This window comes from Kribbella sp. NPDC051137, from assembly GCF_040682535.1.
GTDB classification, from domain to species: domain Bacteria; phylum Actinomycetota; class Actinomycetes; order Propionibacteriales; family Kribbellaceae; genus Kribbella; species Kribbella karoonensis.
Genome location: NZ_JBFBBI010000008.1, coordinates 259,670 through 373,758, shown reverse-complemented (window position 1 = coordinate 373,758; position 114,089 = coordinate 259,670). Strand labels below are relative to the sequence as shown.

105 protein-coding genes and 1 pseudogene (2 of these 106 running past the window's edge) are annotated in these 114,089 nt (G+C 69.5%); 47 read left to right on the top strand and 59 right to left on the bottom strand.

Annotation, left to right across the window (positions count from 1 at the left end):
• Positions 1–5,358, bottom strand: partial view of an RHS repeat-associated core domain-containing protein gene (locus AB0M51_RS39840; protein ID WP_363753847.1) — the 5' portion only. It extends 978 nt beyond the left edge of the window; the window shows 5,358 of its 6,336 coding nt (coding positions 1–5,358); it begins with the start codon at positions 5,356–5,358; its stop codon lies off the left edge, out of view.
• 157 nt (positions 5,359–5,515) lie between these two features.
• Here AB0M51_RS39840 and AB0M51_RS39835 point away from each other — a divergent pair, with 157 nt between their 5' ends.
• Positions 5,516–9,523, top strand: a complete 4,008-nt coding sequence (locus tag AB0M51_RS39835) for an RICIN domain-containing protein (RefSeq protein ID WP_363753844.1) — start codon at positions 5,516–5,518, stop codon at positions 9,521–9,523.
• 1 nt (position 9,524) lies between these two features.
• Here the strand turns inward: AB0M51_RS39835 and AB0M51_RS39830 are convergent, their stop codons facing one another.
• From AB0M51_RS39830 to AB0M51_RS39820, 3 genes are all read right to left on the bottom strand, one after another.
• A complete protein-coding gene (locus tag AB0M51_RS39830; RefSeq protein ID WP_363753841.1) occupies positions 9,525–10,463 on the bottom strand; it encodes a family 43 glycosylhydrolase in 939 nt (312 codons plus the stop codon).
• Positions 10,464–10,544: 81 nt separating this feature from the next.
• Entirely contained in the window at positions 10,545–11,963 is a 1,419-nt protein-coding gene (locus AB0M51_RS39825; protein ID WP_344200692.1) for a glycoside hydrolase family 32 protein, read from the bottom strand.
• Positions 11,963–13,012 carry a LacI family DNA-binding transcriptional regulator gene (locus AB0M51_RS39820; RefSeq protein ID WP_344198766.1) on the bottom strand — a complete coding sequence of 350 codons (1,050 nt, stop codon included), beginning with the start codon at positions 13,010–13,012 and terminating at the stop codon, positions 11,963–11,965. Before AB0M51_RS39820 ends, AB0M51_RS39825 begins: the two co-directional genes overlap by 1 nt.
• Positions 13,013–13,150: 138 nt before the next feature.
• Here AB0M51_RS39820 and AB0M51_RS39815 point away from each other — a divergent pair, with 138 nt between their 5' ends.
• From AB0M51_RS39815 to AB0M51_RS39800, 4 genes are read left to right on the top strand one after another with little or no spacing between them, the layout of a single operon-like run.
• Positions 13,151–14,554: a sugar ABC transporter substrate-binding protein gene (locus AB0M51_RS39815; RefSeq protein WP_344198768.1), complete on the top strand. Its 1,404-nt coding sequence runs from the start codon at positions 13,151–13,153 to the stop codon at positions 14,552–14,554.
• On the top strand, positions 14,554–15,489 hold the full coding sequence (locus tag AB0M51_RS39810) for a sugar ABC transporter permease (protein WP_344198770.1): 936 nt from the start codon (positions 14,554–14,556) through the stop codon (positions 15,487–15,489). The genes AB0M51_RS39815 and AB0M51_RS39810 overlap by 1 nt, the downstream gene beginning before the upstream one ends.
• Entirely contained in the window at positions 15,486–16,310 is an 825-nt protein-coding gene (locus tag AB0M51_RS39805) for a carbohydrate ABC transporter permease (RefSeq protein ID WP_344198772.1), read from the top strand. The genes AB0M51_RS39810 and AB0M51_RS39805 overlap by 4 nt, the downstream gene beginning before the upstream one ends.
• Entirely contained in the window at positions 16,307–17,629 is a 1,323-nt protein-coding gene (locus AB0M51_RS39800; RefSeq protein ID WP_363753835.1) for a glycoside hydrolase family 32 protein, read from the top strand. Before AB0M51_RS39805 ends, AB0M51_RS39800 begins: the two co-directional genes overlap by 4 nt.
• A 52-nt stretch (positions 17,630–17,681) precedes the next feature.
• Here AB0M51_RS39800 and AB0M51_RS39795 read toward each other — a convergent pair whose 3' ends face one another.
• The 5 genes from AB0M51_RS39795 to AB0M51_RS39775 form a co-directional block, all read right to left on the bottom strand.
• A complete protein-coding gene (locus AB0M51_RS39795) occupies positions 17,682–18,635 on the bottom strand; it encodes a hypothetical protein (RefSeq protein ID WP_363753832.1) in 954 nt (317 codons plus the stop codon).
• A 139-nt stretch (positions 18,636–18,774) separates the two neighbouring features.
• Positions 18,775–19,401 carry a 3-oxoacid CoA-transferase subunit B gene (locus tag AB0M51_RS39790; RefSeq protein WP_363753829.1) on the bottom strand — a complete coding sequence of 209 codons (627 nt, stop codon included), beginning with the start codon at positions 19,399–19,401 and terminating at the stop codon, positions 18,775–18,777.
• A gap of 1 nt (position 19,402) precedes the next feature.
• A complete protein-coding gene (locus AB0M51_RS39785) occupies positions 19,403–20,161 on the bottom strand; it encodes a CoA transferase subunit A (protein ID WP_344200695.1) in 759 nt (252 codons plus the stop codon).
• 2 nt (positions 20,162–20,163) lie between these two features.
• Positions 20,164–20,931 carry a 3-oxoadipate enol-lactonase gene (gene pcaD / locus AB0M51_RS39780; protein ID WP_344198780.1) on the bottom strand — a complete coding sequence of 256 codons (768 nt, stop codon included), beginning with the start codon at positions 20,929–20,931 and terminating at the stop codon, positions 20,164–20,166.
• Positions 20,928–22,133, bottom strand: a complete 1,206-nt coding sequence (locus AB0M51_RS39775) for an acetyl-CoA C-acetyltransferase (protein WP_344198782.1) — start codon at positions 22,131–22,133, stop codon at positions 20,928–20,930. Before AB0M51_RS39775 ends, pcaD begins: the two co-directional genes overlap by 4 nt.
• Positions 22,134–22,212: 79 nt before the next feature.
• On the opposite strand from AB0M51_RS39775, the gene AB0M51_RS39770 reads away from it, so the two are divergent.
• On the top strand, positions 22,213–23,094 hold the full coding sequence (locus AB0M51_RS39770; RefSeq protein ID WP_344198784.1) for a LysR family transcriptional regulator: 882 nt from the start codon (positions 22,213–22,215) through the stop codon (positions 23,092–23,094).
• Here AB0M51_RS39770 and AB0M51_RS39765 read toward each other — a convergent pair.
• Positions 23,088–23,891: an IclR family transcriptional regulator C-terminal domain-containing protein gene (locus tag AB0M51_RS39765; protein ID WP_344198786.1), complete on the bottom strand. Its 804-nt coding sequence runs from the start codon at positions 23,889–23,891 to the stop codon at positions 23,088–23,090. The two genes, AB0M51_RS39770 and AB0M51_RS39765, sit on opposite strands and share 7 nt — an antisense overlap.
• Positions 23,892–24,025: 134 nt before the next feature.
• Between AB0M51_RS39765 and AB0M51_RS39760 the strand changes: the two genes are divergently transcribed.
• The 4 genes from AB0M51_RS39760 to catC are packed head-to-tail and all read left to right on the top strand — an operon-like array spanning position 24,026 to position 27,265.
• Positions 24,026–24,580, top strand: coding sequence for a flavin reductase family protein (locus tag AB0M51_RS39760; RefSeq protein ID WP_344198788.1), 555 nt, complete (start codon positions 24,026–24,028; stop codon positions 24,578–24,580).
• On the top strand, positions 24,577–26,130 hold the full coding sequence (locus tag AB0M51_RS39755; protein WP_344198790.1) for a 4-hydroxyphenylacetate 3-hydroxylase N-terminal domain-containing protein: 1,554 nt from the start codon (positions 24,577–24,579) through the stop codon (positions 26,128–26,130). The genes AB0M51_RS39760 and AB0M51_RS39755 overlap by 4 nt, the downstream gene beginning before the upstream one ends.
• Before the next feature lie 14 nt (positions 26,131–26,144).
• On the top strand, positions 26,145–26,990 hold the full coding sequence (gene catA, locus AB0M51_RS39750) for a catechol 1,2-dioxygenase (protein WP_344198792.1): 846 nt from the start codon (positions 26,145–26,147) through the stop codon (positions 26,988–26,990).
• On the top strand, positions 26,990–27,265 hold the full coding sequence (gene catC / locus AB0M51_RS39745; protein ID WP_344198794.1) for a muconolactone Delta-isomerase: 276 nt from the start codon (positions 26,990–26,992) through the stop codon (positions 27,263–27,265). The genes catA and catC overlap by 1 nt, the downstream gene beginning before the upstream one ends.
• Here the strand turns inward: catC and AB0M51_RS39740 are convergent.
• The 4 genes from AB0M51_RS39740 to AB0M51_RS39725 are packed head-to-tail and all read right to left on the bottom strand — an operon-like array spanning position 27,262 to position 30,801.
• Complete coding sequence (locus AB0M51_RS39740; RefSeq protein WP_344198796.1) at positions 27,262–28,539, bottom strand: HAMP domain-containing sensor histidine kinase; 1,278 nt, start codon at positions 28,537–28,539, stop codon at positions 27,262–27,264. The genes catC and AB0M51_RS39740 overlap by 4 nt on opposite strands.
• Positions 28,540–28,574: 35 nt before the next feature.
• A complete protein-coding gene (locus tag AB0M51_RS39735; RefSeq protein ID WP_344198798.1) occupies positions 28,575–29,258 on the bottom strand; it encodes a response regulator transcription factor in 684 nt (227 codons plus the stop codon).
• Between the two features lie 47 nt (positions 29,259–29,305).
• Positions 29,306–29,962: a hypothetical protein gene (locus tag AB0M51_RS39730; RefSeq protein ID WP_344198800.1), complete on the bottom strand. Its 657-nt coding sequence runs from the start codon at positions 29,960–29,962 to the stop codon at positions 29,306–29,308.
• Between the two features lie 17 nt (positions 29,963–29,979).
• On the bottom strand, positions 29,980–30,801 hold the full coding sequence (locus AB0M51_RS39725; RefSeq protein ID WP_344198802.1) for a tryptophan 2,3-dioxygenase family protein: 822 nt from the start codon (positions 30,799–30,801) through the stop codon (positions 29,980–29,982).
• An 80-nt stretch (positions 30,802–30,881) separates the two neighbouring features.
• Here AB0M51_RS39725 and AB0M51_RS39720 point away from each other — a divergent pair, with 80 nt between their 5' ends.
• From AB0M51_RS39720 to AB0M51_RS39700, 5 genes are all read left to right on the top strand, one after another.
• Positions 30,882–31,397 carry a hypothetical protein gene (locus AB0M51_RS39720; protein ID WP_344198804.1) on the top strand — a complete coding sequence of 172 codons (516 nt, stop codon included), beginning with the start codon at positions 30,882–30,884 and terminating at the stop codon, positions 31,395–31,397.
• 75 nt (positions 31,398–31,472) lie between these two features.
• Positions 31,473–32,933 carry a glycoside hydrolase family 76 protein gene (locus tag AB0M51_RS39715; protein ID WP_363753817.1) on the top strand — a complete coding sequence of 487 codons (1,461 nt, stop codon included), beginning with the start codon at positions 31,473–31,475 and terminating at the stop codon, positions 32,931–32,933.
• An 18-nt stretch (positions 32,934–32,951) separates the two neighbouring features.
• Complete coding sequence (locus AB0M51_RS39710; protein ID WP_363753814.1) at positions 32,952–34,373, top strand: hypothetical protein; 1,422 nt, start codon at positions 32,952–32,954, stop codon at positions 34,371–34,373.
• 35 nt (positions 34,374–34,408) lie between these two features.
• A complete protein-coding gene (locus AB0M51_RS39705; protein WP_344198810.1) occupies positions 34,409–34,900 on the top strand; it encodes a DUF2505 domain-containing protein in 492 nt (163 codons plus the stop codon).
• 77 nt (positions 34,901–34,977) lie between these two features.
• Positions 34,978–35,181, top strand: coding sequence for a hypothetical protein (locus tag AB0M51_RS39700; RefSeq protein ID WP_344198812.1), 204 nt, complete (start codon positions 34,978–34,980; stop codon positions 35,179–35,181).
• On the opposite strand, the gene AB0M51_RS39695 is transcribed toward AB0M51_RS39700, so the two are convergent.
• From AB0M51_RS39695 to AB0M51_RS39670, 6 genes are all read right to left on the bottom strand, one after another.
• Entirely contained in the window at positions 35,178–35,879 is a 702-nt protein-coding gene (locus tag AB0M51_RS39695; protein WP_344198814.1) for a hypothetical protein, read from the bottom strand. The genes AB0M51_RS39700 and AB0M51_RS39695 overlap by 4 nt on opposite strands.
• A gap of 45 nt (positions 35,880–35,924) precedes the next feature.
• A complete protein-coding gene (gene pruA / locus AB0M51_RS39690) occupies positions 35,925–37,553 on the bottom strand; it encodes an L-glutamate gamma-semialdehyde dehydrogenase (RefSeq protein ID WP_344198816.1) in 1,629 nt (542 codons plus the stop codon).
• Positions 37,554–37,668: 115 nt separating this feature from the next.
• Positions 37,669–38,121 carry a VOC family protein gene (locus tag AB0M51_RS39685; RefSeq protein WP_344198818.1) on the bottom strand — a complete coding sequence of 151 codons (453 nt, stop codon included), beginning with the start codon at positions 38,119–38,121 and terminating at the stop codon, positions 37,669–37,671.
• Positions 38,122–38,155: 34 nt separating this feature from the next.
• Positions 38,156–39,079, bottom strand: coding sequence for a Ku protein (locus AB0M51_RS39680; RefSeq protein ID WP_344198820.1), 924 nt, complete (start codon positions 39,077–39,079; stop codon positions 38,156–38,158).
• A 33-nt stretch (positions 39,080–39,112) separates the two neighbouring features.
• On the bottom strand, positions 39,113–39,637 hold the full coding sequence (locus AB0M51_RS39675; protein ID WP_344198822.1) for a hypothetical protein: 525 nt from the start codon (positions 39,635–39,637) through the stop codon (positions 39,113–39,115).
• Positions 39,634–41,097 carry a wax ester/triacylglycerol synthase family O-acyltransferase gene (locus tag AB0M51_RS39670; RefSeq protein WP_344198824.1) on the bottom strand — a complete coding sequence of 488 codons (1,464 nt, stop codon included), beginning with the start codon at positions 41,095–41,097 and terminating at the stop codon, positions 39,634–39,636. The genes AB0M51_RS39675 and AB0M51_RS39670 overlap by 4 nt, the downstream gene beginning before the upstream one ends.
• Before the next feature lie 167 nt (positions 41,098–41,264).
• On the opposite strand from AB0M51_RS39670, the gene AB0M51_RS39665 reads away from it, so the two are divergent.
• Genes AB0M51_RS39665 through AB0M51_RS39655 form a run of 3 tightly spaced genes read left to right on the top strand, consistent with a single transcriptional unit; the run spans position 41,265 to position 43,800 of the window.
• The gene (locus AB0M51_RS39665) at positions 41,265–41,750 is read left to right on the top strand and encodes a cupredoxin domain-containing protein (protein ID WP_344198826.1); all 486 of its coding nucleotides are present in this window, start codon (positions 41,265–41,267) and stop codon (positions 41,748–41,750) included.
• The gene (locus AB0M51_RS39660; RefSeq protein WP_344198828.1) at positions 41,747–43,066 is read left to right on the top strand and encodes a hypothetical protein; all 1,320 of its coding nucleotides are present in this window, start codon (positions 41,747–41,749) and stop codon (positions 43,064–43,066) included. The genes AB0M51_RS39665 and AB0M51_RS39660 overlap by 4 nt, the downstream gene beginning before the upstream one ends.
• Entirely contained in the window at positions 43,063–43,800 is a 738-nt protein-coding gene (locus tag AB0M51_RS39655) for a nucleotidyltransferase domain-containing protein (protein ID WP_344198830.1), read from the top strand. The genes AB0M51_RS39660 and AB0M51_RS39655 overlap by 4 nt, the downstream gene beginning before the upstream one ends.
• On the opposite strand, the gene AB0M51_RS39650 is transcribed toward AB0M51_RS39655, so the two are convergent.
• The 5 genes from AB0M51_RS39650 to AB0M51_RS39630 all read right to left on the bottom strand — a co-directional run bounded on the left by AB0M51_RS39650 (position 43,763) and on the right by AB0M51_RS39630 (position 48,534).
• Positions 43,763–44,998: a glycosyltransferase 87 family protein gene (locus AB0M51_RS39650; RefSeq protein WP_344198832.1), complete on the bottom strand. Its 1,236-nt coding sequence runs from the start codon at positions 44,996–44,998 to the stop codon at positions 43,763–43,765. The two genes, AB0M51_RS39655 and AB0M51_RS39650, sit on opposite strands and share 38 nt — an antisense overlap.
• Complete coding sequence (locus AB0M51_RS39645) at positions 44,995–45,639, bottom strand: HAD family phosphatase (RefSeq protein ID WP_344198834.1); 645 nt, start codon at positions 45,637–45,639, stop codon at positions 44,995–44,997. The genes AB0M51_RS39650 and AB0M51_RS39645 overlap by 4 nt, the downstream gene beginning before the upstream one ends.
• Positions 45,640–45,704: 65 nt before the next feature.
• Positions 45,705–46,460, bottom strand: a complete 756-nt coding sequence (locus AB0M51_RS39640; protein ID WP_344198836.1) for a DUF4097 family beta strand repeat-containing protein — start codon at positions 46,458–46,460, stop codon at positions 45,705–45,707.
• Positions 46,461–46,558: 98 nt separating this feature from the next.
• Positions 46,559–47,836, bottom strand: coding sequence for a hypothetical protein (locus AB0M51_RS39635; protein WP_344198838.1), 1,278 nt, complete (start codon positions 47,834–47,836; stop codon positions 46,559–46,561).
• Positions 47,836–48,534 (bottom strand): SAF domain-containing protein, encoded by a 699-nt coding sequence (locus AB0M51_RS39630; protein ID WP_344198840.1) that lies wholly within the window; start codon positions 48,532–48,534, stop codon positions 47,836–47,838. Before AB0M51_RS39630 ends, AB0M51_RS39635 begins: the two co-directional genes overlap by 1 nt.
• A 129-nt stretch (positions 48,535–48,663) precedes the next feature.
• On the opposite strand from AB0M51_RS39630, the gene AB0M51_RS39625 reads away from it, so the two are divergent.
• A complete protein-coding gene (locus AB0M51_RS39625) occupies positions 48,664–48,912 on the top strand; it encodes a helix-turn-helix domain-containing protein (protein ID WP_344198842.1) in 249 nt (82 codons plus the stop codon).
• Between the two features lie 127 nt (positions 48,913–49,039).
• On the opposite strand, the gene AB0M51_RS39620 is transcribed toward AB0M51_RS39625, so the two are convergent.
• Entirely contained in the window at positions 49,040–49,588 is a 549-nt protein-coding gene (locus AB0M51_RS39620) for a hypothetical protein (protein ID WP_344198844.1), read from the bottom strand.
• Positions 49,589–49,745: 157 nt separating this feature from the next.
• Here AB0M51_RS39620 and AB0M51_RS39615 point away from each other — a divergent pair, with 157 nt between their 5' ends.
• The 4 genes and pseudogenes from AB0M51_RS39615 to AB0M51_RS39600 all read left to right on the top strand — a co-directional run bounded on the left by AB0M51_RS39615 (position 49,746) and on the right by AB0M51_RS39600 (position 54,488).
• Positions 49,746–51,200: a hypothetical protein gene (locus AB0M51_RS39615; protein ID WP_344198846.1), complete on the top strand. Its 1,455-nt coding sequence runs from the start codon at positions 49,746–49,748 to the stop codon at positions 51,198–51,200.
• A gap of 496 nt (positions 51,201–51,696) precedes the next feature.
• A complete protein-coding gene (locus tag AB0M51_RS39610; protein WP_344198848.1) occupies positions 51,697–52,566 on the top strand; it encodes an Rv3235 family protein in 870 nt (289 codons plus the stop codon).
• Between the two features lie 169 nt (positions 52,567–52,735).
• Positions 52,736–53,665, top strand: a complete 930-nt coding sequence (locus AB0M51_RS39605) for a VanW family protein (RefSeq protein ID WP_344198850.1) — start codon at positions 52,736–52,738, stop codon at positions 53,663–53,665.
• A gap of 126 nt (positions 53,666–53,791) precedes the next feature.
• Positions 53,792–54,488: pseudogene (locus AB0M51_RS39600) on the top strand (leucine zipper domain-containing protein).
• Here AB0M51_RS39600 and AB0M51_RS39595 read toward each other — a convergent pair.
• On the bottom strand, positions 54,485–54,889 hold the full coding sequence (locus tag AB0M51_RS39595; RefSeq protein WP_344198852.1) for a cupin domain-containing protein: 405 nt from the start codon (positions 54,887–54,889) through the stop codon (positions 54,485–54,487). The pseudogene AB0M51_RS39600 and the gene AB0M51_RS39595 overlap by 4 nt on opposite strands.
• Positions 54,890–54,942: 53 nt before the next feature.
• Between AB0M51_RS39595 and AB0M51_RS39590 the strand changes: the two genes are divergently transcribed.
• The 8 genes from AB0M51_RS39590 to AB0M51_RS39555 all read left to right on the top strand — a co-directional run bounded on the left by AB0M51_RS39590 (position 54,943) and on the right by AB0M51_RS39555 (position 63,030).
• On the top strand, positions 54,943–55,671 hold the full coding sequence (locus tag AB0M51_RS39590) for a helix-turn-helix domain-containing protein (RefSeq protein ID WP_344198854.1): 729 nt from the start codon (positions 54,943–54,945) through the stop codon (positions 55,669–55,671).
• 13 nt (positions 55,672–55,684) lie between these two features.
• On the top strand, positions 55,685–56,710 hold the full coding sequence (locus AB0M51_RS39585) for an aminoglycoside phosphotransferase (protein ID WP_344198856.1): 1,026 nt from the start codon (positions 55,685–55,687) through the stop codon (positions 56,708–56,710).
• A 227-nt stretch (positions 56,711–56,937) separates the two neighbouring features.
• On the top strand, positions 56,938–57,741 hold the full coding sequence (locus tag AB0M51_RS39580; protein WP_344198858.1) for an endo alpha-1,4 polygalactosaminidase: 804 nt from the start codon (positions 56,938–56,940) through the stop codon (positions 57,739–57,741).
• Positions 57,742–57,775: 34 nt separating this feature from the next.
• Positions 57,776–59,074, top strand: a complete 1,299-nt coding sequence (locus AB0M51_RS39575; RefSeq protein ID WP_344198860.1) for an ABC transporter substrate-binding protein — start codon at positions 57,776–57,778, stop codon at positions 59,072–59,074.
• The gene (locus tag AB0M51_RS39570; protein ID WP_344198862.1) at positions 59,074–59,997 is read left to right on the top strand and encodes a sugar ABC transporter permease; all 924 of its coding nucleotides are present in this window, start codon (positions 59,074–59,076) and stop codon (positions 59,995–59,997) included. Before AB0M51_RS39575 ends, AB0M51_RS39570 begins: the two co-directional genes overlap by 1 nt.
• On the top strand, positions 59,994–60,806 hold the full coding sequence (locus AB0M51_RS39565; protein ID WP_344198864.1) for a carbohydrate ABC transporter permease: 813 nt from the start codon (positions 59,994–59,996) through the stop codon (positions 60,804–60,806). The genes AB0M51_RS39570 and AB0M51_RS39565 overlap by 4 nt, the downstream gene beginning before the upstream one ends.
• Before the next feature lie 5 nt (positions 60,807–60,811).
• Positions 60,812–61,738, top strand: a complete 927-nt coding sequence (locus tag AB0M51_RS39560) for a carbohydrate kinase family protein (RefSeq protein WP_344198866.1) — start codon at positions 60,812–60,814, stop codon at positions 61,736–61,738.
• The gene (locus tag AB0M51_RS39555; RefSeq protein WP_344198868.1) at positions 61,735–63,030 is read left to right on the top strand and encodes an alpha-glucosidase/alpha-galactosidase; all 1,296 of its coding nucleotides are present in this window, start codon (positions 61,735–61,737) and stop codon (positions 63,028–63,030) included. The genes AB0M51_RS39560 and AB0M51_RS39555 overlap by 4 nt, the downstream gene beginning before the upstream one ends.
• Here the strand turns inward: AB0M51_RS39555 and AB0M51_RS39550 are convergent.
• The 3 genes from AB0M51_RS39550 to AB0M51_RS39540 form a co-directional block, all read right to left on the bottom strand.
• The gene (locus AB0M51_RS39550; protein WP_344198870.1) at positions 62,994–63,950 is read right to left on the bottom strand and encodes a nitronate monooxygenase; all 957 of its coding nucleotides are present in this window, start codon (positions 63,948–63,950) and stop codon (positions 62,994–62,996) included. The genes AB0M51_RS39555 and AB0M51_RS39550 overlap by 37 nt on opposite strands.
• Positions 63,951–64,060: 110 nt before the next feature.
• A complete protein-coding gene (gene secA, locus AB0M51_RS39545) occupies positions 64,061–67,051 on the bottom strand; it encodes a preprotein translocase subunit SecA (protein ID WP_344198872.1) in 2,991 nt (996 codons plus the stop codon).
• Between the two features lie 187 nt (positions 67,052–67,238).
• Positions 67,239–68,450 carry a crosslink repair DNA glycosylase YcaQ family protein gene (locus AB0M51_RS39540; protein ID WP_344198874.1) on the bottom strand — a complete coding sequence of 404 codons (1,212 nt, stop codon included), beginning with the start codon at positions 68,448–68,450 and terminating at the stop codon, positions 67,239–67,241.
• A gap of 134 nt (positions 68,451–68,584) precedes the next feature.
• On the opposite strand from AB0M51_RS39540, the gene AB0M51_RS39535 reads away from it, so the two are divergent.
• Positions 68,585–69,400, top strand: a complete 816-nt coding sequence (locus AB0M51_RS39535; protein ID WP_344198876.1) for a serine protease — start codon at positions 68,585–68,587, stop codon at positions 69,398–69,400.
• 67 nt (positions 69,401–69,467) lie between these two features.
• Here the strand turns inward: AB0M51_RS39535 and raiA are convergent, their stop codons facing one another.
• The 5 genes from raiA to mtrA all read right to left on the bottom strand — a co-directional run bounded on the left by raiA (position 69,468) and on the right by mtrA (position 75,318).
• Positions 69,468–70,088 (bottom strand): ribosome-associated translation inhibitor RaiA, encoded by a 621-nt coding sequence (raiA, locus tag AB0M51_RS39530; protein ID WP_344198878.1) that lies wholly within the window; start codon positions 70,086–70,088, stop codon positions 69,468–69,470.
• Between the two features lie 216 nt (positions 70,089–70,304).
• Complete coding sequence (locus AB0M51_RS39525; RefSeq protein ID WP_344198880.1) at positions 70,305–70,886, bottom strand: phosphoribosyltransferase family protein; 582 nt, start codon at positions 70,884–70,886, stop codon at positions 70,305–70,307.
• A 198-nt stretch (positions 70,887–71,084) separates the two neighbouring features.
• A complete protein-coding gene (locus tag AB0M51_RS39520; protein WP_344198882.1) occupies positions 71,085–72,845 on the bottom strand; it encodes an LpqB family beta-propeller domain-containing protein in 1,761 nt (586 codons plus the stop codon).
• On the bottom strand, positions 72,842–74,581 hold the full coding sequence (gene mtrB, locus AB0M51_RS39515) for an MtrAB system histidine kinase MtrB (protein ID WP_344198884.1): 1,740 nt from the start codon (positions 74,579–74,581) through the stop codon (positions 72,842–72,844). Before mtrB ends, AB0M51_RS39520 begins: the two co-directional genes overlap by 4 nt.
• Before the next feature lie 59 nt (positions 74,582–74,640).
• A complete protein-coding gene (mtrA, locus tag AB0M51_RS39510; protein WP_209700103.1) occupies positions 74,641–75,318 on the bottom strand; it encodes an MtrAB system response regulator MtrA in 678 nt (225 codons plus the stop codon).
• A gap of 229 nt (positions 75,319–75,547) precedes the next feature.
• Here mtrA and AB0M51_RS39505 point away from each other — a divergent pair, with 229 nt between their 5' ends.
• The 5 genes from AB0M51_RS39505 to AB0M51_RS39485 all read left to right on the top strand — a co-directional run bounded on the left by AB0M51_RS39505 (position 75,548) and on the right by AB0M51_RS39485 (position 80,589).
• On the top strand, positions 75,548–76,567 hold the full coding sequence (locus AB0M51_RS39505) for a hypothetical protein (RefSeq protein WP_344198886.1): 1,020 nt from the start codon (positions 75,548–75,550) through the stop codon (positions 76,565–76,567).
• Positions 76,564–77,193 carry a DUF4129 domain-containing protein gene (locus AB0M51_RS39500; RefSeq protein ID WP_344198888.1) on the top strand — a complete coding sequence of 210 codons (630 nt, stop codon included), beginning with the start codon at positions 76,564–76,566 and terminating at the stop codon, positions 77,191–77,193. Before AB0M51_RS39505 ends, AB0M51_RS39500 begins: the two co-directional genes overlap by 4 nt.
• Positions 77,190–78,329, top strand: coding sequence for a DUF4350 domain-containing protein (locus AB0M51_RS39495; RefSeq protein WP_344198890.1), 1,140 nt, complete (start codon positions 77,190–77,192; stop codon positions 78,327–78,329). Before AB0M51_RS39500 ends, AB0M51_RS39495 begins: the two co-directional genes overlap by 4 nt.
• Positions 78,326–79,297, top strand: a complete 972-nt coding sequence (locus tag AB0M51_RS39490; protein WP_344198892.1) for a MoxR family ATPase — start codon at positions 78,326–78,328, stop codon at positions 79,295–79,297. The genes AB0M51_RS39495 and AB0M51_RS39490 overlap by 4 nt, the downstream gene beginning before the upstream one ends.
• 62 nt (positions 79,298–79,359) lie before the next feature.
• Complete coding sequence (locus tag AB0M51_RS39485; RefSeq protein WP_344200699.1) at positions 79,360–80,589, top strand: DUF58 domain-containing protein; 1,230 nt, start codon at positions 79,360–79,362, stop codon at positions 80,587–80,589.
• On the opposite strand, the gene AB0M51_RS39480 is transcribed toward AB0M51_RS39485, so the two are convergent.
• Genes AB0M51_RS39480 through AB0M51_RS39445 form a run of 8 tightly spaced genes read right to left on the bottom strand, consistent with a single transcriptional unit; the run spans position 80,567 to position 87,998 of the window.
• Complete coding sequence (locus tag AB0M51_RS39480) at positions 80,567–81,256, bottom strand: aminoglycoside phosphotransferase family protein (RefSeq protein ID WP_344198894.1); 690 nt, start codon at positions 81,254–81,256, stop codon at positions 80,567–80,569. The genes AB0M51_RS39485 and AB0M51_RS39480 overlap by 23 nt on opposite strands.
• Positions 81,253–82,059 carry a VOC family protein gene (locus AB0M51_RS39475; protein WP_344198896.1) on the bottom strand — a complete coding sequence of 269 codons (807 nt, stop codon included), beginning with the start codon at positions 82,057–82,059 and terminating at the stop codon, positions 81,253–81,255. The genes AB0M51_RS39480 and AB0M51_RS39475 overlap by 4 nt, the downstream gene beginning before the upstream one ends.
• Positions 82,052–82,393, bottom strand: coding sequence for a metalloregulator ArsR/SmtB family transcription factor (locus AB0M51_RS39470; RefSeq protein WP_344198898.1), 342 nt, complete (start codon positions 82,391–82,393; stop codon positions 82,052–82,054). The genes AB0M51_RS39475 and AB0M51_RS39470 overlap by 8 nt, the downstream gene beginning before the upstream one ends.
• Before the next feature lie 22 nt (positions 82,394–82,415).
• Entirely contained in the window at positions 82,416–83,363 is a 948-nt protein-coding gene (locus tag AB0M51_RS39465) for an ABC transporter ATP-binding protein (RefSeq protein WP_344198900.1), read from the bottom strand.
• Between the two features lie 3 nt (positions 83,364–83,366).
• Positions 83,367–84,308, bottom strand: coding sequence for an ABC transporter ATP-binding protein (locus AB0M51_RS39460; RefSeq protein WP_344198902.1), 942 nt, complete (start codon positions 84,306–84,308; stop codon positions 83,367–83,369).
• Entirely contained in the window at positions 84,308–85,192 is an 885-nt protein-coding gene (locus AB0M51_RS39455) for an ABC transporter permease (RefSeq protein ID WP_344198904.1), read from the bottom strand. Before AB0M51_RS39455 ends, AB0M51_RS39460 begins: the two co-directional genes overlap by 1 nt.
• A complete protein-coding gene (locus AB0M51_RS39450) occupies positions 85,189–86,211 on the bottom strand; it encodes an ABC transporter permease (protein ID WP_344198906.1) in 1,023 nt (340 codons plus the stop codon). Before AB0M51_RS39450 ends, AB0M51_RS39455 begins: the two co-directional genes overlap by 4 nt.
• Positions 86,208–87,998, bottom strand: a complete 1,791-nt coding sequence (locus tag AB0M51_RS39445; protein ID WP_344198907.1) for an ABC transporter substrate-binding protein — start codon at positions 87,996–87,998, stop codon at positions 86,208–86,210. The genes AB0M51_RS39450 and AB0M51_RS39445 overlap by 4 nt, the downstream gene beginning before the upstream one ends.
• A gap of 194 nt (positions 87,999–88,192) precedes the next feature.
• Between AB0M51_RS39445 and AB0M51_RS39440 the strand changes: the two genes are divergently transcribed.
• The 4 genes from AB0M51_RS39440 to AB0M51_RS39425 are packed head-to-tail and all read left to right on the top strand — an operon-like array spanning position 88,193 to position 92,081.
• Positions 88,193–88,795, top strand: coding sequence for a helix-turn-helix domain-containing protein (locus AB0M51_RS39440; RefSeq protein WP_344198909.1), 603 nt, complete (start codon positions 88,193–88,195; stop codon positions 88,793–88,795).
• 2 nt (positions 88,796–88,797) lie between these two features.
• The gene (locus AB0M51_RS39435) at positions 88,798–89,694 is read left to right on the top strand and encodes an ABC transporter ATP-binding protein (protein ID WP_344198911.1); all 897 of its coding nucleotides are present in this window, start codon (positions 88,798–88,800) and stop codon (positions 89,692–89,694) included.
• Positions 89,691–91,277: an ABC transporter permease gene (locus AB0M51_RS39430; RefSeq protein WP_363753770.1), complete on the top strand. Its 1,587-nt coding sequence runs from the start codon at positions 89,691–89,693 to the stop codon at positions 91,275–91,277. The genes AB0M51_RS39435 and AB0M51_RS39430 overlap by 4 nt, the downstream gene beginning before the upstream one ends.
• 39 nt (positions 91,278–91,316) lie before the next feature.
• Positions 91,317–92,081, top strand: a complete 765-nt coding sequence (locus AB0M51_RS39425) for a DUF899 family protein (protein WP_363753767.1) — start codon at positions 91,317–91,319, stop codon at positions 92,079–92,081.
• Here the strand turns inward: AB0M51_RS39425 and AB0M51_RS39420 are convergent.
• Both AB0M51_RS39420 and AB0M51_RS39415 read right to left on the bottom strand, forming a co-directional pair.
• Positions 92,053–92,820, bottom strand: coding sequence for a DUF1206 domain-containing protein (locus tag AB0M51_RS39420; RefSeq protein WP_363753764.1), 768 nt, complete (start codon positions 92,818–92,820; stop codon positions 92,053–92,055). The genes AB0M51_RS39425 and AB0M51_RS39420 overlap by 29 nt on opposite strands.
• Before the next feature lie 29 nt (positions 92,821–92,849).
• Positions 92,850–93,845, bottom strand: coding sequence for a stage II sporulation protein M (locus tag AB0M51_RS39415; protein ID WP_363753761.1), 996 nt, complete (start codon positions 93,843–93,845; stop codon positions 92,850–92,852).
• Positions 93,846–93,916: 71 nt separating this feature from the next.
• Here AB0M51_RS39415 and AB0M51_RS39410 point away from each other — a divergent pair, with 71 nt between their 5' ends.
• Entirely contained in the window at positions 93,917–94,864 is a 948-nt protein-coding gene (locus tag AB0M51_RS39410) for an RDD family protein (RefSeq protein ID WP_344198921.1), read from the top strand.
• Positions 94,865–94,912: 48 nt separating this feature from the next.
• On the opposite strand, the gene ahcY is transcribed toward AB0M51_RS39410, so the two are convergent.
• The gene (gene ahcY, locus AB0M51_RS39405) at positions 94,913–96,346 is read right to left on the bottom strand and encodes an adenosylhomocysteinase (RefSeq protein ID WP_363753757.1); all 1,434 of its coding nucleotides are present in this window, start codon (positions 96,344–96,346) and stop codon (positions 94,913–94,915) included.
• 110 nt (positions 96,347–96,456) lie between these two features.
• On the opposite strand from ahcY, the gene AB0M51_RS39400 reads away from it, so the two are divergent.
• Entirely contained in the window at positions 96,457–96,816 is a 360-nt protein-coding gene (locus tag AB0M51_RS39400; protein WP_363753754.1) for a MerR family transcriptional regulator, read from the top strand.
• Here the strand turns inward: AB0M51_RS39400 and AB0M51_RS39395 are convergent.
• The 8 genes from AB0M51_RS39395 to AB0M51_RS39360 all read right to left on the bottom strand — a co-directional run bounded on the left by AB0M51_RS39395 (position 96,813) and on the right by AB0M51_RS39360 (position 104,073).
• Positions 96,813–97,772, bottom strand: a complete 960-nt coding sequence (locus tag AB0M51_RS39395) for a cation diffusion facilitator family transporter (protein WP_363753751.1) — start codon at positions 97,770–97,772, stop codon at positions 96,813–96,815. The two genes, AB0M51_RS39400 and AB0M51_RS39395, sit on opposite strands and share 4 nt — an antisense overlap.
• A 26-nt stretch (positions 97,773–97,798) precedes the next feature.
• Positions 97,799–98,950, bottom strand: coding sequence for a mannose-6-phosphate isomerase, class I (gene manA, locus AB0M51_RS39390; RefSeq protein WP_363753748.1), 1,152 nt, complete (start codon positions 98,948–98,950; stop codon positions 97,799–97,801).
• Positions 98,944–100,020 carry an SIS domain-containing protein gene (locus tag AB0M51_RS39385; RefSeq protein ID WP_363753745.1) on the bottom strand — a complete coding sequence of 359 codons (1,077 nt, stop codon included), beginning with the start codon at positions 100,018–100,020 and terminating at the stop codon, positions 98,944–98,946. The genes manA and AB0M51_RS39385 overlap by 7 nt, the downstream gene beginning before the upstream one ends.
• Positions 100,020–100,223 (bottom strand): Trm112 family protein, encoded by a 204-nt coding sequence (locus AB0M51_RS39380; protein ID WP_344198931.1) that lies wholly within the window; start codon positions 100,221–100,223, stop codon positions 100,020–100,022. The genes AB0M51_RS39385 and AB0M51_RS39380 overlap by 1 nt, the downstream gene beginning before the upstream one ends.
• Positions 100,224–101,609 (bottom strand): phosphomannomutase/phosphoglucomutase, encoded by a 1,386-nt coding sequence (locus AB0M51_RS39375; protein WP_363753741.1) that lies wholly within the window; start codon positions 101,607–101,609, stop codon positions 100,224–100,226. It lies immediately after the preceding gene.
• Positions 101,610–101,699: 90 nt separating this feature from the next.
• Positions 101,700–102,437, bottom strand: a complete 738-nt coding sequence (locus tag AB0M51_RS39370; RefSeq protein ID WP_363753738.1) for a ThuA domain-containing protein — start codon at positions 102,435–102,437, stop codon at positions 101,700–101,702.
• Entirely contained in the window at positions 102,430–103,518 is a 1,089-nt protein-coding gene (locus AB0M51_RS39365) for a Gfo/Idh/MocA family oxidoreductase (RefSeq protein ID WP_344198937.1), read from the bottom strand. Before AB0M51_RS39365 ends, AB0M51_RS39370 begins: the two co-directional genes overlap by 8 nt.
• Positions 103,519–103,626: 108 nt before the next feature.
• Positions 103,627–104,073: a metallopeptidase family protein gene (locus tag AB0M51_RS39360; RefSeq protein WP_325038826.1), complete on the bottom strand. Its 447-nt coding sequence runs from the start codon at positions 104,071–104,073 to the stop codon at positions 103,627–103,629.
• 31 nt (positions 104,074–104,104) lie between these two features.
• Between AB0M51_RS39360 and AB0M51_RS39355 the strand changes: the two genes are divergently transcribed.
• The gene (locus tag AB0M51_RS39355; RefSeq protein ID WP_209698055.1) at positions 104,105–104,491 is read left to right on the top strand and encodes a DUF3499 domain-containing protein; all 387 of its coding nucleotides are present in this window, start codon (positions 104,105–104,107) and stop codon (positions 104,489–104,491) included.
• An 8-nt stretch (positions 104,492–104,499) separates the two neighbouring features.
• Here AB0M51_RS39355 and AB0M51_RS39350 read toward each other — a convergent pair whose 3' ends face one another.
• The 4 genes from AB0M51_RS39350 to AB0M51_RS39335 all read right to left on the bottom strand — a co-directional run bounded on the left by AB0M51_RS39350 (position 104,500) and on the right by AB0M51_RS39335 (position 110,944).
• The gene (locus AB0M51_RS39350) at positions 104,500–105,984 is read right to left on the bottom strand and encodes a DUF5719 family protein (RefSeq protein ID WP_363753733.1); all 1,485 of its coding nucleotides are present in this window, start codon (positions 105,982–105,984) and stop codon (positions 104,500–104,502) included.
• On the bottom strand, positions 105,981–108,896 hold the full coding sequence (locus tag AB0M51_RS39345; protein ID WP_344198944.1) for a glycosyltransferase family 2 protein: 2,916 nt from the start codon (positions 108,894–108,896) through the stop codon (positions 105,981–105,983). Before AB0M51_RS39345 ends, AB0M51_RS39350 begins: the two co-directional genes overlap by 4 nt.
• A 192-nt stretch (positions 108,897–109,088) precedes the next feature.
• Positions 109,089–109,355 carry a WhiB family transcriptional regulator gene (locus tag AB0M51_RS39340; protein ID WP_132150138.1) on the bottom strand — a complete coding sequence of 89 codons (267 nt, stop codon included), beginning with the start codon at positions 109,353–109,355 and terminating at the stop codon, positions 109,089–109,091.
• Positions 109,356–109,672: 317 nt separating this feature from the next.
• Entirely contained in the window at positions 109,673–110,944 is a 1,272-nt protein-coding gene (locus tag AB0M51_RS39335) for a hypothetical protein (protein ID WP_363753728.1), read from the bottom strand.
• Between the two features lie 114 nt (positions 110,945–111,058).
• Between AB0M51_RS39335 and cofD the strand changes: the two genes are divergently transcribed.
• From cofD to AB0M51_RS39320, 3 genes are all read left to right on the top strand, one after another.
• Positions 111,059–112,060 carry a 2-phospho-L-lactate transferase gene (gene cofD / locus AB0M51_RS39330; RefSeq protein ID WP_344198949.1) on the top strand — a complete coding sequence of 334 codons (1,002 nt, stop codon included), beginning with the start codon at positions 111,059–111,061 and terminating at the stop codon, positions 112,058–112,060.
• Positions 112,057–113,025, top strand: a complete 969-nt coding sequence (locus AB0M51_RS39325) for a coenzyme F420-0:L-glutamate ligase (RefSeq protein ID WP_363753724.1) — start codon at positions 112,057–112,059, stop codon at positions 113,023–113,025. The genes cofD and AB0M51_RS39325 overlap by 4 nt, the downstream gene beginning before the upstream one ends.
• Positions 113,026–113,164: 139 nt before the next feature.
• Positions 113,165–113,830, top strand: a complete 666-nt coding sequence (locus AB0M51_RS39320; RefSeq protein ID WP_363753721.1) for a DUF3105 domain-containing protein — start codon at positions 113,165–113,167, stop codon at positions 113,828–113,830.
• A gap of 25 nt (positions 113,831–113,855) precedes the next feature.
• Here AB0M51_RS39320 and AB0M51_RS39315 read toward each other — a convergent pair whose 3' ends face one another.
• Positions 113,856–114,089, bottom strand: partial view of a sugar phosphate nucleotidyltransferase gene (locus AB0M51_RS39315; protein WP_344198955.1) — the end only. Its footprint extends 861 nt past the window's final position; only the last 234 of its 1,095 coding nucleotides appear in the window; its start codon lies beyond the right edge, outside the window — the gene reads right to left on this strand; it ends in the stop codon at positions 113,856–113,858.

Below are 114,089 nucleotides of genomic sequence, written 5' to 3'. Positions count from 1 at the left end.
TCGACCGCGCGCCGGGTCGTACTCGCGCGCCCCGAGATGCACCAGCCCGGTGACGTCGTCGGTGGTGCCGTTGACGAAGCCACGCTGGCCCGGCCAGTCGCTCGGCGCCGTCCCGCGCGTCTCTCCGAACGGCGTCGTGCGCCGCTTCTGCACCGCGTGGGTGACCGCGTCGACCGAGACCGTGCCGGTGTTGTGGTTGTCCGAGCTCACCCAGCTGAGCTGCGTCGCGCCGGTCCGGACTGCGATCGTCTGACCGCCGTAGCTGTAGTAGCGCGTACCGAGCAGCGAGCCGTCCGGTCGCAGCAACAGCTCGGTGTCGCCGAGGAACAGCGTCGTACCGGACGGATCCTTGCGGAGCAGGCGGTTGCCGTCGGCGTCGTAGACGTAAGCCGACGACTTGGTACCAGTCGTCGCCGCCAGCCGTCCGTCCTGGTTCCAGCTGAAGGTTTCCGGGGCCGCACCGCCCAGCGAACGTGTCTTCAGGTTGCCGGCCGCGTCGTACGTGTAGGTGTCTGTACTGTTGCCGCCGATGCCGGTGGTGGCAACCGACGTCACCGCGTGCGGCTGCGTGCTGCCGTACGTGTATGCGCTGGTCGTCGAGCCGGCAGTGGTGGTCCGAGTCTCGGTCTTGCGATTGCCGGTCTTGTCGAAGGTCCAGCTCTGCCAGTACGGCGCCGGACCGCCCAGCTTGTCCGCGGCAGGGTCGGCGGCACAGTTGCCGTCGGCGGGCGTCCACGCCTGAGTCATTCGCCGGTAGCCGTCGTACCCGAAACACTGCGTGTCGGTCTGTTCTCCGGGGTTGCCGACATCCTGGATCTTGGTCAGGTTGCCACCGTCGTCATAGGTGTAGTTCAGATCGTTGAACTTGGTGTCCTCCGACTTGAAGATGCTTCGGCTCAACCGCCGCGTGCTCTCGTCGTAGTCGTAGGTCTGCTGAACGATCTTGCCGTCCTTGGCCATCGTGATCTCGGAGGTCTCGCCGTACACCGTGTACGTAGTACCCGTCACGTAGGTGTCGGCGCCGGTCATCGTCACCGGCTGGTTCTGCGCGTTGTAGTCAACGTCGACCGTTTCGGCGGGCAGACCGCCGACAGCCGGCAAAGTCGTCTTGTCGGGCTGGCCGTCCGGCGTGTAGGTCGTACCGACGGTGTAGGTACCGGCCAGCGCGCCTTCGTTCGCCGGGACGACTATTTGGCTACCTGTCGGCTTGCCGTCGTCGCCATACCCGAGCACGCGGTTGACGTACGCGTTCCCGTTGACATAGCGCGTCGTGCTGGTCAGCGATCCCGGCTTCAGCGTGTCGTATTTCCACTGGGCCGTCAGGTTCGCGGACGTCTGGTCGGGTCCGTTGTACGCCGCGACCTTCCGGCCGACGTCGTCGTACGCGAAGGACTGCACCACACCGCGTGCGTCCTTGGTCGACACCAACTGGTCGAGGTCGTTGTAGGTGTAGGTGATCACTCCGTTGTCGGGATCCTCGGTCCGGATCTTCCGGCCACGCAGGTCGTACTCGAACTTCCAGACGTTGCCGGCGGCATCGGTCACCGAAGCGAGCTGACCGGCCGGGTGATAGGTGTACTTCGTGCTGTCGTAGGCACCGGTCGCCGAGTCGCCGGTGTACTGGCGCAGCTCTACGATCCGCCCCTGGACGTCCTTGATCTTGGTGGTTGCCTGCTCGCCCTGCGGCGGGTCGATCGTCTCTCGGTCGCCGTTCTGGACGTGGACGGTGGTCCACTGCGGTTCCTGCGCGGACACGAACGTCTCGGTGAGCGGGCGTTCCTGGTCGTCGTAGGCGGTGCGCTTCTGGGCCGGCAGCTCCTCCTCGGCCGGTTCGAAGTAGTCGGTGCCGGGCGGTGCGTCGTTGTAGAACGGCCCGTTCTGCTTGACCTGCAGGCCACGCGAGTCGTACTGGTAATCGGTGATTATCCGGCCGGTGCCGTCGTTCGACGCCTCCTGCGTCTGGATCTTGCGCTGCAGTCCGTCGGTCAGCTCGTAGCTGGTCTGAACGCCACCGTCCGCCATGAGTGTCTTGGTGGTCACCACACCGGCGCCGTCGGGTCGGATGCGGTACCCGTACTCGGTCGTCGGGGTACCGGTCGTGCTGTGCCCCGGTGTCCAGATCTTGAGCACGCGGCCGAGTGGGTCGCGCTGCGTCACGGTCGCGCGACCGGCAGGATCGGTCACCTTGGTGGGCTCACCCCAGGCCGGGTCGACCTCGGTGGAGCTGACCTGGTTGTTCGGCTGGGTCACGGTCGTCTTGGTGACCGGTCCGGACGCGGGCGAGTAGTCCATCCGGGTGACATGACCGCCCGCGTCGGCCGTCGTACGAACGCGACCGTACGCGTCGAACGTCGATGTGGACACGGTCTGGTAGGTCGGTTTTCCAGCCGCGTCGAACCCGCTCAGCCGCTGCTCCGTGGTTCGATCGCCCTTGGTCGGGGCAGCGACTGGGTCGTCGTACCCGGTCTTGTCGTCGGCGAGCACCTGCGCGTTGGTCCACGGCTTGTCGCAGCTGACCGAGACCGTCTGCTTGCGGGTCGGCAGCTCGGCGAGTCCGGCGGCTACATTGCCGGTGTACTCGTAGCGAGTGCAGGTGTCGTCCGCCGGGTCGGCGACGTTGTTGAGGTTGCTGGTCTCCTTCAGCGTCCCCACCGGCAGCCCGGACGGATCTGCCCTGTCGGCGTACAGGTTCGTACTCGAGCTGGTACGCCGGCCGCCGTCGACCGCCATGTCCTGGCGGACTGCCTGCTCCTGGATCTGCAGCGACGTGGTCGTCGTCCCCCAACTGTTCTGGCGCGTGCCGGTCGCCTGCGACATCCACGGATCGGTGATGGCGCGGTCCGTGATCGTGCTGCCGTCGTAGGTGAGCTGTTCACGAACCTGACCGGCGAGGGCATTGGAGTCGTCAACCTTCGCGCCGGTGGAGTCCGTGATCTGACGGTCCTTGGCGGTGCCGTCGGCGAGCTGGTCGCCGTCCATCCCACGGAAGTAGGTGTTCACCGTGACCGTCTGCGTCGCCGGGCTCAGCCCCTTCACCACCTTGACCTTCTCGTAGCCACGCCACTGTGACCAGGTCTTGCGGTCCACCTCCACCAGACCGTCCTCGTCGTCGTGATGCCAAGCCGGCGTACCGAGGTACTCGATGCTGGTGACGACGGGTTCGTTGCCGCTGACCAGGTCTGCCTCCGTGACGCGGCTGACGACGTACTTGTTGAACCAGTCCTCGCGCTCGGCCTGCCCGGCCGGGGTCCACTTCACCGGGAGACACCGCATGCCGTTGGTGTCCGGCGCAGGAACATTGCCGGGCAGGCTGCAGTCGGAGTCGAGGTATTCGACACGCAACTGTCCGCCGGTGCCATAGGTGACGGTGCTGATCCGCGGCCACTCGAGCGTCGAGTTGCCGTCGGCACCTTTGATCCGGTTCGGTTTCATCACCGCCGCGAACGTCGTGGCCGGTGTGGCCAGTGAGCCGCCCGCCTCGCCGGTGTTCGTGATGCCGTCCAACCACAACATCGAGCGTTCGTTGTCGCCCTGAAGATAGTTCTGCTGCAGTGACCAGGAGCTCACCGGTGCGAACGAGCTGCCCCGCCAGACCGAAGTGGTGACCTTCGTCAGCCGCTTCTTCGTCCAGAACGTCGGGCTGAACCTGTTGTCGCAGCTCGTGGTGCTGGTGCATTCCTGGTCGAGCGGGGTGTCCGGGTAATCGGCCGCCGCGGCACAGGCCCCCAGACAGCGATCCGCCGTGGTGAAGTCGACCTTCGCGACCGCCGGTGTACTGAAGACCTCGCCGTCTCGCTGGCCGTACTCGATCCGCTTCAGGTTACCGGCCCGGGTGTACGTCGACACCGCGGTCGCCGTCACGTTGCGCGCGTAGTTGTTGGTCTCGGTGTCGTAGAACAGGCTCATCGTGTTGCCGTGCGAGTCGACGACGTAGTCCAGGTTCCAGCGGTACGCCTGGTCGCACCACGAGTCCGCGAAGGCTGCCCGGTTGCACGGTTCCTGGGCGTTGTTGCCGAACACCGGAGCGGTCCAGACCGAGTTCGTGTACTGCGATTCCGAGGTCGCACCGGGGAGCTTGTTCAGCCCGAAGTAGAACTTGGTGCCGCTCTTGTCGGTGATCACCCAGTACTCGCCCTTGGCGCCGGCCGCGGTGCCGTCGGGCCCCTGGTCCGGGTTCACCGCCCCGAACAGGTGCTCGACCTTCGTGCCGTCGTCGGCCTTCGGGTGCCAGGTGCCGGTCGAGTCGTCGCGGACCAGTTCACCGCCGCTGCCGTTCAGCGAGAACGTGGCGTTGTCGGTCGCCCAGCACAGATCGCCGGTCGACTTGGTTCCGTTGTTGCCCTTCTGCTCCGTCTTCGACGCACATGACGCGTAGCGGCGCTCGATCGAGCCACCGGGCGTGAACTCGAACCCAGCGCCCACCCACGACGCCTGGCTGTTGCTGCCGCTGGTCCTGCCGTCGACCCCACCCGACGAATAGCCGAGTGCCAGGTCCGGCCGCGGGCCACCGAGGCTCGGCGGCGCCTTCATCGGGTAGTTCCAGTTGAAGTCGCCGGAAGCGCCGCCGGCCTCCCAGGTCGCGGTCGGGCTCAGCGTCGAGGCCGCCGTGTCACCACTCTGTCCGGACGTTGCGGCCTGCACCGCGAGCAAAGAGTTCGCCGGCACGTCGGCCGAGAGCGCGCCCGAACCATCGTTGCTCGTGGCAACAGGCGTGCCGGAACAGCCGGTCGCACCGGGCGTCGTGAGCGCGCACTCGGGGATCCGGAGTAGCCGGAGGCGACTGCTCCAGTCACCGCCGTAGGCGTGCCGGAAGCTCGAGTAGTCGACGCGAACCAAGACCTGCCCCGCTTGCTTGGCGCCGTCGGTCCTGCTCAGCCGCAACAACAGCGCGGCGTCCCGGTGACCGAGCAGCTCTACCCGCACGGCGCGGGGGCTGCTCGCCACGGCCGCCTTCGCACCGGCGGAATCCTTGCCTGCAAGGGCTACGGCGCGATTGGCTGCCGAGCTCGGACCGACCTGGACAGGCAGACCGGATGCCTTGGCCAGCGACGTCCGGGCACCCGGCTGGGGTAAGGCCACGGCTGCGGTTGCCGACGCCGGCCACTTGACGGCGGGGGTTGCGGTCAGCGTGCGCTGGGCATCGAGGTCCGGCGTACCCGGGTCGACGGTGCGGTTGTGGCCAGGCACCGACTTCGGTCTGGCGGCAGGGGTCGGCGCCACGGCCGGTTTGCGCGGCGGGGCCGCGTTCGCGGCCGGTCCGTGCAGCGAGGTGAGCAGGCTCAATGCGGCGACGCCTGCGACGGCGGCTCGTAGTCGAGGGTGGGCACGAAGGCGTCGAGTACGCCGGCTTCCAGGCATGGGGCGGTCCTTTGGTGGGCGGTCTGTACCAAAAGCTATTGACGCCGGGCGACAGCACACCGGGCAACACATTCGACGGCCGTCGAATGTGTTCTGCAGGTCGGACCGGCATGCGAACCTGAGCCTCGAATTCCGGACACGACCAGTGAGGATCACGATGACCGCTCTGTCCGGCCGGCCCTGGGCCGCCGCCGCTGTCCTGTCCGTCCTGCTGTCCGGCGCCGCCTCGCCGCTTCCGGCGGCGGCCTCGGCCGACGAGGTGAACATCGAACGTGTTGTGGCCCCCCAAGACGAGACCGCGCTGCAGACTGCACAGCGGACCGGGCGGGACGTCGAGCTCGCCGACCGCCGGTCCGAGACCACGCAGGTCTTCGTCCAGCCGAACGGCGACCATAGGCTGGAGCAGTACGCCTACCCGGTTCGGGCGCGCAGCGGTTCTGGCTGGGTGCCGATCGACAGCACATTGTTCACCGCGCCGGACGGATCGGTCCAGCCGCGGGCGGGCGTGCTCGATCTGCGGCTGTCCGGTGGCGGCGATACTGCGTTGGTCACGCTGGGCCGCGGGACGACGCAGGTGCGGATGGGATGGCAATCGACCTTGCCGAAGCCGGTGCTGGCCGGTGCCACCGCGACGTACCCCGAGGTGTTCCAGGGCGTTGATCTGCAGGTGCGGGCCACCTCGACGGGGTTCCGCGAGGTGCTCGTGGTGAAGAATCGTGCTGCGGCGGCGAACCCTGCCCTCGCCGAGTTCAGGTTCCCCTTCGGTGGCGCGGCCGGAACGCGCGTCACGACCGCGGCCGACGGCACCACGACCGTGTCCGACCGCTCCGGGAAGGCCGTGTTCAGCGCCGGTGCGCCGATGATGTGGGACGCGGCACGGTCCAGGGCCACAATGACGGCGTCGAGATCCGGCCAAGTGCTGGTTGTTCGTCCGAACCGAGCACTGCTGACGGCCCCGGCGACCCGGTTCCCGCTCTACCTCGACCCGTCGATGACCAGCACCGAGTACCGCTGGACCCATGTGGACCGGCAGTACCCGGATCAGTCGTACTGGGAACTGGACCGCGACGAGGGCGCCAAGGTCGGTGCCGCGTGGGGGACGGACCCGGATGTCTACCGTTCGCTCTTCCAGATGCGGACGGACCAGATCAACGGCGCTCGTGTGGTCCGCTCGGAGTTCGACATCGTCCTCGACCACAGTCCGACGTCGACTCCGACACCGACACGTCTGTGGCAGACCAAGGCGATCGATCCGGCGGTCCCGCTCAGCTGGTCCCTGGCCGAGCGGTCCGGGTACTGGATCCGCTACCTGAACGCGGAGGCGTCCGGCCATGCACGGACCAATGCCGGTGAGCCGGACATGGCGATGGGCTTCAGCTCCGGTGACCTCACCACGTTGGTGCAGTCGATCGCCGACAACAGGACCGGCTACATCAGCCTCGGTCTGGAGGCACCGGACGAGTCCGACGAGACGCAGTGGAAGAGGTTCCATCCGGACAGCGCCAAGCTCGTCGTCGTGTACAACAACATTCCGTTGGCGCCGGCCAAGGTGAACTTCGCCCGTCCACGACCCTGCGGGACCGCGAGCACCCCGACGCTCTACAGCAGCACACAGCCGTCGTTCGCCGCGGTGGCATCGGACCCGGACGGCGACCTGCTCACCAATCGGCTGTTGATCCGGCGCGCGTCGGACAACCTCGTTGTGCACCAGGTCGACTCCGGCGCCACCACGAACGGTTCGGCGTTCACCTGGCCGGAGGTGCCTGCCGGCGTGCTGGCGAACGGCGAGACCTACCGGGTATCGGCGTACAGCGACGACGGTGTGGCCGGTGACGGGGTCGACCACGGACCGGAGAGTTCGCCATGCTACTTCCGGATCGACTCGGTCAAGCCGGGCAAACCGCAACTGTCGTCGACGGACTTTCCCGACGGTCTCGCCGGCCGGCCGGTCGGTACGCCCGGGGTGGTGACACTTCGTCCCGCCGCCGGGGACGGCGACGTCGCGGAGTACCTGTGGGGCTTCGCGGCCGAGAAGACCACCTCGAGGATCAAGGCCGCCGCGGACGGAACAGCGCAACTCCCGCTGACGCTGTGGCCGGACCCGGTGACAGGCGCAAGGACGAAGCGGCTCTACGTGAAAGCGGTCGATCAGGCCGGCAACACCAGCGCAGCGGCCCCGGCATGGAACCTCAGCGCCAAGGCGGCCACACCGGACTTCCACGTCCGCGGCGATCTGAACGGGGACGGCCTGGCCGACGTTACTGCCGTCGTCGACCAAGGCAACGGCCGCACCACGGTGTGGAACGTGCCGGCGAAAGCGACCGGCCTGTTCACCGGGACGATCGGCTTCGACTCCGGGGACAACGGTGGGTTCCCCTTGTTCCGGACTCGCGCCGTACAAGGTGACTTCGACGGTGACGGCCGCGCCGACATGGCATTGTTCCGGGAGGAGGCAGGGCACCGCATCGGCCTGTACCGGCTCAAATCCGACGGCAGTCGCTACGATGCCGCTTCGACGCCGGCCTGGAGCAGCGACGGCGCGGCGTGGCCGTTGAGCAGTGCGCGGATGACGTCCGGTGACGTCAACGGCGACCGCGCGGCAGACATCCTGCTGCAGCTGAACAACGGTGACGGCACCTGGAAGACCCTGGTGTTCTTAGGCGGGGCTCAGATCGCCGCTCCGGTCGAGTGGCTGGCCACAACAACCGCCGCCGGCGACTTCGCCGCGAGCGCACCGTTGCTCGCCGACGTCGACGGCGACGGGAAGGCCGATCTGATCAACCAGCGGAACCTCGGCGGCTGCCGTACGGTCACCGAGCTCTACCGCTCGACCGGCACGTCGTTCAGCACCGCGGCCTCGGTACTGCAGGACAGTGGCGTCGGCGGGTACTGCTGGGAACACAGCCGGCCGGTCGTCGGCGATGTGGACGGTGACGGCAAGGACGACATCGTTGCGCTCTACGACGACGGCGGCACAACGCTTGAAGTCTTCCGGTCGACCGGTACCGCGATGACGGCGATGCAGTGGTGGCATGATGCGACCGTCGACCCGCTGACAACGACGCTGTCCGTGGGCGACTTCACCGGTGACCACCTCGACGACGCGGCGCTGACATCGGCGCTTCCGGGGGGCGGGCGCGCCGTGTCCGTGGCTCCCTCCAGCGGTACGGCGTTCGGCCCCGCGACGACCGGCTGGCGGGAGGAGGCCGTCGCCGCGGTCACGGGGCCGAAGTTCGCGATCGAGCACCGGACGTACGAGTTGGTGTCACGTGGCAGCGGCAAGTGCCTGGAGATCGCGGGCGCGGCGCAGGACCTCACAGCGCCGGCGCAACAGTGGGACTGCTTCGGTGGTCTGCACCAACGGTTCCGGCTCGAGCAGATCGCAGGCACCGAGCAGTACGAACTGCACACCGTGCACGCCGACGGCGCGACGCGGGACGGCGTACCGCGATGTCTGGACGTCAAGGACCGGAACGTCGCGGACAACACGCCGGTCTTCCAGTACTCGTGCACCGGGAACTCGAACCAGCAGGTGCTGTTGGACTATGTCGAAGGCAGCAGCTACGACACTGTCGTCCAGTTGCGGTTCGCACACAGTGGCAAATGTGCCGGAGTCGACGGCGGCTCGACAGGCAACGGGGCCAAGCTACTGCAGGTACCGTGCGCGGCCGCGGCCAGTCAGCAGTGGTACCTCCGGCCGGCCGTGAACACGCCACAACTGACCGGCCGCTACCGGATCCAGACCACGATGCCGCAGCCGCCGCCGTCGGTCGAGAAGTACGTCCTCGATGTGATGAACTGCGACCCGGCCCAGGGGCTGCGGACCTGGGACTGGATTCCGGCAAGCGCCTGCCAGAAGTGGGACGTCCGTCCGCTCGGCGACGATGTGTACCGGATCACCAACGACGCGGACGGTCTCGCCCTCGGCATCGACGGCTGCTCCTCGGTGCGGGGAACGCGCGTCACCGAGGTAGCAGTCAACGACGAGGACGACTGTCAGCGCTGGCGGATCGAGCCGGCGTTCGACGGCAGCTACAGCATCCAGCAGGTCCGTACCGGGTATTCACTCGACATCCCGGCCTGCACGGATCAGAAGGCCGACCACTTGATCGCCTGGCCGTACTGGAACGGCCCGTGCCAGCGATGGAAGCTCGACAAGTTCTGAATCAGGCGAGGTAGGGGCGGCCGGAGCTGTCCCATTTGAGGACGCCGGTGTAGGCCTGGCGGGTGCTGGAGTCCTTGACGCCGTTGTGGTTGGCGTCGACGTACGCGTGGAAGGCGATCCGGGTGGTGCTGCCGACGTTGATGACGGTTGCGCCGCCGGGGCCGCAGAGCCTGGTGGAGGCGGTGGTCATCAGCGTCTTCACGCGGGTGAAGCGGCCGCCCCAGAACGTGCTCGCGGACCAGACGTCGGTGTTGTAGGAGCAGTTGATGTAGTCGCCGCGGGAGGTGAACAGCCAGACCCTGCCGCCGTGCGCGATCACCGACGGGCCCTCGATCTTCGTGGAGCTGACGATCTTCGCGATGCTGCTGCCGACGACACGGGTGCCGGTCTGGGTGTCCATCTGGACGGCGCGGATCTGGAAGCCGGAGGCGTTCTTGTAGTCGCTCTTGTAGATCAGGTACCGCTTGCCGTCCTTGGCGCGGTACGCCGCGGGGTCGATCGCCTCGTACCCGCGGGAGACCCACGGGGAGCAGACGACCGGCTTCGAACCCGGGGTGTAGGTGCCGGCGGGGTTGCGGGAGGTGGCGACGCCGATGCAGTGCACGTGGCGGGAGGCGGACTCGCCGGTGAAGTACATGACGTAGAGAGCGCCGTGGCTGTCCGAGCTCTGGAAGACCTCGGGCGCCCAGAGGAGCGGCTTGGCGTGGTCGACCCAGGCCGGGATCGCGGTCATCGACTTGTGGATCGCCGACCAACCGGTCGACGTTGTCCAGCGGGTGCCGTAGCCGGCGCCGGTGCGGAAGAGGTAGTACTTCGAGCCGAAGTGGGCGAAGCCTGGATCCGCGAAGTCTTCGGTACCTACGCGGTGCACGCTGCTGGTGGCGGTGACGGCCGCCTCCGCACGTGGGTGCATGGCTACCAGGCCGACGGCGGCTGCCACACTCGCGATGGCTACCGACAGAGCAAGAGTTGTACGACGCACAGCGAACCTCCGAGAGATTGGGCGACGAGGCGCTGCAATCTAACTCCCGGTGCGGGCCACCTGAAGATCCACAACCTCCACAGCACCATCCGTGACGAACAGCCCCACCCGTCCGGAGGGCTCGGTTCGGAAGCTGAGGGCTATGCGGTGGTCGACCACTGCCTGTGCGGTCGGCCCGTCCAGTAGGACCTGGAGGGTGTGGCGGCCGGGTGGGAGAGGGCAGGGGCGTTCGAGGTCTACGGCGTGCGGGACGTCACCGTGGATCTGCCATTGGGCGGGGCCGGTACGGCCGCGAGGCCACTGATCGAGGACCAGGCGGTTGCGGTGAGGTTCGAGGCGGAGGACTGCGGCTTGCTCGCCGTCCTCGGTGGCGTGCAGCAGAAGGCCGAACGAATGGGTGCCCGGCGCGACGTCGACGGTCAGCGTGATCAGGCAATGCGGCGGGACGACGTCGCCGATCCAGGAGGCGTAGCGGTCGGTGGCTCCTTGACCGGGGTCCGGGGAGGCACCGTCCAGCGGTGACAGCTTGACGTCTTCCGGTTCGTCGTACGCCGCGACGACCTCCGACGGGAGTCCGAACGCGAGCGTGCCGTCGGACTCCTGGTGGGCTTCGAGTACGGCGAGGTCGCCGGCCCACTGCCACGTATCCCCTTGTCTCGTGGGGATCCAGCCGACGAAGAACCGGCGTCCTTCGAACTCGACCGTCTTCGCGGCGTAGAAGGCTCGTCCGTCGACCGAGTCACGGGCCGGCGCGAGCCACGGTCCGTCCGGAGTGCGGGAGACGCGGTAGCGGGTCTGGAACGCGTCGCTGAACTCGGAGTAGACGAGGTACCACCAGTCGCCCCACTGGAAGAGGTCCGGACATTCCTGGGTGATGTACCGGTGCGGCTCCCACAAGGGTGCCGCCAGTTCCCACCGCTCCAGATCGGGAGACGTCAGCCGTGCGACCACACCGGCCCGTCGATCGGGTACGTCGGCGTACCGGGCGGCGAGGATCATCTGCCAGGGTTGGCCGGGCGCGGTGCGGTAGACGAAGGGGTCCCGCCAGTCCTGCGGGACGAAACCGTTGGGTGCACCAAAGGTGTCTGCGGGCAGCTTGGTCCATTGGGTCGGGTCGCCGTCGCTGACCGCATGACACACCACCTGGTACGAGCCGTCCGCCGAGCCGCGGCGCGGGTTGTGGCCGGTGTAGAACAGGTGCAGCCGGGAGCCGTCCGCGACCACGCTGCCGGTGTAACAGTCGAAGTCGACGGCGTCGCGGTCACCGGCCGGCAGTACGACGCCGTGGTCCACGTAGTGCACGAAATCCGTTGTCGACACCAGCGCCCAAGGCATCCCGCTCGGGCCCGCTGTCGGATCGTCGGGTCGTTCGTCCAGCAAGTAGAACAACCACACCCGCCCGTCGTGAGAGAACGGAATCACATCCCCCACAAAACCCACCCTGGGCCGCCAATGCATCACTTGGAGCCCTTCGAGGGGCGTGGATCTCCGACGGAGTCGCGTTCGATCAGGGCGCAAGGGACGATCTCGCGGGCGGGCGCGTCTTCGGGAGCGGCCAGGACGAGCTCTCCTGCGCGGCGGCCGAGCATGAGGTGCGGGAGGGCGGCGGTGGTGAGGCCGGGGCGGACCTGGTCGGCCACGTCGGGCTGGTCGTCGAAGCCGACGATGCTGACGTCCTCGGGACAGTTCAGGCCCAGCGCGTGCAGGGCGAGCAGGGCGCCGATGGCCATCCGGTCGTTGCCGCAGACCAGCGCGGTCGAGCCGTGCTCGCTGATCACCTCGGTCGCCAGGTCGTAGCCGTTCCCGATCTGGTAGTTGCCGTACCGGTGCACCAGGTCCGCGGGCCGCAGTCCGGCGGCGCGGGCGGCGTCGTCGAAGCCGCGCCGGCGCTCCTTGCACGCGTAGTCGTCGCGCATCCCGCCGAGGAACGCGACCTCCCGGTGCCCGCGTTCGAACACGGACGCCGCCGCCGCGCGGCCGCCGGCGTACTCGTCGGCCAGCAGCACCGTGTCGGCGTTCCCCTCCTCCGGCCAGCAGTTCACGAAGATCGTCCGGATCCCGTCGAGCCGCGGGCTGCGGTGCAGCGGCTTCGGCGAGAGCGAGGCGTACACGATCGCGGCGACGCCCTGCGCGACCAGGCTGGCCACCGCGTCGTCGCCCTGCCCGGGGTCGCCGGTGGTGTCGACGACCATGCATACGTATCCAGCCGGCTGGACGACCTGTTGCAGGCCCAGCACGATCAGACCGGCGTACGGCTGGGAGACGATGCCGCTGGTCACGACGCCGATGGTGAAGGACCGGTTGGAGCGGAGCAGCTGCGCCGCCCGGTTCGGGACGAAGTCGAGCTCGGCCGCGGCCTCCAGCACCCGGCGCCGGGTCTCCTCGGCGACCGCGACGTCACGCCGGTCGTTCAGCACGAACGAGACCGTCGGCTGCGACACCCCCGCGCGCCGCGCGACATCGGTCATCGTCACGCGCTTCGGCCCGCCGGCTGCCTTCTTCGCCATCGGTTCCCCTTTTACCAGTCGCGGCCTCGTCGCCGCCGACAACTAACTATCACAGTTCGGCCCAATACGTATTGACCCCACTCTAAGCCGCTGCTACGGTCCCGAGTCAATACGTATTGGGTGCAAGGAGGACAACCCATGTCAGGTATTCACCCGCCCGGCGGCACGCTCGCCCGCCGGACTCTGCTGAAGGCCGGTGCCGGCTCGCTCAGCCTGGCGGCGCTGGCCGATCTGGCCGCTTGCGGCAAGGACGGCGGCAGCTCGTCGAAGTCGCTGAAGATGCTGTATTTCGGCGAGCAGGCGGCCGCCACCCAGCTGCAGAACCGCCTGCAGCCGCAGATCGCCAAGCTCGACGCGAGCATCAAGTTCGAGATCTCCGCGATCAACGGCACCGACTGGAACGACTTCCTGGCCAAGGTGCTGACCCAGATCGCGGCCGGGACCCCGCCGGACATCATCAGCGTCGCGACCGAGGGCCTGCAGCTGATGGCGTCCAAGGAACTCGCGATCCCGCTCGACGACTACGTCACCAAGGACCTGTCGGCGCTCAAGGAGTACTTCGCCGACATCCACCCGGCGCTGGTCGAGTCGATGATGTACCAGGGCCACCTGTGGGAGCTCCCGGACAGCTTCAACGCCGGGAACATGTTCTACAGCACCGAGCTCTTCCAGCGAGCCGGCGTCGCACCGCCGAGCGAGACCTGGACGCTGGACGACTTCGAGTCGGCGGCCACCAAGATCGCCCGGTTCAAGGGCATCAACGCCTTCGGCTGGGTGGTCCGGCTGTGGGGCAGCTGGACGTCGTTCATGTACGCGAACAACGCCAACCTGCTCGAGGAGGGCAAGTACGACGGCGGCGACTGGCTGTGGAACAAGGCGTACGCCGGTGACGCTGCCGCCGCCGGACGGAAGGGCGGCTGGAAGTGGGGCGCGCCGACGGCGAACTCCGACGCCACCGTCGAGGCGCTGGACTACATGATCCAGCTGACCAAGAAGGGCCTCTCGCCGTCGCCCGACGTCGGCGGTGGCGGCACCCTGCAGGGCCTGTTCGCGTCGAACCGGATCGGGATGTCGATCGGCGGCGGGTTCTGGGCCGGCGGGCTGGCGAACGCCGGGATGAAGAACGGCAGCTTCGACGTCACGATGTTCCCGAAGTGGAAGAGCCAGCGGCACCTGTTCGGCGCCGGCGGGTACGCGATCTTCAAGTCGTCGAAGAAGAAGGACCTGGCCTGGGAGGTCCTGAAACTGCTGGTGAAGCCGGACACGTTCGAGCTGGTGTTCCCCGGCAACGTGACGACCCCCGGCCGGAAGTCCCTGGTGACGGCCGCGCGGTACTCCAAGACCGGGCCGAAGCACTGGCCGGTGTTCTACGACACGCTGACCAAGCACCCGGACACCGCGCCGATCCCGGCGCCGCCGTACTACAACGCGCTCGCGACCGCGCTGAACCAGCGGACCACGCAGGCGATCTCGTCGGGGAACGCCAAGGCCGCCCTGGACGGGCTGCAGGCGGATCTCGAGAAGGCCGCGGGGGCGAGCTGATGTCCGCGGTCACCGCCGACGTACCGAAGACGGTCGTGAAGCGGCGGAGCAGCCATCCGGCCTCGCACGGGGAGGCGCGGTTCGGGTTCGCGATGATCGCGCTGTCGGTGCTGTTCGTCGCGGTCTTCACCGCGATCCCGATCGTCGCGTCGCTCGGTCTGTCGTTCTTCTCCTGGGACGTGATCTCGACCCCGGAGTACGTCGGCCTGAAGAACTACCAGCAGCTGTTCCACGACGGGCCGGTGCTCAAGTCCTTCGGCGTGACGCTCGGGATGGCGCTGGCCATCGTCGTACTGCAACTGACCATCGGTCTGGCGCTCGCGGTCCTGGTCAACCAGCGCAAGCTCGTCTGGGTGCGGACGTTGTTCCGGACGGTGTTCTATCTGCCGCTGCTGGCATCGACCGCGGCCGTGTCGATCTTCATGGGCTACCTGTTCGACTACAAGTTCGGGGTCGTGAACTACTACCTCGGGCTGCTCGGCGTCCCCAACGTGCCGTGGCTGACCAGCGGGTTCGCCGCCGCGAGCACGATCGTGCTGATCGCGGTCTGGCAGCAGGTCGGGTTCACTTTCGTACTGTTCGTCGCCTCGTTGATGTCGGTGCCGACCGACGTCCTGGAGGCGGCCCAGATCGACGGTGCCGGGCCGCTGCGGACCTTGTTCCGGATCAAGATCCCGTTGATCAGTCCAACGATCCTGTTCGCCGCGGTGGTTGCCCTGATCAACGCGATGCAGCTGTTCGACCAGCCGTACATCATGACCAAGGGCGGTCCGGGGTCGGCGACCACGACGGTGACGATCTCGATGTACCAGAAGGGCTTCCAGAACCTGCAGTTCGGCTACGGATCGGCGATCGCGATCGTGCTGCTGGCGGCGATCCTGGTGATCACCGGACTGCAGTTCCTCGCGGCACGGAAGTTGGTGTTCTACCAATGAGTCTCGCCCGGATCGGCCGGATCACCGGCATCGTGGTGCTGGTCCTCGCGGCGATGGTTGCCCTCGGCCCGTTGCTGTGGACGGTCACCACCTCGCTCCGGACGCCCGCCGAGGCGTTCAGCAACCCACCGCAATGGTTGCCCCTGCACCCCGATTTCTCCAACTACAGCGCGGTCTTCGACCGGATCCCGATCGGCCGGTTCTTCGTGAACAGCGTGCTGGTCACCGGGCTGATCGTGGCCGGGCAGACCGTCACCTGCACGCTGTCCGGGTACGCGTTCGCGATGGTCAGTTTCCCGGGGCGCTCGGTGATCTTCGGGATCTTCCTGGCCACGATGATGGTGCCGCTGCAGACGATCATCATCCCGGTGTTCGTGATCATCCGGTACCTCGGGCTCTCGGACAGCCCGTTGTCGCTGGTCGTTTCCGCGCTGGGTAGCGCTTTCGGAACGTTCCTGATGCGCCAGTACTTCATGCAGATGCCTCGCGAGCTGGGTGAGGCCGCGAGGATCGACGGCGCCGGGCACTTCCAGACCTTCCTGATGATCTACGCCAAGATGGCCGGCCCGGCGATCGCGACCCTCGCGATTCTGAACTTCTCCGGTTTCTGGGCGGAGTTCTACCGGCCGCTGATCTTCCTGCAGTCGCAGGACAACTTCACCCTGCCGCTCGGCCTGGTCGGCCTGCAGGGGAACCTCGGCACCGGGTCGATCTCGGTGGTGCTCGCCGGCGTCGTACTGGCGATCCTGCCGAGCGTAGTGCTGTTCGTCTTCGCCCAGAGGTACTTCATCGCAGGCATCACGGCAGGAGCATCCCGTTGACCCAGGTCCAGGCCGCCACTCTCACGGCCGGCTACCTCCGCCCCGCGTTCCACGTCCGGCCGCCACGCGGATACCTGAACGACCCGAACGGCCCGATCGAGGTGGGAGGCGACGTACACCTGTACTTCCAGTCGCGGTCCACGGTGGACATGCACGTGCCGGTCGAGTGGGGGCACGCGACGTCGACCGACTACGTGCGCTGGACGGTGCACCGCCCGGCGATGGCGCCGCAGCCCGGTGGGCCGGACACCGACGGCTGCTGGTCCGGCAACACGGTCCTCGACGACGGGCGGATCCGGGCGTTCTACTCGGGCCGGGTCGACGAACGCCCCTACCAGTCTGTGCTGACCGCGGTGTCGGACGACGGCGGCGCGTCGTTCGGACCGGCGCGGCAGGTGGTCCCCGATCCGGTGGACGGCGCGCTCATGTTCCGCGACCCCTTCGTCTGGAAGGAGAACGGGAGCTGGTGGCTCGCGGTCGGTGCCGGGTACGCCGACCGGGGCGCGAGCATCACGCTCTACCGGTCGAACGACCTGCGCGACTGGACGTACGTCGGCCCGCTCGCCGAACTGCCCCGCGGTGTCGCGGGCGGCGAGGACACCGGCGCAGCCTGGGAGTGCCCGCAACTGCTGACGCTCGACGGCCGCCGGATCGCGGTCGTCGCGTCCTGGTCACCGGAGGCGGGCCCCGCGGAGGTGCTGTCGTTCGACGTCGACGCACCGGTCGTGCCGCAGCGGGTCGATCACGGGACGAACTTCTACGCCGCGTCGGCGATGCGCGACAGCCGGTTCGGCCCGCTGCTCTTCGGTTGGTTGACCGAGGGGCGTGACCGCGACGGCTGGGACGACTGGGCGGGAGTCATCTCGCTGCCCCGGGTGGTCCGGCTCGGCGCCGACTCGTCGGTCCGGAGTGCGCCGGTCCCCACGGTCGACTCGCTCCGCACCGGCCCCGGCGTACCGGCCGACGGCTGTACGACGGGCCCGCAGTGCGAGATCGCCGTACCGGAAGGATCGGGGCAGGTGGTGATCCGCTTCGGCGAGCACGAGCGGCTGGTGATCGAACTGGACGCGGACACGTTGACGATCGACCGCACCGAGGCCAGCCTGTCGCCGTACGCCCATCGGGACCGGATGCGCGTCTCCGACGCGTTCGACCCGTCCTCCGGGCGTCCCGCCGCCCGGATCTTCCTCGACGGCTCGGTACTCGAGGTCTTCACCAGCGCCGGCCGCGTCCTCAGCACCCGCGTCTACCCGACCACACCACCCACCTGGCAGCTCGAAGCCCCGCCCGACGCCCACTTCTGGACCCTGGACCGCTGAACAAAACCGCCACCCTCGGCATGGTTGCCGAGGGTGGCGGTTCGGTTACCGACTACTCGCCGACCAGCTGGTCGTAGTGCGTGGTGACCGAGACGTCGCTGACGCCGGTGAACACGGCGGGAATCTTGCCGTACGACGTGATCGCGGTCGCGGTGCCGTTCGCCTTGCTCATCGCGAACTGATAACCGGACTGGGTGTCGTGGTCGACGCCGACGACCAGCGAGCCGCCGCGTGTGCCGCAGCCCTGGACGACCAGCGACTCGTACGCGCCCCAACCGGACGAACGGATCAGCTTCATGACCGGCTTGGCCCCGGCCGCGACCGGGATGTGCGCGGTCCACAGCGCGCCCGCGTTCGTCGTCATGAGCAGGGTGTCGTACGTCGCGGTCTCGCTGATCACCGTCAGCGTCTTGAAACCGCGGAAGCCGGCCAGCGGGCCGAGCGCGCGGAAGCCGGTGCCGACGATCTGGTAGCGGTAGAGGCTGCCGTTCGTGTTCAGACCGTACAGGTACGCGTGGCGCGGTGCGGCGACGCTGTAGTTCGACGTAGCGATCGCCTTGAAGCTGGTCCAGCCCGTGCCGACCTTCTTGAACGTCGGCGCCCAGCTGACCGAGTCGCCGCTGTCGCGCGCGTAGGTCACGTGCCGGTAGAGGCTGCCGCCCTGCAGGAGCAGACCGTAGTAGTAGATCTGCGTGCCCGCGTTGTTCACCGCGCCGTACCAGGTCGTGTCGGCGCGGGTACCAACGAACTTGAACGGCGTGTCCTGGAAGGCCTCGATGTGCCGCCCCGGCATGGCCAGGGTCTCCTGCGACATGCCCGCGCCGGTCGGCGACATGACGTCGCTGATGCACGGGTCGCCGGCGGCCTTGATCGTATTCGGCGTCACGTTCTTGGCGAACGGATGCTTCGGGTCGGTCTGGCCGCTGGCGGCGGCCGGGACGGACGCCACGGTGGCGGCCAGCAGGCCGGCACCGGCAAAGGCAAGCGCGAAGCGCTTGAGTTTCATGGGGTTCCCCCTCCAACTGTGTTTCTAACCCCGAGATCGCGCCGACTATAGCGGAGCGTTCCGGCCGCGACCACAAAGTTGCAGGAAGCTGCAAGCTCCGCGGATCGCTCGAGCCGCCGTGAGTGGGCGACTCAACTGGTCAGGACACGGCGGCGGAGGTTGCCCGTTCTACGGCGGACCGGGTGACACCGGGGGCCAGTTCGACGAGGTTGAAGGCGCCGTGGGCGACGTCCAGGACGGCCAGGTCGGTGATCACGCGGTGGACGACGCGGCGGCCGGTGAGCGGCAGGGTGCAGGTTTCGACGAGCTTCGGGGCACCGGTGCGGGTGCGGTGGTCCATCAGGACGACCACCCGGCGGGCTCCGTTGACCAGGTCCATCGCGCCGCCCATGCCCTTGACCATCGCGCCGGGGACGAGCCAGTTCGCGAGGTCGCCGTTCGCGGAGACCTGCATTCCGCCGAGTACGGCGACGTCGATGTGGCCGCCGCGGATCATCGCGAAGCTGGTCGCCGAGTCGAAGTACGACGCACCCGGCACCACGGTGACCGTCTGTTTGCCGGCGTCGATCAGGTCCGGGTCGACCTGGTCCTCGGACGGGAACGGGCCGACGCCGAGGATGCCGTTCTCGGCCTGCAGGGTGACGGACGAGCCGGCCGGCAGGTGGTTCGGGATCAGCGTCGGCAGGCCGATGCCGAGGTTCACGTACTCCCCGTCGTTCAGCTCCGCGGCCGCCCGGGCTGCCATCTCGTCACGGGTCCACGGCATCTCAGGCCTCCCGGGTGGTGCGCTTCTCGATGCGCTTCGACGCCGCCTGCTCAGGAGTGAGCGGTACGACGCGTTGGACGAAGACGCCCGGAAGGTGAACCGCGTCCGGGGCGAGCTCGCCGACCTCGACGACCTGTTCGGCCTCGACGATCGTCAGCCGGCCGGCCATCGCGGCGACCGGGTTGAAGTTGCGGGCGGCCGCATGGAACACGCAGTTCCCTGCGCGGTCCGCGACGGCCGCGCGGACCAGGGCCAGGTCGGTGACGATCGACTCCTCCAGCACCATCTCGCGCCCCTGGATCGTCCGCACCTCCTTCGCCGGCGACGCGATCGCGACCGTGCCGTCGGGCGCGTACCGCCAGGGCAGCCCGCCGTCCGAGACGAGCGTGCCGACGCCGGTCGGGGTGAAGAACGCCCCGATCCCGGCCCCGCCGGCGCGCAGCCGTTCGGCGAGCGTGCCCTGGGGTGTCAGTTCGACCGTCAGTTCCCCCGCGAGGTACTGGCGTGCGAACTCCTTGTTCTCCCCGACGTACGACGCGATCACCCGGCTGATCCGGCCGCGTTCGAGGAGCAGTCCGAGACCGGCGCCGTCGACGCCGCAGTTGTTCGAGACCACGGTGAGGTCGTGCGCGCCCTGTTCGAGCAGTGCCTCGATCAGGAACCACGGGATGCCCGCCAGCCCGAACCCGCCGACCGCCAGACTCGCCCCGTCCGGGACGTCCGCGACCGCGGCCCCGGCGGTGGCGACGACCTTGTCGATACTCACGATCCGTCCTCCAGCAGGTGCGCGACCACGGCAGGCGTCACGACAGCGGGCCGCTCCGCGTTCGCGAGGTGGGCGGCGTCCGGCACGACAAGAAGCTTGCCGTCGGCAACCTCGTCGGCGATCCGTTCCAGTTGCCACGGCGGCGTGGCCGGATCGTCGGCACCGGCGATCGCCAGCGTCGGCGCGGTGATCGACGGCAGGTCGGCGAGCAGGTCCATCGTGGCGATCACCTCACAGCAGGCGGCATACCCGTCCGGGGGTGTCGAGGCAACCATCTCCTCGGACTCCTTCCGTGTCCGCGGGTGTTCCGCGAGCCAGTCCGCCGTGTACCAGCGCCGTACGACGGCCTCCGCCACCGCCGGCGTACCCTCCGAACGGACCAAGGCGGCCCGCTCGGACCAGGCGGACCGCGGATCGAGCCGGGCCCCGGTGCACAGGACCACCAACCGGTCGACCCGGCCGGCCTCCCGCGCCGCCAGGCGCAGGCCAGTCATTCCACCGAGGGACAGACCAACGAAATGCGCGCGCTCGAGTTCCAGCGTGTCGAGCAGCTCGACCACGTCGTCGGTGAGGTCGTCGATCGTGTACGGACCTGGTGGTACCGGCGACCGTCCGTGACCGCGGGTGTCGAACCGGATCACGCGGAAGTGCTGCTCGAGCTCCGCGAGGTTGGCGTCCCACATCTCCCAGGTCGAGCCGAGCGAGTTCGACAGGACGACGGCGGGCGCGCCGGGCCGGCCGGTGACGCGATGGGCGACCGTCATCGGACGGCCTCGAACACGGCCGCGATGCCCTGGCCGCCGCCGATACACAGGGTCTCCAGGGCATAGCGACCTTCGCGGCGGCGGAGTTCGTGGGAGAGGGTCGCGAGGATCCGCGCGCCGGTCGCGCCGACCGGGTGGCCGAGCGAGATGCCGGAACCGTTCGGGTTCAGGCGGTCGTCCAGGGGGTCGACCTTCCACTCTCGCAGACAGGCCAGCACCTGCGACGCGAACGCCTCGTTCAGCTCGATCAGGTCGAGGTCGTCGAGGGTGAGATCGGCGCGGGACAACGCGGCCGCGACCGCCGCGACCGGGCCGATGCCCATCACCTCGGGTCCGACGCCGGCGACCGCCCAGGACTTCAACGAGACCAAGGCCCGCAGACCGCGGCGGTCGGCCTCCTCCCGGGTGGTCACCACGCAGACCGCGGCGCCGTCGTTCTGACCGCTGGCATTGCCCGCGGTGACGGTCGCCTCGGCGTCGGCTGTGAGCATCACCGGGCGGAGCGCGGCGAGACCTTCGAGCGAGCTGTCCGCGCGGGGGTGCTCGTCCGCGCTGACGAGCGTGCTGGTGCCGCGGCGGCCCGGCACCTCCACCTCGAACAGCTCGTCGGCGAAACGGCCTTCGGTCTGCGCGGCGACGGCACGCCGGTGCGACTCCAGCGCGAAGGCGTCCTGCTCCGCGCGGGTGATGCCGTAGGTCCGGCGGACGTTCTCCGCCGTTTCCAGCATGCCGCCCGGAACCGGATGAAACTTTCCGCCGGCGGTTTCCCGGGCCCGCGTCAGCCGGTCGTTCAGCTCCACAGTGCCGCGGACGCCGGCTCGCAGGAGCGCGTAGTGCTCCACCTGCGACATCGATTCGGTGCCGCCGGCAACGACCAGCCGGGCCGCGCCGGTCGCGACCATGCCGGCCGCGTACAGCACCGCCTGCAGCCCCGACCCGCATCGGCGGTCCACCTGCACACCAGGTACGCCGACCCCGAGGCCCGCGTCCAGCGCGGCGATCCGGCCGATCGCCGGCGCCTCGCCGCTCGGGTAGCACTGTCCGAGGACGACGTCGTCGACATCACCTTCGCCCAGTCCGGTTCGCCGTACCAGCTCGGTGAGCGCGGCGGTGGCGAGCTCGGTCGCGGACAGCGCCGCCAGGGCACCGCCGAAGCGGCCCACTGGGGTACGGATCGGTTCGCAGATCACGACGTCGCTCATGGCTTCGACAGTAGGCGGCGCGGACCGATATGGAGAAATACCCATATACGCTCTATCAAGACTCTGCGAATATGAATCCGTGGAGCTCCGTCACCTGCGATATTTCGTCGCCGTCGCCGAGGAACGGCACTTCGGCCGCGCCGCGGCCCGGCTGCACATGGCTCAACCACCGCTGTCCCAGCAGATCCGGCAGCTCGAGGGCGAGCTCGGTCTGCAACTCCTCAGCCGGACGACGCGACGGGTCGAGCTCACACCCGCCGGCGAGGCGTACCTGATCCGCGCCCGCCAGATCATCGCCGCGGTCTCGTCCGCGGCCGGCGAGGCGCAACGGGTAGCGGCCGGGCTGCAGGGCCGCTTGGTGATCGGCTGCGTCGGCTCCGCGACGTACAGCCTGCTGCCGCACCTGGTCCGGACGCTGCGCGAGGAGCTGCCGGACGTCGAGGTCGCCGTCCAGGGCGAGATGCTCGCGCCCGATCAGGCGCAGGCGCTGGCGAACGGGCGGATCGACCTCGGGCTGCTCCGGCCGCCGGTGGACGACGAGTCGCTACGGGTCGACGTACTGCGGGCCGACCGGCTGATCGTCGCCGTACCGGACGCGCATCGGTTCGCGTCGCGGCGCCGACTCAAGCTGGAGGAGCTGGCCGACGAGGACTTCGTGATGCACGCGGGCGGCGGGCGGTCGGTGATGCACGACACCGTGCTGGCGCGCTGCCGGGCAGCCGGTTTCGAGCCGCGGGTCCGGCACGAGGTCGCGGAGACCTCGACACTCGTTACGTTCGTGGCGGCCGGGCTCGGTCTCGCCGTCGTCCCCGAGCCGGTAGCCGAGCTCCGGGTCCCTGGTGTCGCCTACCGCGCGCTGAGCGGACCGGCGACCGTCGAGCTGGCCGCTGCGACCCGCGCGGACGACGAAGCGCCGCACCTGGAGCGCACGCTGGCCGTCCTGAAGGCGCTCGTTCAGTAGAACCCGTCGCGGGCCTGGGTATCGAGGCGCCGCGTCCCGCTGAGCAGCCGGAGATCGACGGAGATCGCCGCGGCCGTCTGCTGCATCAGCGGAATCACCTTCTCCACGATCTGCTCCTCGGTACGCCGACCGACCGTCGTCGAGTACGCGAGCGCCGCGAGCACGGCGCCGTCGGGAGTCCGCACCGGTACGGCGGCCGAGAGCAGACCGTCTTCCAGCTCGGACTCGACCACGGCGTACCCGTCCTGGCGGACCTTGTGCAGGGCGTCGCGGAACGCGGTCGGATCGGTGATCGTCCGCTGCGCCAGCCGGGGCAGCCCGGCCGCGAGCACCGCCTCCACCACGGACGCGTCCGCCCACGCCGTCAGCACCCGGCCCATCGAGGTCGCGTGCGCCGGCACCCGGCTGCCGACGTCGATCGAGATCGCCATCACCCGGCGCACCTGGACGCGGGCGACGTACACGACGTCGGTCCCGTCGAGCTGCGCGAGCGACGCCGACTCCTGGGTCTCCTCGGCGAGGCGGAGCAGATGCGGCTGCGCCGTCTCCAGGAAGCTGTGGGTCGCGGCGTAGTGCTGACCGATCGTGAGCACGCGCGGCGTCAGGGTCCAGCGGGTGCCCTGCGCGGCGACGTACCCGAGTTTCTGCAGGGTGAGCAGGATCCGCCGTACGGCGGGGCGCGACAGGCCGGTCGCCGACGCGACCTCGGCCAGCGTCGGGGTCGGCCGGTCGGCGTCGAAGGCGAGCAGGACGGCAAAGCCGCGCTCGATGCTCTGCACGTAGTCGCGCTCGCTCATGACCACATCCTTCCACTTCTGAAGCACGGAAAGTTAGTTGAGCTCTTGACAGTCGATCGCGAGCCCAGCATGGTCTTGTCGTACGCCAAGCGTACGTGCTGTACGCAGAGCGTACAATCGAGGAGGTAGCGCTGATGGATTCGCGAGAACTCCGGAACGCGTTCGGCCAGTTCGCCACCGGCGTGACCGTGGTGACCTGTACCAGCGACGAGGGCGGCCCGCACGGTGCCACCGTGAACGCCTTCACCGCGGTGAGCCTCGAGCCGGCGCTCGCCCAGGTCACGCTGACCCGCACGTCCAAGGCGTGCCAGTACCTCGACGGCAAGCCGTTCGCGATCAACGTGCTCGCCGACGACCAGCTCGACGTCGCCTGGCACTTCGCCGGGCGGCCCGCGGATCGGACGCCCGCTTGGGTCGACGGTCCGACCGCTCCGCTGCTCGAAGGCGCGGCCACGACGATCTCGTGCCGGCCGTGGCGGACGTACGACGGCGGCGACCACCTGATCGTGATCGGTGAGGTGGCCGCGGTCGGGATCACCGCCCGGAACCCGCTGCTGTTCCACGGCGGCCGGTTCCGCTACCTGGGTCCGGTCGAGACCCACTGGTCCGGCTCCATCGACTGCCCGGACTTCGGCTGGTTCGACACCACCGCCGTCTTCACGCCATTGCTCGAAAGGAACCTTCGATGACCACGACCGCTGAGCAGGAGACCATCACCAAGCGCCCGATGACGGGTGCCGAGTACCTCGACTCGATCCGCGACGACCGGGAGATCTGGATCTACGGCGAACGGGTCAAGGACGTCACCGAACACCCGGCGTTCCGGAACCCGGCGCGGATGACCGCCCGGCTGTACGACGCCCTGCACGACCCGGCGACGCACGACGAGATCACCGTCCCGACCGACACCGGCAACGGCGGCTACACGCATCCGTTCTTCCGGACCCCGCACAGCTCCGCCGACCTGCAGAAGGACCGGGTCGCGATCGAGCACTGGGCCCGCCAGACCTGGGGCTGGATGGGCCGCAGCCCCGACTACAAGGCCAGCTTCCTCGGCACGCTGGGCGGGAACACCGAGTTCTACCAGCCGTACGAGGAGAACGCGAAGCGCTGGTACAAGGAGTCGCAGGAGAAGGTCCTGTACTGGAACCACGCGATCATCAACCCGCCGGTCGACCGCAACCTGCCGCCCGACGAGGCCGGCGACATCTTCATGCGGGTCGAGAAGGAGACCGACGCGGGCGTGATCGTGTCCGGCGCGAAGGTCGTCGCGACCGGGTCCGCGATCACCAACTACAACTTCATCGCGCACTACGGCCTGCCGATCAAGAAGAAGGAGTACGCGCTGATCTGCACGGTCCCGATGAGCTCGCCCGGTGTGAAGCTCATCTGCCGGCCGTCGTACACCATGCAGGCCGACGTGATGGGCAGCCCGTTCGACTACCCGCTGTCCAGCCGGATGGACGAGAACGACACGATCTTCGTCTTCGACAAGGTGCTGGTGCCGTGGGAGAACATCTTCCTGTACGGCGACGTCGACAAGATCAACGGATTCTTCCCGCAGTCCGGGTTCATCCCGCGGTTCACCTTCCACGGCTGCATCCGGCTGTCGGTGAAGCTCGACTTCATCGCCGGACTGTTGCTCAAGGCCCTCGAATGCACCGGGAGCAAGGACTTCCGCGGCGTGCAGACCCGCGTGGGTGAGGTCATCGGCTGGCGGAACCTGTTCCGCTGTATGGCCGACGCGATGGCGCTGAACCCGGACCCGGGGCCGAACGGGACGGTGCTGCCGAAGCTGGACTACGGCCTGATCTACCGGCAGTTCATGATCACCGGATACCCGCGGGTGAAGGAGATTATCCAGCAGGACGTCGCCTCGGGCCTCATCTACCTGAACTCGAACGCGATCGACTTCAAGACGCCCGAAGTACGCCCGTACCTGGACCGCTTCGTCCGCGGCTCCAACGGGTACGACGCGGTCGAGCGGACCAAGCTGATGAAGGCGTTGTGGGACTCGGTCGGCACGGAGTTCGGCGGACGGCACGAGCTGTACGAACGGAACTACTCCGGCAACCACGAGAACGTCAAGGCCGAGATCCTGTTCGCCGCCAAGGCGCAGGGCGAGACCGCGGCGATGAAGGGCTTCGCCGAGACGATGCTCAACGAGTACGACCTGGACGGCTGGACCGTACCGGACCTCGTCAACCCCACCGACATCAGCCGGATCCTGAACCGCTGAAGGAGGAACCACTCATGACCACAGTGCACGATTCACCGACCGCGGCCGGCTCCGGCGCCAACGCCAGCTCGAACTTCAAGGCCAAGACCCGGTCCGCGGCGGAGGTCTCGCCGGAGCGCGTCAGCACCGTCGTGACCGCCGTACTGCAGGGTGTGCACCAGGCGATCCGGGACAACCAGGTCAGCTACCCGGAGTTCCAGGCCGCGAAGGCGTGGCTGATGGAGGTCGGCGAGGTCGGCGAATGGCCTTTGTTCATGGACGTCTTCGTCGAGCACGTCGTCGAGGAGGTCGCGGCGTCGTCGCAGCGCGGGACACTCGGCACGATCGAGGGGCCGTACTACCTGCCCGACCAGGTACGGCTCTCGTCCTCGTGCGAATTGCCGCACCGCGCGGACGAGAAGGGCACGCCGCTGGTGCTGTCCGGCCAGGTGCGTGACGTCGACGGTACGCCGTTGGCGGGCGCGGAGGTCGACATCTGGCACGCCGACGCCGACGGGTACTACTCGGGCTTCGCACCCGGGGTGCCCGACGGAAATCTGCGCGGCGTCGTGACGACCGATGCCGAGGGCAACTTCGAGATCCGGACCGTGGAGCCGGCGCCGTACCAGATCCCGACCGACGGTCCGACCGGCAAGCTGATCGAGGCAGCCGGCTGGCACCCGTGGCGGCCGGCACACCTGCACCTGATGGTCCGCGCCGACGGGCATCGTACGATCACCACCCAGCTGTACTTCGCCGGCGGCGACTGGCTCGACTCCGACGTGGCCGAGGCCACGAAGCCGGAACTGATCCTCGACCCGGTCGACGACGGCACCGGAGTACGGCGGGTCACCTACGACTTCGAACTCGAGGGGAACTAGTGCTCTTCCACGTCCGCATGGATGTCCACCTGCCGCCCGACCTGGACCCGGACGCGCGCGCCACCCTCCTCGCGCGCGAACGGGACCGGGCCGTGGAACTCCAGCAGTCCGGGGTCTGGCCGGAGCTGTGGCGGATCGTCGGCGAGTACGCCAACATCAGCATCTTCGACGTCTCGTCGAACGACGACCTGCACGACATCCTGTCCAGCCTGCCGCTGTTCCCGTACATGAAGATCCAGGTGACACCGCTGGCCCAACACCCGTCGAAGGTCTAGGACTCGGTCACAGCCTTCAGGGTCAGTTCCACTTCGTTTCGGTGCAGGGTGAGGTTGCCGCCGGCGGCCTCGGCACAGCGGCGGGCTATGTCGAGGCCGAGGCCGGTGGAGCCCCGGTCGGAGCGGCCGCGTTCGCCGGCCCCCAGCGGGATGCCCGGGCCCTTGTCGGCGACCGTGATGTGGACGAGGTTGCCGGCGCGGGTGAGGGTGATGCGGGCGGGGGTTCCGTCGGGTGTGTGGGCGACGACGTTCTCGACGAGGGCGTCGAGGGCGGCGCCGAGGTCTTCGGCGGACGAGCGTACGGTGGCCGGCTTGTCGGGGAGGTCGAGTGCGAGTTCCCGGCCCTGGTCCTCGAAGAGCGGCTCCCAGAACGCCGCGCGCTGCCGGGTGACCTCGACGGCGTCGGAGTGCGGCACCCGCCCTTCGCGTTGCGGGCGGCGGGCCGCGCTGATGACCGCGGTGAGGGTCCGTTCGAGGCTGGTGACCTGGGTGTTGAGCTCCTCGGCGCTGTCCCGGTCCGGCATCGCCTCGACCTGCAGACGGAGCGCGGTGAGCGGTGTCCGGAGCCGGTGCGAGAGGTCGGCGACGGCCTCGCGCTCGACCGCGATGACCTCGTCGATCCGGTCGGCGAGCCCGTTCAGCGCGGAGCCGACCTTGGCGACCTCGGCGGGGCCGGTGGTCGGCGCGCGGGCGTCCATGTCGCCGCGGGCCAGGCGTTCCGCCGTACCCGCGGTCTCCTCGAGCGGACGGGCGAGCCGGCGGGAGACGAGTTCGGCGCCGACGATGCTGAGCAGGAGTACGGCGAGGCTCCCGCCGACGAGGATCAGCAGCCGCGGGGTCAGTTCGGCGTACAGCTCGTCGTCGGTCAGGTAGAGGCAGACGGAGGCGGTGCCGTTCGGCGTACCGACACCGACGTCGACCGCGAGGCCGCCGGCTACGTCGCGGTAGTCGGCGTTGCCGACCTTGGGCGGGCCCTTCCGGCCGTCGCCGTCGTCGTCGCCGGCGGCCGGCACCTCGTTCGGTGCCGGGATCCCGCCGGGCGGCGGGTCGCCGAGGGTCGTGCCGTCGGCCATCCGGACGGCGATCTTCCCGGCCCCGCCCGGGAGCCCGTTGATGTACGCCGTGATGTCGTCGGCGGTGTGGTCCTTGTCGCCGACGTAGTACGCGACGGTCTCGGCCCGGTTGCGGGCCTTGTCCTTGGCTTCGCTGGCGGTCGTACTGCGGAGCAGCAGGATGAGCGGTACGGCGAACGCGAGCACGACGAGTGTGGTCATGCCGACGGAGAGGAAGAGGATCCGGCGGCGCATTCTCAGCCGTCCGTCGCGAGCTTGACGCCGACACCGCGGACGCTGTGCAGGAACCGCGGCTCGGCCGCGGTCTCGCCGAGTTTCCGCCGCAGCCAGGACAGGTGTACGTCGACGGTCCGGTCACCGCCGCCCCACGGCAGGCCCCAGACCTCCGCGAGCAACTCCCGCTTGCTGACCACCGCGCCCGGCCGCCGCGACAACGCGAGCAGCAGGTCGAACTCCTTGCGGGTCAGGTCCACCGGCGCGCCGTCGACGGTCACCTCACGGCTGCGCGGGTCGATCCGCAGCCCGCCGATCTCGACGGTCGAATCGCCCTGCTGGTCGGTCCCGAGCCGCCGCAGTACGGCCCGGATCCGCGCGTCCATCTGCGCCGCGCTGAACGGCTTGATCACGTAGTCGTCCGCGCCGGCGTCGAGCAGCCGTACGACGCTGGCGTCGTCGTCGCGCGCCGTCGCCACGATCACCGGTACGTCGCTGACCGCGCGGACCATCGCCAGTACGTCCCGCCCGTCCAGGTCGGGGAGGCCGAGGTCGAGCAGCAGCACCTCGGGCTTCTCCCGGGCGACCGCCGCAACCCCGTCGGCGCCGGCCGCGACCGCGGACACGACGTGTCCGGCCGCCGTCAGGGACTTCCCCAACGACGCCCGGATCGCATCGTCGTCCTCGATCAGCAGCACCCGCGCCATGTCTCAGAGCGTAGCCGCCGTCCCCTTATCGGACCCTCAAGCGCCCGTTAAGCGCCGTTCTCCGGAACTTTTCCTGCACCGGGCGACGGTTTGTTTCCGGAGAGCGGCGGCTTCAGCCCGGTGGCGCGGAGCTCGAGGGCGGCGAGCCGGGCGATCACGCCGGCGTCGCCGTCGCGCCAGGCGGCGACCGGGTCGTCGGAGATCTTCGCGAGTTTGTGCATCGGCTGGTTCGCCATCGCGCGGAGGGCGAACAGGTCGAGGTCCGCGGCGCTGTCGATGAACTTCTGCGCCGCGGTCGCCCGGCGGGAGAACCTGATCCGCCGCGGCACCCAGATCAGGACCGCGAACAGCACCGGCAGGCCGATCGTCACGCCCGCGAGTAAGTACGCCAGCTGGTCGACGGCGTGCACCTGGTCCCGTCCGGCCTGGGCGAGCTTGCCCGCGGCGCCGGCCGCACTGTCGATCGGCGCCCGCAGTTCGTCACCCACCGCCGGGACCTTCCCGATCGGCGTCGACAGCTTCCGCAGGTCACCGGCCAGCCCGTCGCCGGCCTCGGCGGCCTTGCGTCCCGGCGTACCGAGCGCTTCGACCATCCGGTGCACGAGCAGGCCGAGCTCCACGCAGAGCCAGACCCAGGCCGCGAGCACCAGGTCCCCCACGATCTGACCGGCCCGCTGTGCTCCTACCTCGGCGTAGAGCTTCACGCGTGCCGGCCCTTCTGTCAGAGGTTGCTGCGGAGGTCCCAGAGGAGAGGGTAGTAGCGCAGGTCGAGGCGGCTGCGCAGGTAGTTCGCGCCGGACGAGCCTCCGGTGCCCGGTTTGGTGCCGATCATCCGCTCGACCATCACGACGTGCCGGGCACGCCACGCGGCGGCGAGCTCGTCGTGCTGGAGGAGCGCCTCGGCGAGCTCCCAGATCGCGGCGTAGTGCGAGCGGTCGCCGGCGACCGTGCGGAGCGCGCCCCGGATCGAGTCCTCGGAGTCGGTGTCGAACCCGCCCTTGCGCAGTACGTCGAGGAACGCCTCCCAGAGTGTCGGTTCCTCGAGGCGGCGGCGCAGCCGGTCCTTCTCGACGTCGGTGAGGCCGCGGAACCGCCGTACGAACGACGGGTCCTTGGCGCCGGAAAGGAACTCGATCTCGCGGAACTGCACGGACTGGAACCCGGACGCCGGCGACAACCGGTGCCGGAACTCGCCGAAGTCCTGCGGGGTCATCGTCTCCAGGATGTCGACCTGCTGGGTGAGCACCCGTTCGATCGTGTGCACCCGGCGGAGCAGGTGCTCGGCCAGCCACAGCTCACCGGCGAGCATCGCGTCCCGGGAGGCGGTGAGCTCGTGCAGGTTCTGCTTGAACCACAGCTCGTAGACCTGGTGGATCGTGATGAACAGCAGCTCGTCGTGGGCGGGAGGCTCCGACTCCAGCCGCTGCTGGTCGAGCAGCTCGGCCAGCCGCAGGTAGCTGCCGTACGTGAGCCGGCCGCCCTCCTCGCCGAAGTGCACGTCGACCCCGCCCCACTGTCCCGTCACCCCGTCACCAGCGCTCATGTGACGGAGACTAGCCCACAGTCCGTGACGGGTCAGCGATTCGTTCGTTGGAACTCTCGTACGCCGAGTCGAGGAGTTGCATGTCCGCCACGGTCGAGACGCCGATCGTCCCAGGTCCGCTGCAAGGGCCTACGCGGGAAGAGCCGCTGGTCGAGGCGTTGCTGCTCGACGACTACCGGTCGCTCGTCCACCTCGCCTACCTGATCCTCCCGCCTTCGATCAGCCGGGCGAGGCGGGTGGCCGCCGCGCACGCTGTCGTTCAGCGCGCGCTCCCGCCGGGACTGCCGCTGCCGACCGACCTCGCGCTCCCGTCGAGCCTGGTCGTGCCCGCGGATGTCAGGGTTCCGGCGACGCGGCACCGGGAGTTCATGCGCCGCCGGGTCGTCGACGAGGCCACCCGGCAGGCCGAGCAGCGGCCGGTCCTGGCCCGTCTCGGCAGCGTGCTCGCGCCGGCGGACGCGCTCGGCTTCGATCCGTGCAGCACCCGTCCCGATCGCACCGCGCTCACCCGCCGCCGCGCCCGGGGCCGCCGCCTCGCGATCGCCACCACCCTGGTCGTGGCCGCCACGGTCCTCGCCGCGCTGCTCAGCTTCTGACACCTTGACGCGCTGAGGTCCGCCGCCTACCTTCGGTGACACCGCTCTCTTCCTACCGCCCCAGGGAGATCTGTGATGTCCGTTGGAATCGTTTCCAGTCTTGCCCTCCTGATCGCTCCCCTCGGCGCACCGCTGCCCGCGCCGGCCGAGACCCCACCGGTGAACATGTCCACCCAGGCAACGATCTGCAACAAGTACTGCGACGCCCGCGACCCCGCTCTCGCACCGAAGGACCGGACACCGGTCTCCGCCACGCTCTTCGGCCGCACGATCACCCTGCACCTCGACGACGACGACGCGATGGGCTGGGCCTCGATCGACAACGGCAACCCCGGCGACGAGGTCTGGCTGGACCGCTCGATGGACGGCGGCCGCACGTGGTCCGACGGCAGCCGGCTCGGCAACACCGCGATCCCCTCCGGCCGCAGCGGCTGGCGGACGCTGATGTACAACGTCGACGACTGGAACAACCTCGGCGTCGGCGCCCTCCGCGCCTGCGGCAAGGCCGGCGACCGCGCGGACATCACCTGTACGCCGTGGGCGCGGGTGACGTGGAACGCCTGGGACCGGCGTACGGCGGCCGCGACCGCGCTGATGCAGGACTACAACCTGTCCAGCGGGCTGTTCGACACGACCGGCTGGTGGAACTCGGCGAACGCGCTGAACGCGTTGATCGACAACATCCGGGTCAGCGGGATGACCAGCTACGAGTACGCGATCGGCAAGACCTACGACCTCAACCTGAACCAGTTCGAGGGCCAGTTCCGCAACGACTACATCGACGACACCGGGTGGTGGGGGCTGGCGTGGGTCGCGGCGTACGACCTGACCGGTGACGCGCGGTACCTGCAGACGGCGCGGGCCGACGCGGACCACATGGCGGCGTACTGGGACAACACCTGCGGCGGCGGGGTGTGGTGGAGCGAGGCGAAGACGTACAAGAACGCGATCTCGAACTCGTTGTACATCCAGCTCAACGCGCAGCTGCACACGCGGGTCGCGGGCGACTCGACGTACCTGCAACGCGCGCAGGCCGGGTGGACGTGGTTCCAGCAGACCGGGATGGTCAACGGCTCGCACCTGGTGAACGACGGGATCGACCTGTCGACGTGCAAGAACAACGGCCAGACCGCGTGGACGTACAACCAGGGCGTGCTGATCGGCGCGCTCACGGAGTTGTCCAAGGCAACGAACAACTCGGCGTACCTGACCAGCGCCCGGCAGCTCGCGGACGCCTCGACGACCGCGACGTCGCTGCACACCACCGACGGCATCCTCCGCGAGCCGTGCGAGGACGGCGACTGCGGCGGCGACGGTCCGTCGTTCAAGGGCGCGCACGTCCGCGGCCTCGGCAAGCTGAACGCGGCGCTGTCCGACCACCCGTACACGGCGTACCTGCAGAAGCAGGCCGATCGCGCGTACGCCGCCGACCGGACGCCGATGGACCAGTACGGGCTGCGCTGGTACGGCCCCGTCGACAAGCTCGACGCGGCCCGCCAGCAGTCGGTGGTGGACCTGCTCAACGCCGCCCCCTGACCCCGGTACGGTCGCCGTGTGACGACGATCTTCGAGCGCGACGACTGCCTGGTGACGCTGGAGATCGGTGACCGGATCGAGTACACGGTCCGGACCACCGATCACCAGCAGGTCATCAGCACGCCGCTCGACGGTCTCGAGACGCTGGCCGCTCACCTCGGCGGAGAGCAGTTGGCCGACGCCAGCCGCTCCTCGGCAGAGCGGGACGGATTCGAGCGTCTCATGGTCGCGAGCATCGGCTCCGCGCTGCGTCGCTGGTGTCACCAGGCCGGTCTTTCGTCCGTGTGGACCGTCGACGGACGACGCGCCCGCCGCGAACACGTCGTTGCCGTCGTCCCGCAGCCCGTCACCGGCCGGACGATCACCCTCAGCCTGGCCTGCTCGCCGCACGAGGGCGGCCAGGTCATGTTCACCGAGGAGTACCGCGGGCCGGCCGAGGTCCTCGGCTACAGCTACACCACCGGTCTGCGGTCCGCCGATGTGCCGCGGCTCGTCGACCACCTCGAGACGACGGCGGATCGCCGTACGGCCGGCGAACCGGAGGACCGGCTGATCGCCGCCCTCGGCGAACTGGTTGCCCAAGGCACCATAAATCCGGCCGCCGGGCAAGGCGAACCGCGGGCGCTGTTCGAGACCTGGTGCCGCGAGGCCGGCGTCCCGACCGACTTCCACCGGCTCGGCGTCGACCGCCGTGAGAAGCTGGTGCAGGTGCCGACGCGGCCCGACCAGGTTGCGGCGGTCAGTTTCTCGATCGACTCGTTCGGCAAGGAGCTCGGCTTCCAGGAAGGCTACGGACCCGAAGGCGAGACCTGGCGGGACGCGCTGTACCAGCTGCGGTTCGGCTACGACCAGCTCGGGAAACTGCTGTCCTGGTTGACGAATCAGGTCGGTCCGCTGGACGAGCGACTCGGTCCGGACGATGCCGTCGTCGCGGCCTGGCAGCTGCTGGCCGAGCGGGGTGAGCTGACGCCGCGTCGCCCGATGGAGGTTCACGACCGGGTCGCGCGCTGGCTGACCGAGGCCGGTGTGGAGTTCCGCAGCTACGGTTCGGCCTGGCGCGAGACGCTGCTGCGCGTCCACCGGCAACCGGGCGACTGCATCTTCACGTTGTCGCTGACGATCGACCCCGACCGGGCCGCCGAGGGCATCACGTTCACCGAGTTCTACGACTACGGACCCAGCGGCGACGATCCCGGCCGGGAGTACGGGTACGGCGTACACGCGCCGTACGACGCCCTGGAAGCGCTCGCGGACGCCTACAACCCCGGCGACGGACCCGCGCAGGACCGGCTGATCAGCGCGTTCAGGGACCTCGTCGCCGCGGGCGTCCTCGGCGACGGAAAGGCGTTGCAGGTGAACCAGGACGTCGTACTGCGGGGTTTCGAAGCGGCCGGCGTCCCGGTGACCACCGACACCTGGGTGTGGCTGAACTCGGACTGACCCCGGTGACCGACCGGTGATGCCATGATGACGACATGGAGCTGAAGATGTCGGCGTCGTACGACGCCACCCCCGAGGAAGTGTTCGCGATCGTGACGGACACGGCCTTCCGCGAGCAGGCCTGCGAGAAGACCAAGGCACTGTCGTACGACGTCAAGGTCAGCACGTCCGGCGGCGACACCGTGGTCCGGGTCAGCCGGAAGATGGAGGCCAAGGACATCCCGGACATGGCCCGCAAGTTCGTCGGCGAGACGCTGACCGTGGTGCAGACCGAGACCTGGCACGCGGCCGCCGCGGACGGTTCGCGGCGTGCGGACGTGTCCGGCGAGATCAGCAACACCCCGGTGACCCTGAAGGGTACGGCGCGGATCGCGGCGAACGGCGGACAGACCGTCCAGGCGATCGACCTCGACATCAAGGTCGCCGTACCGTTGATCGGCAAGAAGATGGAGCCGTTCGTGGTGGACGCGATCCGCAACGGCCTGCAGAAGGAGCACGACCTCGGGCACGAGTGGAGCGGCAAGTAGCCCGTGTCGTTGCGCTGAGCGGGGCGCCTCCGGTGGCAATCTGGGAGGAAGCGTTGCACCGGAGGTGACCCGTAGTGATGCGAAGTTCCCTGCGCAAGAAGCGCGACCGAACGCCGCCCGACGCCACGCAGTACTGCGCCTTCTGCGCCACCGTGATGCCGTTCGAGCGCATCGAGCCGTCGGACTACCTGATCGACGAGCCCGACGAGTGGATCTGCACCAAGTGCGGCTCGGCCCTGCTGGTCGACCCGCCCACGCAGGAGCTGCACCACACCGCCTAGCACCGGGCGTCGGCGGCGGCCAGCCCGTTTCGCATCGCGGCGAGGGTCTCGGGTGACCAGGCGCCGGTGTTGGTCATCGGGAGCTCGGTCATGAACCGCCGCTCGTGCTCCGGGATCGTGGCGGCGACGAGGTCGGGGTCGTCCAGCACGGTTGCGTACAGCCGGGGGCCGTCGGCGCTGAACAGGTCGGCCGCGACCAGCCGACCGTCCGCGGTGCGCATGATGTTGTCCGGGTTCTCGTCGACCTTCGGCGCGAACCACGGCTGCTCCCGGAGCCCGCGCTCGTGGACCCGGCGTACGACGTCCGCCAGTGCCGCCACCTGAGGCTCGCGGGCCGTGAGCGCCCGATGGAAGTCGGCCGCCTCGTCCGCGGCGACCGGCTCCAACCATTCGAGCAGCTGTAGGTCCCCGCCGCCCGCCAGCCGACGGTGCTCGTACAGCCGCGGCACCTGCCCTGTGTGGGCCGCCTCCCGGTACAGGGCCGCCGTGTACGGCCCCGCCGGGTCGAACGGGCTGATCCGCGCCGCCGTAAGCCCATCGGGCGAACGCAACGCGACAGCCCAGTCCCCCGCACCACAATGCGTCCACCCCGCCGCGACCAGCGCCCGCTCCAGCCGGCGATGATCCGCCTCCGCCCCGAGTGGTACCGCGAGGTGGCGGCGTGGGGCCGGCGCCGGCCGTCCGTCGTCGAGCGTCACGCTGCCGAGCCTAGGACGTGCACGCCCGGCAGCGCTCTCGAATTGTCAGCCCTGGTGCGGGTAGCGGTAGTCGGTCGGCGGGGTGAAGGTCTCCTTCATCGACCGCGGGGAGGCCCAACGGATCAGGTTCCACATCGAGCCGGCCTTGTCGTTGGTACCGGACGCCCGCGCACCGCCGAACGGCTGCTGTCCGACGACCGCACCGGTCGGCTTGTCGTTCACGTAGAAGTTCCCGGCCGCGAACCGCAGGTACTCCGCGGCCTCCGCGATCGCGTGCCGGTCCTGCGCGATCACCGCACCGGTCAGGCCGTACGGTGCGGAGTGCTCCATACCCTTCAGCACCGCGGCGTAGTCGGCGTCGTCGTACACGTGCACGCCGAGGATCGGCCCGAAGTACTCGGTGGTGAAGATCTCGTCGGCCGGGTCGCCGGAGACCAGCAGCGTCGGGCGGACGAAGTACCCTTCGCTGTCGTCGTAGGTGCCGCCGGCAACGACGTCGATCGAGTCTGTCGCCGCGGCCCGGTCCAGCGCCGCTTTGTGCTTGGCGAACGCGCGGTCGTCGATCACCGCGCCGATGAAGTTCGACAGGTCGGTGACGTCGCCCATGGTCAGCGACTCGGTCTCGGCGACGATGTCGTCCTTGATCAGGTTCCACACCGAGCGCGGCACGTACGACCGCGACGCGGCGGAGCACTTCTGCCCCTGGTACTCGAACGCGCCGCGCACCATCGCGGTCTTCAGCACCGCCGGGTCCGCCGACGGGTGCGCGAGGATGAAGTCCTTGCCGCCGGTCTCGCCGACCAGCCGCGGATACGTCTTGTACGACGCGATGTTGGTGCCGACGGTCCCCCACAGCGACTGGAAGGTCTTCGTGGAGCCGGTGAAGTGGATACCGGCCAGGTCCGGGTGGGTGAGCGCGGCCTTGCTGACCTCGATGCCGTCGCCGGTGACCAGGTTGATCACGCCGGCCGGCAGGCCCGCGGCCTCGAACAGCCGCATCGTCCAGTGCGCCGCGAACTGCTGCGTCGGCGACGGCTTCCAGACCACGGTGTTGCCCATCAGCGCGGGCGCGGTCGGCAGGTTGCCGGCGATCGCGGTGAAGTTGAACGGGGTGATCGCGTACACGAAGCCCTCGAGCGGCCGGTAGTCCACCCGGTTCCAGACGCCCGGCGACGAGATCGGCTGGTCGCTGACGATCTGCCGCGCGAACGCCACGTTGAAGCGCAGGAAGTCGATCAGCTCGCACGCGGCGTCGATCTCGGCCTGCTGGACCGTCTTGGACTGGCCGAGCATGGTCGCCGCGTTCAATGTGTCGCGCCACGGGCCGGACAGCAGGTCGGCCGCCTTCAGGAAGATCGCCGCCCGGTCGTCGAAGGACAGCGAGCGCCACGCCGGAGCGGCCGCCAGCGCCGCGTCCACGGCCGCCCGGCCGTCCGCCTCGGTCGCGTTGCCGAGCGTGCCGAGCACGTGCGCGTGCTTGTGCGGCTGCACCACGTCGATCGGCGTGCCGCCGCCGAGCTTCTGCTCGCCGCCGATCGTGCAGGTCAGCTCGATCGACCCGCCCGCCGTGAAGTCCTTGAGCTTCGCCTCCAGGCTCGCGCGCTCGGCCGATCCGGGCGCGTAGCCCTTCACGGGCTCGTTGGCGGGTGTCGGTACGGCGGTCACGGCATCCATGCTGCGGCACTCCTCGATCAGGTGGTGGATCGTACTGGGCACGCCGGATACAGGTGGTCCGGCGTGACACCAGCATGGTGCCACGCCAGGACCGTCAACCACGAACGCAACTGAATTACTTCCGCCACGGCATGTGCTGGAGCGCCCAGGTGTTCCCGTCGGGGTCCGCGAACCAGGCGTAGAAGACGCCGCCGAGGTCCTCGGTCTCGCTGACCTCGACGCCGCGGCCGATCAGCTCCTGCCGGGCCGCCTCGATGTCCTGCACGACCAGGTGCAGCCCGCGCTGCGAACCGGCCGCCATCTGCAGCTGCGGCAGCCCGGTCGTGAGCGAGATCGAGCAGTACGAACCGGGAGGCGTGAGCTGCACGATCCGGACGCCGTCGGCAGGTGTCACGTCCACGTCGCAGACGAACCCGGCCTGGTCGGTGTAGAACGCCTTCGCCCGGTCGACGTCCGCGACCGGCATCGGGATCAGCTCGAGCAGGTACGCCCCCGGCCGCACCACCGGGTGCGCCGGGTCCACCGGGACGTCCGCGATGTCGGTCGGTATCTCGGTGCGCTCGCTCATGCCCCCACCCCAGCCTTCTCTCTTGCTCGCCCGCTCATGCCGACTTCTTCTTGGCGGCCTTCTTGGCCGGAGCCTTCTTCGCCGCGGCAGCCTTCTTCGCCGGGGCCTTCTTCGCCGCGGCAGCCTTCTTGGCCGGAGCCTTCTTCGCGGGAGCGGCCTCGGAACCGCCGCCGGCCCGCCGCGCCTTGGCGGCCTCGACCGAGGCACGCAGCGCGGCCACCAGGTCGACGACCTCGGCGCCCTCGCCCGCCTCCTCGTCCTCGGACTCCGGCAGCGGCACGCCCTCGGCCTTCGCCTCGACGACCTTCTCCAGCGCCTGGCGATACTCGTCGTGGTACTGGTCCGGGTCGAACTCGCCGCGCAGGGTGTCGATGTACGACGAGGCCATCGCCTTCTCCTGGGACCGGATCTCCACGTCCTCCGGCGGCGCCGCGAACCCCTTGTCGCGGATCTCGTCCGGCCACAGCATCACCTGCAGCACCAGGACGTCGTCGACGGTCCGGAGCAGCCCCAGGCTCTCCCGGGACCGGAGCGCGACCTTGACCAGCGCGTACAGCTCGGAGCCCTCGAGGGCGTCCCGGAGCAGCACGTACGGCTTCGCGCCCGGCCCGCCGTCCGCGGCCAGGTAGTACGACTTGCCGAGGTACAGCGGGTCGACCTGGTCGGCCGGCACGAACTCCAGTACGTCGATGACCTTCTTGCTGGACAGCGGCAGGTCGGCGAAGTCGTCCGAGTCCAGCACCACCATCCGGCCGTCGGGCATCTCGTACCCCTTGCCGATGTCCGAGTACGGCACCTCTTCGCCGTCGATCGAGCAGATCCGCTTGTACCGGATCCGGCCCCCGTCGGCGACGTGCACCTGGCGGAACGAGATGTCCTTCTCCTCGGTCGCGGAGAACACCTTGATCGGGATCGTCACCATCCCGAACGAGATGGCCCCCTTCCAGATCGCCTGCATCGCCATCAGCTCCCTCTGTGACCTCGTCCGCCCTCAGGCGTGCTGTCCGCCGCGCGGCCCCTCCGCCGCGAGCAGATCCGGGATCTCCTGTGTCGCGTACCACATCAGGTCTTCACCCTCGCACGAATCCAGGGCGAACACCGCGTCGTCGTCTCCGGCCTGCGCCGCCTCCCACAGGTCCGCTGCCTTGCCGATCACCGTGGTCGCCTGGGCCGCGTCCAGGTGCACGGACGCCACCGAGCGCCACGGGATCACCACGTGCAGCTCCAGCCGGGCGTCGCCGAGCTCCACGGACCCGTCGGCCGGCGGCACCGCGCTCACCTCGGCGGAGATCACCACCCGTCTCCGGCTGGTACCCGGATCCGCGGCCAGTAGTCCCACCGAGGCGCGGGCGGCCTGCGCCATCGCCGCGTACTCCAGCTCCTCGTCGTCGCCCTCGGCGTACCACTCCCGCAGCGCGGGCGTCACGGCGTACACCGTGAGCGGCGCCGGGCCGATCTCGCCGGCGTTGCACACCGCGCTCAGCTGCCGGAGCGTTGACGGTACGTAGACCCTCATGAACCCGCCTTCTTGGTGGTACGGGGCTTCTTCCGGCCCCGGGGGGCCCGGTTCCGGCTGCCCCTGGTCGTCTCCAGCAGCTCGTCCAGCGCATCGGTCACACATTGGGCGAAAACAGCGAGGTCCGGCATGGCGGTGCGGTCCGCGTTCAGACCGTAGTACACCTTCCCGTCGTACGACGTGACGCCGACGGACAGGCCCTGTCCGGGCATCAGCGGGACGACCGGGTACGACGCGAGCATCGGGGCACCCTGCGCGTACAGCGGGAACTGCGGACCCGGGACGTTGGTGATCACCACGTCGTCGATCGGCCGCACCGTGGTGGTCGCGACCCTGGCCGCGAGCGCGTGCAGCGTGGTCGGCGCGAACCCGGCGATACCGACCAGCGAGCGGGCGCTCACCGCACGGCCGGTGTCCTTGTGCACCTTGGTCTGGTACGAGATCTGGTGCAGCCGCATGACCGGCGAGTTCTCCCCGACCGGCAGGTTCACCGCGGAGGCGATCACCCGGGAACCGAGCGAGGTCGGCTCCTCGTCCTCGTCGTCGCGGATGCTCACCGGGACCACCGCCCGGACGCTCCGGGTCGGGCCGACACCCTCGCCGCGGGTCATCATCCAGGACCGGAACGCGCCCGCGACCACCGCCAGGATCACGTCGTTCACCGTGCCGCCGTGCGCGGCACGGATCGTCCGGTAGTCCTCCAGGTCGGTCTGCACGGTGGTGAAGCGGCGCTGGCCGGACGTCTTCACGTGCAGCGAGCTTTCCTGGGCGTGGCGCTGCGCGACCAGCGAGCCGACCACGTCCCCGAGCACCTCACGCACCGAGGTGGAGCCGGTCAGGCTGGCCATCTCGGCGCGCGCCAGCTCCAGCACCGCTGTCGGGGTCCGGGTGGCGTCCGCGAACACGCCGGCGAGCAGCTCCAGCGCGGACGGCGGGTGCTCCGGCTGCCAGGTGTCGGTCGGTGTGTCCTTCGGCTGCGCGGTGGCGTCCAGCACCACCTGGCCGATGTCGACCGTGCTGTTGCCGTCGACAAGCGCTTGATGGGACTTCGCGATGATCGCGAACCGGTCCCCCTGCAGGCCCTCGACCAGATACATCTCCCACAGCGGGCGGGCCCGGTCGAGGCGCCGGGACATGATCCGGGCGACCAGCTCCAGCAACTGCGCGTGGGTCCCCGGCCGGGGCAGCGCCGAGCGGCGTACGTGAAACGTGATGTCGAACTCTTCGTCGTCCACCCAGACCGGCCCGGCGAACCGCCCGGGGATCTGCTGGACCCGCTGCCGGTACCGCGGCACGTACGCGATCCGGTCCCGGATCAGCGCCACCAGGCTCTCGTAGTCGAACCCCTCGTCGCCGTGCACCGGCGGCTCGAAGATGTCCACCGTCCCGACGTGCATCGGGGTGGCCGGTGACTCGGCCTTGAGAAAGGTGAGATCGAGCGACGTCAGCCGGTCCGGCATCTCAGTCACCTTCCTCTCGTCGACAGGTTTCTCACCCTAGTGGGTGGGTCCGACAGTGTGCTGCAACACTTCCTGTCTGGGAACACTGAGCTATCCGTGTTCGTCAGGCAAGGGGGTGTGTTTCAGCCCTTGCCCTGCCACAAGACCTTCGAAAGGCTCCTGGATCGATGCGTTCGACGCTCACTCGCGGTGCTGCTACCGCGCTCCTGCCCACCCTCGGCATCTTGGTCCTGGCGGGCTGCGGCGGAGGCGACAGCACCAGCGGCGGCAACACGCCGTCGCCGAGCGCCTCCGGTACGCCGACGTCCACGCTGCCGACCAACACCCCGACCCCGGGGGCGCCGAACACCGGCTCCCCGTCGAACACCGCGGACCCGTCGGGTGAGACCGCCGACGTGACCGTCAACGTCACCGTTGCCAACGGCAAGGTGAACCCGAGCGGCGCGACGATCAAGGTGCGGGCCGGCCAGACCGTCCTGGTCACCGCGACCAGCGACGCCGAGGACGAGTTGCACATCCACGGGTACGACAAGGAGCTCGAGCTCGCCCCGGGCAAGCCCGCCTCGGTGAAGTTCACCGCGAACATGAAGGGCACCTTCGAGGTCGAGACCCACAAGAGCGGCAAGCTGGTCGCCAAGCTCGTCGTTTCATGATGATCCCGCTCCACGGGATCGGCGGACGGCAGGATCTGCCGGTCCCGTTCGGGCTGGCCGTGGCCGGCGCCGCGGTGGCGGTCGCGGTGTCGTTCGTCGTGCTCGGCCTGGCCTGGCGGAGTCCGAAGTACCGCGGGAACGCGTCCGGAAAGCCGTTGCCCGCCGCAATCACCCGGACCGTCGACGCCGGCTGGTTCCGCTGGGCCGTCCGGCTGGTCGGGCTGGCGATCTTCCTGTACGCGATGGTGTCGCTGATGTTCGGCGTGGACCGGCTGACGAACCCGATCTTCGGCTTCATCTACATCCTGGTCTGGGTCGGGCTGGTGCCGATCTCGATCGTGCTGGGCCCGGTCTGGCGGACGCTGAACCCGCTCCGCACCGTGCACCTGCTGCTCTCGAAACTGCTCCGCCAGCCGCCGTCGAAGGGCCTGCTGGAGCTGCCGCCCTGGACGGGCCTGTGGCCGGCAGCGCTCGGCATCTTCGCGTTCACCTGGCTCGAGCTGGTCGCCCCGGACCGCGCGACAATCCCGGTCCTGCAGGCCTGGATCGCGCTGTACGTCGTGATCACGATGTTCGGCGCGATCCTGTTCGGGGACCGGTGGTTCGCGCAGGGCGACCCGTTCGAGGTCTACGCGTCGCTGATGGCCCGGCTGTCGCCGTGGGGCCGCCGTACGGACGGTGCCCTGGTGGTCCGTCGCCCGCTGGAGAACCTCGACGGCCTGAAAGCCCAGCCCGGGCTCGTCGGGATGGTCGCCGCGCTGCTCGGGTCCACGGCGTACGACGGGTTCTCGAACTCGTCCGCCTGGATCGGCTGGGCGCAGAACCAGGACATCTCGATGACCTGGCTCGGCACCGGCGCGCTGATCGTCTTCGTCCTGTTCGTGCTGGTCACGTACTCCGGCGCGACCGTGCTCGCGGGCCGGCTGTCGGAAAGCTCGCGTACGGCGCTGCCGGGCCTGTTCGCGCACTCCGTCGTACCGATCGCCTTCGGGTACGTCGTGGCGCACTACCTGACGCTGTTCATCCTCGAGGGCCAGCGGACGCTGATCTATCTGAGCGACCCGCTGAGCAACGGCGCGAACGTCTTCGGCACCGGCCTGCTCGCGGTGAACACCGGCATCACCAACCACAGCACGATGATCGCCGTCATCCAGGTGCTCGCGGTCGTCTGCGGCCACCTCCTGGGCGTCGTCTCGGCGCACGACCGCGCCGTCGCCCTCTTCCCGCGCTCGAGAGCCCTCGCCGGACAACTTCCGCTGCTGGTCGTCATGGTCGGCTACACGTGCGCCGGGCTGTTCCTACTGTTCTCTTCATGACCTTCACCCCGGCGGACCGCTCGGCCCTCCGCGACACCCTGATCGCGGCGTCCCGGGCGGACACGCGTATCACCGGCGCGGCCCTCACCGGCTCCGCCGCCGTCGGCGCCGAGGACGAATGGTCCGACATCGACCTGGCCCTCGGCCTGGCGCCGGACGCCTCCCATCCCGAGGTCCTCGCGGACTGGACCGCCCGGATGTACGCCGACCACGCCGCCGTCCACCACACCGACGTCTGGTCCCGCAGCACCGTCTACCGGGTCTTCCTCCTCGAATCGACCCTGCAGGTGGACATCGCCTTCGCCCCGAGCGGCGCCTTCGGACCCCTCGGGCCGACCTTCCAGCTGCTCTTCGGCGAGGCCACGCAACAAGAACCCTGGAGTACGCCGGACCCGGCAGACATCATCGGCCTCGCCTGGCTGTACGCCCTGCACGCACGCTCCAGCATCGAGCGCGGCCGGTCGTGGCAGGCGGAGTACATGATCAGCGGCGTCCGCGACCACGTGCTGACGCTGATGTGCCTGCGCCACGGCCTACCGCACTCCCAAGGGCGCGGCCTGCACCTGCTGCCGGCCACCGGTGACGTCGAGCAGACGCTGGTGCGGTCGCTCGACGACGCCGAGCTCCGGCGGGCGTTCCGCGCGAGTGTCGACGTACTGCTGGCCGAGGCCTCGTACGTCGACGCGGAACTCGCGGTCAGGCTTTCTGGGCCGCTTCGGGCGCTGACGGCCTAGGCAGGTTGCGGCTCGTCACGATCAGCAGCACGAAGGCGATCATCCCGACGATCAGGTGCGAGTTGCCGGGGATCGACTGCCAGAACGTCCAGCTCAGCTCGCGGTCGTCGCGGTACGGCACCCACCAGATCGAGCGCAGGACGAACAGGCCGTAGAAGAGCACCCCGGTGACGACCGCCGGATTCAGACCCCAGACCCGGTTCACGCCGCGGATCAGGCTGACACCGAGCGGGATGATCCACACCCAGTGGTGGCTCCACGAGATCGGCGACGCGTACAGGACCGCGAGCGCCATCACGGAGATCGCGGTCACCCGCTCGTCCGCCAGCCAGTACTTGCGGGCCAGCCACAGCACGACCAGCCCGAACACCGCCGACAGCACGAACCAGGTCGGCTGCACCCAGCTCGCCTGGTTGCCGATCCGGTGCAGGAAGCCGTTGAACGACTGGTTGCCGGTGTACGCGATCCCGCCGACCCGGTTGGCGTCCAGGATCACCTTGGTCCAGTAGTGCCAGGACTGGTGCGGCACGATCGCGAACCCGACCGCCATCGTCGCCAGCAGCCCGAACACCGAGTTCCGCAACGCCCGCCACTGCTTCGTGACCACGAGCAGCGCGAGGAACGGCAGCGGGGTGAGCTTGACGCCGATCGTGACGCCGAGCCAGAACCCGCGCAGCCGGGCGTCCTTCGGGCGCACCAGGTCCAGCAGGATCATTGCGGTCAGCAACAGGTTGATCTGGCCGAACTGGATCGTCTGCCAGACCGGCTCGAGCAGCAGCGACAGAACCGTCAGCGCGACCAGCACCGCGGTCCGCTTCCGCTGCGTCACGAACGACCAGAAGGTCTTGGTCAGGCTGGTCCGCCACAGTGCGGTGATGCACAGCACCGAGAGCGTCGTCCAGGCGATCAGCGCGATCGCCCACGGTACGGCGGCCAGCGGGACCATCGCGATCGCCGCGAACGGCGGGTACGTGAACGGCAGGTTCGATCCGCCGGGCAGCTTCGCGTCGTACAGCGAATCGCCGTGCAGCAGGACCGACCCGCCCATCCGGTAGACGCGCAGGTCGATCATCCCGCCGTACAGATGCATGATCCAGGCGCCGACGGCGACGAGCGCCGCGCAGACGAGCACGGCGACGACGACGCCACGGCGGCCGGCCGGACGGGTCGGGGAGGAGGCGGGGGTGGTCACGGTCACGTCAGGTCGGCTCCGAACAGGTCTTCCAGCGCTCGCCGGGTCTCGTCGTACTCGGTGTGCAGAATCGCGGTCATCCCGACCGCACGGGCGCCGTCGACGTTCAGTTGCAGGTCGTCGACGAAGACACATTCGGCCGGTTCCAGCCCGAGCCGGCCGGCCGCCAGCCGGAAGATCTCCGGTTCGGGCTTGCGCAGCCCGACCTCGCCGGAGATCACGATGTCGTCGAACATCCCGTCCCAGGTGTCCCGCGGGTACGTGTTGCCCCAGGAGTTCGACAGCAGCGCGGTCCGGATGCCGCGCTCGTTGATCCGGCGGACCAGCGCCGCCATCGCGGGCTGGTGCTCGAAGTGCGCGAACATCCGCTCGATCAGCCCCTCGGCGGGCACCGGCGTACCGTCGCGGCGGACCAGCAGCGAGGCGAGCTTGCGCTCGAAGTCGGGAACCGCGATCTGGCCGCGCTCCAGCGCGTGCACCGGGTTCAGCTCGGCGGTCACGGTCTCGGACGGCAGCCATTTCATGACCGCCTCGAGGTACGAGTCGAAGTCGAAGTCGTCCAGTTCGGCCCAGCGGCGCAGCGCCGGCTCCAGCCCGGAGGTGAGGACACCGCCCCAGTCCACCAAGAGACCACGCACCTCGAACATGGCGGCCAGCCTACTCAGGCCGTGGGTGCCCTCACCCTCCCGACCCTGGATCTCACCGAGCGTGGTCAGCGCGCGTATTCGATGCTGACGTCACCCGACGAGGTCCGCGCGGTGATCGTCCGGGTCGCGTTCGGGTCGCTCTTCACGTTCGCCGACCGGTCGCCGGAGGACGTGTCGGTGTCGAGCTTGTACGTCGTGTCGCCGGGCGGGAGCCCGATCGACACGTCACCGGAGCTCGCCTTCGCCTCGACCGACTGCGGTACGGCGGTGAAGTCCAGCCTCTGGTCGCCGGAACTGCTGTGCGCCGACACCGCCGTCGAGGTCAGTCCGTCGGCCTCCAGGTTGCCGGAGCTCGAACGCAGGTCGAGCGGCCCGCTGACGTCGTGCACGGCGATGTTGCCCGAGTTGGTCTTCAGGTCCGCGCCGGCCTCCAGCCCGGACACCGTGACGTGGCCGCTGCTGCCCTCCAGGATCAGCTTCACGTCGCGCGGGACCGTCAGCACGTAGCTGGTGGCGCAGTTGAACGCCAGGAAGCCGCAGCCGCCGCTGTCCAGCTCGAGCCGGCCGTCCTTGTAGCTGTCCTTCGGGTCCGAGCCGAAGACGCTCCGCTCGAACTGGCGGTCCACCTTCACCTCGGTGCCGTCACCGGGCCGCACCTCGATGTTCGCGGACGCGCTCTTCACCGTCAGCTCGCCGCCCTGCACGGGATAGCTGCTCTGCCCGGTCTTCGTGCCGTCGGTGAGGCCGGTCAGTGCCCAGTACACGCCGCCGAGGATCAGGGCGACCGAGATCGCGATCCCGTACCGCCGCTGGGTACTCATTGTGCCCCGTGGGCGACTCTGGACGTCGGACATGCCTCCACCCTGCCAGGTCGGGGCGCTGCTGTCGGTCGGGATCTCCCCCGGATCGACCCTGAAGTTCAGGCGGGGACGGTATGAAAGGCGTCGGCGACCTCTGCCGCCAGTTGCTGGAAGGCCTTGCGGAGCTTGCTCGACTTCGCCGCCTCGGCCAGGCTGCGTCCGTGCGCCATCGCGGTGTCGGTGGCGCCCAGGTCGTACGGCAGCAGGACCACCCGGTCGATCCCGGCGTACTGCCGCAGCGCGTCCGTCGCCGCGTCGCCCGGCGAGCCGCCGAGGGCGCCGGAGCGGAGCCGGTTCACGACCACCCGGACGCCGACCGACGGTACGACGGCGCGCACCTCGTGGACCGCCCGGATCAGGCGGGTCAGGCCGACCGGGTCCGCCGTACCGACGACGATCACCTCGTCGGCCTCCTCCAGCGTCGACACCGTCGCGCCGTTGCGGCGCGGGGCCAGCGAGTCGAACGAGATCTCCTCGTCGGTCTCGATACAGAAGCCGGCGTCGACGACGGTCAGCGGCGCCAGGGTCCGCGCCGTCGCCCAGATGGACTCGATCGCCGCGGGCCGCAGCTCGGTCCAGCGGTCGGCGCGGCTGAGGCCGGACAGCACCAGGAGGTGCGGGTTCACCTCCCGGGAGTGCCGGGCGAGCATCACGGTGTCGAGCGAGCCGTTCGACGCGGAGCGTGCGGCGGCGGCCAGGCCGGAGGTTTCGTCGAGGAGGCCGAGCATCTGCGCGACGGTCCCGCCGTACACGTCCGCGTCGGCGAGCAGCGTCGGGACGTTGCGCAGCGACAGCTCGGTCGCCAGGTTGACGGCGACCGTCGTACGGCCGGGGGCGCCGGTCGGGCCCCAGACCGCGATCAGCCGGCCGGTGCCCTGCGGGAACGCCGGCGGCCGCGGATTCGCCGCCTCCTCCGGGGTCAGCGGCACGAACCCGCCCGCGAAGTGCGAGCTCGCGACCGGCGGACCGGAGTCGACCGCGTCGGCGACCGCGCGGCCCAGGTCCGCCGGGCTGACGTCGGCGGGCAGGATCCGCTCGATCCCCATCCGGGCCAGCCGGTCCTCGGCACCGAACGGTGCTCCCGTCTCCAGCGGGTCCACGAGCGCGAGCACGACGATGCCGCGCGAGTGCAGGGCGGCGACCGCGTCCGAGGACAGCCGGGCCATCGCGTCGGCGACCAGCACCGCCCGAGCCTGCCCGCTGGCAGCCGCGGCCATTACGTCGGCGAAGTCCACGCAGCGCCGGACGACCCGGATCCCCGGGGCGTGCTCGGTCCGCCGTACGACATCGGCCTCCCACGGGGCACCCGTGACGGCCAGCAGCACCGGGATCGACATCAGCCGGCCTTCCGGACCAGGGTCGGCTCGCCGGCGTTGATCGCGGCCAGCGAGGACCCCATCCGGCTCTGGTCGGCCGACGAGAGGTCGATCGTCACCTGCCGGCGTGCGGAACCGCCGGCGACACCCTTCACCGAGTCGACCTGCAGCACGCGGACGCCGGTCCACAGCTGGGACGCGGGGTGGCCTTCCTCCTTGGGCACGACCCAGACGTCGACGACGTCGCCGACCGCGATGTCCGGCGGCAGGTGGCCGGTGGCGACCGACAGCGGCATCTCGGTGCGGTCCCGGTCGGCCTTCGGGACCGCGGCGTCCTTCGGGACGAACTCGCCCTGACCGACCGCGCGGCCGACGACCAGACCCTTCAGATCCGCGTCGGCGGACAGGTATCTTCCCGAGTCGTTGCTGCTGGTGAAACGGACCCTGACCGTGGTCAGGTCGTCGTCGGTCAGCGGACTGCCGACCCGGAGCTCGTGCTTCGCCGCCCAGACCGTGGTCGTGTCGTCCGCCGACGAGAGCAGCTTGGCGCCGGCCAACGCGGTCACCGCGACGAGCAGGACGCCGAGCACCAGCCGGCCGTCCTTCCACCGCGCCTTGCGGTTGCGTTGCGCCGGGGCAACCGCAGCCCCGAACCCGCTTCGCACCTGTGTGTCGACCACGTCGTCTCCCCAGTCGATCGATCGCCTGTCGGCGGACATTCTGCCTGCTTCACGAGCTGGCCGTGAACGGTCATCCACAGGCTGTCATGAGCTGGGGACAAACTCGGTCATCCACTCGCCAACCGTGGCAAACTGAAGGAACCAGCCACTATGTGAAGGAGTTCGACGATGCCGGGTCCCCGTTTCCTCCAACTCGCGGACGTCGCCGAGGTCCTGAACATCTCCGCCAACCAGGTCTACGCCCTGGTCCGCCGCGGCGACATCCCCGCCGTCAAGATCGGCGGCCGCGGTCAGTGGCGGGTGGAGTCCGCCGAGCTGGAGAAGTACATCGAACGGCTCTACACCGAGACCAAGCAGTTCATCGACAACCACCCCTTCGGCGAAGAAGCCGAAACCTCGGAAGACGCCCACCTGTAGCCCCCACCCGCCGACCACGCACCGGCCCGGCACCGGGGCTGTGGACAGGAAATGGGGCCCGGGCACAGGGAATAACTTGTCTCCGGCCCCCGGCGCGGGTCCGGCCCCGACGGCTGGAGCGGGCAGATCAGCGGCGGCGGAGGGCCCGGAGGGCCTGGGTGGGGACCAGGCGCACGTTGTAGACCTCGGTCCGGCGGCGCGGTGCGTCCAGCGGATGCTCCGCGATCTCCAGGAAGTCGGCGCCGACCCGGTCGATCGTGCCCGTCACCGGCCCGCCACCGCTACAGAACAGCGTCACCGGCGACCGGTCCCGCGCGATCCCGCGCAGCAGATGCGCGAGCCCCAGCTTCCCCTCCACCGCACCGACAGCCGGCTCCGCCCACGGGCCGAGCCGATGAACGGCGACCAGCGCCTCGACCGGGATCAGCCACTCCTCGTACCGCTCGGTCTCGATCAGCAGGCAGTCCTTCCCGACCCGGCTGAGCAGCCCACGCACCGGGTCCGCGTCGCTCACCTCCACGCGGACGACTGTGTTCACCGCCCCGCGGAGCCGGTCGAGCACGGTGATCTTCCCGACCTCTGCCCGGATCCGGTCGGCCACCTCGCCGTACAGATCTCCCTCCTGGAGCGCCTCGAACTGCGACTCCAGGTCCGCGAACAACGCATCCCACCGCATGACCGTGAACCTACCGGTCCCGGGTTCCGCTGCTCACCCTCCGGAGCGGAAACCGACGCAGCGTGCGTTAAGGACTTGCAAAGGCGGCCTAGTACCGGTCTATAGTGATCAAGCCAAAGCAAACTAACGCAAACTCAAAGGTCGGGAGCGAAGCGGGATGAATGCGATGATCCGGGCGCTCAAAGGCACTCTCGCGGTGCTCGCACTCGCCGGCCTGGGCTGGCTGCTCCGCTGGATGACCGCCGGCTCGATCAGCGGCCTCCGGACGTACGACCTGGATTCGCTGACCGTGCTCGCGGTCGGCACGATCGCCTGGATCGCGTACATCTGGCTGGCGCTGGCCGTCGTGCTGACGGTCCTCGAGCAGGTCCCCGGTGTCGTCGGCGCACTCGCGGGCGCGGTCGCGGGCCGGATCACCACGAAGACCGCCCGAGCCCTCCTCCGCTCCGGCCTCGGCGTCGCCGCCGTCACCCCGCTCACCGTCGGCGTCGCCCACGCCGCCCCGACGGACTCGGCCCACGTCCGCCACGTCACCTCTGCCGAGGCCGCCTCCACCCTCGGCATCGGTGGCACCCAGCAGGGCAACTACCGCGCCACGGAAGCCGCCTCCAGCCTCGAGATCGGCAACACCACCGAACAGGCCAACTACCGCTCCACCGAGCAGGCCTCACATCTGGAGATCGGCAGCACCGACCAGAGCGACTACCGCGCCACCGAGGCCGCCTCCACGCTGGAAATCGGCAACACCACCGACCGCTCCACCGAGCAGCCGCCCTCAAGCCTCGAGATCACCGACGACCCCCACTCAGCGGTCGGACCGAGCGGCACCACCAACACCTTCCGCTCCATCGAACCTCCCTCGCACCTCCAGATCGGCCCCACCGACCCGACCACCCCCGGACAGCCCACAGGCAACCCCACTGCCAACCACCAGACCGGCACAGGGCGTACAACAACCCCCGGCACCTCACCCACCGGCCAGCACCCGGGAGCCACCACCCAGGGGCAGCACTCCCGCACCGGCAAGCCGGCCACGCCTGGCAAGCCCAGCACGCAGGAACAACACACCGGCTCCGACAGCACCACGGTCAACCCGCCCGCGGCCGGCCACGGCAACGGCTCGTCACAGGGAACTACCGGTGCGACCGGGAACCAGGCGGGCTCGGGTGACTCCGACCGTACGTCGACCGGGCGGACGGGTGACACCCGGAGCAGCTCGATCGCCGGGGCAGGTGACTCGAGGCGGACCTCGACCGGTCGGCCGAGCGGCGGCGAGGGGCCGGCCGGTACCGGCCAGCAGCCGGGGGGACGTGGACAGGTGGGTGTGCCGGACCGGCCGACCGACGGAGCCCCGACCCGGTACACCGATCTGCGGCCGGCCGTCCCGGTGAGTGTCGTCGTACGTGCAGGCGACTCCCTCTGGAGCATCGCGGCCCGCGAACTCGGTCCGTCCGCCACCAACGAAGCAATCGCAGCCCGCTGGCACGACTGGTACTCCGCGAACCGTCACGTGATCGGGAACGACCCCGACCTCATCCTCCCCGGGCAGGTCCTCCGTACCCCGCCCGCACCCCACGGCGACCGCCTCCCGCCTCATCAACAGGAGCAGTGACATGAGCCAGCACAGCCTCCAGCCGGACGACCTCCAGCCCACAGCTCCCCTCACCGCCGTACCCACCGGCACCGAGGACCCCGCTGGTACGACGCACACCCCCGCCGCTCCCGCCCCTCACCCCGCTCCCACCCCCGCACCAGCCCCGGAGGCCCCCATGCCCACCCACCCCCTCCCCAAGCCCCCCGAAGAATCCCCGGCCCCCGACCTCACGCTGGTCCCCACACCGTCCACCAGCACGCCGTCGACGGGTACTCCCTCCAGTTCCACGGCTGGTCCGGCACAGGAGCCGGCAGCAGGTACCACGGACGCCTCGACGGCTCGTACCGACGACGCCGCCGCAGTCAGCAGCTCAGATCGCAAGAACTCGCCCACCGCCCGCGTGGGTGGCTTCGGTGCTGGTGACCCGGGTGCTACCGGCCCGACTGCTGCCGGCTCGGGTGTTGGTGGGTCGGGTGGTGTGGGTGGTGGGTCGGAGGCGGAGATGTTCGAGGCGGTGACTCGGCCTCGGTTGCGGTCGGTGGGGCGGGACGGGGCGCACTCCGTGCCGGCAACCACGCGGTACGCCGGGCAGCTGACAGAAGGTGCACTCGCACTCCGGCTGCAGGCGATCACCCGACTCGGCGTCTCCGCCCTCCCACCCGCACCGGCAAGCGCGGCGCCTGGACACCCTGACGAAGCCCAGGCACCGCTCAAGTCCGCCCCCACCCCCGACACCACCACCGGCACCAGCACCAGCACCAGCACCAGCACCAGCACCAGCACCAGCACCAGCACGGTCCGCGCCGGCACCACCGATGCGGCGGCCGAGGCAATCGCCACCACAGCAGCCACCCCAGCAGCCACCCCGGTGGTCATCACCCCCGAGGCGGTCGTCGAAGCATCCGTCGGCGCACCAGCCGCGGACGCAGCTGACACCGCCAGCGCGACCGGGACGGTCGGTGGGGAAGGTGCGGAGCCGGCTGCAACTGCCGCACGGAGCGGGGTGGGGGTCGGGCGGCGGGGCCTGGTGCGGGAGGATGCGCCGGCGCTGCCGGATGCTCGGTTGTGGGGTGGACGGTTGGCTCAGGCGGTTACCGAGGTACTGGTGGGTGATCGGCCCATTTCGCAGTTGGTGCGGTTCACCAATGATCGCGTGTTTCTGGAGTTGAACCGGCGGGTCCGGCTGCTGGGGCTGAACACGACCGCGGGTGTTCGGAGCGCGAAGGAGAAGAGCACGGTGCGGTCGGTGCGGGTGTTCGCGCCGGAGCCGGGGATTGCTGAGATCGCAGCGCATGTGCGGCACGGTGAGCGGTCGCGGGCCGTCGCGCTCCGGCTGGAGGTACGCCGGAACCGCTGGGTCTGCACCGCGCTCGAGCTCGGCTGACGTGAGCCGCCGGTCTCTCACCACATCTGCCGGAAACGGCCGCGAACTCTTCTCCGGTGTGGAGCGTCTCAGATTGCGCAATTTGATTGTGCTGCTGTTGTCACGCGGTCGGGGGCGCGGCGGCGTACGGTGACCGGATCGGACTGTCGGGGAACGGGTGGGTATGTCTGTGAGCACAACTGTCACACCGCTGGATGAAGGTGCGCCGCAGTCGTGGCGGATCGAGTTGCAGGACCTGAGCGCTGCCGAGCGGGCGCGGGTGATGCCGGCGGTACGGCGGAAGCGGTGGAGTGAGCGGATCCGTCTGCTGTACCCGCTGGCCGTGCGCTACCACCGGGCCGTGAAGCGGGTCGAGTGGATGCGGTCGAGCACGCCGTACGCCGGCACCCACGACCGGACAGCCCTTCCCGTGCGCATCAAGCGCCACAAGTCCTTGCTGCTCAGGCAACTCGGCGAGACCGAGATGTGGATGCAGCACAACAAGGTCACGAACCTGAAGCTTGCGTGTGCGCAGGTCGACGGGCTGCTGATCCGGCCGGGCGAGACGTTCTCGTTCAACAAGGTGGTCGGCAACGCCACCCGCCGCAAGGGGTACCAGAAGGGCATGCGGCTCTCGAACGGGCAGGCGAAACCGGGGATCGGCGGCGGCATCTGCCAGCTCGCGAACCTCCTGCACTGGATGGTGCTGCACTCACCGTTGACCGTGACTCAGCGGTCCACGCACAGCTTCGACCCGTTCCCCGACAACGGCCGTGTGCTGCCGTGGGGTGTCGGCTGCAGCATCGTCTACAACTACGTCGACCTGCAGTTCCGCAACGACACCGATCAAACGTTCCAGCTGCGCGTCGGCGTCGGCGACCGGTATCTGGAGGGCGAGATCCTCGCCGACGTACCGGCCGAGTCGTCGTACCGGGTGTTCTCCAAGGACGAGCGCTTCCTGCGCGCCGGCGGCGACTACTTCCGGCGGAACGAGATCTGGCGCACCGTGATCGACCGCCGCACCGGCACCGCACTCCGCGACGAGCTGATCCGCGAGAACGTTGCCCTGGTCAAGTACCTCCCCGTCGACGTCCCGGTCGTGGACGTAGTCCTGCCCTAGATGTACTGACCGGGCACGTTGGTTGAGAAAGTGTGACGACACGCGGTGAGTGTGGTTGATGGGTGAAGACCTCCCGGCGTGGAGTGGAGCTGTCTAGGAACCGGCTCCATCGACCAGGAGGTCTTCGTGTCCCACGCTGACGCTGCTCTGACCCCACGCGCTCGTTTGCGGCTGGCGCGTCTGGTGGTCGAAGACGGCTGGCCGGTCGCTCGAGCGGCTGAGCTGTTCCAGGTCGCGTGGCCGACCGCGAAACGCTGGTCCGACCGGTACCGCGAGCTTGTCCGGCCGGGATGGGCCGACCGGTCGTCACGCCCGCACCAGCAGCCGCACAAGACCTCGCCGGGCGTCGTACGCCGGATCGTCAGCCTGCGCCGCCGGCACCGCCTCGGCCCGGTGCAGCTCGCGGACACCCTCGGCCTGGCGTCCTCGACCGTGTACGCCGTACTGCGCCGCTGCGGGCTGAACCGCCTGTCCCACCTGGACCGGCACACCGGTGAGCCGATCCGCCGCTACGAACACCCCTACCCCGCAGCGATGCTGCACGTCGACGTCAAGAAGCTCGGCAACATCCCCGACGGCGCGCAACGCCTACCGCAACCCCAAGCTCGGCACCGCGTTCGTGCACACCGCCGACCGCGGCATCACCACCATCCGCACCCTCGCCGACGGCTGGGCCTTCAAACAGCTCTACCCCACCGAACAAGCACGCCGCGACGCACTACCCGCCTGGCTCCACCACGACAACCACCACAAACCCCACACAGCCACCAACAAACTCCCACCCATCACCTGCCTAACCAACGTCCCTGGGCAGTACACCTAGAGGAGCGAACACCCGTACTTCTCGAACAGGGCCGCCACGTCGCCCGAGAACCCGCCGTGCAACTCTTCGAGCAGCGCGCGGGTGGTCGCCGACATGACGAGCACGTACCGGGCCGGCTCTTCCGACGGGTTGCCGAACGTGTGCGGCACGCCCCGCGGCCCGACGATCCCGGACCCGGCCGGTACGTCGTACTCCTCGCCGTCGATGTTCAGCCGCAGCGTCCCGGACAGCACGTACCACGCCTCATCATCAGTGTGGTGAACGTGTAGCGGCGCCTGCCACGCGACCTGGTCCGCCGTACGCCCCGCCGCCTCCCACTCGGCGAGCACCAACCCGGATCCCTCCGGCGCGACCGTCCGCCCCAGCAGTGGAACCCCGGTCAAGTCGTCGCGACGTGTCATCGGCTTCTCCTTCGCGGATCGGAACTGTCGGTACGGCGTTGCAGACTGGGACTGTGGCTGGAACTGTGACTGTAGCCGTCGAGCCGTACCGGGAGCGCCCCGCGCGCGTCGCCGGGGCCGAGCTGTGGACACGTACGTCCGAGGGCGGCGAGTTCCGGATTCTGCCCGACGGTTGCATGGATCTGCTGCTGATGGACGACGAGCTGTACGTCGCCGGCCCGGACAACCGCGCGTGGACCGGGAGTGCGCCGCGCGGGACGCGGTACGCCGGGGTCCGGTTCGCGCCGGGTGCCGCGCCCGGGTTCCTCGGCGTACCGGCCCGTGAGCTGCTCAACGAACGGGTCCTGCTCGCCGAGCTCTGGTCGCCGAATCGTGCGCGCCGGCTGCTCGACCGGATCCGCTCGTCCCAGGACCATGCAGACCGCGCGGACGCGCTCGACCTGGAAGTGGCGCGGCTGGCCGAAGGACCTGCGGACGGACTCACCGCGCAGGTTCTCAGCAGCGTCCGCAGCGGCCTGCTCCGCGGCAGCGCCGGCGTCTCCCGCCTGGCCGGGACCATCGGCCTGAGCGAGCGACAACTGCACCGCCGGTGCCTGGACGCGTTCGGCTACGGCCCGAAGCTGCTCGATCGGGTGCTGTGGATGAACGTCGCCCTCGACCACGCCCGCACCGGCCTCCCGCTCGCCGACGTCGCGATGATCACCGGATACGCCGATCAGGCCCACCTGACTCGCGATGTGAAAGCCCTCACCGGACTTCCACCAAGGGTCCTCATCAGCTGAGACACTGCTCGGCATGACCGAGGTCGGGACGGCGGCGTTGCGGCACAACCCGTTGAATGCGGTGACGGCGAACGTCGAGCGCGTGACGTACGCCGACGGGCGCACCGCCGTACGGAAAGAGCTCAGGCGGCCGACCACCGAGACGGGTCCGTGGGCGGCCTCGTCCGAGCCGCGGCACTGGAACTACTGGCGTCGCGAGCTCGAGGTGTACCGCGACGACGAGCTCCGCACCCGGCTCGCCGACGCCGGCCTGGTGCTCCCGGCGGCCGAGGTCGACGAGCGGCCGGACGGCGCGGAGATCCTGATGGAGGACATCGCCGGTACGCCGGGCACACACTTCAGCCTCGCCGAACACGCCGTACTCGCGAGAGCCTGCGGCCGCTGGCAGGCCCTCCCCGCGACCGACCGCCCGTGGACGTCGACCGGTTTCCTCCGCGACTACTCGACGACCCGGGTCGTCCCGTGGCAGCTGATGACCGACGACGACGCCTGGCAGCAGCCGCTCGTCCGCGACAACTGGCCGCCCGAGCTCCGCCAGGCCTGGACGGATCTCCTCGTGCACCGCGAGACCCTGCTGAAGCTCGTCGAGTCACTCCCCCGCGCCCGCTGTCATCTGGACTTCTGGGTCTCGAACGTGGTCCAGCGACCGACCGGCGAGCTCGCGCTGTTCGACTGGTCGTTCGTCGGCGACGGCGCGCTCGGCGAGGACATCGGCAACTACATCCCCGACGCGGTGTTCGACCTGTTCTGGCCGGCGGAACGGATGCCCGAACTCGCCGACACCTGCATCACCAACTACCTCGACGGCCTGTACGAGGCAGGCTGGCACGGCGACCCGGATCAGGTCCGGCTCGCGGTGATGGCCTCCGGTGTCAAGTACGCGTGGCTGCTCCCCGGCCTGCTCGGCCGCGCCTCCGACGCAACCCACAGCGCCTACCACCGCCAGGCCGACAGCCACCACCTCTTCCAGCAACGCGGCCAGGCCCTGCTGTTCGTCGCGAACTGGTGCGCCGAGGCACTCAAACACAGTTTGCTCTGAACCGCCCCAAAGGTAGGTTCCTGGTGCGCGATACCGCACTCTCCAGGCAGTTCCACGCACTCGTTTGCAAGATCTTCTTGACGGACGGCGTCCCAGATCGCTTAACTGGGCGACAGCGACGCACCCAGCCGGTAGCAGGCCGATGGTCTGAAGTCCGGTTTTCCGGCGCCAGGGTTGGTGAGAGAACCCGAGGCGGGGTCGCGTCCCCGGGACCGATGGAGCAAATCGTGTCCAGACTCACCCGCCGCCTCCTGGTAACAGCCGCGGCCACCGCCCTCGCAGTCACCGTCCCTCTCCTCAACCGGAACTCCGCCGACGCGGCCGTCACCCTGCCACCGGCACACGCCAAGTTCGACTACCAGATCGGCGGCGCGTACACCCCGCCCGCCGGCGTCCAGGTGGTCACCCGCGACCGGACCGCCGCCCCGGCGGCCGGCCTGTACAACATCTGCTACGTCAACGCGTTCCAGGTCCAGCCCGGCGAACAGAACCAGTGGGCGTCCGACCTGCTGCTCCGCGACGCGGAGGGCAACCTCGTGATCGACGAGGACTGGGGCGAGCCCCTGCTCGACCTCCGGACCGCTGACAAGCGGAACCGGATCGCCGCCAAGGTCGACGGCTGGATCGACGGCTGTGCCGCCAAGGGCTACCAGGCGATCGAGCCCGACAACTACGACAGTTACACCCGTTCGAAGAAGTTGCTCACCGCAACCCAGGCCGAGGCGTACCTGACGCTGCTGGCCGCCCACGCGCACAGCAAGAGCCTGGCCGTCGGCCAGAAGAACACGGTCGAACTGGCCGGTCACCGGCAGGCCGTCGGCCTGGACTTCGCGGTCGCCGAGGAATGCGGCCAGTACGACGAGTGCGCCGACTACGTCGATGCCTTCGGCAACAACGTGATCGTGATCGAGTACACCGACAGCGGCCGCCGGAAAGCGTGTTCGCAGTACGGCGGAACGCTGTCGATCGTGCAGCGCGATGTGGACGTGTCCGTCCCGGGTGACTCCGGGTACGTCCGCAAGACCTGCTGAAACTCCTTTTCCCGCTCCCTTCCTGGAGACCGACATGTCTCAGCATGCTCGAAACCTGTCCCGCCGCGACGTCCTCCGGGCCGTGGCAGCCGCGGCCGCCGCCGGAACGCTGGCGGCGTGCGGCAACAACGACGACCAGGGCGCCGACGCCAACGGTGTCGTCACGCTCGACCTCTGGCACGGCCAGGTGGATCTGGGGAAGGCCGCGATCGACTCGCTGATCGCCGCGTTCAACCAGAGCCATCCGAAGATCAAGGTGGTCGGCGGCGGTGGCGGGGTGACCGCGGACAGCATGCTGCAGAAGGTCACCGCGGGACTGGCGGCGGGGTCCTACCCGGACATCGCGTACATCTTCGGGTCGGACCTCGCCAGCCTGACCAAGAGCCCGAAGGTCGCCGACCTGACCGGGAAGCTGAAGATCGACGACTACTGGCCCGCCGCGAAGGACGCGGTCAGCGTGAAGGGCAAGGTCCGCGCGGCGCCGGCGCTGCTCGACTCGCTCTGCGTGGTCTACAACAAGAAGCTGTTCAAGACGGCCGGTGTCGCGGCACCGAAGGACGGCTGGACCTGGGACGACTTCGTTGCCACCGCCAAGCAGTTGACCAACCCGGCGAAGGGCGTCTTCGGCACCGGCTGGCCCGGCGTCGGCGACGAGGACACGGTCTGGCGGATCTGGCCGATGATCTGGGACCTGGGCGGTGACGTGGTCAGCAGCGACGGGAAGAAGGTCGGCTTCGACTCGGTCGGGGCGCAGGCGCTCGGCACGCTGGACAAGCTGCGCACCGACAAGTCGCTGTACGTCGACCCGAAGCCGGGCAGCGAGCAGCTGTACCAGGTGTTCCTCGGCGGGCGGATGGGAATGGTCGCCACCGGTCCGTGGCAACTCCCGGAGCTGAAGGACGCCGGGCTCGACTACGGCGTCGTCCCGCTGCCGACGTACTCCGGGAAGCCGGTGACGATCTCCGGACCGGACACCTGGACGGTCTTCGACAACGGCAAGGCGAAGGTGAAGGCGGCTACCGAGTTCGTGAGCTGGCTGGCCGATCCGGCGCAGGACATCCAGTGGGACGTCAAGGGCGGCAGCCTGCCGATCACCAAGGCGACCGCGGAGCTGCCCGCCTGGAAGAAGCACTCGGCCGAGACGAACGGCCTGGAGGTGTTCGTGAAGGCCCTCGACACCGCGAAGGTGCGGCCGACGATCACGACGTACCCGAAGATCTCGGAGCAGGTCGGGCAGGCGATCGCCGCCGTACTGCTGGGGAAGCAGAGCCCTGAGGACGCGCTCAAGCAGGCCGTTGACCAGTGCAACCAGTTGCTGGCGGTGCCGAGCTGATGGCCAGTGTCGTCGGGACCTTCACGATCGATCCGCGGAGCCGGGCGGCGAAGCGGCGCCGGCGGGGCGAAGGCGCGACCGGCTGGGCGTTCGTGAGCCCGTCGGTAGTCATCATCCTCGGGCTCAGCGTCGTACCGGTGCTGTGGTCGTTGCTGCTGTCGTTCCAGGTGAACGATCTGGTCTCCCCGAGCGAGTGGGTCGGGCTGGCGAACTACAAGGCACTGCTGAAGGACCCGTCGTTCGGGTCGGCTGTCTCGCACACGCTCGTCTACACGGCGCTTTACGTGCCGCTCAGCGTGATCGCGGGGCTGGCGATCGCGATCGCGCTGGACCGGAAGATCGCGCTGATCGGGCTGTACCGGACGTTGGTCTTCGTGCCGTTCGTGGTGTCGGCGGCGGCGCAGGGCGTGCTGTTCTCGTTCGTACTGGATCCGGAGTTCGGTGTGGCGAACTCGTTGCTGCACAAGTTCGGACTGCCCGCGCAGGGGTTCTTCAGCGATCCGGGGCAGGCGCTGTACCTGCTCGTCGCGATCTCGTTGTGGAGCGGCACCGGGTTCTGCGTGATCGTCTACCTGGCCGGTCTGCAAGGGGTTTCGGGCGATCTGGTCGAGGCCGCACGGATCGACGGCGCCGGCCGTTGGGGCGTACTGCGGCACGTGACGCTGCCGGCGCTGACGCCGGTGTCGATCTTCCTGCTGCTGTTCCAGACGATCAACGCGTTGCAGGTGTTCGACCTGGTCTTCGTCACCACGAAGGGCGGGCCACTCGGGTCGACCACGGTGATCGTGTACTTCATCTGGGAGAAGGCGTTCAAGACGTTCACCGCCGGGTACAGCGCGGCGGCGGCGTACACCTTGGCGGTCGCGCTGCTCGTGATCGGCGTCGCGCTGCAGGTCTACCGCAGGCGGGTGGCCGCCCGATGAGGCGCGTCAGTGGTTGGCACTTCGTCCTCGCGCCGCTCGCGTTGCTGTTCGCGTTGCCGCTGGTCTGGTTGCTGGTCAGCTCGGTGATGAGTAACGCCGAAATCAACCGTTTTCCGCCCGCCTTGTGGCCGCACAGCATCAAGTTCGACGGCTACCGGTACGTGCTCGGAAACGCCTTGTTTCCGCGCTGGTTCCTGAATTCCTTCATCGTTTCCGCGGTCGCCGTGACCGCGAACCTGGTACTCGGGTCGCTCGGCGGATACGCGTTCGCGCGGATCCGGTTCGCCGGATCGAAGGTCGTCCTCGGGCTGATGCTGGCCACGATGGTGATCCCGTTCCAGCTGACGATGATCCCGACGTTCCTGGTGATGAAGCAGCTCGGGCTGATCGACACGCTCGGCGCACTGATCGTCCCGTCGCTGGTGACACCGCTTTCCGTGCTTCTTTTCCGGCAGTTCTTCGTCTCGCTGCCGCGCGAGCTCGAGGAGGCCGCGTGGATCGACGGCTGCGGCCGGTTGCGGATCCTCGTCTCGATCGTGCTGCCGCTGGCCCGGCCGGCGCTGAGCACGGTCGCCGTACTGACGTTCCTCGCCACCTGGAACGACCTGACCTGGCCGTTGATCGCGATCAACAGCGACTCGACGTACACCCTCCAGCTGGGACTGACGACGTTCCAGGGGCAGCACCACACCCAGTGGTCGGCCGTGATGGCCGGCAACGTCATCACGGTGCTGCCGGTCCTGCTGGGATTCCTCCTCGCCCAGAAAGCGTTCATCCGCTCTCTGGCCTCCACCGGACTCAAAGGCTGACCTGTATGAGTTTCGATCTGCTCGTGATCGGTGACGCGAACCCCGACGTGGTCGTCGGGTCCGTCGACCAGCCGATCCTCTTCGGCCAGCGGGAACGACTCGTTCCGCACGGCTCCCTCGTCCTCGGCGGCTCCGCCTCGATCATGGCCTGCGGCGTGGCCCGCCTCGGTCTGCGGGTCGCGTTCGCCGGACGCGTCGGCGACGATCCGGCGGGCGACTTCGTCCGTACGTCGCTGTCCGACCGCGGCGTGAACGTCGACGCTCTGGCCGTCGACCCCGTGTCGCCCACCCCGCTGACGACGATCCTCACCTCGGGCGACGACCGCGCGATCCTGACGTCACCCGGATGTCTGCCCGCTACCGCGGCGGAGGATGTCCCGCCCAGCCTGATCAGGTCGGTGCGGCACGTGCACGCGGGCTCGTTCTACCTGATGCCCCGGCTGGCGGCGGGGCTGGCGGGGATCTTCAAGGAGGCCAAGGCGGCGAAGGCGACCACCTCGCTGGATCCGAACGACGACCCGGCCGGGAAGTGGGACCGGACGGTCCTGGACCGGGTGCTGCGGTTCACGGACTACTTCCTGCCGAACGCGTCCGAGGCACTGGCGCTCACCGGGCACCACGACGTCGAAGCCGCCGCCGGCATCCTCGCTCGCCGCGGTCCGCTCGCCGTGGTGAAGAACGGGGCCGACGGAGCCCTGGCCCACAACGGTTCCACGGTGGTCACCGCTCCGGCGGTGAAGGTGGACACGGTCGACGCCGTCGGCGCGGGCGACAGCTTCGACGCCGGCTGGGTGGCCGCCGTACTGAACGGGTCCAAGCTGGACCGGGCCCTGGCGATCGCGGCCGCGTGCGGTTCGCTCTCCACCCGCGGCGCCGGTGGGACCGCGACGCAACCGTCGTGGGACGAGGCCATCAGGAGTGTGACGGCATGACCACGATCGCGTTCGTCGGAGCGGGCAGCGTGGTGTTCACACAGGGCCTGCTGGCCGATCTGTTCGGCCTCGAACTGGGCCCGCTCGAGATCCGGCTGCACGACATCGACCCCGAGCGGCTCGAGACCGCGGCCGCGGCGGCGTCGTACATCGCTCGTCAGCACGACGTGACGCCGCGGATCAGCACGCACCTCGAACGGCGGGCGGCACTGGACGGCGCGGACTTCGTCATCAACATCGTGCAGGTCGGGATGAACGCGGCCACGCACGTCGACTTCGAGATCCCGGCAAGGTACGGCCTGCGGCAGACGATCGGCGACACGCTCGGCGTCGGCGGTGTGTTCCGCGCGCTCCGGACCTTCCCGGTCCTGCGCGGCCTCGCTCAGGACATCAACGAGGTGTGCCCGGACGCGTGGCTGCTCAACTACACCAACCCGATGGTGATGAACGTCTGGTACCTGAAGGCGCTCGGCGTCCGGAACGTCGCCGGTCTCTGCCACTCCGTGTACTGGACGATGCAGGGCCTGTCCGAGCTGGTCGGCGTACCGTACGACGAGGTCACCTACCTGGCCGCGGGCGTCAACCACCAGTCGTGGGTACTGCGCTTCGAACGCGGCCGGGAGAACCTGTACGACCGGCTGGACGAGGCGATCGCGGCCGACCCGGAGCTGCTCCGGCGGGTCCGCGTCGACATGTACCGGCGCCTCGGCTTCTACCCGACCGAGACCAGCGAACACTCCGCCGAGTACGTGCCCTGGTACCTCGGCCACAGCTCCGAGGTCGAACGGCTCCGGTTGCCGGTCGGCGCGTACCTGGACATCGTCGCGGAGAACCTGGCGACGTACGAACAGACCCGCAACGCGCTGAAGTCCGGCGAGCCGGTCGAGGTCGATCCCACGATGGAGTACGCCCCGCAGATCATCCACAGCATCGTGACCGGGACCCCTCGTACGGTCTACGCCAACATCCCCAACACCGGCCTGATCCCCAACCTGCAGCCCGGAGCGGTCGTCGAGGTCCCGGCGCTGGTAGATGCTTCAGGCATCCGACCGACGGCAGTCGGCGAACTACCCGCGCAGTGCGCCGCCCTCAACCGCGCCTACCTGAACGTCGCCGAACTTACCGTCCAGGCCGCCCTCACCGAGGACCCCCGGGCGATCCGCCAGGCCGTCATGGTCGACCCCGCCACCGCGGGAACCCTTCCCGTGGAGCAGATCTGGGAACTCTGCAACGACCTGGTCCTTGCCCATCACAACTACTTGGACCCGCCGTTGAGGGCTGCTCTCAAGTAGTCGCCGTACGACGCGAAACCGGTCAGTACCTCGGCCGCGGTCGGTCGGCCGGTCAGGGCGCCGACGCCCTGGCCCGCGTAGATGGAGGCGCGGGCCGGGTCGGCGGCTCGGGTGCCGTCGACATAGTCGTCGTGTGCCGCGTCTTGCGTCTTCAGCTCTTCCTCGTGCCCTTCCCAGGTGTCGAAGAAGGCGTTGCGGAGGGCGCGGCCGCCGAACTCGTCCGGCCAGCCGGCTCGCGAGGCGGCGTCGAAGACGGTGCCGTAGACCGTGTCGGTCTCGTCGGCCTCGAGGATGCGCCGCCGGGCGGGCTCCTTCGTCTGGGCCTCGACGCAGGTCAGGAACGCCGTACCGATCCAGCCGCCGACAGCACCGGCCGCGAGCACGGCGGCGAGACCGCGGGGGCCGGAGATGCCGCCGCCGGCCAGGACCGGGACGTCGGTGAGGTCGAGGATGGCCTGCAGCAGCGGCAGCGTGGCGACGGCGTTGCGTCCGTGGCCGCCGGCTTCGGCGCCGCGGGCAACGATCACGTCGACGCCCGCGTCCACGGCCTCACGGGCGTCGGCGACAGTGCCGGCCTGGGTCGCGACGACAATGCCGGCCTCGTGCAAGGTGCCGACGTACGGCGTGTAGTCGCCGAAGCTCAGCGAGACCAGCGCCGGGCGCAGGTCGAGGACCGCCTCCAGGTGTTCCGGATGGTCAGCCACCGACCAGGCCATCAGCCCGATCCCGTACGGCTTCCCGGCGGCCGCCGCGATCGCGCCTTCGGTCCGGATCCACTCCGCCGAGACAGCTGAGCCCGCGCCGAGCATCCCCAGTCCACCCGCGGCGGAGATCGCCGCGGTCAGCCGCCCACCGCTCACGTTGGCCATCGGCGCTCCGACGACCGGCACACTCAGTCCGAACTTCTCCGTCAGCCACATGCAACCAGCGGACCACACCACCGAACCCAGCGCCATGGCAGGCGCCACATCGCGGGACCTCGGACCAGCCGGCCCTGGGAGAGCCAGGGCCGGCTGTCGGGTACGGCGGGTCAGAACTTGTAGACGTCCGACTGCGGGTCGCCGTGGCAGCGCTTGTACTTCTTGCCGGAGCCGCACGGACAGGCGGCGTTCCGCGGTGTACCGGCGTACTCCAGGACACCGTCCTCGACCGCATCCTGGTGCATCGCGACCTCGTCGTCACCGTCGATGGTCGGCGCCGAGTACGTCAGCCGCTGCTGCCGGGGCTCGTTCGTCAGGCCCTTCGCGCGTAGCCGCGGCGCCTGCCGCGGGGTGTCCTGCGGGCGCGGGGTGTCCTGCGGACGGTCCTCGTCGTCCTTACCGGACCGGGCGAACTCCGCGACCGGCGCGTTCGGCTTCAGGATGTCCTCGATCCGGCGGCCCTCGAGGCTGTCCTCGTCGGCCGGCGCGGCCTCGTTGGCGAGCTCCATCTCGGCACGCATCGCCTCGACGTCGACCTCGACGTTGAAGATGAAGCCGACCGACTCCTCCTTGATGGACTCCATCATCGAGGCGAACATGTCGTAGCCCTCGCGCTGGTACTCGACCAGCGGGTCGCGCTGCGCCATCGCGCGCAGGCCGATGCCCTCACGCAGGTAGTCCATCTCGTACAGGTGCTCGCGCCACTTGCGGTCCAGCACGCTCAGCACGACGCGCCGCTCCAGTTCGCGCATCGCCTCCTCGCCGAGCAGCTCCTCGCGTGCCTCGTACGCCGCGTGCGCCTCCTCGAGGAACCGCTCGATCAGGAAGTCCTGGGTCAGGCCGGCCTTCTCGCCACCGGCCTCCTCGATCAGGTCCTCCTCGGTGAGCTCGGACTTGTACAGCGTCCGCATCGCGGTGAACAGCGCGTCCAGGTCCCAGTCCTCGGCGAAGCCGTCCGCGGTAGCGCCCTGCACGTACCCGGTGACGGTCTCGTCGAGCATGTCCTGCACCTGCTCGCGGAGGTCGGCGCCCTCCAGCACCCGGCGGCGCTCGTCGTACACCACGTGCCGCTGCCGGTTCATCACGTCGTCGTACTTGAGGATGTTCTTCCGGGTCTCGAAGTTCTGCGCCTCGACCTGGCCCTGCGCGGACGCGATCGCCTTGGTGACGACCTTGTTCTCCAGCGGCTGCGAGTCGTCGTTGTTCCGCGACATCGCCCAGTCGACCATCTCGCGCTTGAACAGCCGCATCAGGTCGTCCTCCAGCGACAGGTAGAACCGGGACTTGCCCGGGTCGCCCTGGCGGCCGGCACGACCGCGCAGCTGGTTGTCGATCCGGCGGGACTCGTGCCGCTCGGTGCCCAGCACGTACAGGCCGCCGAGCTCGCGGACCTCCGCCTGCTCCTCCTTGACCTGCTTCTCGAAGCGCTCCAGCATCGCCGGGTACTCGGCCTCGTACTCCTCGATCGCCTCGGCCGGGTCGATACCGCGGGCCCGCAGCTCCTTGTCGGCGAGGAACTCGGGGTTGCCGCCGAGGATGATGTCGGTACCACGGCCGGCCATGTTGGTGGCCACCGTGACCGCGCCCTTGCGGCCGGCCTCGGCGACGATCGCGGCCTCACGCGCGTGCTGCTTCGCGTTCAGCACCTCGTGCTTGACGTTCTCCTTGAGCAGCTGCCGGGACAGCCGCTCGGACTTCTCCACCGACGTCGTACCGACCAGGATCGGCTGCCCGGTCTTGTGCACCTCGACGATGTCCTTGACCACCGCGGCGAACTTGGCGTCCTCGGTGCGGTAGATCAGGTCCCGCTCCTCGACCCGGATCATCGGCTTGTTGGTCGGGATCGGCACCACGCCGAGCTTGTAGACCTTGGAGAACTCGTTCGCCTCGGTCATCGCGGTACCGGTCATGCCGGCCAGCTTGTCGTAGAGGCGGAAGTAGTTCTGCAGCGTGATCGTCGCGAGGGTCTGGTACTCCTCCTTGATCTCGACGCCTTCCTTGGCCTCGATCGCCTGGTGCAGGCCCTCGTTGTAACGGCGGCCGTGCAGCGTCCGGCCGGTGTGCTCGTCGACGATCAGCACCTCGCCGTCGTCGACCACCACGTAGTCCTTGTCCCGGTGGAACAGGTCCTTCGCCTTCAGCGCGTTGTTCAGGTAGCTGATCAGCGGGGTGTTGGCCGACTCGTACAGGTTGTCGATGCCGAGCCGGTCCTCGACCTTCTCGATACCGCGCTCGAGGATCGCGACCGTGCGCTTCTTCTCGTCCACGTCGTAGTCGGCGACCCGGCGCTTGGTCTCGTCGATCTCCAGATCGGTGACCCGCGGGTTCTTCTTCTTCAGCTCGGCCTCGTCGGCCAGCGTCCACGCCTTCAGCGTGTTCGCGATCCGGGCCATCTCGACGTACCAGCGCTGCGAGTCCTCGGCCGGGCCGGAGATGATCAGCGGGGTCCGGGCCTCGTCGATCAGGATCGAGTCGACCTCGTCCACGATCGCGTAGTTGTGCTCGCGCTGGACGCAGTCCTCGATACTGCCCGCCATGTTGTCGCGCAGGTAGTCGAAGCCGAACTCGTTGTTGGTGCCGTAGGTGATGTCCTTGGCGTACGCGATCCGGCGCTCGGCCGGGGACATCTCCGGCAGGATCACGCCGTAGTCGAGGCCGAGGAAGTGGTACACCCGGCCCATCCACTCGGCCTGGTACTTGGCCAGGTAGTCGTTCACCGTGACCACGTGCACGCCCTTGCCGGACAGCGCGTTCAGGTACGTCGGCAGCGTGCCGACCAGGGTCTTGCCCTCACCGGTCTTCATCTCGGCGATGTTGCCGAGGTGCAGCGCCGCGCCACCCATGATCTGGACGTCGTAGTGCCGCTGGTGCAGCGTCCGCTTGGCCGCCTCCCGGACCACCGCGAAGGCCTCCGGGAGCAACTGGTCGAGGGACTCCCCGTTCTTGTGCCGCTCCTTGAACTCCGCGGTCTGATCGCGCAGCTCTTCGTCGGTCATGTTGACGAAGTCGTCCTCGATGGAGTTGACCATCTTCGCGATGCCCTGCAGCTGGCGGAGGATCTTGCCCTCGCCGATCCGCAGGACCTTGTCGACAACCTTCATGGTGGGGAGTTCACTCCTTGCTGCTGAAGCCTGGGTACGGCCGAACGCCGACAGGGCACGACCGACCCCCGCGGGAGGGCGTGCGTCCCCCATCGTACGGGGCCCGGTGTGCCAAGCCACGCCCGCAGCGCGCGTTCAGCCCCACCCGACCCACGCTCGAGCGGGGCGGAAAGTTCCCAGCATGCTCTCAGAATCCCCGCAGCGCGTCACTCAGCGCGGGCGACAGGTCACCGCCACCGGCCACCCGGACCCGGTCCAGCCCGAGCCAGCCGGCCAGCTGGACGAGCTCGGCGGCCAGCTCGTCGGCAGTCTCCACCGGCGCCTTCGGCTCCGCGTGCGCCGACTGCACCAGCAGGACGCCGGCCGCGCGGTCCGCCTTCAGGTCGACCCGCCCCACCAGCCGGTCGCCGAGCAGGAACGGGAGTACGTAGTACCCGTGCACCCGCTTCTCGGCGGGGACGTAGATCTCGATCCGGTACCGGAAGTCGAAGAGGACCTCGGTCCGGGTGCGCTCGAACACCAGCGAGTCGAACGGGCTGACCAGGGCGCGGGTGTTCACCCGGCGCGGCAGCCGGGCGTCCTTGTGCAGGTACGCCGGGCGTTTCCAGCCGTCGATCCGGACCGGCAGCAGCTCGCCTTCGTCGACCAGCTCGGCGATCGCCTGCAGGGTCGGCTCCGGCGCGGTCCGGAAGTAGTCCCGCAGGCACTGCGCGGTCGCCACCCCGTGCGCCCGGGCCGCGATCGACACCAGGCCGCGGTGCGCCTCGTCGAGCGACGGCGTCGGCGTGTCGACCACCGCACGGGGCAGCACCCGCTCCGGTACGTCGTACAGCCGCTCGAACTGCTGGTTGCGGCCGGCCACGGTGATGTCGCCCGCGAAGAACAGGAACTCCAGGGCCTGCTTCACGTCCGACCAGTTCCAGCCCCAGTTGTTGCGCTCGCGCTCGACGTCGTCGTCGATCTCCCGGGCGGTCAGCGGGCCGTGCGTCCGGACGTCGGACAGCACCTGCTTGACCAGGTCGGGGCGCTTGCGCGCGATCGACCGCGGGCCGCCCCACGCCTCCTGTGTCGCCCGGGCCATCCGCCAGCGCATCAGCGGGTGCGTCTCGACCGGGATCAGCGAGGCCTCGTGCGCCCAGTACTCGACCAACCGGCGCGGTGCCTTGCCGGCGGCGCGGTCCAGCAGGTCCCGCGGGTACGGCCCGAGGCGGGAGTAGAGCGGCAGGTACTGCGCCCGGCTCAGCACGTTGACCGAATCGATCTGGATCAGCCCGATCCGGCCGAGCACCCGGGACAGCGCCCGGGCATCCGGCACACCCTTCGGCCGCGGGTCCATGAACCCCTGCGCCGCCAGCGCGACCCGCCGCGCCTGCGCCGTGGACAGCACCTGTGTCGTCATACCGCAAATCTTGCCTGCCGGCGCCGACATAACTTGAAAGTTACCCAAAGTGGGAGGTGCGCTACGGATGGTGTTCGGGAGAGCCTGCCAACAGGCCGTCCGCCCGTGCGGCCCCTATCACCCTGGAGTGAGGCATGACAGGAAAGAAGTCTGTGGTCCGCGCTGCCCTCGCGGCCGGTGTCCTGACCGCGGCGTCCCTCGGAGCGGTCGCCGTCGCCGGTACCGCGTCGGCCGCGCAGACGCCTGGTGGACCCGTCAACCGGATCGTCGGCGGCACCGTCGCCCACACCGCCGACGCCCCCTGGGCCATCCAGTTGTCCAACAGCGGCTCCCCGGACGCCACCGGTGAGTGGTGCGGGTCGACGCTGGTGAAGGCGAACAAGATCGTCACCGCGGCGCACTGCGCGCAGGAGGCCGCGAGCACCTACACCGCGATCCAGGGGCGCGACGTCCTGTCGGACAAGTCCACCGGCAAGGAGTCCAAGATCGCGAGCATCTGGGTGGACCCGGAGTACGGCAAGTCGCCCGCGCACGACGTCGCCGTGATGACGCTCGCCACCCCGTTCGACGGCGTACCGACGCTGGCCCTGGAGACCGACAAGGCCGCGGACAAGGCCGGCGCGGCGTCGGTCGTGTACGGCTGGGGCTCGACCGAGGGCACCGGCCCGGAGGACACGTTCCAGAAGGTCGACGTACCGGTGCTGGGCGACGACTACTGCTCCAAGCAGTACGCGAGCCAGGGCTACACCCCGGACGGCGAGATCTGCGCCGGCTACGAGCAGGGCGGCAAGGACTCCTGCCAGGGCGACTCCGGCGGCCCGCTGGTCCTGAACGGCCGGCTCTTCGGGGTCGTCTCCTGGGGCGTCGGCTGCGCGGACGCCGGCAACCCCGGCGTGTACGCCGAGGTCGCGACGTACGCCACCGAACTCCAGCAGCAGCTCGACAGCTGACCGGACGGACACGAACGGGCCCGGGCGAGATCGCCCGGGCCCGTTCTGTTGTGCTCCTCCCGCAGGCTCAGACGGACAGCCGGATCACGCCGTAGTCGTAACCGCGACGGCGGTAGACCACGCTCGGCTGGTTCTCGTCGGCGTCGACGAACAGGTAGAAGTCGTGCCCGACCAGTTCGAGCTCGTAGAGCGCCTGGTCCAGGGTCATCGGCTTGGCGGAGTGGGTCTTCTCGCGCATCACCAGCGGACCGTCGCCGGTGACCGTGAGGGATCCGTACTTGTGCGTCGCCACCTCGTCCTCGGCGACTGGTTCCTCCACTACAGGTGTGCCGTTGAGCGGCTGCTTCGCGTTCACGTGCCGGAGGCCTTCCGGCGTCCTGCCACCGTGCACCCGGCGCCGGTCGGCCGCCTTGCGGACCTGGGTCCGCAGCCGGTCCAGACAGACGTCGAAGGCCGCCGACTTGGTCTCGCCGCACGCCTCCGCGCGGACCACCGGCCCCTTGGTGTACATGGTGAGCTCGACACGCATCGCCCGATCGTGCTGTCGCGGGTTCTTCTCCTGACTGACTTCCACCTCGCAACGCAGTACCCGATGATCGACTTTCTCGATCCGCTCGAGCTTTTCCTCGACGTACTGCCGGAAGCGGTCACTGACCTCGCAGTGATGACCCTTGACAACGACGTCCACGGAAACCTCCATCGATCGGCGACTTCTTTTACGTGTTCGGACCCCCGTACTCCTGCTGACGGGTCCCGAAACAAGAACACCCGCTCTCGAACCCGTCGGACCCGGTGGCGAGGAATCCGGCTGATCCGGTCCTCCACCACTCCACTGCCCGACAAGCCCTAGCGGGTGTCATAGGCCAACGCTAGTCGGCTTCGGCGAAAACCGGTAGAGAAGTTCTCATGAACCAGACGCCCGTTGCCGTGCTGTGGCGGCCAGGACCGCACAGCCGAGCACCCGGACACCCACGGTTTCCAAGGCCCGGGAGGCTTCGGTGAGCGTGGAACCGGTGGTGATCACGTCGTCGACCAGCAGGACCGGCTGATCGATCAGCGTTTCAGCCCACGGCGAACGCGCCGCGAAAGCCCCGTGCAGATTGGCGGTACGGCGTTCCGCGGACAGCCCGGCCTGATCGTCGGGCCGCCTGACGATCCGCAGCGCCGGCGCCGTCCGGGCGTCGATCCCCTGTCTGCACAGGGATCTGACGGCAGCCTTCGTAATCCGCCCGAGCGGGTCGTGCCCGCGCTGCCGGACCGTTGCCCGCGGCGACGGAACCGGACACAGCCACACGGCCGTGCGGTCCCGGAGCGCGACCCGGACAGCGTCCGCGAGCAGCCGCCCGAGCGGCCTGGCCAGTGCGTACCGGGCGTGTTCCTTGTGCGCGAGGATCAGCCTCCGGAGCTGATCGGCGTACGGCGCGGCCGCGGTCGGCGGCGGCAGACCGGCCGGTCGCGGGTCCGGCCATGCACGGAACGGAGTCATCTCTGTCAGTAGCCGACGGCAACCACCACACAGAGTGACGCCGGGCCGGTCGCAACCCGCGCAGCGTCCGCCCAGCAGCAGATCGACGAAGGCGTCCCGCACCGGCACCCCACCACGGTCCGGGACCGCCGCGGCGCCCGCAAGCCCGCCGTACGGCGCCTGTGGACAACCTGGCGCCGGCCAGCCGGGCCAGCGGGGTCAGCCGGGGTACGTCGGGTCGAAGGCCGGGTGGTCGCCGTTCACGTCGAAGTCGACCCAGAGCAGGTCCTTGCTCAGCCAGTGGATCTTGCCGGTGTCGTCCTGGATCACCGGCAGGGTGTCCTTGTTCACGTTCGAGACGACGTGCTCGGGTGCGAAGTTCGGCGACGAGCCGGGCAGCGGCTGCATGCCGGAGCCGTCGACGTTCACCGACCAGATCTGCCGGCGCGCCGTACCGCTGGCCCCGACGACGATGAAGCCGGCCTTGCTCCAGGCGGCGTCGGAGATGCTGGTGAGCTCCAGCTGCAGCGGCCGGAACGCCCCGAGCACGAGCTGCTTGCCGCCGTCCGCGGTCTGCACGGTCGCGGTCTCGACGTAGTTCTGCTCGGTGCCGGCGTGCTGCATCACCAGCAGCACCCGGACGCCGTCCGGCGCGATCCGCAGCGCGACCGGGGTGTCGCCCTTGAAGTCGGTCTGGACAGGGCTGAACGAGCCGTCCTGGTTCCGGACGCGGAGCCGCGGGTGGTCGGACTCGGCCCGGTCCAGCACCCAGAGGTTGCCCTCCTTGTCGAAGCTCGGCGGCAGTGTCTTGCCGTCGACCTTGAAGCTGGCCTTCTTCTTGTCGTCCTTGCCGGGCGGGTCGAGCGAGCCGTACACGACGTCGTGCCCGTCGGCGGTGACGATCGCGCCGGCGTCGCCGAGCAGCGTCACGGCGAAGGACTGGGCGTGGTGCAGCGACAGCGGGCTGTTGTTCAGGGGCTGGGCGGACACGTCCGTGGAGCCGTCCTGGCCGGTGATCCGCTGCGGCACGCCCTTGAGCAGGCCGTACAGCTTGGTCATCGAGGCGCCCGGGACCTGCGGGTCGAACGTGTTGAAGGTGGGGAACGGCAGTACCTCGGGCTCGTCGGGGAGCAGCGGGGCGCCGCCGACGGTGATCTTGGCCCGCAGGTTGAGCTGGTTCAGCGTCCAGACAATCTGCGCCGCCAGCAGCCGCCGGTCCTGGTCGCGGAGCGAGCCGGCGGTGTCGTTCAGGGCCACGTTGGCGACGCCCAGGTCGACCGGGACCGACACCTGGACCTCGGTGCCGGGCGGGGCGGCCGAGACCACGCCGTTGCCGAGCCGGCTCGTCGGGCCCTTCAGCAGCTCCTGGATGATCTGGGTCGCGGCCTGCCCGGACGGCAGGTTCTGCGGCAGGTAGACCGGATCCGGGACCAGCACGTCCTTGGTCTGGTTGAAGAAGTACAGGTCGCGGGCGGCCAGCTTCAGGTCCACCTGGTTGCTGCCCAGGTAGGCGCCCGGCGGGACCGAGTCGACGCGCAGCTGGCCGTTGACCTTCTTCAGCTTGAAGAAGAAGTCGGCCTTGGAGTTCGCGGGCGCCGGGATCCACTCGCCGCGGTCGTTGATCGTGGCGAGCTTCTTGGCGGTCAGCTGGATGCCGTCGCCCTTGCGGGTGAGCGAGTCGGGCTGCTGGTCGTACACCACGGTCTGCGACTCGGGCTTCCAGCTGCCGGCCGCGGCCGGAGTCATGTACTGGCGCGCCACGTCGTACGCCTGGGAGTCCGACATCGCCTCCAGGAAACCGTTGACGATCGACATGTCGCCGACGTTCGGCCGCGGTGGCTTGGCCTCGACGCCGACGCCGCCCAGGTCGGGGGCGGAACCGGCACGCTCACCGCTGCGGATGGTGCCCTTGGTCGGCACGGCCGCGCAGCCGCCGAGCAGGACGACCGACACCAGCGCCGCGAGCAGCCTGCGCCTCACCGGTCGTCACCGCCGTTCAGTTTCTGGTACGGCGCGCCCACGTCGACCAGCTCCGCGATCACCCGGCTCGCGTCCGGCGGGCGCGGCGGCAGCGGCGACCCGGTCAACGCCACGTCGGGCCGGCGCGGCAGGGTCAGCCGGAAGTAGGCGCCTTCGCCCGGCGAGCCCCACGCGTCCAGCCGGCCGCCGTGCAGCCGGGCGTCCTCGAGCGCGATCGACAGGCCGAGACCGGTGCCGCCGGTCGTCCGGGCGCGCGCCGGGTCCGCGCGCCAGAACCGGCTGAACACCATCTCCGCCTCCTCGGCCCGGAAGCCGACGCCGTGGTCGCGGACGGCCACCGCGGCAGCATCCTCGTCGCACGCCGTGCTGATCTTGATCGGCAGGCCCTCGCTGTGCTCGATGGCGTTGCCGATCAGGTTCCGCAGGATGCGCTCGATCCGGCGGGAGTCGACGTTGGCCCGGCACGGCGCCTTCATGTCCAGCTCGACCGGGCAGCCCTTGCGCTCCAGCAGGGTCTCGTGGTTCTCCAGGACGCGGTTGACGATGTCGCGCAGATCCACGTCCTCCAGGTCCAGGGCGGCCGCGCCGGCGTCGAACCGGCTGATCTCCAGCAGGTCGGCCAGCAGCTCCTCGAACCGGTTGAGCTCGTTCTGCAGCAGCTCCACCGAGCGGCGGCTGATCGGGTCGAACTGGTCGCGGCTCTCGTGCAGCAGGTCGGCGGCCATCCGGACCGTGGTGAGCGGCGTCCGGAGCTCGTGCGACACGTCCGACACGAACCGGCGCTGCAGCCGGGACAGCTCCTCCAGGCGGCGGATCTGCCGCTGCAGGTTGGAGGCCATCTTGTTGAACGAGACCGCCAGCCGGGCCAGGTCGTCGGTGCCGCGGACCTGCATCCGCTCCTCGAGCTTGCCGGCCGCGAGCCGCTCGGCGATCCGCCGGGCCATCCGGACCGGCGTCACCACCTGCCGGGTGACCAGCCAGGCGATAGCGCCGAGCAGCACGATCAGCAGCAGGCCGGCGGTCACCAGAGCGCGCTGGACGACGTCCAGGGTCTCCTGCTGCGCGGTGAGCGGGAACAGGAAGTAGATGGAGTACTTGTCACCGGTGGAGTCGATCCGGATCTGCGAACCGATCACCAGGCCCGGGACGCTCGGGCTGTCCCGGTAGTTGATCCGTGTGTACGTGTCCCACAGCTTGTCGCCGTCGCTGACCACGGACGACGCCAGCGCCGACGGGATCGAGTCGCTGTCGACCAGGCCGGTGTAGCGGATCGCGTTCGACGCGGCCTGGTCGGTCGGGACCAGCAGTACGTCGTACAGCCCCGGGCGGTTGGAGCCCAGCACCAGCTCGGACAGCTGCTGGTTGACGGTGTTCCGGTTCGCGGCGTCGATCGAGGCGGACAGCTGCTGGAGCTGCGCCCTTACCTCTGCCTGCGCGCTGTCCCGGCGGGACTCCAGGACACCGTCGGTGACCTGGCTCATCATCACCCAGCCGACCAGGATCAGGACCAACGTCGACATCAGCAGGGTGCCGGTGACGATCCGGGCCTGGATCGAGCGCCGCCAGATGTCCGGCCAGTGCTTCGGGTGGGTACGCCAGATCGGCTTGGGCTGGGCAGACCAGTCCGCCGCGGCGGCCGTGAGCTCCAGCTCGGTCCCGCGGGACTCGGCCACCTCCGGCTGGGGTGTGGCCTGCTGCCCGGTGCCCGGTCCGGTGCTCTGCCCGGACTCGGTCACCGACGCGACCACCGGCTCGTCGGAGGCCGTCTGCGACTCTTGGCCGCGACCGTACTCGATCAGTCCGCACCAGCCTTGTATCCGACACCACGGACCGTGACCACGATCTCCGGGTGCTCAGGGTCCTTCTCGATCTTGGAGCGCAGCCGCTGGACGTGCACGTTCACCAGCCGGGTGTCGGCGGCGTGCCGGTACCCCCAGACCTGCTCCAGCAGCACCTCGCGGGTGAACACCTGCCAGGGCTTCGACGCCAGGCAGACCAGCAGGTCGAACTCCAGCGGCGTCAGCTGGATCGTCTCGCCGGCCCGCTTCACCGAGTGGCCGGCGACGTCGATGGTCAGGTCGCCGATCGCCAGCGACTCCGGACCGGGTTCGTCCATCCGGCGCAGCCGGGCCCGGATCCGGGCCACCAGCTCCTTCGGCTTGAACGGTTTCACCACGTAGTCGTCGGCACCCGACTCCAGCCCGAGCACCACGTCCACGGTGTCGCTCTTGGCGGTCAGCATCACGATCGGTACGCCGGACTCGGCCCGGATCGCCCGGCAGACGTCGATGCCGTCCATCCCGGGCAGCATCAGGTCGAGGAGCAGGAGGTCGGGCTTGAACTCACGGAACGCCGGTACCGCTTTGTCACCGGTCGCGCACAGATAGGTGTCGTAGCCCTCGTTGCGCAGCACGATACTGAGCATCTCCGACAACGCTGTGTCGTCGTCGACGATGAGGATCCGGCCCCGCATCGTCCGGTTACCGTCTGCCACGCCCATAGCTCCTTGCCGTCCGCTTGCCGACCGATCGGAATGCGCGCGGCGGGTGCCAGGCCGTACGCACTACGGATAGTGTCCCATTCCCGCGGTAGTGCACACGCCGGATCGCCGTGTGACCCCCGAGTTGGGCTGTGATCATCCGGGATCATGGTGCACGTTCGGGGTCCACCACAACTCGTCACCCAGGGAGGAGGGTCCGCGAATGGCCGATCAGAACATGACTCTCCACGACGACGTGGCGTCGGAACCCCTGCGTCCGTGGCTGCCCGCGGACCTGCTGGACAACGCCGCCCGGACCATCTCCGACAACAAGACGATCATGCTGGGTCTGCCGGTGCTGGCCGGGATCGCGTTGCTGGCGTTGCAGGCCGTGCTGACCGAGGTTGCGGTACCAGGCGGGCTGGCCGGGTTCTTCCGCGCGAACGACCCGTTCGGACAGGCCGGTGCCGCGTTGCTGATGACGTACGGCGTGCAAGTGGTGCTGTTCTCGGTGGTGTCGAGCATGCTGGCCGGGATCATCGCCCTGGCCGCTGTACGCAGCCAACTGGCACACAAGGCCGGTCCGCGGGAACTGTTGCGGCTGGTGCGGCCCGCACTGCCGGCACTCGCTGCTGTCGGGCTGGTGCAGTCCCTTTCGTTCGTACTGCTCATCGGCGGCTGGGGGCTCGCCGTACTCGGTATCGGCTCGGGCGCGGACGCGGCGATCTCGTCCGACGTCGCGGGCGCCGTGGCGTTGGTGATGATGCTGGTCGGCGGGGTGCTGGTCCTGATCTTCGGCATCCGGCTGGTGCTGGCCGGGACCGTCGTACTGATGGAGGGGCGGCATTCGCCGGACATCGGGCTCTACATCCCCGAGCGGGTGGGGGTCTGGGGCGCGCTGCGGCGGTCGTGGCGGCTGGTGCGCGGGAAGTTCTGGCGGGTGTTCGGGATCCTGCTGTTCGGCGGGGTGGTGGTGAACATCATCAGTTACGCCCTGCAGTTCGGGATCACGTCGCTGACGTTGACCGTCGGCAACTGGGCCGGGCCGGACGGCAGCACCGGCGCCACCGTGGTGACGATCGTGCTCGGCGTCGCGGTCGGTACCGCGTCGCTGATGACGGTGATCGCCAGCCTGGCGTTCATGTCCGCGGTCCAGGCGCTGATCTACCTCGACCTTCGGGTCCGGCGGGAAGGTCTCGACCTGTGGATGCGTCCGGCGCTGCGATCCGGGGAGAGCGTGTGATTCTCTTCCCGCTGGAGCCGCCGGTGGACGTCGACCGGGACCAGGCCGCACAGGAGGCGGCCAAGGAGTTGTCGAAGTCGTCGTACCGGGACTCGGGTTCACTGATCGGCAAGGCGTTCGGCAAGGTGGTCGACTGGATCAAGGACCTGCTGGACAGTCTCAACGGCAGTTCACCGAACGGCCACGCCGGTCTGGCCGTGCTGATCTCCTTGCTGCTGCTTGTCGTCGTCGTGGTGCTCTGGCGAGCCGGTGTGCTGCGAACCAGCAAGAAGGCGACGTCGCAGGCCGTCTTCGACACGGCCCGGCCGCAGAGCGCGGCGGAGTACCGCGCGCAGGCGGAACGGGAGGCCGCGTCCGGCGACCTCGCGTTGGCGATCCGCAGCCGGTTCCGGGCGTGCGTGGCCGAGCTGACCGAGCGGACCCTGCTGGACGAGCGTGCCGGACGTACGGCGTACGAGGTGGTCACCGACGCGTCCAAGGCAGCTCCTGTACTGCGAGACGTACTCCAGCCGGCTGCCCAGGTGTTCACGGAGGTCGTCTACGGCAACCGCCCCGGCACACAGGAGCGGTACGCCGCTGTAGTGACTGCTGACAACGCGGCACGGACCGCACGGGTGGCTGCATGAGTACGTCGGAGGCACGGGGAGTCGTCGAGAGCTGGCGGGCGTTGCGGACGCCCTTGCTGGTGACTGGTCTCATCGTGCTGGCCGCGATCGTCGTACTGATCGCTACGTCGTCGCAGACCTCAGGAACGTTCAGCCCGGACTCCACGAAGACCGACGGAGCACGTGCGCTGTCGGCGTTGCTGAAGAAGCACAACGTCGACGTACACGGCACTGAGTCGTTGGACGACGCCACGCAGCCAGGCGACGGTAAGACGCTGCTGGTGGGGCCGTCCGGGTTTCTGGATCCTTCCGACTGGCAGCGGATCGCCCAGGCGGAGTGGAGCCACGTCGTGCTGATCCGGCCCAGCAGCGAGGCGTTGCGAGCGCTCGCTCCAGGCGTCCAGCTGAGCGGCGACTCGATCTCGTCAGGCAGTCGTCAGCCCGGCTGCAGCCTTCCGGCCGCCGTCAAAGCGGGTACGGCGACTGTCAGCGGGCCGACGTACAGCGCACCGGACGCCGCGACCGGCTGCTACGGCGACGGCATCCACAACACGGTGGTGCGGTTGCAGCTCGGCGACCGGACCGTCGACGTGGTCGGTACGGCACGGTCGTTCACCAACGACCAACTGGCCGACGACGGCAACGCGGCGCTCGCGCTGAACCTGATCGGCACGCACAAGGACCTGACGTGGTACCTGCCGCAGTACCAGTCCCACGGCGTCAACACCGGACAGGACGGGCCGCCGTTGATCCCGCCGTACGTCCGCTACATCGGCTGGGCGTTGGCGTTCACTGTGCTGGTCGTAGCGATCTGGCGCGGGCGCCGGCTCGGCCCTGTCGTGGCTGAGCGGCTGCCGGTGATCGTGCGCGCCGCCGAGACCACGGAGGGCCGGGCACGGCTCTACCGGCGGTCAAGAGCCCGTGACCGCGCTGCTGCAGCTCTCCGCGAGTCAACGCTCGGCCAACTGCACAAGGCGCACGGCATCCCGCGGCGGGCGGATCCGTCGGCTGTGGTCGCCACGGTCGCCGCACGGACCGGCCGGGACCCGGCGATGCTGTACGAACTGCTCTACGGCCTGCCGCCACTCACCGACGCCGCTCTGATGTCCTTGTCCCAGGAACTCGACGTACTGACGCAGGAGGTACGACACCCGTGACGACTACCGAGGTCACCGCTGACCAGGCCCGGCAGGCGCTGGTCGCGCTCCGGACCGAGATCGGCAAGGCGGTGGTCGGTCAGGACACCGCAGTGACCGCACTGGTGCTCGCCCTGCTCTGCCGCGGCCACGTGCTGCTGGAAGGCGTTCCTGGTACGGCGAAGACGCTCATGGTGCGGGCGCTGTCGACTGCGATGCGGCTGGACACCAAGCGCGTGCAGTTCACGCCGGACCTGATGCCGGGTGACGTCACCGGGTCGCTGGTGTACGACGCGAAGACCTCCGAGTTCGAGTTCCGTCCGGGGCCGGTGTTCACGAACATCCTGCTGGCGGACGAGATCAACCGGACGCCGCCGAAGACCCAGGCGGCGCTGCTGGAGGCCATGGAGGAGCGACAGGTCACTGTGGACGGTGAACCGCGCAAACTGCCGGTCCCGTTCGTCGTGGCCGCCACCCAGAACCCTGTGGAGTACGAGGGCACCTACCCGCTGCCGGAGGCGCAGCTGGACCGGTTCCTGCTCAAGGTGACGCTGGACATCCCGCCGCGCGACGCGGAGATCGCCGTACTCGCTCGGCATGCGCAGGGCTTCGATCCACGCGACCTCGAAGCGGCAGGGCTCCGTCCGGTGGCAGGACCGGAGGACCTGGAGGCAGGGCAGAACGCAGTACGCCGGGTCGCGGTCCGGCAGGACGTCCTCGCGTACGTCGTGGACCTGTGTCGCGCAACGCGTCAATCGCCGTCGCTGCAGCTCGGGGTGTCGCCGCGTGGAGCCACTGCGCTGCTGGCGGTCTCCCGTGCGTGGGCTTGGCTGTCTGGCCGGGACTACGTGATCCCGGACGACGTGAAGGCAATGGCACGTCCCTGTCTGCGACACCGGGTCCAGGTACGCCCGGAGGCGGAGCTGGAAGGTGTCAGCGCCGACGCGGTCCTCGAGAGCGTCCTGGCAACCGTTCCGGTCCCACGCTGATGGTTCTTACCGGCCGGGCCGGCCTCTTGGCAGCAGCTGGGGTTGTTTTCGTCGCCCTGGTGATGCCGTCATGGGCCGGGATCGGCGTGGTCGTCGGCGTGGTGCTGGTGGTGTGTCTGGTGGACATCCTGCTGGCAGGGTCTCCGCGGCGGTTGCAGTTCAGTCGCGAGGGCGACAACGCCGTACGGCTGGGTGAGCAGGCTGTCGTGAGCATGCTGGTCACCAACCCTGGCCGACGGGTGCGCGGGCTGCTGCGGGACGCGTGGCCGCCGTCAGCCGGCGTCCTGGATGCACCGCACAAGCTGGACGTGCCGTCGGGTGAGCGTCGTCGAGTGACGACTCACCTGATACCCACACGTCGCGGCGACCGGCAGGCCAGCCGGGTGACGGTGCGAGCCATTGGCCCGTTGGGGTTTGCGGGTCGGCAAGGGTCGCACCAGGTCCCGTGGACAGTGCGGGCACTGCCGCCGTTCAAGAGCCGCAAGCACCTGCCGTCGCGGTTGGCGCGGCTGCGGGAGCTGGACGGGCGTACGGCCTTGCTGGTGCGCGGGCAGGGGACGGAGTTCGACTCGCTGCGGGACTACGTACCGGGTGACGACGTCCGCAGCATCGACTGGCGGGCCACGGCCCGGCGCGGGAACGTCGTATTGCGGACCTGGCGGCCCGAGCGGGACCGGCAGGTCGCGATCGTGATCGACTCCGGACGGCTGTCCGCGGGCCGGGTCGGCGACGCGCCCCGGCTCGACCACGCGATGGACGCGGCACTGCTGCTCGCCGCGCTCGCCACCCGCGCGGGCGACCGGGTCTCCTTGCTGGCCTGCGATTCCGCAGTACGGGCGGACGTACGGCGGCCCGCGCCGGAGGACGTGCTCCCGTCGTTCGTGAACGCGCTCGCGAACGTCGAGGCCGAACTCGTCCAGACCGACTTCCGGATCGTCGTCTCGCAGGTCCTCGAACGTCTCGGGCAGCGCTCGCTGGTCGTCCTCCTCACCGGGCTGGACCCCGCCGCGATCGAAGAGTCCCTGCTCCCGGTCATCGGCCCGCTGCTGCGACGGCACGTCGTACTGCTCGCGTCGGTCGCCGACCCGCGGCTGACCGAACTGGAGTCGGCCCGCGCGGACCTGGTCGAGGTGTACGGCGCCGCGTCGGCGGCACGCACCCGCCTGGACCGCGAACGCCTGACCGCCACGCTGACCCGCGCCGGGGTCACCGTGCTGGACGAGCCACCGGAGAAGATCGCCCCGGCACTGGCCGACACCTACCTGGCACTCAAGAAGGCCGGCCGGCTGTAAGGGCTGCTTCGAAGATGTCGCGGTTGGCCGTGACGAAGGCGTGTTCGCGGTAGGACCAGGCGATGCGTTCCTGTGCGGCGTCGCACGGCCTCTCGAGCCAGAACTGCACGTTGTCCAACTGGCTCTGCAGAACCGCGTCGATCAGTGGGGTCGTGTCGTCCAGACCGTAGGCGTTCGCCAGGACGGCGACTTGGTGGGCTTGGCGTTGTGGATCCGCGTGTTTGGAGGCGATGCACCAGGTCCAGGCGGCGTACCCGAGGTCTTCGAGCGGATCGCCGGGAGCGGCCAGGTCGAAGTCGAACAGGCCGGTGGGCAGGCCATCGGTGAAGACGAAGTTGGTGGGCGCCGGGTCGCGGTGACAGACGACCTGCTCGTCGCCGGCCAGGCGCGAGTCTCGGGTCGCGTCGTGGAAGGCGCGCAGGATCGCGGCGGCCGCGGCAATTTGTTGGTCGTCCCAGCGTTGATACCGCGCCGGCACCTCACCCTCCAGGTAGCTGAGGATGTCGCGGCCGTGCTCGTCCCGGCCGAGGTAGTCGGGCGTGAAGTCCTTGTCGGCAAGGAATTCCAGGAGTTCGGCAGTGAAAGGCACCGCGGGCCGGCGTACCGTGTCGCCGACCCGCACCACGCCGGGCGTCATCCGGCCGCCCGCGAGAGGTTCCTCGATCACTGCATCGTCGGACGGGCCTGGAGGAACGTCCACCGATGCCCTTCGAGATCCTCGGCCTCGTACGATCGGAACCCGTGCTGATGGATCTCCTGCAGAATCTTGGCGCCATTCCCTTTGGCTTGAGCGAAATGGGCGTCGAGGTCGTCGACGTAGACCCAGGCCGCGTGGTCCGCGGCCGGGCTCGCGGGTTCGGAGCGTTCGAAGAGCAGGATCGCGGACGAACCCACGTGCAGCTCGATCCAGCTCGGCTGCGCTCCGACGGCCGGAATGCGGTCCCACGACGTGAGGCCGAAGACCTTGTGCAGCCAGCGCGCAGCGGCGGCCGGATCGCTGTAGTACAGAGCGATCGAGAGTCGTCCCAGCTCCCGCGGGATGCGGGGCGCCGAGTCGCGGCGGCCGATCCAGGCCGGCAGCCAGTGCAGGACGTTCGGCCAGACGAAGGCGGTGTTCGCGTCCGCGGTGAGCAGCGTCTGCACGACGGTCACCCGGGTGCCGCCGTCGATCGGAGCGAACGAAACGGACGTCTCGACGTCCCCTTCCGGGGTCCGGTAGCTGAACTGCTCGCCGGGCCGCCAGTCCGTGATCCGCCCGGACACGCGAACGTCTTCGGGGTCCGTCCCGTAGACCTCGAGAAAGCGTCCTCCGACCCCCGGCTCGATTCGCAGTTCGAGCAGCCGGGCGGAGTCCCAGAAGTTGATCGGGCCGCGGACCCACCACAGGTCGATCTCCTCGGTGAACACCTCGAAGGCGGTCTTCGGGTCGACGGAGACCTCGACGGAGGCGGTCGCGGACGGTTCAGTCATCGGACTTCTCCTTCTGTTCGACGTGAGATTTGAAGGCGCCCAGCTGGTCGCGCCAGTGCGCCTGGACCTGGTCGAGCCAGGCCTGTACGGCGACGACGGGCTCGGGGTTCAGGCGGAACACCCGGACCCTCGCATCGTCCGGGACGCGCTCGTCGGCGACCAGGCCGGCGGCCAGCAGGATCCGCAGATGGCGGCTCATGGCCGGCGACGAGGTGCCGGTCGCGGCCGCCAGTTGGCCGGCCCGCCGGGGCCCGTCGCCGAGCAGCTGCACCACGTGCCGTCGCGTCGGATCAGCCAGTACCTCGAAGAACCGGTCCACCTGATCTTGCGCCATGACTTAATAGTTCTAGCCTTTGTTAACTATTGTCAACAGCCGGAACCAAATGGCAGGCGACCTGGGTGTCGGTGGTCGCCGGGAGGATCGGCAGCGGGATGGTCGTGCAGGCGTCCGCGCCGGTGCCCGCCGCGACCAGTTGGCAGCGCGGGTGGAAGCGGCAGCCGGTGGGGATCCGGGTGGGGTCGGGCGGTTCGCCGGTCAGGACGATGCGGGCCGGGGACTCCGGGAGGACGCTCAGCAACGCCTTCGTGTACGGGTGTTGCGGGTTGGTGAGGACGTCTTCGGTCCGGCCGGACTCGACGATCCGGCCGAGGTACATGACCGCGACCCGGTCGGCGATGTTCCACGCCAGCCCGAGGTCGTGCGTGACGACGAGCGCGGACAGCCCGAGCTCGTCGCGCAGTTTCAGCAGCAACGCCAGGATCTCGCCACGCACGGACGCGTCCAGGGACGCCACCGGCTCGTCGGCGATCAGCACCTTCGGCTCCAACGCCAACGCCCCCGCGATCACCACCCGCTGCCGCTGCCCACCCGACAGCTCGTGCGGATACCGCTGGAAGAACCGTTCCGGCGGCCGTAACCCGGCCCGCGCCAACGCGCCGGCAACCACGGACTCCTCGTCGGGCAAGCCATGGATGCGGGGGCCTTCGGCTACGGCGTCGTAGACGGTGTGGCGGGGGTTCAAGGAGCCCATGGGGTCCTGGAGGACGAGCTGGACCTGGCGGCGGAAGGCGCGTAAGGACCGGGTGGAGTAGTTCAGCGGCGTGCCGTCGTACGCGATGCGGCCGGCGCTGGGGCGTTCGAGGCCGAGGAGGGTGCGGGCGAGCGTGGTCTTGCCGCAGCCGGACTCGCCGACCAGCGCGACGATCTCGCCGGCGCCGACGGACAGGTTGACGCCGTCGACCGCCCGCGCCCGGCGCCCGCCGCGACCGGGGAACTCGACCTGCAGATCAGTTGCCTCGAGCAAGAGTCACTCCCCCACCAGGACACAGGCGGCCGCCCGGTCACCCGACACCAGCAGTTGTACGTCGGTACTCGCGCACTCCTCGAGCGCGACCGGGCACCTCGGACGGAACGCACACCCGCCCGGCAACCGCTGCGGATCCGGCGGATCACCGGCCAGCCCACGCGGGGCCAGCCGCGATGCCGGATCCCCGACCGTCGGGAACGCGGCGGCCAGCGCCTGGCTGTACGGATGCTTGAACTCCCCCGACGACGGGCCGATCTCGACCAGGCGCCCGGCGTACATCACCGCCAGCCGGTCGCAGACGTCGGCGAGTACGGAGAGGTCGTGCGAGATCATCAGCAGCGAGATCCCGTGCTCGGCGATCAACTGCCGGATCAGCGTCAGCACCTGCGCCTGCACCATCAGGTCGAGCGCGGTGGTCGGCTCGTCCGCGATGATCAACTGCGGCGCGCACGCCAGCGCCATCGCGATCATCACGCGCTGCCGTTGGCCGCCGCTCAGCTCGTGCGGGTAGCTGCGCGCCCGCCAGGCCGGCAGGCCGACCTGCTCGAGCAACTCCCGCACCCGCCGGTCGGCGGCGGCGCCGGACGCGAGTTTGTGCACCTGCAGCGGCTCGGCGATCTGGTCGCCGATCCGCCGGACCGGGTTGAGGCCGTGTTGCGCGCCCTGGAACACGATCGACGCCGACGACCAGCGCACCGCCCGCAGCCGGCCCCACTTCATCGTCAGTACGTCCTCGCCGTCGAGCAGCACCCGCCCGCCGACGACCGCCGACCGCGGGAGCAACCGGAGCAGGGCGAGGGCAACCGAGGACTTGCCCGAGCCCGACTCTCCCGCCAGGCCGAGTGCTTCTCCGGAGGCCAACTCCAGCGAGACCCCGCGCACGGCGGGAACCTCGGCGGCGCCGAGGCGATACGTCACGGACAGCTCGTCCAGTGTGAGCATCAGGCCTCCCTGGTCCGCAGGCGCGGGTTGAGCACTGTCTCCAAAGCCCTTCCGCACAAGGTGAAAGCCATCACGACCGCGACGATGCACAGACCCGGTACGAGGATGTACCACCAGGCGCCGGCGGTCGCCGCACCCCAGTCGTACGAGCCGCGCAGCATCGTCCCCCACGAGGTCTTGTTCGCGCTGACGCCGAGGAACGCCAGCGTCGACTCGGTGACGATCGCGCTCGCCACCTCCAGCGTGGTGCTTGCCAACAGCAACGGCGCGACGTTCGGCAGCACGTGCCGGGTCGCGATGTGCCAGTGCCCGGCACCGAGCGCCAGCGACCTCTCGATGTACGGGCGGGCCTCGACGGCCAGCGTCTGCGCGCGGATCAGCCGCGCCGTCGACGGCCACGAGGTGACGCCGATCGCCACGATGATCGTCGCGGTCGAGCCGCCGAGGATCGCCGCCAGCACCAGCGCGGTGACCAGCGACGGCAGCACCAGGAACCAGTCGGTCACCCGCAGGATCACCGCGCCGGTCCAGCCGCGGAAGTGCCCGGCCGCGATCCCGAGCACGGTCCCGATCACCATGCTCAGCAACGCCGCCAGGAACCCGATCAGCAGCGACGTCCGCGAACCCCACCAGATCATCAGCAGCACCGACCGCCCGGACTCGTCGGTGCCGAGCGGGTGGTCGAGGCTCGGCGGGGCCAGCTTCGCACCGGTCCCGCTGACGACGTTCGTCACGCCGGCGTCGATGAACAGCGGCGCGATCAGCGCCAGCACGACCGCGACCCCGAGGATCACCAGCCCGGAAACCCCGGCGCGATGTTTCCGGAAATCGTTCCAGAACTTTCCGAAAGCGCGTTTCCGCCGTACCCACACCACACTGCTCATGCCGACCGCACCCTTGGATCCAGGACGTGGTAGACCACGTCGGCAAGCGTGTTCATCACGATCACGGAAACCGTGATCAGCAGGAAAGTGCCCTGCATCAACGTGAAGTCCGGCACCCGGATCGCCTCGTAGAACAACTGCCCGAGTCCCGGCCAGCTGAAGATCGCCTCCACCGTCACCGCACCGCCGACCACGAACCCGATCCGCATGAACACCAGCGTCACGGTCGGCAGCAGCGCGTTCGGTACGGCGTGTCTCCGGCGTACGTCGTCGTCGCGCAAGCCCTTGGCCCGCGCGGTGGTGATGTAGTCCTGGCCGACCTCGTCGATCACCGAGGACCGCATCACCAGCAGGTACTGCGCGTACACCACCGCGACGAGCGTCAGGCACGGCAACACCATGTGCTGCCCGACGTCCAGCACGCCGGCGAACCCGTCCGGCTTGTCGACGCTCGAACTGCCGCGGGTCGGGAAGATCCCGGGGATCGGGCCGATGCCGGCCGCGAACACCATCAGCAGCAACAGCCCGAGCCAGAACGTCGGCACCGACCACAGCACCAGGGAGATCGCTGTCGAGATCTTGTCGAAACGGCTTCCCGGTTTCCATCCGGCGCGGGCGCCCTGCCACAGGCCCAGGCTGACCGCGATCACCAGCGCCGTCCCGGTGAGCAGCAGCGTCGACCCGATCCGCTCGCCGATCAGGTCGAGGACCGGACGCTTGTACTCGTACGAGACCCCCAGGTCCAGGCGCAGCGTCTGCCCGATGAAGTGCAGGAACTGCTCCGGCACCGGCTTGTCCAGACCGAGTCGCGCGCGCTCCAGATCCAGCTGCTCGGGCGTCATGTTCCGGCCCTGCGCGAGCGCCCGGACCGGGTCGCCCGGCAGCAGCCGGAACAGGAAGAACGTCGCCACGATCACCATCGCGATACTGAGCAGCGCCCCACCCGCCTTGGTCGCCGCGTACCGCAACAGCCCGTGCCGAGCCGGCGCCTGCTCCAACTCCTCGACGGTGCTGCTCATTCGCGCTCGTCGGCGGCGCCACGGCGGCGGCGCGTCAGGAAGAACCCGGCCGCGGCCAGGACGACGACGCCGGCCGCGATGCCGGCGATCAGCCCGGCGTTCGATCCGCCGTCGGTCTTGGTGTCCGTCGACACCGCCTCCAACGTGTAGAACGGCCAGTACCCGGAGCCGCCGTACAGCAGGCCCTTGTCCTCGGGGATCGGCGTGATGCTCGCGATCCGGTCCTTGCGGTAGCCCTCGAGGTCGTTCGGGTAGTACAGCGCGATCACCGGTGCGTCGACGTACAGCCGCTCCTCCATCTTCTTGATGACGTCCGCGCGTTTCGTCCGGTCGAGTTCCTTCTGCTGCTGCAGATACAGGCTCTCGTACGTCGGGTCGCAGTAGAACGACTCGGTGCCGCCGCCCTCACCGGTCGCGGTTGGGCGCCGGCTGCACAGGTGCGTGGCGAGCACCTCCTCCGGGTCCGGGTTCACCGACCAGCCGCTGATCGCGATGTCGAACAGCGCCGTGGTCCCGGTCTCCTCGGTGAACTTGCTGGAGTCCAGCCGCTTCGTGGTCAGCGTGACACCGATCTCCTTGAACCAGCCGGTCAGGTACTCGGCGAGCTTGTCCTCGATCGGGGTGTCGGTGTGGATGCTGAACCGGAACTGCAGTTTCCGCGACCCGTCCGGCATCGTGCGGACCCCGTCCGGGCCTCGCTTGTAGCCGGCGTCGTCGAGGATCTTGTTCGCCTTCGCGAGGTCGAACGTGACCTTCTCGGCGCCGCTCGCCTCCCAGAAGAAGTCCTTGTACAGCGGGGGAATGATCGACCCGTCGGCCGGTTTCGCCAGCCCGCCCTGGACCTCGTCGACCAGCTTCTGCTTGTCGATCGCGTAGTGCAGCGCGGTCCGCACCCGCGGATCCTTCAGCGCCGGATGCCCGTCGCCGATCGGCTTGTTGTCGCTGGTGGTCGCACCGTGGTTGATCTGCAGGTACGCCGCCCGCCGGCCCTGGGTGTTCCACTGGACGATGTTGTCGTCGCCCTTCAGCGACTCGAAGTCCGGCGGGTTCAGCCGGCCGATCAGGTCGATGTCGCCCTTCTTCAGCCCGACGATCGACGCGGCCGGGTTGTCGTAGAAGATCACCTGCAACTCGTCGATCTTCGGGCGGCCGCGCCAGTACGCCGGGTTCGCCTCCAGGCGGACGAACTGGTCCTTCTTGTGCTCGACCGCGACGTACGGCCCGCTGCCGACGGTCGGGTACACCTCGGCGTCGTACTTCGAGATGTCCTTGACCTTCTCCCACACGTGCTTCGGCATGATCGGCACCGGGTTGTCGAGCATCGACGCCTGCGGGGTCTTGAGCTTGATGGTCAGCTCCTGGCCGTTCGCCGAGACGCTCCGGAAGTTCTCCACCGCCGGCCCGTTCCCGGTCTTCGCGCCGTCGTCGGTCATCATCTTGTTGAACGTCCAGGCCGCGTCGTCCGCGGTGATCGGCTGCCCGTCCGACCACTTCGCCTGCCGGATCTTGAACGTCCAGGTGAGGCCGTCCGGCGACGTCGTCCAGGACTCCGCGAGATCCGGGCTCGGCTGCAACGTCTTCGAGTCCGGCACCGTCAGGAACCCGTAGATCAACCGCTGGATCGACCCGGTCACCAGCCGCACGGCGAGGAACGGGTTCATCGAGTCGACCGACTGGGTCACCCCGATCTTGATCACTTTCTTGTGCCCGGGCTCCGCCGCAACCGCCGTACCCGGTCCCACTGCCAGCAGACACAACGCCGCCAGCACCGCCAGCCACTTCCGCATTCGGGCCGCCCACCCTTCCCCAGCCGGTGTTGGTGTTTGGGGAAGAAACCACACCACCACGGACAGTGCTGTCAACGAGAAACGACGTTTCGTCACACGTAAGTAACCTTCTTACCGGCCCATTCCACTGCGCGACCCACTTGACTACACGATCGTGTAGTAGTTTGCTGTTGTGTGTAGGGAGAGGAGCCAGGATGGATCGGCGGGCTGAAGACCTGACGGCACGGGCGCGGATCCGGGACGCGGCGATCCGGTTGTTCGGGGAACGCGGGATCGAGGGGGCGTCGATCCGGGACATCGCGGCCGCCGCGGGGGTCTCGTCGGGGCTGGTGCGGCACCACTTCGGGTCGAAGGAGTCGCTGCGCGAGGCCTGCGACGACTACGCGAAGGAGCGGATGCTCGAGGTCAGCGCGGAGCTCGCGACCACCGAAGGCGTCGCGGCGCTCGATCCGGTCGCGTTGCACCCGCGGGTGTTTCCGCTGCAGCTGTACCTGGTCCGCTCGATGATGGACGGCTCCGACACGGCGACCGCGCTCTTCCTGGGGGCGGTCGAGACGATCGAGGAGTGGTCCGCGGGGTACGGGATCGAGCCGCAGGACCGGCGGGCGTACTCCGCCGCGCTGGCGGCGATCAAGTTGAGCGTGTTCGTGTTCCGCGATCAGGTGTCGAAGGCGCTCGGCGAGGACATCACCACGCCGTCCGGGTACGCACGGATCGGCCAGGGCCTGCTGGACGTGTTCAGCATCCCGATCATCACACCCGAGCAAATGGACGCGATCAGGAAACAGGAGAAGTGATCATGCCGGCTGCGATCAGCACGGAAGGTCTGGTCAAGCGGTTCGGGCGGACCCACGCCCTGGACGGTCTCGATCTCACGGTGCGAACCGGTGAGGTGCACGGATTCCTCGGCCCGAACGGCGCCGGGAAGACCACCACCATTCGGATCCTGCTCGGAATGACCCGCGCGGACGGCGGGACGGCGCGGGTCCTGGACGGCGACCCGTGGTCGGACGCGACCGCCCTGCACCGGCGGCTCGCGTACGTGCCGGGCGACGTGACGCTGTGGCCGAACCTGTCCGGCGGCGAGGCGATCGACCTGCTCGGCCGGATGCGCGGCGGGGTGGACAAGAAGCGCAAGGCCGAGCTGCTCGAGCGGTTCGACCTCGACCCGCGGAAGAAGGCGCGTGCCTACTCGAAGGGCAACCGCCAGAAGGTCGCGCTGGTCGCCGCACTCGCCTCCGACGTCGAGCTGCTGCTGCTCGACGAGCCGACCTCCGGCCTGGACCCGTTGATGGAGGAGGTGTTCCGCGAGGTGGTGCAGGAGATCAGCGACCGCGACGGCCGGACCGTACTGCTGTCGAGCCACATCCTGTCCGAGGTCGAGGCGCTCTGCGACCGGGTGACGATCATCCGTGCGGGCCGCGCCGTGGAGAGCGGCACGCTCGGCGAGCTCCGGCATCTCACCCGTACGTCGATCCGGGCGGAGCTGGTCGGCCCGATGGACGGGCTCGCGCAGCTCAGTGGCGTCCACGACCTGCAGGTCGAGGACAGCCGCGTCCGCTTCGACGTCGACACCGACGAGATCAACGCGGTGCTGCGCCGGCTGACCGAGATCGGCGTACGAAGTCTGGTCAGTCAGCCGCCGTCGCTGGAGGAACTGTTCCTGCGGCTGTACGAACCCGAGGCCGTCCGATGAAGAGCCTCGCCGGAACGGGCGGCCTGATCCGGCTGATCCTGCGCCGGGACCGGATCGTACTGCCGTTGTGGATCGTCCTGCTGGTCGCGATCTCGGTCAGCTACGTCAAGGAGTACGGCGACCTGTTCCCGACGCCGGACTCGCGGATCAAGTACGCGAGCAACGCGGGCTTCATCACCTTGTACGGCGAGCTTTCCGGGCCGTCGCTCGGCGAGTTCGTCACCTGGCGGCTCGGGTTCGTCCCGGTGATGGTCGGGCTGATCAGCCTGCTCACGATCATCCGGCACACCCGGGTCGAGGAGGAGACCGGGCGCCGCGAGTTGCTCGGGGCAACCGTTGTCGGACGGCACGCCCAGCTCGCCGCCGCGCTGATCGTCACGCTCGGCGCGAACGTCGTACTCGCCGTACTGCTGGCCCTCGGCATGCACAGCCAGGGTCTCCCGCTCGCCGGGTCGGTTGCCATCGGCATCGAGTACGCCGCCACCGGCTGGCTGTTCGCCGGCGTCGGAGCCGTCGCGGCGCAGCTGACCGCCGGCGCGGGAACGGCCCGTGGTATTGCGATCGGCGTACTCGGAGCGGCCTACGTACTGCGGGCCGCGGGCGACACCAGCGCACACACGGACGGCCCGCTCGCGTGGTTGTCGTACATCTCGCCGATCGGCTGGGCCCAGCAGATCCATCCGTATGCGCAGAACCGTTGGTGGTTGGGCGCGGTGATCCTGGCCGTGACCGTGCTGCTGGTGGGTGTCGCGGTGAGTCTCGCCGTACGGCGGGACGTCGGCGCGGGACTGCTCCCGGACCGGCTCGGGCCGGCCGACGGGACGATCGGGTCGCCGCTCGGGCTCGCCTGGCGCTTGCACCGTGGGCTGCTGGTCGCCTGGACGACCGGATTCGCCTTGCTGGGCTTGCTGTTCGGCGGAGTCGCGAAGGGTGTCGGCGACATGATGCGTGACGATCCGACGATCCAGGAGATGTTCCGGCGGATGGGTGGCGCGTCCGGGCTGATCGACTCGTTCCTGGCCGGAGTGATGATGCTGGTCGGCCTGATCGCGTCGGCGTACGCCGTCCAGGCGACGCTCCGGATGCGGGTCGAGGAGAGCAGCGGGCGCGTCGAGCCGGTGCTGGCGACCGCGACCAGCCGCTGGCAGTGGGCCGGGAGTCACCTCGTGTTCAGCCTGCTCGGCCCGGCGGTCGCCCTGCTGGCCGCGGGTGTCATGCAGGGACTGGCGTACGGGCTCGCGATCGACGACGTCGGCGGGCAACTGCCGCGGATGATCGGTGCCGCACTCGTCCAACTGCCGGCCGTGTGGGTGCTGGCCGCGATCGCGATCGCTATCTTCGGGTTCTTCCCGCAGGCGTCGATGGTGTCCTGGGCCGGGCCGGCGGTGTGCATCCTGATCGGGCTGGTCAGCGCCGGTGTCGCCACCGCACGATGGATCCGCGACATCTCACCGTTCACCCACCTCCCGTCGCTCCCCGGCGGATCGGTCTCCGCCGGCCCCCTCGTCGTACTGCTGGCGATTGCCCTGGCGCTCGGCCTCACAGGCCTGGCCGGCCTACGCCGCCGAGACCTCCCCGCCTGACCCTGTCGAGAACGCGCGCGCGGCTCCGACGTACCGGACATGAAGCGAGCCATCGAAGACAGCACAGCTCTCCCGCCGGTCGTCGACCGTACGACGTTCACCGCGGACCTGGAGGCACTGCGGGTCCGCGAGAAGGCACACACCCGTGAGGCGGACGAGATCGCCGCGCAGCGCAGGCGCCTGCCGATGGTCGAACTCGACGCGAACGTCACGGTGACCGGTCCGGCGGGGCCGGTCACCCTGCTCGACGCGTTCGACGGCCGCAAGCAGCTACTCGCGTACTACTACATGTGGCACACCGGCCACCCCGCCGCCGAACAGTGCCAGGGCTGCACATGGTGTGCGGGCCAGATCCAGGAGATCTCGTACCTGCAGTCCCGCGACATCACGTTCGCCGTCTTCTGCCAGGGCCCGTACGCCGAGAGCCGCGCGTACTACGACTTCATGGGCTGGAGTATGCCGTGGTACTCCGCTCTCGGTTCGCTGGAGCAGCTCCTGGAGGGGCGGAACATCGGGCAGATGTACCTGGTCTCGTACGTGCGCCAGGGTGATCGCGTGTTCGAGACGTACTGGACGACGATGCGCGGCGTCGAGGTGATGGACAACAACTACCACCTGATGGACCTCACGGTGTACGGCCGCCAGGAGCCGTACGAGGACTCGCCGGCCGGCTGGCCGCAGCAGTGGGCGGCCGAGGAGCCCAAGCTGCCCAAGGTGATCGACGGCCGCCCGATCGCGCAGTGGTCACGGATCGCCGCGGGCCGCAGCGACGACCTCAGTGGCGGGCATTCCGGGACCAGCTGAAGCAGTATGCGCCGAAGGCTGCGATGCCTATCGCCAGCACGGTCAGCAGTACCGAGCCGAACGGCTGGTCCTTGATCGTGTGCAGCGCCGTGTCGAGGCCGCCGGCCTTCTTCGGGTCGTAGGTGATCGAGGCCCAGCCGAACAGTACGCCGACCACCGCGAACGCGACGCCTTTCGCGGCGTACCCGATCCGGCCGAGCAGGATCGTGGTCTCCGAGACACCACCGGCCAGGTCCTCGGTGAACTGCTTGGTGATCGACTTGTACACCTGGTAACAGCCGATCCCGATGATCGCGACGCCGACGCCCACGATCAGGACCCGCCCAGCGGTATGCGCCATCAGCCGCGCGGACAGCGACTCCTGTGCGCCGGTGCTCGAGCCGCCCGCGCCCAGCGCGATCTTCACCGCGCTCACGCCGATCACCAGGTAGACGATCGCGCGGCCGACCGAGGACACCTTCCGGCGCAGCTCGAGATGTCCCCAGCCGAGCTCCAGCACCCGCCAGACGACCAGCACGAACAGGCCCACCGCCACCACCCACAGCAGTACGCCGCCGAGTGGTTGGCCGGCCAGTTCCTTGAGAGCGCCCTGCTGGGACGCCTCCTGCGACGACTTCCCGAAGGCCAGCTGGAGGGCGATCCAGGCCACCAGCAGGTGGACGAGGCCGTACGCGAGCAGACCGAGGGTGATCGCGACGTCATAGGCCCGGCTGTGCCGTACTTCCTGGGCGGTACTCACCCACGTCCGGTGCCCACTGCGGAAACCGTTCAGGCGGAGACCGGCGCCGACGCTTCCCGGTCCGGCTCGTCGATGTCGCCGTACTCGCCCTGCCGGTAGGCGTGGCGGCCGAAGGTCCAGACGTACACGAAGAACGCCAGCTCGACGACGATGCCGATCGTGACGCGGACCGGAGCGGGCAGGAAAGGCGTGACGAACGCTTCGATCAGGCCGGTGACGAGGAGGACCGCGGCGAGGCCGATCGCCATACCGACGGTGGCCCGGCCGGTTCGGGCGAGGGACTGCATGCGCGTGCGAGGACCGGGGACGATCCAGGACCAGCCGAGGCGCAGGCCGGCCGCCGTGGCGATGAAGACCGCCGTCAGCTCCAGCAGGCCGTGCGGCGTGATCAAGCTGAAGAACAGGCCGCCCTTGTCGTTGGCGATCATCAGGCCCGCGCTGAGGCCCAGGTTCATCGCGTTGTCCCACAGGACGAAGACAGACGGGACCAGGAGGATGCCCAGGGCCAGTACGGCGGCACTGATCGTCGCGTTGTTGATCCACACGCGCAGGGCGAAGTCCTGCGCGGGGTTGTCCGAGTAGTACGACTCGAAGTCGTGGTTGACGAGCTGCTTGACCTCTTCCGGCGTGGCGATCGAGCTGACCACTTCCGGATGCGCCAGCACTCGGTACGCCGTCCAGGCCGCCACCAGGTAGAAGAGCAGGCCAATGGTGATCCACCAGCGTCTGGACGCGTACAGCGCGGCCGGGAAGCTCACGAGGAAGTACTTCGAGATGTCCCGCCAGACGGGCGCCTGTGCGCCGGTCACCGCACCACGGGCGTCCGCGATGAGCCCGGACAGCCGGCCGATCGACACAGGGTCCGCACCGGCGGCTCTGAGGGCGGACAGGTGCGTGCCGACGCGCTGGTAGAGCACTACGAGCTCTTCTGCCTCCGCACCGGTCAGACGGCGCTGGCGACGGGTCAGGAGCGCGAGACGGTCCCACTGCGGCTGGTGCACCGACACAAACGCTTCTACGTCCACAGCCACCTCCTCCACCCGTGTGATGGCAGACTAACCGGACCGAGTGTCTACGCAGGAGGGGGGCGACGAACGTGTCTCAGCTGGTCACCGGTGAAGCCGTCGTCCTCCAGGTGCGGATCGCCCGGATGCCGACGCGGGCGCTCGCGTGTGCGATCGACGTACTGCTGCAGGGCATCGTGCTCGTCGTACTGGTCGGGCTGCTGGCCGGGTTCCTGTTCGGGACGCGGACGAGTGAGGCGCTGGCCGTCGCGCTGATCTTCGTCACCGTCCTGCTGGTGCTGATCGGCTACCGGGTCGTGATGGAGACGCTGACCCGAGGGCGGACGATCGGGAAGATGGTGCTCGGGCTGAAGGTGGTCCGCGACGACGGCAGCTCGATCCGCTTCCGGCATGCGCTGGTGCGGACGCTGATGTGGTTGTTCGTGGACTTCGCGCCGTGGTTCGCGGCCAGCCCCGGGATCGTCGCGAGCCTGATGAACAGGCAGGGCAAGCGGATCGGGGACATGGTCGCCGGCACGGTCGTGATCCGCGAGCGGCAACAGCCGATGGCGTCGCCGCCGCTGTTCGTACCGGGTCCGTTGGTGCAGTGGGCGCAGTCCCTGGAGTTGTCGCGACTGTCCGACGACCTCGCGAACACGGCCCGCGACTACCTCGCGCGGTACACCGAACTCCTCCCGGGCCCGCAGTACGCCCTCGGCGAAGCCTTGGCCGCCCGCGTCGCCGCCGCCACCGCGCCCCAGCCGCCGCACCCGATCATCGCGCCCGCCTACCTGTCCGCCGTACTGGCCGAACGCCGCCGCCGCGAACTCCATCGCCTGTCCACCAGACGCCCCGCCCCCACCGGCCCTCCCAGTCCGTACGGCATTCCCGCGGGGCCGTTCGCGCCACCTGACCCGTATGGGTTGATGCCGCCTGTCGCACCGCCCGGGTTGTTCGCGCCGCCTGCTCCGCCCGCGCATTCAAGGCCGGCCGTGGTCAACGCGCACGGGTGGGCCGCGCCAGGCAGCAACGAGGGCTGAAACGCGAACACCCCCGCGCCGAGGCACGGGGGTGTTCCGGAGCAAACCTCAGTAGCGGTAGGCCTCCGCCTTGTACGGGCCCTCGATCGGTACGCCGAGGTACGCGGACTGCTCCTTCGTCAGCTCGGTGAGCTTCACGCCGAGCGCGTCCAGGTGCAGCCGGGCCACCATCTCGTCGAGGTGCTTCGGCAGCACGTACACCTCGGTCGGGTAGTCGGCGGTCTTCACGAACAGCTCGATCTGCGCCAGCACCTGGTTGGTGAACGAGTTCGACATCACGAACGACGGGTGCCCGGTCGCGTTGCCCAGGTTCAGCAGCCGGCCCTCGGACAGCACGATGATCGTGTGGCCGTCCGGGAACCGGAACTCGTCGACCTGCGGCTTGATGTTCACCCGCTCGATCCCCGGCACCTTGTACAGCCCGGCCATGTCGATCTCGTTGTCGAAGTGGCCGATGTTGCCGACGATCGCCTGGTGCTTCATCGCGGCCATGTGGTCGGCGGTGATGACGTCCTTGTTGCCGGTGGTGGTGACGAAGATGTCGGCGATCCCGGCCACGTCGTCGACCGTCGACACCTGGTAACCGTCCATCGCGGCCTGCAGCGCGCAGATCGGGTCGATCTCGGTGACGATCACCCGGGCGCCCTGCCCGCGCAGCGACTCGGCGCAGCCCTTGCCGACGTCGCCGTACCCGCAGACGACCGCGACCTTGCCGCCGATCAGGACGTCGGTGGCGCGGTTGATGCCGTCGATCAGCGAGTGGCGGCAGCCGTACTTGTTGTCGAACTTCGACTTGGTGACCGAGTCGTTGACGTTGATCGCCGGGAACAGCAGCGCGCCGGCCTTGTGCATCTCGTACAGCCGGTGCACGCCGGTGGTGGTCTCCTCGGTGACACCCTTGATGCCCTGGCCGATGGTCGTCCACTTGTTCGGGGACTCGGCGAGCGTGCGGGTGAGCAGCTTGAGGACGACGCCGTACTCCTCGGAGTCCGCCGTCGACGGGTCCGGAACGGCACCCGCCTTCTCGAACTCGGTGCCCTTGTGCACGAGCATCGTGGCGTCGCCGCCGTCGTCGAGGATCATGTTCGGGCCTTCACCGCCCGGCCAGGTGAGCGCCTGCTCGGTGCACCACCAGTACTCCTCGAGCGTCTCGCCCTTCCAGGCGAAGACCGGGACACCGGCCGGGGCCTCGGCGGTGCCGTCGCCGACGACGACCGCGGCGGCCGCGTGGTCCTGGGTGGAGAAGATGTTGCAGGACACCCAGCGCACCTCGGCCCCGAGCGCCACCAGCGTCTCGATCAGTACGGCGGTCTGGATCGTCATGTGCAGCGAGCCCATGATCCGCGCGCCGGCCAGCGGCTTGCTGTCGCCGTACTGCTTGCGCATCGCCATCAGGCCGGGCATCTCGTGCTCGGCCAGCCGGATCTCCTTGCGCCCGAACTCGGCGAGCCCGAGGTCTGCCACCTTGTAGTCGAAGGTCATGCCGCTCCCCTGAAGACTGTGAAACTTACCGACCTGAGCCTAGAGGGCCGAGGCACGCGGTTTGATCGCTCGCAGCGCGTTTTTGACACCGAAATGTCAAGATTGATGCTATGCGCATCACCGAGGCCGCTCGCCAACTGGGTACCACTCCGCGCATGCTGCGCTACCGGGAGGCCCTCGGGCTGCTCCCGCGCTCGCGATCCGAGCACACCGCGCAGCGCCAGTACGACGACCGCGACCTGGCCGCCGTCCGACTCGCCCTCGATCTCGAACGCCGGTACGACGTGACGCCGGCCGCCCTCGCGTTCGCCCTGCGAGCGCTCGCCGAGCCCTCCGTGGCCGCCGACATCCGGAACCTGGGCTACCGCACCGGCCGGCTCAGCGCCCCACCCAGCCAGGCCGAGATCGACCGCGAGCGCGCTCTGAGATGGCTCGGCCGCTCCGGTGTGCTCCCGCCCCGGCCTCGCTAGTGCGAAGGCGATTCCGGTACGGCGGGACGCGGGTCGGTCACGTGGTTCTCGACGTACACGTCGGGCTCGAGGTAGATGTGCACCGACATCGGCTCAGCAGCCCGGATCGCGCGTTCGGCCGCGTCGATGGTCTCCGCGACGACGGCCGCGTCGGAGGTCGGCTCGACGCCGAGCTTGGCGGCGACCAGGACCTCCTCGGGACCGAGGTGCAGGGTCTTGATGTGGATCAGCCGCTGGACACCGGGGGTGTTCTCGATCGCGGCGACGATCCGGGCCTGCGAGTCGCGGGTCGCGGACTCGCCGAGCAGCAGCGACTTCATCTCGATCGCCAGGAAGACCGCCACGCAGACCAGCAGCGCGCCGATCGCCATCGAGCCCAGGCCGTCGAACACACCGTTGCCGGTGGCAAGCGTCAGGATGACGCCGAGCAGTGCCAGCACCAGACCGGTCAGCGCGGCGAAGTCCTCGAGCAGGATCACCGGCAGCTCGGGCGCCCGCGCGTTCCGGATGAACCGGACCCAGGAGACCTTGCCGCGCAGCTTGTTCGACTCGACGATCGCGGTCCGGAACGAGAAGCCCTCCATCGTGATCGCGAGCAGCAGCACCGCGACCGGGACCCACTTCCAGCTGTCGATCCCGTGCGGCTCGTGAACCTTGTGGTACCCCTCGTACAACGCGAACAGGCCGCCGACGCTGAACAGCACGATCGACACGATGAACGAGTAGACGTACCGCTCCCGGCCGAACCCGAACTGGTGCAGCTCGTCGGCGGCCCGCTTGGCCCGCTTGCTGCCGACCAGCAGCAGCACCTGGTTGCCGCAGTCCGCGGTCGAGTGGATCGCCTCGGCCAGCATCGAGGCCGACTGGGTCAGCGCCCAGGCGGCGAACTTGGTGACCGCGATGCCTGCGTTCGCCAGCAAAGCCGCGACAACGGCCTTGTTACCGCCACCAGCCATGGTTGTTCAGATCCTCCGGGGAAAGGTCAGGACGCGGACACGACGAACGCCGTGCCGGAACCACGCAGGGTACAGGGTCCTTCGGGTCCCGAGGCGAACGCGGACTGACCCGCGGACAACGTCACAACGGATTCCTTGCTCGCGGCATCCACCGCCCCGTCCACACAGCAGACGATCCGCGGACCGGTACCCTCCAGCACCCGCTCGTCGCCGTCCAGGTCGACCCGGCGGACCGCGAAGTACGGACAACCGGTCTCGTACCCGCCGTCGGCCGTCGCGGTCAGTACCGGGTCGGCCAGCGGCTCGAAGTCCACCACCGAGACCAGTTCCGGTACGTCGATGTGCTTGGCGGTCAGGCCGCCGCGCAGCACGTTGTCGGAGTTCGCCATCACCTCGAACCCGAGCCCCTGCAGGTACGCGTGCACGTTGCCGGCCGGCAGGTACACCGCGTCGAAACGCCGCAGGCGGACACGGTTCAGCAACAGGGCCGCGAGTACGCCGGGGTCGTCCGGGAAGTCCGCGCACAACCTGGTGAGCGTCTCGCACTCGAGCTCGAACCCGTCGGCGCCGCGCGTGACGGCCGCCCCCAGAGCGGCGACCAGCGGCCGGATCGCGTCCCGGTCACGGCTCATGAAATCGGTGAACGCCTCGCGGAGCTTGCCGTTCCGCAGCAGGTCGGTGAGCTCGCCGAATCCGGCCGGCTCGAGCGCGTCCAGCAGCGCCACCGTCCGGTCCAGCGGCCGGAAACCGACCAGTGCGTCGAACGGCTCGAGCGCGATCAGGATCTCCGGCTTCGGCCAGGCGTCCTTGTAGTTCCGGTCGGCGGCGTCCCGCGGGATCCCGGCCGCCTCGTCCCGCTGGTACCCGTCGATCGCCTGCTCCCGCGAGGGATGCGCCTGGATCGACAGCGGCTGCGCGGCCGCCAGCAGCTTCGCCAGGAACGGGAACCGGCCGTCGAACCGCTCTGCCGTCTCCTCCCCCAGGACTGCCGCCGGGTCGAAGGACACCGCGTCGTACAGCGTGTCCCCGGACGGCAGCACGGACGGCGCGGACTCGTGCGCGCCCATCCACATCTCCGCCTGCGGCTTGCCGGTCGGCGCGACGCCGAGCAGCTTCGGCAGCGCGGTCGGCGAACCCCACGCGTAGTCGCGGATCGTGTTCTGGAGCGGGACTACCACGCCGGGTCCTCCGAGGGGTTTCCTGACCCGACCGGATCGTCGACGGTCGCCATCCCGTACCGGCGCAGACCGATCCCGAGGTACGCCGCGGCGTAGCGGCCCTCCTGGGTCAGAGCGGCGTACCGGGCGATGTCCGTGCCGTTGGGTCGGGCGATCGTGTGCACCCGGACGTCGTGCGCCTGTGCCTTCGACTCCAGCTTGCGGCGGTGCTCGGCGATACCGGCCTCCTCGACACCGTCGTCCAGGATGATCAGTGCCGGCCGGAGCTCCTCCGGCTTGTCGAACGGATCCGCGAACAGATCCCGCGGCGGCTGGTTGAGCACCGGCAGCAGGTGGCCCGCGTCAGCGGCCAGCGCCGGTCGTCCACTGGCCAGCCGCAACGCCTCGACCACCCGGCGAGCGGCCCGCGCAGCCAGCACCGAGCCGCCCCAGACCAGCGGCAAGGCGTCCGCGAGCACCAGGGCGAGCTCCTTCGCCGGATTGGACGCCACGTCGTTGTTGGGCGAGCACTCGATCGCCACGTCGTCCAGCAACGACGCAACGGCCTTGTGGTCGACCTCCGGGCCGAGCTCCATCTGGTGCAGCGCCTGCAGTACGGCGACCGCTGCCGCCAACTGGTCGTCGGACTGGGACGGCAGCCGGATCGCATGCCGGAGACCGGCCGAGGCGATCGCCACCGGAGAGTCCTCCGGTGCGGCGACCATCAGCCCGCAACCACGCCGTACCGCTTCGGCTGCCGCCGACACCGCGTCCGTGTCCTCGGCGGCGCCGCCGAGGACGACCACCAGGTCCAGCGGACCGGCCCACCCGGGCAGCCCCGGACCTGGCCAGGCCAGGAACGGAACCGGGCAGACCGGCTCCAGCACGGCCCGGACCAGCCGGGCGTCACGGCCGGCCGCGACCACGGCCCGCGGCCGGAAGCCGTCGGACTCCAGCTTGGTCAGCACGTCCTCGGAAGCTTCCAGCTCCGCCCGGATCCGGGCACCGGCCATCGCCAGCCGGCGCAGCAGGTGGTCGGCCGCCGACAGTGCCGCCGGGTCGTCCAGCCGGGTGTCGTCGAAAAGGCTCATCAGTTGCCCGCGGATTCGGTCTCTCGCGTGTCCCGGGCCTCGTCGATCAGCAGCACCGGGATGTCGTCACGCACCGGGTACGCCAGCGCGCAGGCCGCGTTGGTGCAGATCAGCTCGTTCGCCTCGTCGTCCACGCGGAACTCCGAGCGGCACTTCGGGCAGACCAGGATGCTCAGCAGGTCCGGGTCCAGATTGACTGCCATTCAGTTCTCCTCCACCGATGCGCCGGTGATCAGGGCCAGTACTTCGTCGCGGACGCGTTCCATGCCGGCGCGGTCCGCGGCCTCGACGTTCAGCCGCAGCAACGGCTCCGTGTTCGACGCACGGACGTTGAACCACCACTGTCCCGCCGACACCGTCAACCCGTCCAGGTGGTCGACGGTCACGCCGTCGACGCCAGAATACGTATCCTCGATGGCCGCGACCGTCTCCGCCGCGTCCGCGACCGTGTTGTTGATCTCGCCGGACGCGACGTACCGCTCGTACTCCGCGAACAGCTCACTCGCGGGCCGGTCCTGCTCCCCCAGCGCCGCGAGGACGTGGAGAGCCGCCAGCATGCCGGTGTCGGCGCGCCAGAAGTCGCGGAAGTAGTAGTGCGCGGAGTGCTCGCCGCCGAACACCGCGTCGGTCTCGGCCATCTTCTGCTTGATGTTCGAGTGCCCCACCCGGGTCCGGACCGGGACGCCGCCGTGCTCGGCGACCAGCTCCGGGACCGCCTTCGAGGTGATCAGGTTGTGCAGGATCGTCGCGCCGGGCTGCTTGGCGAGCTCGCGGACGGCGACCGCCGCGGTGATCGCGCTCGGCGAGATCGGGTCGCTCTTCTCGTCCACCACGAAGCAGCGGTCGGCGTCGCCGTCGAACGCCAGCCCGAGGTCGGCGCCGGTCTCGCGGACCTTGGCCTGCAGGTCGACCAGGTTCTTCGGGTCCAGCGGGTTCGCCTCGTGGTTCGGGAAGTTGCCGTCGAGCTCGAAGTACATCGGGACGATCGTCACCGGGCCGTCCGCGAAGACCGCCGGGACGGTGTGGCCGCCCATCCCGTTGCCGGCGTCGACGACCACCGTCAGCGGCCGGATGCCGCTCAGGTCGACCAGGTCGTGCAGGTGGTCGGCGTACGCGGTGAGCAGGTCCTTGTGCGTGACGTGCCCCGGGGTCGCGCCGGCCGCCGGGGGCTCGGTGAGGGCCTTCGCGACCAGGTCGGCGATGTCCCGCAGCCCGGAGTCGCTGCCGACCGGGGCAGCACCGGCGCGACACAGCTTGATGCCGTTGTACTTCGCCGGGTTGTGGCTCGCGGTGAACATCGCGCCGGGCAGGTCGAGCCGCCCCGACGCGAAGTACAGCTGGTCGGTGGACGCCAGGCCGATGTCGATCACGTCCGCGCCGGTGGACGTCACCCCCTCCGCGAACGCCGCCGCCAACGCCGGGCTGGACGGCCGCATGTCGTACCCGATCACCACGGCCCCGGGCCCCGCGAGCACATCCAGCACCTCGACGAACGCAGCCCCCGCGGCCCGCGCAACGGACTCGTCCAGCTGCTCGGGCACGACCCCCCGCACGTCATAAGCCTTGAAGATCCCCGCAACATCAACCATGCACGGACCCTATCCGGCCCGTCGACCACCTTGTGCACCAGATCCGTACCGCGACGGCTGCGGCGTACGGATCTGGTGCACAAAGTCGGCTTACTCGAACCAGCCGGGGGTGGCGCGGTGGTGGACGGTGGGGAGTTGGCGGGGGCTGGTGGGGGCGGCCCACTGGGTGGCGTTGGCGAGGATCTGCTGGACCTCGGGCTGGTGGTACGTCGGGTACTCCTGGTCGCCGGGGCGGAAGTAGAAGACCCGGCCCTGGCCGCGGCGGTAGCAGCAGCCGGAGCGGAACACCTCGCCGCCGGAGAACGAGCTGACGAAGACCAGTTCGTCCGGCTGCGGGATGTCGAACAGTTCGCCGTACATCTCCTCGCGCTCGATCACCAGCGGGTGCGGCACGTCCTTCGCGATCGGGTGACCGGCGGCGACCGTCCAGATCAGCTCGCGGTCGTTCTCCGCGCGCCAGTCCAGCGAGCAGGTCGTGCCCATCAACCGGATGAAGATCTTCGAGAAGTGCGCGGAGTGCAGCGCGATCAGGCCCATCCCGGACAGCACGTGCTGCTGGCCCCGGTCCACGATCGCGTCGTCGACGTCGCCGTGCGCGGCGTGCCCCCACCAGGTGAGTACGTCGGTGTCCGCGAGCACCTCCTCGGTCAGGCCGTGCTCGTCCTGCTGCAGCCACGCCGTACGGACGACGACGTCCTGCCCGAGCTTCGCCCGCAGCGCCGCCGCGATCGTCTCGTGCATGGTGTCCGGGTAGATCTTCCGGACGGTCTCGTCGCGGCCCTCGTGGACGTTCTCGCCCCACACGGTCACGCGGATCGGATCAGTCATGCAGAACCACCTCTCGGCCCGCCTTCGCGGACGCGTAGCAAGCGTCGATGATCTCGGTCCGGAGCAGCGCCTCGGACCCGTTCTGGCCTTCCCACTCACCGCTCCGCACGATCCGGACGAACTCCCGCACCACCGCGCGGTGCCCGAGCCCGGCGCCGGTGGCCGGCTTCACCTCGGCCGGGATACCGGCGACGTCGGTGAAGATCCGCAGCGTGTCCTCGCTGGTGTAGTTCTTCACCTCGATCTTCGCGCCGCCGTCGGTGCCGAACAGCTCGATCCCGAAGTTGTCGCCCGGCGCCCGGTACGTCGCCCAGCTGGTCTCCAGCTGCAGCGCGCCGCCGCCCTTCAGCCGCAGGTACGCCGTGGCCAGGTCCTCGACCTCGAACTTCGACCCGAGGGTGTCGACGGTCGGGCGGTCCGGCGTACTCGCACTGCCCTTCCCGCGCGGGCCGAGCTCCGCGAACGTGTCCGCGGACACCGTGGTGATCTCGGGCTCGCCGAGCAGGTGCAGCGCCATGTCGAGGATGTGGACGCCGAGGTCGATCAGCGGGCCGCCGCCGGACAGCTCCCGGTTCGTGAACCAGCCGCCCATGCCGGGGATGCCGTTGCGGCGCATCCAGTGCGCCTTGGCGTAGTAGATGCGGCCCAGCTGGCCCTCGTCGATCTGGTGCTTCAGCGCCGCCACGTCGCCGCGCTCACGGTGGTTGAACACCACCTTCAGCACCCGGCCGGCCTGCTTCGAGGCCTCGACCATCGCGGTGCCTTCGGCGACCGTCCGGGCCAGCGGCTTCTCGGACAGCACGTGCAGGCCCTTGCCGAGCGCGGCCAGCGCGATCGGAGCGTGCAGCTGCGTCGGCGTACCGATGCTGACCGCCTCCAGCCCCGGAGTCTCCAGCAGGTCTTCCCACTTCTCGTACAGATGCGGTACGCCGTGCTTCTCGCCGAGGCTGGTCAGCGTGTCCTTCTCCAGGCCCGCCAGCGCAATCACCTCGACGTCCGGCAACTCGGAGAACGCCTCCAGTGCCGTCCGACCGGCGAAACCCAGTCCGACGACCCCGACCCGCAGTTTTTGATCGTTCACACCCACGATCCTCTCCCGATGACAACGAAGGACACAACTGCTTCCCACACTACGGAACAGGTTTCAACACCGGTCAACCCGGTTGTCCTAACGGACAGGTAACAGGCCCTAGTCGCCTTCGGGGTCGAAGTCGGGGTCTATTTGCTCGGGGGACAGGGCCAGGACGTCGGCCAGCTCCAGGACCAGGGCGGAGCGGACCAGCCAGGACAGGCTGCTGCCGGACCGTTCGGCGCGGAGCTCGATCGGGCGCCGGAACACCACGATCCGGTACGGCTCGTGCGACGTACCGCCGGTGGCGTGGGTGAGCGGGATCTCGGTGGCGTCGATCTCCAGGTTCGGGACGTCCTCGATCGCGAACTCGACCCGGGCGATCACCTGCGGCAGCCGCTTCTCCAGCCGGGTCACCTCGATCGCGACCACCTCGTCGAACTGCGCGGCGGCGGACCGCTGCAGCGGCAGGCCACGCGGCGCGAACTTGCTCGGCCTGCTGATCGGGCCGAGCATTCCGCGGCCGTGGCGGTCGATGTGCCTGCGATGACGGCGAGCCTCGGTCACGCGCTCAGCCTAGTGGGGGTAACGTCTGTCCGTGAGCATCGCCAGGATCTGTTCGCGCGCCGGATGTCAGAAGCCGGCCGTGTCGACGCTCACCTACGTGTACGCCGACTCGACCTGTGTCCTCGGTCCGCTGGCCACGTACGCCGAGCCGCACTGCTACGACCTGTGCGCCGACCACGCCGACCGCCTGACGGCGCCGAACGGGTGGGAGGTCATCCGGCTCGCTCCGGACCCGGCCGCCGCCGGTCCGTCGTCCGACGACCTCGAGGCGCTGGCGAACGCGGTCCGCGAAGCGGCCCGCCCGCTCCCGCCGCGCGGCGAACCCCGCGCCGGCACCCCGGGCGCCCCGGTCGAGGTCGCCCGCCGAGGTCACCTGCGGATGCTGCAGGACCCCGGCGCCAACACGACCGAGGGCTAGGGCATGTCCTAACGCAGCGCGGCGCTCACGTCGGGCTGCGCGCCGAGCTGGGCCCGGAAGACGAGCGACGTCGACAACGGCCACGCGGCCACCTGCGGTACGTCGTCCTTCGCGGGCTTCGGCGCCGGCATCAGCGTGACGCCCGCGACCACGGTCCCCCGGGTCTGCTGCACCATCAGGTACGTCGGCCGCGGCTGCGCCGGGAACGGGACCGGCGTGGTCGCCCCGTTCAGCACGTCGAGCGCCCGCGTGACCAGCACCCGGCCGGCCGCGTCGCGCAGCTCGAACTTGACGCTCCCGGTCTTCCCGGGCGCCGTCACCTGCAGCAAGACCGGCTGCTTGTGCGCCGGCAGCACCAGGTACGCCGGGCCGGTCAGTGCCTCCGCGGACCCGATCGACGAGAACTCGGTCCGGCTCGCGTCGGTGGCCCGCACCGCCGCGGTCACCGGCTGGTCGGAGGTGATCGTGATCGCGCTGGCGTCGCCGTTCAGCACCTTGTCGAGCGAGACCGTCCGGACCGAACCGGCGGGCACCGCGACGGTCTCCAGGCCGGCCGGCTTGAACGAGCCGTTCGGGCCGTTGATCGTCAGGCTCGCGGTCGCCTGCAGGTCGGTCGGGTTCGCGATCGAGAGGATCCGGTTCCCGCCGCCGGGAGCGACCGCGGGCACGAACACCTTGGTCGCGGGCGCGGCCGAGGTGTTCAGCCAGTCGACACCGACCGGATCGTTCCCGGACGAGGCGTTCGAGCGGACCGCGGCGGCGACCCGGCCGCCGGTCGACTCGACGTGCAGGGCGATGTCCCGGAGGTTCGGCGCGTCCTGCCGGAGGTAGACCTGCGACGTACCGCGAGCCGGCACCACGATGCCGCGGACCGCGGGCAGGTCCGCGGAACCGGCGCGGGAGTACACGCTGACGTTCACCTCGGCGTTGATGCTGTCCAGGTTCGTGAGCACGAGGACGTCGCGGCGATCGCTCGCTCCTGACGCACCGACGAACCAGAAGTCCGATCCGGGCAGCTGGCACGGCACGCTCGCCATGCCGCGGTTGACCTCGCCGTCCGGCGCGGTCGTGGTACTGGTGCCGACCGCACCGGCGGCCAGCGGTCCGGTGCCCTTGATCGACAGCGGCACCGGGCTGGTCACCACCGGGCTCGAGCCGATCGTGCCGCGCTTGAGCAGGGATCCGACCGGGTCGGACGTGGCCGGGAGCGGCGCGATCGACAGCGGCACCGCGGTCCCCGGCGAGGTCGCCGTACCTTCGGGCAGCGTCGGGGAGACCGCGTTCACCACGCTGGTCATCTTGCCGCCGGGCGCGACCGCCGGGCAGGCGAGCGCCGTACGGTTCACGACGGCCCGCGCCGGCTCGGCCTCGGCCGCCTCCACGCGGGTGTCGGCCTTGCCCGGACTGGTGACGACGCCGAGCCCGGCCAGCACGGCCATGGCACCGACGACGGCCGCGATCCGGAGGCGCGGGTCGGACAGCAACCGGCTCACCGGGGGTCCCTCCTCGCGTGCGTGCCTTGCGGTACGGCGACGGTCCGGCGGACCGTCGGCAGGCAGAAGATCAGCGCGATGATCCAGCCGATCAGCCCGAGGATGCGCCACAGCGAGTGCGTCTGGTCCACGATCGGCGTGCTGCCCTCGATCTTCGAGCGGTCCACCAGCCACGAGGCGTCGCCGTCGTTCGCGCTGGCCCGGGTCAGGCCGGGCAGCGAGTCGAGGGTCGACTGCAGCGTCGGGTCCACCGGACCCGGCAGGTACACGTAGTCGATCGCGAGGCCGGCCAACTGGCGCCCTTCCTCGCCGCTACCGCCGCCGCCCAGGGTGGCGAGCACGTCGGTGATCGGCTTGGTCTGGGCCGGGGTCGGCGCCGCCTCCAGCGCGCCCATCCGCGGGCCGCCGTTCTTGACCAGCGCGAACCGCGTCTGGCCGCCCGGCGCTTTGCGCACCACCAGGATCGACTGGTTGTCCGGCGGATCCTGCGAAGCCACCAGGTACGCCGGGAGGTCCTGCGCGGGACCGCGCCACAGCGGACCGTCCGTACCGCGCACCATCCAGAAGCCCGCGGTCACGATCGTGGTCACCAGCGCGAGGCCGAGCACGCCCTGGACGATGAGCTCCCGCGACTTCCCGACCGAATCCCAGGCGACGGTGACGGAGATGATCCAGCCGGCCGTCATCAGGAACATCAACGGCCCGCTGCCGCCGCCGAGCCGGCTCGCGACCAGCGTCCCGGCCAGACCGGCCAGCGCGGCGAACCAGCCGAGCAACTCGTACCGCTGCCGGGACTCCCGCAGCAGCCCGACCAGCGCGACCACGATCAGCGGTACGGCGAACCACCAGGGCGTCGGCGCACCGATCGGCGTACCGGTCAGCAGATGCGGCAGGCTGTCGCCCGGACCGATCGCGGCGGTCGGCGGACCGCCCGCTTCCTGGCCGAGCTTCGACGGGTGCCGCACCAGGTCGATCGTCCACGGCAGCACCAGCAGCAGACCGAGCACGACCGAGAACACCAACTGCCGCCCCTGACGCCGCCAGCCGAGGCCGAGAACCGCGCCGAGCACCAGCACGACCGCGATCAGCAGACCGAGCGCCGGCGTGAACGCGAACAGCACGGCCAGACAGGCGCCGGCGAACCACGCGGCCCGCCAACTGCCCTGCACAACCACACGCCGCCGCCGGGCGACAGTGTGGACAGCGGCACCGAGCAGCGGCAGCACGATCGCCGCCACACACGTCCCGAGCCGTCCCTGTGAGATCGCCCCGTTGGTGAAGACCGCCAGCCCGTACGCCGATGCGCCCCAGGCGCGGGCCACCCGGTCGACGACGAAGGACCGCAGCAACGCCCACGCCGCGAGACCGGCCAGCGGAACCGCTCCGAGCAGCAGGATGTTCGTTGCACCGCCCGGACCGAACAGCACCGTGGAGAACGCCCACATCTGCCCCAGCCACGCGGGCGGAGTGATGCCGGGCGGAGCGGACGCGGCCGCGTGCCACAGGGCCGCCAGATTCTCCTGGGCCGGCAGCAGCAGGTGCGAACGCAGTGCGCCGCCCCCGATCAGGCCGCGCGCCGCCACCACGGCACCGAGCGCGAGCACCACCCACGTGACCAGGAACGGCCGCCGGATCAGTTGCCGGCGCCAGCGCGGCTGGTCGACTGCGACACGCGCGGTCGACTTCGCCCGGCGGGCCGTCGTGACGACCTGCTCCTCGGGTTCGTCCGCCCAGGCTTCGCGGATCCGCTCGGAGATTGTGCTGGTGGTCTCCTCCAGGTTGTGCCGCAGGGCGTGCACGGACCGGGAGAACAGGCCCTTGATGTCGTCGTACGGGACCTGGTTGAGATTGCGGCGGTTCTTGCGGGCCGTGGTCCAGCCGCCGGCGAGCAGGGTGCCGAGCAGGGCGGTCCACTCGTCGACCGCACCGGACGGTGTCTTGCCGACCACGAACCAGATCGACCGCAGCACCGTGCCGAACAGGAACCGAAGCACCAGCAGCGGCAGGAGTTTGGCAGGAGCGTTCGCGAGAACGGTGTAGTACGCATGGGCGCGGTCGAGCTGGTACGCGTGCCGGCGGGTGCCGGCCAGCGCCCGCTCGCCGGTGGCCGCGGCCTGCGCGTGGTAGACGACCGCGTCCGGCGCGACGCCGACCTGGTACCCGGCGCGGCTCGCGCGCCAGCCGAAGTCGATGTCGTCGCGGAACATCGGCAGCCGCGGGTCGAAACCGTGCAGCGCCTCCCAGACGTCGCGGCGGACCAGCATGCCGGCCGAGCTGACCGCGAGCACGTTCCGCGGCTGGTCGTGCTGGCCCTGGTCGAGCTCGCCGTTCTCGATGCCGGTGTCGCGGCGGCCACCGAGCGACGTGGTGACGCCGACCTCGAGCAGCTCGCGGTCCCGCGGCCAGAGCCGCAGTTTCGGACCCCAGACTCCGGTCTCCGGCGATATAGTGGCCTGGAGCAACAATTTCTCCAGGGCCTTCGGAGCCGGTGCGCAGTCGTCGTGCAGCAGCCACAGCCACTCCACCACAGGCACCTGGCCATCGTCGCCGTACGGACCGACCGCGCTCGGGATCGGCGCGAAACCGTGGGTTTCCAGGCCGCGCGCGACCGCCACACCGAAGCCGGTCCGCGCGGACAGGCTGACCACGGGCTCGACAGCGGGCATCGCGGCCAGCAGTTCGGCGGTCTCGTCGGTAGAGCCGGTGTCGACCGCGATCAGCCGGTCCGGACGCGGGTTGAGCGCCCACAAGGACTCGGACAGACGCGGCAGCCACGCCGCGCCCTCATGCCCGACCACCACCGCGGTGACGACATGCCGGACCCGCGGGCGGCGCATGTGGCCACCAGTGTGATCGGTCGGGAAGTCGACGGAGTCGAAGAATTCCCAACCGGCCGGAGCTTCTTGTTCCATGCGGAGCTGTGACACCTCGATGCTTGCGGACGGTCACCGCGACCGCAGGTCCCGGCGAGGACTCACCATACAGCCGCTCTCGGAGTGTCGGGAAAGCCGCAGCTTCGACCTGTGGAAAGCCGCGGGCCCCGGACGACGTTCGTCCGGGGCCTCGCGGAAGTCTCTGCTGTTGCTGTTGTTCTCAGCCGCCGCTCAGACGGCCTTCTTCTTCAGTTTGCGGCGCTCCCGCTCCGACAGACCGCCCCAGATTCCGAAGCGTTCGTCGTTCTGCAGCGCGTACTCGAGGCATTCGCCCCGGACGTCGCAGCCGAGGCACACCTTCTTGGCCTCGCGGGTGGAACCGCCCTTCTCCGGGAAGAAAGCCTCTGGGTCGGTCTGGGCGCAGAGCGCCCGTTCCTGCCAGTTCGGCTCCTCCTCGATCGCCTCACCGTCGACAATCGCCATCAGGCCCTCTGTCACGGTACGACCTCCTCGACCCTGTTCGTTCCCCTGTACATGTGGGTTTGCGGTCCACATGCCTGACCTCGTCCGTCCTGCGCTCTGCAACGGTCCCCGATACCGAGTGTCCTAACGAACGACACGGTTGAAATTACATTCCTGCAATGCACGAAAGTCAAGCCGTGCTCTGCTATTGGGATCATCCGCAACATGCCCGCAAAAGAACGAGAGGCCTGCAGATACAGGCCTCTCGCGCCGGGTACCCGGCTTCAAACCTCGTGATACCGCAATTTTCGGGCAGCACCGGTAAGGGCTTGCTGCGCTGATCGGCTGACCGATCAGGAAGGCTGGGACCACCAGCCCTGCTGGCCCTGGCCCGGCTGGTTCGGGTCGTTCTTGTCGCCTTCGACGCGCTGGTCGACACGGGTCGCGTCGTCCGTTTCGGCCTGCTGCGCAGGCTCTGCGGCCGCCGGCTGCTCGGCCGGCTTGTCGTCGGCCTGCCAGGACTGCTCCTGCTGCCAGGCCTGCTGACCCTGCTGGGCGTCGGCCTGCTCGTGCGAGCCCTCGGCGGCAGCGTGGTCCGACTGGCCCCACTCCTGACCGGACTGGGCCTGCTGGCCGTAGTCCTGGCCGCTCCACTGCTGGCCGTGCTGCTGACCGGCGTCGGAGCCCCACTGCTGCTGCTCCTGCGGCCACTGCTGGCCCTGCTCCTGGCCGCTCCACTGCTGCTGGCCTTCGGAGTTCCACGCCTGCGTCGGCTCGGCCGCGGCGGCCTGGCCTTCGGCCGGCCACGCCTGCTCCTGCTGGCCGGAGTGCTGTGCGGAGTGCTGACCGGCCTGCGGGTCGGCGTGCTGGCCGTGCTGGGCCTCGGCGTCACCGGCGGACCAGGCCTGCTGCTGCTCGCCCTGGTTCCAGCTCTGCTCCTGCGGCCACTGCTGCTGGTCGCCCTGACCCGCTGCGTAACCACCGGCAGCGCCGGCCGCCGCGTAACCGCCGTACTGCTGGCCCTGGTCGTACTGCTGGCCGCCGTACTGACCCTGCTGGTCGTGACCGTAGCCCTGCTGCTGCGCGTAGCCCTGCTGGCCGTACTGCGCCTGCTGGCCACCGAACTGCGGCTGGCCGTGCTGTCCAGGCTGTCCCTGCTGGAACTGACCCGGCTTCGGAGCCTTCACCGGCGCCGGCAGCGCCTGGAACGTCTTCAGGGCGTACAGCCCGACACCGCCGTACAGCGCGAGACCGCCGAGCGACGCGATGAACCCGACGATCTTCTCGCCGGCCGTGCCGCCGCCGTTGAACTGCGCGAACGTCGCGACCAGGCCGATCAGCAGGAACAGACCGGTGATGACCAGCGCGGCCAGCGTGACGATCCGGGCGTTCGGCGTCCGCTCACCCTCATTGACCAGCCAGACCGCGGCGACCAGCGCCGGGATCAGCGCGATCGTGGTGACCGACGGCGGGACGATGATGCTGTGCACGCCCGCGGACGCGGCCACGAAGCCGATGCCGCCGACGAACAGCTGGAAGAGCGCTGCCACTGCGAGCAGGCCTGTGAATGCGAGCAGGATGTACGCGACCGGCTCTCTGAGCTTCTTGGTTGCGTCGGTGACCACGAGGGGCTCCTCGGATGTTGGGGGCCGTACAACTGAGCTGTGCGGATCTGATGACTCACCGCAGCATAGTCGTGCGGTGGGCCGACGCATTGACGACTCGGGCAGACTCTTCCCATGCAAGTTCGCACCCACATGCCCAAGCGATACACCGTGCTGGCCGGCGGCATCGGCGGTTCCGCCTTCCTGCGCGGTCTGCTCAAGGCCCGTCCGGACGCCGAGATCACCGTCGTCGGGAACACCGCGGACGACATCACCCTGTTCGGCCTGCGGGTCTGTCCCGACCTCGACACCGTGATGTACACCCTCGGCGGCGGCATCTCGGAGGAGCGCAAGTGGGGTCGTGAGGACGAGACCTGGGTGATCAAGGAGGAGCTCGCGGCGTACGGCGTGGAGCCCACCTGGTTCGGGCTCGGCGACCGTGACATCGCGACCCACCTGGTGCGGACCCAGATGCTGGACGCCGGGTACAGCCTGACCGCGGTCACCGAGGCGCTGTGCGCGCGCTGGAAGCTCCCGGTGCGGCTGCTGCCGATGAGCGACGACCGGATCGAGACCCACGTCGTGGTGGACGACCCGGAGCAGCCCGGCCGCCGCAAGGCGATCCACTTCCAGGAGTACTGGGTCCGTCACCAGGCGGCCGTCCCGGCGCACCAGATCGTTGCCGTCGGCCAGGACAAGGCGAAGCCCGCGCCCGGCGTACTGGACGCGATCGCGGACTGCGACGTACTGATCATTCCGCCGTCCAACCCGGTCGTCTCGGTCGGCACGATCCTCGGCGTACCGGGGATCCGGGAGGCGGTGCAGGCGACCGCCGCGCCGGTCATCGGGCTGTCGCCGATCATCGGCACCGGCCCGGTCCGCGGGATGGCCGACAAGGTGCTGGCCACCGTCGGCGTCGCGGCCACCGCGTCGGCGGTCGCGCGGTACTACGGCTCCCGTACGTCGGGCGGCGTCCTCGACGGCTGGCTGATCGACAGCTCGGACGCGATCCAGGCGGATTCGATCGCCGGAGCCGGAATTCACGTCCAGGCGGTGCCGTTGTGGATGACCGACGAGACCACCACCGCCGCGATGGCTGACGCGGCACTCACCCTCGCGGAGGCCGTACGGCGATGAGGAAGCACCTCGAGATCTTCCCGGTAACAGGGCTGCCCGAGGTGGCGGCCGGGGACGACCTGGCAGCGCTGATCGCGGACGGTGCCGACCTGCGCGACGGCGACGTCGTCTCGGTGACGTCCAAGATCGTCAGCAAGGCGGAGGGCCGGCTCACGTACGGCACCCGCCGCGAGGCGGTCGACGCCGAGCTCGTCCGGGTCGTCGCACAACGTGGCGAAACCCGCATCGTGCAGACCCGGCACGGCCTGGTGATGGCCGCGGCCGGCACCGACACCTCGAACACGGCGGCCGGCACGGTCCTGCTGCTCCCCGTCGACCCGGACAGGTCCGCCCGTTCGCTGCGCGCGGCCTTGAAGGATCGGTACGACGTGAACGTCGGCATCGTCGTCACCGACACCCTCGGCCGCCCGTGGCGGAACGGCCAGACCGACGTGGCGATCGGCGCCGCCGGGGTCCGCGTGGTCGAGGACCTGCGCGGTACGACGGACAGCCACGGCAACGTCCTGGCGGTCACCGAGCCCGCCCTCGCGGACGAGATCGCCGGCGCCAGCGAACTCGTGAAGGGCAAGGCCGACGGCGTACCGGTCGCCGTACTGCGGGGGCTCGAGGACGCCGTACTGCCGGTGGGAGAGGACGGGCCCGGGGCGCGGGCGCTGGTGCGGGACGCCGAGCACGACATGTTCAGCCTCGGGACCCGGGAGGCGGCGCGGGCCGCCGTACTCGACCGGCAGCCGCCGGCCGGGCTGCGGGAGCTGGACCCTCTGCTGCTGTCGGACCTGGCTGTCGAGGGTGTGCTGGTCGAGGCTGGTGACAACGCTGTCACCGTGTCGGGTGCGGACCCGGTCACGGTCGGAGTCGCCGCCGAGCGGGTCGCCGTACTGCTGCACGCCGAGGGTTACGGGGTCGCGGTGCAGGCCGGGCCGGGTGCTGTTGCGACGGTTACGTTCGGCTCACGGTCGAAGTAGTTTTCTAGGCAACTTCTTAGGGTCACCTCGTACACTGCCATCGCACGGCGGCGCGGTGGCCGCCACAAATCCCGGGAAGACCAACACTGTGGGTAAAGCGTCGTCGCAGAAACAGTCGCGCCGCCAGATGATCGAGAAGATGCAGCGCGAGCAGGCCGCCTCGGACCGCCGCCGTACCGTCATCATCGTGATCTGCTCGATCGTGGTCGGACTGGCGATCATCGCCTACCCGGCGATCCGGCTGGTCCAGGACTCCCGGACCAAGAACCAGGCGCTCACCGACTTCGGCGTCGCGGCCGGCTCCGCCTCCTGCGACCCGATCACCAACGACACCGCCGGCGGCACCCAGGACCACCGCCCCGACGGCGAGAAGATCCTGTACTCCGTGTCCCCGCCGTCCTCCGGCCCGCACTACGCGGTCTGGGCGCCGTTCGACAAGAAGTTCTACTCGACGAGCGACCGCCCGCCGGTGGAGAACCTGGTCCACAACCTCGAGCACGGGTACACGATCCTCTGGTACCGCGACACCCTGCCGAAGGACCAGATCGACAAGATCGAGAAGATCGCCAAGTCGAAGCTCCCGGACGCCTCGCTGAACAAGTTCATCGCGGCGCCCTACAAGCAGTCCGAGGGCAAGGGCTGGCCGGACGGCAAGAACCTCGCCTTCGCCCACTGGAGCGGCCCCGGCACCGACCAGAAGTCCTTCGGCCACCGCCAGTTCTGCGGCTCGGTCAGCGGCGAGGCCCTCAAGCAGTTCATGGAGAAGTACCCCGCCACCGACGCCCAGGAACCGAACGGCGGCTGACCTCGCCGCCGCTCCACCACGAGGGTCAGATGTAGTCCGCGTGGTCGGACTGGACCTGGGCTACGAGTTCCTTGACGCGTTCGCCGTCCGACAGTGGGCAGACCATGGTGACGTCCTGGGTGTGGACGATGATGTGGCTGCGGAGGCCGACGGCTGCGACCAGGTGGTCGGGGTCGTCGGTGACGATGATGTTGTCGTGGGAGTCGAGGAGACAGCTGAGGGTGGTGCTGTCGGTGCGGTTGCCGTTCGGGTCGGCGTC

Bases quoted from the DNA above. Each gene is read 5' to 3' on its own strand.
- AB0M51_RS39670 (WP_344198824.1), bottom strand. From the start codon at position 41,097: ATGCCGGACCGGCTGACGTCGCTCGATCTCACCTTTCTCAAGGCCGAG.
- AB0M51_RS39675 (WP_344198822.1), bottom strand. From the start codon at position 39,637: ATGAGGGTCTACGTACCGTCAACGCTCCGGCAGCTGAGCGCGGTGTGC.
- mtrA (WP_209700103.1), bottom strand. From the start codon at position 75,318: ATGCGGGGCCGGATCCTCATCGTCGACGACGACACAGCGTTGTCGGAG.
- AB0M51_RS39435 (WP_344198911.1), top strand. From the start codon at position 88,798: ATGCCGGCTGCGATCAGCACGGAAGGTCTGGTCAAGCGGTTCGGGCGG.
- AB0M51_RS39615 (WP_344198846.1), top strand. From the start codon at position 49,746: ATGAATGCGATGATCCGGGCGCTCAAAGGCACTCTCGCGGTGCTCGCA.
- AB0M51_RS39705 (WP_344198810.1), top strand. From the start codon at position 34,409: ATGGAGCTGAAGATGTCGGCGTCGTACGACGCCACCCCCGAGGAAGTG.
- AB0M51_RS39460 (WP_344198902.1), bottom strand. From the start codon at position 84,308: ATGCTCACACTGGACGAGCTGTCCGTGACGTATCGCCTCGGCGCCGCC.
- AB0M51_RS39380 (WP_344198931.1), bottom strand. From the start codon at position 100,223: ATGGCAGTCAATCTGGACCCGGACCTGCTGAGCATCCTGGTCTGCCCG.
- AB0M51_RS39765 (WP_344198786.1), bottom strand. From the start codon at position 23,891: ATGAGCGAGCGCGACTACGTGCAGAGCATCGAGCGCGGCTTTGCCGTC.
- AB0M51_RS39320 (WP_363753721.1), top strand. From the start codon at position 113,165: ATGCAGCGCGAGCAGGCCGCCTCGGACCGCCGCCGTACCGTCATCATC.
- AB0M51_RS39375 (WP_363753741.1), bottom strand. From the start codon at position 101,609: ATGGTTGATGTTGCGGGGATCTTCAAGGCTTATGACGTGCGGGGGGTC.
- AB0M51_RS39470 (WP_344198898.1), bottom strand. From the start codon at position 82,393: ATGGCGCAAGATCAGGTGGACCGGTTCTTCGAGGTACTGGCTGATCCG.
- AB0M51_RS39430 (WP_363753770.1), top strand. From the start codon at position 89,691: ATGAAGAGCCTCGCCGGAACGGGCGGCCTGATCCGGCTGATCCTGCGC.
- pcaD (WP_344198780.1), bottom strand. From the start codon at position 20,931: ATGACGGTCGCCCATCGCGTCACCGGCCGGCCCGGCGCGCCCGCCGTC.
- AB0M51_RS39790 (WP_363753829.1), bottom strand. From the start codon at position 19,401: ATGCCGTGGACCCGTGACGAGATGGCAGCCCGGGCGGCCGCGGAGCTG.
- AB0M51_RS39700 (WP_344198812.1), top strand. From the start codon at position 34,978: ATGCGAAGTTCCCTGCGCAAGAAGCGCGACCGAACGCCGCCCGACGCC.
- AB0M51_RS39540 (WP_344198874.1), bottom strand. From the start codon at position 68,450: ATGACGACACAGGTGCTGTCCACGGCGCAGGCGCGGCGGGTCGCGCTG.
- AB0M51_RS39810 (WP_344198770.1), top strand. From the start codon at position 14,554: ATGTCCGCGGTCACCGCCGACGTACCGAAGACGGTCGTGAAGCGGCGG.
- AB0M51_RS39775 (WP_344198782.1), bottom strand. From the start codon at position 22,133: ATGAGCGACGTCGTGATCTGCGAACCGATCCGTACCCCAGTGGGCCGC.
- AB0M51_RS39570 (WP_344198862.1), top strand. From the start codon at position 59,074: ATGGCCAGTGTCGTCGGGACCTTCACGATCGATCCGCGGAGCCGGGCG.
- AB0M51_RS39525 (WP_344198880.1), bottom strand. From the start codon at position 70,886: ATGACTCCGTTCCGTGCATGGCCGGACCCGCGACCGGCCGGTCTGCCG.
- AB0M51_RS39735 (WP_344198798.1), bottom strand. From the start codon at position 29,258: ATGGCGCGGGTGCTGCTGATCGAGGACGACGATGCGATCCGGGCGTCG.
- AB0M51_RS39395 (WP_363753751.1), bottom strand. From the start codon at position 97,772: ATGGCTGGTGGCGGTAACAAGGCCGTTGTCGCGGCTTTGCTGGCGAAC.
- AB0M51_RS39445 (WP_344198907.1), bottom strand. From the start codon at position 87,998: ATGCGGAAGTGGCTGGCGGTGCTGGCGGCGTTGTGTCTGCTGGCAGTG.
- AB0M51_RS39475 (WP_344198896.1), bottom strand. From the start codon at position 82,059: ATGACTGAACCGTCCGCGACCGCCTCCGTCGAGGTCTCCGTCGACCCG.
- AB0M51_RS39595 (WP_344198852.1), bottom strand. From the start codon at position 54,889: ATGACACGTCGCGACGACTTGACCGGGGTTCCACTGCTGGGGCGGACG.
- AB0M51_RS39835 (WP_363753844.1), top strand. From the start codon at position 5,516: ATGACCGCTCTGTCCGGCCGGCCCTGGGCCGCCGCCGCTGTCCTGTCC.
- AB0M51_RS39575 (WP_344198860.1), top strand. From the start codon at position 57,776: ATGTCTCAGCATGCTCGAAACCTGTCCCGCCGCGACGTCCTCCGGGCC.
- secA (WP_344198872.1), bottom strand. From the start codon at position 67,051: ATGAAGGTTGTCGACAAGGTCCTGCGGATCGGCGAGGGCAAGATCCTC.
- AB0M51_RS39505 (WP_344198886.1), top strand. From the start codon at position 75,548: ATGGCCGATCAGAACATGACTCTCCACGACGACGTGGCGTCGGAACCC.
- AB0M51_RS39535 (WP_344198876.1), top strand. From the start codon at position 68,585: ATGACAGGAAAGAAGTCTGTGGTCCGCGCTGCCCTCGCGGCCGGTGTC.
- AB0M51_RS39400 (WP_363753754.1), top strand. From the start codon at position 96,457: ATGCGCATCACCGAGGCCGCTCGCCAACTGGGTACCACTCCGCGCATG.
- AB0M51_RS39825 (WP_344200692.1), bottom strand. From the start codon at position 11,963: ATGCATTGGCGGCCCAGGGTGGGTTTTGTGGGGGATGTGATTCCGTTC.
- AB0M51_RS39820 (WP_344198766.1), bottom strand. From the start codon at position 13,012: ATGGCGAAGAAGGCAGCCGGCGGGCCGAAGCGCGTGACGATGACCGAT.
- AB0M51_RS39345 (WP_344198944.1), bottom strand. From the start codon at position 108,896: ATGGAACAAGAAGCTCCGGCCGGTTGGGAATTCTTCGACTCCGTCGAC.
- cofD (WP_344198949.1), top strand. From the start codon at position 111,059: ATGCAAGTTCGCACCCACATGCCCAAGCGATACACCGTGCTGGCCGGC.
- AB0M51_RS39665 (WP_344198826.1), top strand. From the start codon at position 41,265: ATGCGTTCGACGCTCACTCGCGGTGCTGCTACCGCGCTCCTGCCCACC.
- AB0M51_RS39370 (WP_363753738.1), bottom strand. From the start codon at position 102,437: ATGACTGATCCGATCCGCGTGACCGTGTGGGGCGAGAACGTCCACGAG.
- AB0M51_RS39635 (WP_344198838.1), bottom strand. From the start codon at position 47,836: ATGTCGATCCCGGTGCTGCTGGCCGTCACGGGTGCCCCGTGGGAGGCC.
- AB0M51_RS39440 (WP_344198909.1), top strand. From the start codon at position 88,193: ATGGATCGGCGGGCTGAAGACCTGACGGCACGGGCGCGGATCCGGGAC.
- AB0M51_RS39455 (WP_344198904.1), bottom strand. From the start codon at position 85,192: ATGAGCAGTGTGGTGTGGGTACGGCGGAAACGCGCTTTCGGAAAGTTC.
- AB0M51_RS39755 (WP_344198790.1), top strand. From the start codon at position 24,577: ATGACCACGACCGCTGAGCAGGAGACCATCACCAAGCGCCCGATGACG.
- AB0M51_RS39645 (WP_344198834.1), bottom strand. From the start codon at position 45,639: ATGTTCGAGGTGCGTGGTCTCTTGGTGGACTGGGGCGGTGTCCTCACC.
- AB0M51_RS39625 (WP_344198842.1), top strand. From the start codon at position 48,664: ATGCCGGGTCCCCGTTTCCTCCAACTCGCGGACGTCGCCGAGGTCCTG.
- AB0M51_RS39685 (WP_344198818.1), bottom strand. From the start codon at position 38,121: ATGAGCGAGCGCACCGAGATACCGACCGACATCGCGGACGTCCCGGTG.
- AB0M51_RS39550 (WP_344198870.1), bottom strand. From the start codon at position 63,950: ATGTGGCTGACGGAGAAGTTCGGACTGAGTGTGCCGGTCGTCGGAGCG.
- AB0M51_RS39660 (WP_344198828.1), top strand. From the start codon at position 41,747: ATGATGATCCCGCTCCACGGGATCGGCGGACGGCAGGATCTGCCGGTC.
- AB0M51_RS39640 (WP_344198836.1), bottom strand. From the start codon at position 46,460: ATGAGTACCCAGCGGCGGTACGGGATCGCGATCTCGGTCGCCCTGATC.
- AB0M51_RS39450 (WP_344198906.1), bottom strand. From the start codon at position 86,211: ATGAGCAGCACCGTCGAGGAGTTGGAGCAGGCGCCGGCTCGGCACGGG.
- AB0M51_RS39585 (WP_344198856.1), top strand. From the start codon at position 55,685: ATGACCGAGGTCGGGACGGCGGCGTTGCGGCACAACCCGTTGAATGCG.
- AB0M51_RS39725 (WP_344198802.1), bottom strand. From the start codon at position 30,801: ATGAGCGCTGGTGACGGGGTGACGGGACAGTGGGGCGGGGTCGACGTG.
- AB0M51_RS39555 (WP_344198868.1), top strand. From the start codon at position 61,735: ATGACCACGATCGCGTTCGTCGGAGCGGGCAGCGTGGTGTTCACACAG.
- AB0M51_RS39630 (WP_344198840.1), bottom strand. From the start codon at position 48,534: ATGTCCGCCGACAGGCGATCGATCGACTGGGGAGACGACGTGGTCGAC.
- AB0M51_RS39680 (WP_344198820.1), bottom strand. From the start codon at position 39,079: ATGCAGGCGATCTGGAAGGGGGCCATCTCGTTCGGGATGGTGACGATC.
- AB0M51_RS39425 (WP_363753767.1), top strand. From the start codon at position 91,317: ATGAAGCGAGCCATCGAAGACAGCACAGCTCTCCCGCCGGTCGTCGAC.
- AB0M51_RS39565 (WP_344198864.1), top strand. From the start codon at position 59,994: ATGAGGCGCGTCAGTGGTTGGCACTTCGTCCTCGCGCCGCTCGCGTTG.
- AB0M51_RS39560 (WP_344198866.1), top strand. From the start codon at position 60,812: ATGAGTTTCGATCTGCTCGTGATCGGTGACGCGAACCCCGACGTGGTC.
- AB0M51_RS39805 (WP_344198772.1), top strand. From the start codon at position 15,486: ATGAGTCTCGCCCGGATCGGCCGGATCACCGGCATCGTGGTGCTGGTC.
- catA (WP_344198792.1), top strand. From the start codon at position 26,145: ATGACCACAGTGCACGATTCACCGACCGCGGCCGGCTCCGGCGCCAAC.
- AB0M51_RS39715 (WP_363753817.1), top strand. From the start codon at position 31,473: ATGTCCGTTGGAATCGTTTCCAGTCTTGCCCTCCTGATCGCTCCCCTC.
- AB0M51_RS39655 (WP_344198830.1), top strand. From the start codon at position 43,063: ATGACCTTCACCCCGGCGGACCGCTCGGCCCTCCGCGACACCCTGATC.
- AB0M51_RS39815 (WP_344198768.1), top strand. From the start codon at position 13,151: ATGTCAGGTATTCACCCGCCCGGCGGCACGCTCGCCCGCCGGACTCTG.
- AB0M51_RS39720 (WP_344198804.1), top strand. From the start codon at position 30,882: ATGTCCGCCACGGTCGAGACGCCGATCGTCCCAGGTCCGCTGCAAGGG.
- AB0M51_RS39495 (WP_344198890.1), top strand. From the start codon at position 77,190: ATGAGTACGTCGGAGGCACGGGGAGTCGTCGAGAGCTGGCGGGCGTTG.
- AB0M51_RS39325 (WP_363753724.1), top strand. From the start codon at position 112,057: ATGAGGAAGCACCTCGAGATCTTCCCGGTAACAGGGCTGCCCGAGGTG.
- AB0M51_RS39795 (WP_363753832.1), bottom strand. From the start codon at position 18,635: ATGAAACTCAAGCGCTTCGCGCTTGCCTTTGCCGGTGCCGGCCTGCTG.
- ahcY (WP_363753757.1), bottom strand. From the start codon at position 96,346: ATGACCTTCGACTACAAGGTGGCAGACCTCGGGCTCGCCGAGTTCGGG.
- AB0M51_RS39485 (WP_344200699.1), top strand. From the start codon at position 79,360: ATGCCGTCATGGGCCGGGATCGGCGTGGTCGTCGGCGTGGTGCTGGTG.
- AB0M51_RS39760 (WP_344198788.1), top strand. From the start codon at position 24,026: ATGGATTCGCGAGAACTCCGGAACGCGTTCGGCCAGTTCGCCACCGGC.
- AB0M51_RS39385 (WP_363753745.1), bottom strand. From the start codon at position 100,020: ATGAGCCTTTTCGACGACACCCGGCTGGACGACCCGGCGGCACTGTCG.
- pruA (WP_344198816.1), bottom strand. From the start codon at position 37,553: ATGGATGCCGTGACCGCCGTACCGACACCCGCCAACGAGCCCGTGAAG.
- AB0M51_RS39620 (WP_344198844.1), bottom strand. From the start codon at position 49,588: ATGCGGTGGGATGCGTTGTTCGCGGACCTGGAGTCGCAGTTCGAGGCG.
- AB0M51_RS39740 (WP_344198796.1), bottom strand. From the start codon at position 28,539: ATGACCACACTCGTCGTGCTCGCGTTCGCCGTACCGCTCATCCTGCTG.